Genomic DNA, 115,343 nt, shown 5'->3' on the forward strand with positions numbered 1-115,343 from the left:
CTGGCGCGGAAGGCGCCGGGCCGGCGCCGGCCGGCCCAGATGTTGTAGAAGTGCGCCCCCTTGCCGTTGGGGAGCGCGTTCCACAGCGTCAGGCGGGCGAGCAGCTTGAGGACCGGGGCCCTGGACGAGCCCTGGACGTCGCGGGTCGAGGCGGTGCCGTAGGAGACCAGGGTGCCTTTGGCGGCGAGCAGGCGCCAGGAGGTGACGATGCCCTCGCCGCCGACGTGGTCGAACACCGCGTCGTAGCCCCGCGGAGCGTGGGCGCGCAGCCGGTCCTCCGGGTCGGGAGCCCGGTAGTCGACGGGCAGGGCGCCCAGGGCCCGGACGGCGTCGTGGTGCTTGGCCGAGGCGGTACCGACGACCCGGGCGCCGGCGACGCGGGCGAGCTGGACCAGGGTGGAGCCGACGCCGCCGTTCGCGCCGTGCACCAGGACCACCTGGCCGGGACGGACCTTCGCCAGGCGGTGGAGCATCTGCCAGGCGGTGATGCCGTTGACCACGAAGGTCTCCGCCTCGGCGGAGTCGACCGACCCGGGCACCTCGGTCAGGTCGCCGGCGTCGACGGTGACGTGGCTGGCCCAGGCCCCGGTCTTGGTCAGAGCGGCGAAGCGCCGCCCCAGCAGCTCGCGGGGAACGTCCTGCCCCACGTCCACGACCCGTCCGACGAGGTCGTAGCCGGGCACGAAGGGGAAGGGCGGCTGGTCGTAGTACTTGCCGCGGCGCATCTGCTGCTCGGCGAAGGAGACCCCGGCGGCCTCCATCGCCAGCACCACCTGCCCGGGACCGGCCGGGCGGGCGGTCCTGGTACGCACCTGGATGCCCTCCGGGTCCACGATCCCGGGCAGCACCGCTTCGGTGACGGTCGAGGTGAAGGCGGGGGTGGGGGTGGGGGAGTTGCTCATGGGAATGCTCCTTGTAGCGGGGGAGGCGGTACGTGGTCGGGTCGGGCGCGGAGCGGAGGTCACAGGGCGGTGTCCGGGATCCACGAGCCGTGGATCATGGCGGGCACCCGCCGGGGAAGGTGGACCGTGGCGATCGGGGCCGCGGTGAGGTCGGAGGCGTCGAGGACGAGCATCTTCGACGCGTCGGCGTTGAGGTCGCTCACGATGGTCAGGAGACATCCCTCGTCCTCGCCGGTGGTGCCGTCCGCCTGCACGAAGACCGCCTCGCTGGGGAGTTGGCCGGTGCCGAAGGGCAGCAGTTGGCGGGCGCCGGTGACGCGGTCGTACTTCACCAGGGTGTGGTTGCCGATGCCGAGGTCGTCGGGGAACGACAGGGCGTACTGGAAGCGGTGCTCGCTGCCGGTGAAGTTGTCGTTGATCGTGGGGAACTCCACGGTCAGGTCGTCGGTCTGCTGCTCGCGGACGGTCCCGGCGGTCAGGTCGACGGTCCAACGGCGGCTGTGGGACCCGGAGTTCGGTTCGGCGCCCCGGTCCTGGGCGCCGACCCACCAGTTCCAGGACCGCTGCCAGCCCTCGCGGCCCACCGTGGGGCCCTCGACGACGATGTGTCCGCGGGCGTCCTCGTAGGCGTTGGCGAAGTGCATGCCGTAGCCCTGAGCGATCTCGAACCAGCGGATCTGCCGGGCGCCGCCCGCGCCGCGCGGCATGACGCCGATCCGGGTGGCCTGTGCGTCGTTCCACCCGTACGGGATTCCGGAGTGCTCGGCGGGATCGAAGGTGACCGAGCCCTCCAGGAAGACCACGTAGTGCTCGGTGATCGCGAAGTCGTGCTTCAGCGCGGCGCTCGCGCCAGGCACCTCCTGGCTCTCCAGCACCTGGCCGTCGGCGGAGGCGACGTGGTGGATCAGGTACGGGGGGAAGGGCGAGGAGGCGAAGAAGTGCAGCTCGCCGGTGGCCGGGTCCTCCTTGGGATGGGCGGTCATGGCGGAGGTGAGCTTGCCGCCGAAGTCGTAGGCGCCGACCGTCTCCAGGTCGGCCGTCAGCTCGAAGGGCAGGGCCGCTTCCGACAGGGCCAGCAGGCGCCCACCGTGCTCGATGACGTGCGTGCCGGCCGTGCTGACCGTCAGATCCGGCCCCCGGTCGGTCATGTAGGGGGCGCCCTCCAGCGCGGGGGTGTGGACCCACCGGTTGCGGTACCACTCGGCACGTCCCTCGTTGAGGCGGATGCCGTGGACCATGCCGCTGCCCTTGAACCAGTGGGTGGGGGTGATGCCGGGCTTGGGGTTGTGGCTGTTGCGGATCAGTCGGCCGGTCAGGTCCGGGGGCAGGGTGCCTTCCACGGTCAGCCCGGTCGCGGTGATCTCGTCCACGACGGGGGAGTAGTGACCGGTCAGGTAGGGCTTGCTCGTCATCGTGGACCTCAAGTTCGTGAGAAGCGCCAGCGGTTGTATGTGAGTGGTCAGACACTCACTCTTCGGTGCCAAGAGAGGCGGCCGCTGGTCCGCAGACCTGGGCGGCCGCCTTCCGGGGCCGGATCAGTAATGCACGATTCCGGCCGTCAGGGTGCGGGTCCAGGGTGCCGAGACGGCCCCGGCGTCGATGGACACCAGCAGGTGGCAGAGCATGCCGGTGGCGAAGAACTGCTGGACCTGTTCCTCGCTGCCCCCCGACGCGCTGCGGACGTACTCGACGGTGCGGGCGTACCCTGCCCGGACCGCCTCACGGACGGCCGGCTCGGACACGGCGGCAGCTTGGGCGTGGAGCTGGACCAGCATCAGATCGTTGTCGCTGATCAGGCGTGCATAGGCGTCGCCCATGGATTCGAGGACCGCTTCGGGCGCGCTGCTCTCGGCCTTCGCCGCGCCGCTTTCCAGGGCGGCTCGCACGCGGACGAAGCAGTGCTCGACGACCGCGGTGAACAGGGCTTCCTTGTTGGGGAAGAGGCGGTAGACGTACGCCTGCGAGATGCCGGCGGCCTTGGCCACCTCCGACGTGGTGGTCCCGAAGTACCCCCGGGCCGCGAAGGCCCCGATGGCGGTGCGCAGGACTGTCTCCCGGCGCTCGTCGGCCGTGGACAGTTGGCGGCGTCGTTCCGTCTTCATGTGAGTACTCAATCACTCACACACATGGGTGTCAAGCGAGCCCCTCACGCGGGTGGCGCCCGTTCGAAAGCGAGGCTGGCCGGCCGCCGCCCTGACGGCGAACACTCTCCCGGTCGGCAGGCCGCACGGTGGCGGACACTTCCTGCCTCTGGCCGCGGCTTTCCGGACCGCTTGCGCGCAGGCGTTGGGGTCGCCGGGTTCTCGTCGTGCCTCCCGCACTCGCAGGTGCTGGTCGCCGGCCCCGCGCCCAAGGCCACCGCTTCCAGGGAGGGGAGATGCCGACTGCTCGAAGGGCGCCCACCTTCCTTCGCGCGGCCGTGAAGGGCGGGTGTCCCCGGCTTCCGCCGCGCGCTCTCGCGGCGCGGTCGGCGGTCCCGACGGTCAAGCTTCCCGAGAGTGCCGAGGTCGACTTCGGTCTCGACGGTGGCGGGGTGGGCGGAAGTAGTTGACGATCAAAGAGGGGGAGTGGTTGACTACTCACAAGTCGAAGGGCGAGTTAAGGCCCTGAACGCCTCGCCTTTCCGCGTCCCTTTTTGCGGGAAACCCGTGCCTCATTCGCCGACGTTCGGCGCGAGTGGCTAGTGAGTGAATAACCACACCTAAGCTCGCGATCGTCTCTTCCCTCCACTCACTTCGAAGGAACTGCCATGCTCACCACCGCCACCGCGATCCTCGCCGCGCTGCCCCTTGCCTTCGGAAACGCAGGGCCCGTACCGATCGGCATCGACGAGACGGCCCCCGTCATCACCCGGGACGACATCGTCATCCACGCCCCGCTGGAGCGCGTCTGGCGCGTCCAGACCGACGTCGAGAACTGGCCGGCCTGGCAGCCGAACGTCAGCTCCTCGGTCAAGCAGACCCCCGGAAGGCTGCGCCCGGGCTCCTCGTGGGTGTGGTCCACCGAAGGGCTGGAGGACATCACCTCGACGGTGAAGCAGGTACAGCCCAAGCGCCGCATCGTCTGGGGCGGACCGGCCCAGGGCATCACCGCGGTCCACGTGTGGACCTTCACCCGGGCCAAGGACGGAGTGCACGTACACACCGAAGAGTCCTGGACCGGTGAGCCCGTCGACGCCGACACCGAGTACCTCCAGGAAGCCCTGGACGCCTCGCTGGACCACTGGCTGCACAACCTCAAGCAGCGGTCCGAGCAGCTCCACCCCGAGCCCGGAACGCCGAGCGGACAGCGCTCCTGAACGTCAGCCGCGGGAACACGCCCCGCTTCCGGTCCGGACCGCTTCGCGAAAGGCATCATGTCCACCCCCGTCTCCGCACCGCGCCCGCATCGCCCAAGGCTCCTCCTCTCCCTCCTGGCCGGCGCGCAGTTCCTCGTCGTGCTCAACACGTCCATCGTGAACGTCGCCCTGCCCGCCATCGGACAGGACCTGGACCTCACGCCGACCGGTCTGGCCTGGACCGTCAACGCCTACCTCATCGCCTTCGGCGCACTGCTGCCCCTCGGCGGCCGCCTCACCGACCTCCTCGGACACCGCACGGCCTTCTTGTCCGGTCTCCTCGTCTTCGCCGCCGGATCCCTGGCCGCGAGCATCCCCTCGGGCGCCGGACCGTTCATCACCGCCCGCGCCGTCCAGGGAATCGGCGCGGCCCTGCTCTCTCCCTCCGGCCTGGCCATCCTGCTGGCCCACCGGCCACCGGGCCCCGGCCGCGGTAAGGCCCTGGGCATCTGGGGAGCGGCCTCGGCAGCGGGCGGAGCCGCAGGAGTCCTGCTCGGCGGGGTGCTCACCAGCAGCCTGGGATGGTGGGCCGTCTTCGCCGTCAGCGCGCTGGCCGCCCTGCCCTGCCTCGTGGCCACCCCCGTCCTCCTGGGCCCGAGCAAGCGCGAGGGCACCGCCCGGCTCGACGTGCCCGGCGCACTCACCGTCACCGCCGGCCTCACCCTCCTCGTCCACGGGCTCGGCGCCGAGGACGCGACCCCGCTGCCCGATTTCGTTCTCCCGGCGGCCGGGCTGACGCTGCTCGCGGCACTCATGCCGATCGAGCGACGCGCGAGGAACCCCCTGCTGCCCCCGGCACTGCTGCGCAACCGCTCCCTCGTCACCGGCAACATCCTGATGCTGCTGCTCGGAGCGGTATGGGTCGCCACGTTCTTCTTCCTCCCCCTCTACCAGCAGAAGGTGCTCGGCTATTCGCCCCTCGAAGCGGGTCTGACCCAACTCCCGCTCGCCGCCGCCCTCATGGCCGCGTCCTGGGGCGCGGGACGCCTGTCCAGGACCCTCCTGCCCGGCCTGCTGGTGCTCGCCGCCGGTCTGCTCTGGCTCGCCCGGCTCCCCGTCGACGGCGCGTTCCTGCCCGACCTGCTCGGCCCCTCCGTACTCATCGGCAGCGGCCTGGGCCTGGCCTTCGTACCCCTGACCGCCCTGGGCGTCGCCGAAGCCGAGCCGCGGCACGCCGGCATCGCGGGCGGACTGATCAACACCTCCAGGCAGGTCGGAGGCGCACTGGGACTCGCAGTCCTCACCCCCCTCGCAGCCCCGGCCGCCCCCGCACTCACCGCCCAGGCGCACGGATACCGCCGCGCCCTTGCAGCAGCGGCCCTCATCGCACTGCTGGCCGCCGCCGCGAGCGCCGTCCACCTGCTCCGCGGCCGCACCGGTGCGGCAACACCCCTGCCCGGCAGGTCTTGAAGCACCGGCCCGAGGCGCGTCCCTCGCTGAATCCCTCACCCCTCCCGGAGAACGTCATGGACATCGACCGCACCGCCCCCGTCGTCGTAGAACTGCACCAGACCGTGCACGCCCCGCTGGAAACGATCTGGCGGACGCACACCGATGTGGACTCCTGGCCGCAGTGGAACACCGGCATCGACACCGCCGCCCTGCACGGACCCCTCGCCGTCGGCGCGGTGTTCGACTGGACGACAGCCGGCCTCGACATCAGCTCCACCGTCGCCGAACTCATCCCCGGGCGCCGTATCGTCTGGGGCGGCCCCGCCCACGGCATCACCGGCATCCACGTCCGGGAGTTCGAGAAGACCGGCGACGGTGTGCGGGTGAGCACCCGCGAGTCCTGGGCGGGCGCCCCCGTCGAAGCGAACCCCCACGCCCTGCACCTCGCGCTCGAGGAATCGCTCCTGGCCTGGCTGCGGGTATTGAAGACCACCGCGGAGAACCGGAGCTGACCCCGGACGACCCCGCTGCCGACCCCGGCCGACCGCGTGAGCACCACCGGACGCCGATCCGGCGCCCTCCACCGACGCGCACAGCCGTCATGGCTGAGCGCCGGTCACCGCGGCTGTCGCGGCGCTCGCTGATCGTCGGCGGCGTCGCCGCGACGGCGGGTGCCCTGGTCCCCCTGGTCCGCACCTTCACCTCGGCCGAAGCACTCCCCGACGGCCCTCCGCTGCCCGAGCCGCCGGAACTCGACCTGCGCACGGTCCCCGGCAAGCGGCGAACTGATCGCACGCAGTTCCAGTCGGTCTTGGGCCGGCCATGCGAGAAGCCCGACAGCGTCGCCGCCGACAAGCACTCGTCCCACCGCTGAATTCCCTGGCCTGTTCTTACAGCTACGACCAACTGCTCAGGGCTGGATCCAGCGTGAGGAGCGGCGGTTCAGCGGTCCCGCGGAGGCGTCTTGCCGTAGTCCCTCGCGGTGCTGTGTCGGATGTGCCGTCACATCCGCCGGAAGACAGTAGCCATGGACATAGTAGCCATGTAATCTATTGGTCATGAGCAAGAGTTCACCGGGCCCCACGCCTGGTTTTCTGGTGTGGCGTCTCGCCAACAAGTGGCGCGTCGCGGTCGACCGCGCGGTGGCTCCGCTGGGCCTCACCCACGCGCAGTACTCGCTGGTCGCGTCGCTGCACGGCATGCAGCGCACCGGCGAGCGTCCCAGTCAGCGCCGGCTCGCCGACCACACCGGCCTGGAGGCGCTGTACGTCTCGAAGCTGGCGCGCGCCCTGGAGTCGGCCGGCCTGGTCGAGCGCACCCGCGACCCCCGCGACCCGCGCGCCGTGCAGCTTGCCCTCACCGAGCAGGGCCAGGCCGTCACACGGCGGGCCATCGCCGTGGTCCAGGAACTGCTTCAGCAGTTGCTGGAGCCGCTCGGCGGCCTCGACGCCCCGCGGACGCGCGCGTTCACCGACGAGCTGACGACCCTGCTCGACACGCCTCTCGCTCCACCCGTACCGAACGACAAGAACACCCGGAGGGCAGCACCATGACCAACACCGCACCCGTCGCCGACTCCCGCGCCCTCGGTCTGGCCCACTACGCCGCCCGCGGCGTCCTCGAGCGCGTCCTGGCCCGGCACGGCATCACGTTCCAGCAGCAGGTCGTCCTGCGCGCCGCCCTCACCGCTGACGCCCCGCAGGCACCGGGCGATCTCGTCGCCCAGGTCCAAGGCTCCCTCAAGGCCGACCCAGCCGAGATCCGCGCCACTGTCGACGAACTGCTGGCCGAGCAACTGCTCGTCGAGGACGGCGCCCACCTTCGCCCCACGGACGCGGGACGCGAGCTGATCGCCACCGCCGGTGCGGAGACCGCCCCCATCTCCGCCCGCATCTGGGGCGGCATACCCGCCGAGGACCTCGCCGCAGCCGGCCGCGTCCTCGCCCTGGTCACCGAACGCGCGAACGCGGAGCTGGAAGAGCTGACCTGACGGACTTTCAGCTCAATGCCGAAGCAAATGCCGGCCATTCATCTTTGAAGGACAACTCGGCGGTATCCGACCGAGAGATGGATCGGCGCTGCCACCGCCCTCCCGAGGAGCCTCGTCCGTGTGACAAGGCATGCCGACGACTCGGGTCGGTCCGGTCCCGCCCAGGTAGTCCGGCGGTGGCTGTGTGTCCCGGCACCGGAACGCCGCGGCGGCGCCCCGCAATCGGCTCGCCGTACGCCGGACGTCGGCGATCATGAGCGATGGCATGGCCGTGTTCCCGGTGCCGGCCCCATGTGCCTGGCAATGAGCGACCGCAGCCTCTTCATCTTCCGAGCCAACCCGGTGTTCGCCCGCCCGGAGGAGCACCTGACGACGATCCCTCACGCGACTTTCGTCCGCTCCCCGATCAAGGAGCGCCTGCCACTTCTCCTTCGTGGTCTCCTCGCCGAAGAGCGAGCAGGGACTGCAGATCATCTTCCCGTTGATCGGTCGCAGGGACCGCAACGTGATGGCGGCCGCCCTGCCCCTGACCGACTGACGGCCGGCCCGTCGGGGGCATGCGTGGCATGGCCCCGCCCCTGCGGCCGCTCGACACCGCCGCCGGGGTCAACGGACGAAAACGACCCCGCCCTTGGTTCAAGAGCTCCGGCGGACCGGGGCCGGCGACGAGGTCACGGCCGCTGTTTCGAACTGCTCGGTGTCCGCGAGGCCCTCGAACCAGCCGACGCCCTGGGGAAGCGGACGGATGCCTTGCGTCAACTCGTTCAGGATGACCATGCGTTCGTCCATCCCGCCCCACCCCCACAACAAGCCTGGCTGCCTACTCCGCACAGTCATCGGACCGGATCACGAAGTTGCGGGAGTACCGGGCGGTTTCGTTCGGATCATCGGGCGGACCCGGGGGAAGACGCCGTCGATGTGCAGTCCGGCCAGGTGAATGGCCGCGGTCTTCTCGTAGCGGGTGGCGATGTCGCGCCACTGCTTCAGGCGGTTGATGCACCGCTCGGCGGTGATGCGCTGTTCGTATGCCTCTCGTACGCCTTGTGGGCGGTGGAGACGGATGAGGCCGCGAGCCGGTTCGAGCGAGACCGTGGACGCCCGGGCCCTAACGCAGGGCGGCGGCGACCAGGCCTTCGAGGGCCTCGCGCGGTACTTCTCCGCCGTTCACCAGCCGGTCGAAGACCAGTCCGTCGATGCAGGTCAGCAGGAGGTGAGTGCGATTCTCGACGTCCGTCACGCCGTGCGCGGTGAGGAACAGCCGCACGGCCTCGCGGCCGGCGTTCTCGCGGGGTACGAGGATCTCGCGCAGCTCAGGGTCGCGCACGCTCTCGACGGCGCAGGCGTAGCGGGCGAGCGAACGGCGGCGGCCCTCGTCGGTGAGTCGGTGTCGGGTGAGCAGCGCCATTCCGTCCACCAGTTCCTCGACGGTGCGCAGAGGGGGAAGCTTCTCGGCCATCATCTGCAACTCTGCCTGGTCGAGTTGGACCAGGCGTGTGACCAGTCCGGTGAGCAGCGCGGCTCGGGTGCGGAAGTAGGCCGACGTGGTGCCGGGCGGCATGGCCGCTTTCCGGTCGACCGCACGGTGGGTCAGGCCGCGGATCCCTTCGTCGGCGAGTACGTCGATAGCCGCGTCCGCGAGGAGGGTGCGCCGATCCGAAGCCATGGTTCCTTTCTACACCTGTAGAGCCGTAGGTAGAGTTTCCTTCTACAGGTGTAGAAGGAGTGGGGGTTTCGGTATGGGCAACAGGGCAGTGGTGGTCGGAGGAGGTATCGGCGGGCTGGCCGCCGCGATCGGGCTTCGCCGCACCGGATGGGAAGTGACGGTCGTCGAGCGCACGGCCATGCTCGAGGACGCGGGGGCGGGCATCTCGCTGGCCGCCAACGGCCTGCGGGCGCTGGACGAACTCGGCGTCGGCGAGGCCGTCCGGGATGCCTCGCGAGGCCAGTACAACGGCGGCACCCGCACGCCACAGGGCCGTTGGCTGGTCAGGATGGACGGCTCGGCGCTGGAGAAGGCGGTGGGCACGCCGATCATGGGCATCCCTCGCTCCACCTTGCACCGACTGCTTCGCGACTCCCTGCCCGCCGAGGCACTGCTGATCGGCTCCGAGTCGGACTCGGTGGAGCAGATCGGCCCCGGGACGGTTCGAGTCGGCTGCGGCGACACGGTCCTGGACGCCGATCTGGTGGTGGCGGCCGACGGCATCGGCAGCAAAGTGCGCAGCCATCTCTTCCCGGCCCACCCCGGCCCGGTCTACAGCGGCTCGACGGTGCTGCGCGCCATCACCGAGCAGGCGGTCGACCTGCGCACCGACTTCGAGCTGACCTGGGGGCGCGGGGCCGAGTTCGGGCACATCGCCTTCCGCGACGGGCGGGCCGAGTGGCATGCCGTTCTCGACCTCCCTGCCGGGACGCGGTTCGCCGACCCGCTGGCCGAACTGCGCAGACGATTTCACACCTGGCACGACCCCATCCCCGCCCTGCTCGATGCGACCCGGCGCACCGCCGTGCTGCACCATGATGTCAACGAACTCCGCACACCGCTCCCTTCGTACACGGTCGGCCGGATCGCGCTGCTCGGTGACGCGGCGCACGCGATGACGCCCAACCTCGGTCAGGGTGCCTGTCAGGCGCTGGAGGATGCGGTCACCCTGGCCGCCGCGCTCGCCACCGAGCCCACCATCGAGGCCGCGCTCGCTCGCTACGACGCCGAGCGCCGACCGCGCAGCCAGGCCGTTGCGCGGGCCGCCCGGCAGGCCGGGAGGATGGGTCAGCAGCTCTCCCACCCGCTGGCCGTCGCCCTGCGGAACACGGCGATGCGGCTGACACCCTCCCGCGCCGCGACGCGCATGATCCTTCGGCACCACGCCTGGGTCCCACCACACCTGAGCTGATCCGATTCGCACCTCGCCAGGGTTCGTCTTCGAACGGGGCTTGCCCAGAGCAGGAAGGGCGCGGGGGTGACCGTTGCTTCGTAGGAAGGGGCGGTCTTCTCGTGTCCGGTGGCGATCCTGCGGAAGCCCTTGGGCCGGTTGGAGCAGCGCTCGATCGTGTTGTGCCGTCGGTAGGTCTCCCGGTCTGACCCTGGCGGTCGGCCACCGTGGCAACCGGGCCTCAGCCGGTGCCGTCGCTGGTCGGTCCTCTCGGGGACGGTGTGCGCGATGCCGCGTTTTCGCGGGTGGGCACGGAAGCCACCGGACTCACCTCCACCCACCACACGCACCGAACTTACGGAAAGATCAGTAGTGCTCCGGCCGGACTTCTGCATGTGCCTTGATCAACGGCCTGGCGGTGGGGAGTGCGGCAGGGGTGCGGCAGGAACGGGACGGTCCTGTCCGAGGCGCAGTGGCACTGCGACGGACTGGTGATGAAGGGCTGGGTGCAGTGACCCGTCGTCTGACCTGCCCGGATGAAACCGATACGGTCCGTTCCCCGAAGCAGACGAGTTCCGGGGGACGGGCCGTGTCCGTGTTCCCGGAGCGGCCGGAACGCAATAGTCCACACACAGCACGTCATTGTCCACACCCGCCGCTCTAGGCTCACAGTGAGCCGACCGCGCGGCCCCGGTGGTGCACCCGCACAGCACGACACCTCTCCAGACCCCACGGACGGAGTTCCCCATGCGCAGGACGAGCGCACGGTTCACCCTGGTCGGAGCCACGGCGGCAACGGCCGTCGCGATGGCCGTGATCGGAGCCACCACCGCCAGCGGATCCGCCGCCGCGGAACCGACGGCGGCCGCTGCCGGACCCATCGGCTTCGGTGCCGCCACCACGGGCGGGGCCGGTGGCAGCACGGTGACCGTCAGCACCGCCTCCGCCTTCATAGCGGCGGTGCAGAGCACCACCACCCAGGTGGTCCGGGTCAACGGCACCATCGCCCTGTCGTCGATGACGAAGGTCGCCTCGAACAAGACCATCGTCGGCGTCGGCACCGCCGGGAAGATCACCGGCAGCGGGCTCAACGTCGCCAACGCGAACAACGTGATCATCCAGAACCTCACGTTCACCGGGTCCAACGACGACGCCATCAACGTCCAGTACTCGACGAACGTCTGGATCGACCACAACGACATCTCCGGCGCCAACGACGGAGCCGTCGACATCAAGCGCGCCTCGACCAATATCACGGTGTCCTGGAACCGCACCCACGACCAGGACAAGAACATGCTGCTGGGCCACTCCGACAGCAACGCGTCCGAGGACACCGGCAAGCTGAAGGTGACCTACGCGTACAACTGGTTCGACGGCACCAACCAGCGCAACCCGCGGGTCCGCTTCGGCAACCCGGTGCACGTGCTGAACAACTACTTCAGCGACATCGGCTCCTACGGGGTGGCGTCCACCGAGAACGCGGGCGTCCTGGTGGAGAGCAACTACTTCGAGAACACGGAAGACCCCTACCACCTCGGTGAGGGCAGCTCCGACGCGGGCTCGCTCGTCGCGAGGAACAACCACCTCGTCAACTCCGGCGCCGGGCAGACCGGCGGCTCCGTCGCCTCGATCCCGTACAGCTACACCGCGCAGTCGGCGTCCACCGTCAAGGCGACGGTGACCGCGGGCGCGGGTGTCGGCAAGATCTGACCCGCACCACCGCGCGAGGCCGGACCGGTGACCCCCGTGTCACCGGTCTTGCCACACGCCGCCACCTCTTCTAGGTTCCCCCACGCCCCGGCGGCACCGCACCGCCGTCGCGGGACCCCGGAGGAGGGCGACCAAGGGGGCGCAGATGGCCGTAGATCCGTGCGCCGCGGCCGGCACGGCGCAGGCGCCGAACCGTCCGCTCACCGTGGGACTGCTCACCGCCAACATCCATCTCGGCGTCGGCGCCACCCTGTGGTCCGGCGTCCGCGCCGCCGCCCGGCGCAACGACGTCAACCTCGTCTGCTTCCCCGGCGGCAACCTGCGCCACGGCGACGTGACCCGCAGCGAACTGTACGAACTCGTCGGACCGGCCCGGCTCGACGGTGTCGTCTGCTGGAGCTCGACCCTGGGACTGCCCTCCGGCGGCCCCCGGGCCCGCGGCCTGCTGCGCCGGCTGGCCCACCTGCCGCTGATCAGTCTCAACCAGCGGCTCAGCGACCACGCCGATGTCCTGTCGATCGACTCGCACGCGGGCATGCGCAAACTGGTCGGGCACCTCGTCGTCCGGCACGGCCGCAAACGGCCCGCCTGCATCCGCGGCCCGCTCGCCAACCCGGTCTCGGAGGAGCGCTACCGCGCCTTCGTCGACGCGCTGCGCCACCACGGCATCCCGCACGAGCACACCCATGTGGGCGCCGCCGCCGACTTCGCCGCGTCGGCCGGCGCGTCGGCGATGCGGACACTGATCGAGGCCCGCGGCCTCATCCCGGGCGTCGACTTCGACGTGGTGGTCGCGTGCAGCGACGTCCTGGCCGGCGGAGCGCTGCGCTACCTGACCGACCGCGGGGTGCGCGTCCCGGAGGACATCGCGGTGGTCGGCTTCAACGATTCCCCCGAGGCCCGGCTCGGCGACCCGCCCCTCACCTCGGTGGCCCTGCCCTTCGCCGAACTGGGCGCGCTGGCGGTGGACACCCTCGTCTCCCGATTACGCGGAACCCGGCCACCGGACCGCACCACCATCCCCGCCACCCTGGTGCCGCGCCGTTCCTGCGGCTGCCCCTATCCCACCACGTACCCGCCCGCACCGGTTCCCCCGGCGGTGTCCGGGCGTACGGCGGCGCCCGTCGAGCACCGGCCCGAGGGCTGGGCGGCCCTGGACTCGGTGCTGCCGTCCGCGGGAGCCCCGCTCGCCGCGGCCTTCCACGCCGACCTCCTGGATTTGGGCCGCGCGCCGGGCGCTCCCGGTAGGCCGGCCGGCGAGGCGGTGGACCCCGGCGAGCGGCCCGGCGGGTTCCTCTCGCTCGTGGAGCAGCTGCTGCGCGGCCACGCCGGGACCCAGACCGAAGTCGACCGCTGGCACCAGGCGTTGGAGGACGCACGCCGTGGCGTGGTCGACGCACTGCCCCTGCCGCGGCGCGGGGACGCCGAGCTGCTGTTCGGGCGGGCCCGCCTCCTCGCGGCCGAACGGTCGCGTGCCCTGCTGGAGTACGAACGCTGGTCCCAGACCCAACGCGCGCGCAGACTGAGGCGGTTCGGTACTGCCCTGACCACGGTCGTGGACCTGGAAGGGCTCTCCGACGTGATGGAACGACACCTCACCGAGCCCGGTGTCCCGCACTGCCGGGTCGTCCTCCACGACAGGTCGGGCGCATCCGCCGGCCCGGCCGCGCGCGGCATGGCGCGCATCCTGCTCACCCCGACCGAGGAGCGGCCCGCCGGAACCTCCGGCGTCCTCGGCGGTCCCGCGTTCCCGGCCGGCCTGTTGCTGCCCGACGCCCTGCTGCCCCGCGACGGCCGCTTCACCCTAGTCCTGGAACCCCTGCACATCGGCGACGAACACCTCGGGGTGGCCGTGTTCGACGCGACCTCCACCGAAGCCGCGGACCACGACGGCGCCCTCTACCGGGAACTGGGCGACCAGCTCAGCGCCGCACTGAAGGGCATCGGCCTCTTCGACGAGGTGCGGCGGGCCCGCGACGCGGCCGAGCAGGCGAGCCGCTTCCGGACCCGGCTTCTGACGCATGTCACCGACGAGGTGCGCGCCCCGGTGGAGGCCATGCTCCACCACGGCGGCGACCCGGCAGAGGCGCTCACCGAGGTGCGCCGGGACGCCGAACGGGTGCTGCACCTCATCGAGAACCTGCTCGACCTCGCCCGCCTGGAAGCCGGTGACCTGCTGCTGTCGCGAAGGCTGCTGGACCCGCTGCCCGTCCTGGCGCGTGCCTGCACGACTGCGGCGGCCGCGCGGCCCGCGCACTCCGGCTGGCTGCTCGACCTGCCCGAGCGGCTGCCGCCGGTGTGGGTGGACGAGGCACGGCTGGAGCAGATCCTGCACAACGTCCTGACCACGGCCGCCGGCCGGGCAGGCGGCGGCTCACCCGAGGTCACCGCCGTCCTCGACCTCTCCGGCATACGCGTCACGGTGGCCGTCCCCGACGCCCGCGCACCGTCCGCGCGGCCCGGCCGGCTCCTCGACGTCGGCGTCTCCGCGGCCCGTCGGCTGGCCATGATGCACGGCGGGGCGCTGACCGTCGCCGGGACCGCACGCCGCCCGGAATACGTCCTGCACCTGCCCCTGCCGTCGCCCGACGAGCAGGCGCACCTGGCCCGGGGCGGCGACGGGCCGCTCCTGGTCCTCACACCCGGCGAGATCGGCGCGGACGTGGAGGCGCTCGCGGCCCGGCACGGGCTGGAGGTGTACCGGCCCGCCGCCGAGCACGACGTCATCCCGTCGGTGGAACGGCGCACCCCCGCGGCCGTCGTCTGGGACGCGACCCCCGACCGGCCGCAGGAGTGGCGGGCCGTGCAGCGACTGCACGACCATCCCCTGCTGCGGCACACGCCGTTCCTGCTGTTCGGAGCCGACGGCACCGATCTGCGGCACGCGCTGCGGGCGCTGCGGCCCGACGGGTTCGCCGCCCCCGTGATCGTCGCGGGCGGCTCGCGGGAGTCCCGGGAGACGCTGCGCCGGCTGGCCGAGGCCGCGCTGCCCGACCACCCCGTCCGGGTGGCGGCCGACGCGACGACCGTCCTGTCCCTGGTCGCCGAGGAGAGACCACGGCTGGTGCTGCTGGAACGGGCCCTCCCCGACATGCAGGGACTGGACGTCGTGGACCGCCTGCACGACGGCGCGGGCCGGGCGCTGTGCCCCGTCGTCGTCGCCGGACACGAAGGGCTGACCGCGGCCGACGCGCGACGCGGCCGACCGCACCCGGCTCTGCTCATGCTCGACCTGGACGTCTTCGCCCCGCACGAGGCGGCGGCGCTCGTGCGTGACCTGGCAGGCCAGGACAGCTGGCTCCCGTCGCGCACCCGGGACGTCCTCGACGAGGCCCTGGTCTTCCTCTACGAGCACTGGCGGCGGCAGATCTCCCGCTGGCAGGTGGCGCAGGCCGCCGGGGTCAGCCCCGACCACCTCGGCAAGCTCTTCCAGCAGCGCTACGGCCTGACGGTCTGGGAGTACCTGACCCGGGTGCGGATCGGGCGGGCCGCGGAGCGCCTGCGGCTGAGCGACGACAGCGTGCAGAGCGTGGCCCGGGCGGTGGGCTTCCGCGACCGCGCCTACTTCAGCCGGGTGTTCCGCCGGGTGACCGGTGTCGCCCCGCACTTCTACCGCGAGGAGACGGCCGCCGGCCCGAGACCATGAGGCGGAGGCCGGAACCAGTGGCCACCGTGGAGGGCTCCGTGCACGACCCGGCTATGCGCACGCGGTCCGCGTCGCGGGCGTGACCCGATCGTCAGCACGACCCGCGTAAGGAGCGGGACCCGGCCTCGCATGACGCCCGCCACCGGCAGGCAGCGGAGCCGGCATACGCCGCCCTCGGGAGGGGGATCGAGCGCCTGTGTCGGCGGACTGCCCGCTCCGGGGGAGGCCTCCGGTCACGCTCCCGGAGTGTTCGGCCGGGTGGTCGCGGTCACCCGGCGCGCTGGGTCGTCTCCCCTGCCTGGGCGGGCACAGCGGGCAGAAGGACGGTGCAGGAGGCGCAGCGTCGGGCCTGGGCGGGAACGGGGCTGAGGCATTCGGGACAGTCCCGCTTGGGTGCCTGGACGTCGTGGTGCGGGGCGAGACGTTCGTGCAGCTTGTTGATCGGCAGCACGACCAGGAAGTACAGGGCGGAGGCGAGGAGGAGGAAACTGATCGCCGCGTTGACGAAGGCGCCGTAGGGGAACACGGTGGACCCTACGGTGAAGGTCTTGCGGCTCATGTCGCCCGTGACGCCGGTGGCCAACCCCACCAGTGGTGTCAGGAAGGCGCTCACGAAGCCGTTCACCACCGCGGTGAATGCCGCCCCGATGACGATACCGACGGCCAGGTCGACCACGTTGCCGCGCAGGATGAAGCTGCGGAAGCCCTTCACCTTCTCACTCCTTGGGACTCTTCGACATCGACGGGAGGGACGCGGGGTTCGGGCGGTCCGTCCCCCTCCCAGATGCCCTGCCACACCGCACCGATGCCTCGGGAGTCGGACACCAGTGCTCTGCCGGGCCGGAACGGCAAGGAAGGGTCGGGCCCGTCCGCGCACGCCCGTACGTCGCGTGATCACCGGGCTGAGCCCGGAACAGGGGCGGATCTGCTGCCGGCCGCTCCGCGGCAGCACCGAGCGTTTTCCATCCTCACGCCGACGCCTGATGAAGGACGAGAACGGCCTGGACGATCGCCGTGATGCGAGCGGTGCCGCGGCGGAGCTTCCGTAGAAGGCGCCAGCCCTTCCGGCATGATCTGCTCGCCGAGGCACCCGGCCTTGCCCTCGTCAGAGGGCTTCGTCACTCCATTGGTCGAGCAGCATGTCGCCGAGGTTCATGGGTTCCGCCGCACCGCCGTGAAGGGGTTGCTCGGTCCAGATGACCTTGCCCGCAGGGGTGTAGCGGGTGCCCCAGCGCTCGGCGTACTGGGCGACGAGGAGCAGGCCGCGGCCGCCTTCGTCGGTGGTTTTGGCTCGGCGCAGGCGGGGCGAGGTGCTGCTGCCGTCGGAGACCTCGCAGATCAGGCTTCGGTCGCGCATCAGCCGCACGGTGATCGGGTCGCCGCCGTAGCGAATGGCGTTGGTGATGAGCTCGCTGAGGATCAGCTGGGTGGTGAAGCTGATGTCGTCCAGACCCCAGTCCGCCAGTTGCCGGGTGCAGGCGGCGCGGACCGGCGCCACCGCCGCGGGGTCGCGGGCCACGTCCCACTCGGCGAAGTCCGAGGGAGCGAGGCGGCGCGTGCGGGCCACGAGCAACGCGATGTCGTCGCCCGGCTGGGCGGGCAGCATGGCCTCGATCACCGCCCTGCAGGTGGCCTCCGGGGTGCGGTCGGGCCCTGTCAGGGCGGCGCGCAGCGCCTCCAGGCCGGTGTCCAGGTCGCGGTGGTGGCTCCGGTCCTGGATCAGCCCGTCGGTGTAGAGCACCAGTTCCGAGCCCTCGGGCAGGGCCAGCTCCGCGGTCTCGAAGGGCAGGGCCGCACCCAGACCCAGCGGCGGGGAGACCGGCAAGTCGGGGAAGACCACGTTCCCGTCCGGATGGACGACCGCGGGCCCCGGGTGGCCGGCGGTGGCCGCGGTCACCTGCCCGGAGACGGGATCGTAGATGGCGTACAGGCATGTGGCCCCGGTGATCTCCTGTCCGTCCTGCTCTTCGGCGGCGGCCTCGTTGGCGTCGATGTGGGCCACCAGTTCGTCCAGGTGGCCCAGCAGTTCGTCGGGCAGCATGTCCAGGGCGGAGAAGTTGTACACGGCGGTGCGCAGCCGGCCCATGGTGGCCGCGGCGTGCAGGCCGTGGCCGACGACGTCGCCGACCACCAGCGCCACACGGGCGCCGGACAGGGGGATGACGTCGAACCAGTCGCCACCCACCCCCGCCCGGGCCGGCAGGTACCGGTAGGCCGCCTCCAGCGCGTTCTGCTCGGGCATGCCTCGGGGCAGGAGGCTGCGCTGCAGCGTGACGGCCATGGTGTGCTCGCGGGTGTAACGGCGGGCGTTGTCGATGGCGACCGCCGCACGGGCGGTCAGCTCCTCGGCGAAGGATTTGTCCTCCTCCCCGAACGGTGCGGAGGCGTCCGCCCGCCAGAAGTGGGCTACTCCCAGCAATGCCTTCCGAGCCCGCACCGGCACCACGATGAGGGAGTGAACGCCCTGTTCCGGCACCCGCCGCCCATGTTCGGGGTTCCCTGCCCGCCAGCCTTCGGAGGTCCCCAGCTCCGCCTCCAGGACCGCTCGGCCGCCGGCCATCGCGGCAGCACCAGGGTGGTCGGGCAAGAATCGGATCAGCTCGCCGACGGGGGAGAGGTCGTGGTCGCCCTCCCGGCCATGGATGACGACGCGGCGCAACTCGGTGTCCGCGCCGGGTGGCTCCTCGCCCCGCAGGACAAGATCCGACAGCTCCACGGTGACGATGTCGGCGAACTTCGGCACGGACACTTCCGCCAGTTCTTGAGCGGTACGCGTCATGTCCAGCGTGGTGCCCATCCGTACCCCCGCGTCATACAGCAGCTTCAGCCGCTCCCGTGCCACCTCCGCCCGCCCCGTCACGGTCGCCAGCTCCGTGGTGTCCCGCAGCGTCACCGCGCTGCCCGCCCGGCCCCCGTGCGGGACCGTGGACCGTTTGTTCACCGCCAGCAGCCGGTCCCCGACCAGACGCACCGCGTCCGTGACCGGCTCCTCCGACGTCAGCAACCGCGCCATCTCCTCGTCCAGCCCCAGCTCCGCCACCCGGCGCCGCTCCGCGTCCGCCGGGAGGCCCAGCAGCCGCCGGGCCTCGTCGTTGGCCAGCAGCACGCGCCCTTCCGCCCCGGTGATCAGCACGCCCTCCCGCACGGCGTGCAACACGGCGTCGTGATGCTCGTACATCCGGGTCATCTCCGCCGGACCCATGCCGTGCGTCTGCCGCCGCAGCCGACTCGACACCAGCGCCGACCCCGCGGTGGACAGCGCGAGCGCGGCCGCACCGGCGGCGAGGATGATCGGCAGTTGCCATTCGACCGCGTCCCCCACGTTCTCCACCGTGATCCCGGCGGACACCAGACCCACCACGGAACCGTCGGTACCGGTCACCGGTACCACAGCCTGCACGGCCATTCCTCCGCCGGTGGGCAGCAACGGTCCGCCGGCCTCCTCGACGACCGTGCGGCCTTCCAGCGCCGGTTCGATGGTGCCGACGAATTTCTTCCCGATCTCCTTGGGATCAGGGTAAGTAAGGCGAATGCCCTCGGTGTCCATGACCACGATGAAGTCCACGCCCGCCCTCTGACGAGCCTTTTCAGCGCTGGGCTGGAGGACGGCTGTCGGGTCTTGGGCATTCAGTGCCTCGGCCGTACCCGGGGCATCCGCGAAGGACGCGGCCGCTGCCACCGACACCCGCTCGGCCTCTCTCTCGCTGTCCTGGTCGGCCTGGACCACCAGGGCCGTCACCGAGGCCGCGACCAGCAGCAACACGATCACGACCTGCAACAGGAACGCTTGCCCTGCCGTGGTGCGCAGGCCCAGCAGTGAGCGCATCCCCGGCCTCGAACCGCGACGCGAGCCCTCGGTCCCGCGTCGATCAAAGCGGTCTCGCGACCGTTGGGCCGGGCGGAATGACCGCTTTTCGTCCATGGGCCAATTTCTACATGGCTTTACGTGCCGGAGGCGAGACCGGACCAGCGGCACCGGGACCGCCACGCCGATCCACCTCTGTCGTCCACGCGGCCCTCGACGGCGAAGCCCTCGTAAGAACACCGACTGGCTGCGGTGGCGACGCCCACCCCATTCGAAGACACGCCCCCGCACGTTCGGCCGGCCGCCCCGGACGCCACCGCCCGCGCACTCAGCCACCGTCCGCGCAAGGCCGCGACCAGCGCACTCCGGGACAGGTCCACGCCGACTTCGGCGATGACCGCTCGAGCCCGCCGGCCGCTTGTCCTGACCACGGGGAGTCAGGACGGTCCTGCCGAGGTCGTTGCGGGACTCGAAGGTGCGGCTGCGCCCGGCCCGGCGCAGCGCCGAGCACACCCCACCCAGGACAATGCCGACAAGGCAGCCGAACGCGCCGCCGGCCCTCCACGCGGCCCCGATGCCCCACTCCTGATCCGCCGCCTGCTCACCCGTCCCGCTCCTGACCTCTGGCGCGACGCCGAGGGCCGCGGTCACGCCCGGGCGCTGCCTCGGGCCGCGGCAGTAGTGTCCGCGGCCGAGCGGCCGCCCGGGCGGAACGGCTGCGCCGGGCCCCGCTCGAAGCCGACGAAGGTGGACCTCGCCCGGACGACGGCGTCGGCTGACCGGCGACTGCCGGCGCCGCACGGCCGGGAACGACGAGGGACGAGCGATGACACGCCGGTCCGACCACCTGGCCGCCGGGGCCGGCCCGCTCGCGGCCGCTGCCGTGCCGGCCGCGGCCGGCACGGCCTGACAGGGTTTGCTGTCGGTTTCGCCCCCTGCCTGAAGGCGGCCGGCGGCCGTGCGGCTTCCGCCGGGTCCACCGGCGCCCGGTTCTCCTCGGTGCCCCGGCGACACCATCCCGGGACGCCGGCCCGGCCGCGCGCGGCAACTGGCCGGGGCCCGGCGCACGCGGGCTGTCCCGGCGCGCCGGGCGGGAACCCCGCCCCGCCCGCCTGCTCTCACCGTGTCCGCCACGCCGTCATGATGTCTCCCCGGCCGGCCCGCACGCTTCGCCGTCCTGTCGATCAGGGAGGGACGCCCGGGGCCGGCGGCCTACCCGTCGGCCCGGCGCTCGATCGCCACGAGGGCCGCGTCGTCGCCGAGGTGTCCGCCCTGCGTGTGGGCGAGGAGGTCGGCGCGCAGTTCGTGCAGGAGGTGGGCGGGTCCGTCCCCGGGGAGCGCGGCCAGCCGGAGGGCCAGCGGGTAGAAGGCGCCGGAGGCGTCCCGTGCCTCGATGACGCCGTCCGTGTACAGCAGCAGGGTGTCGCCGGGCAGGAAGGGGAACGTCTGTGCCGCGAACGGGGCGGCCGCGAACTCGGTGAGGCCCAGCGGTGGCGCCGGGTCACGGACCTCCACGGCCGTGACCCGGCCCCGGCGCAGCAGCAGCGGCGGCGGATGGCCGCAGTTGATCAGGTGCAGGTCCGGGGTGTCGTCGGGCACCTCCAGGACGGCGGCGGTGATGAACGCCTCGCTGTGCGCCCTCCTGCCGGACCCGGCCGCCGACGGGTCGTCCAGGTCGGAGGAGACGGTCCCCTCCAGATAGGCGACCAGTGAGGGAAGACCGGCCTGACGGTGGGCCGCGGCGCGGAAGGCACCGAGGAGGAGGGCGGCGTCCCCGATCGCCGCCAGGCCCTTGCCCCGGACGTCACCGATGATGAACCGGGTCCCGCACTCGGTGCGGGTGGCCGCGAACAGGTCGCCGCCGATCTGTGCCTCGGCCTCGGCGGCCAGGTACACGGAGGCGACGCGCAGCGGGCCGATCAGATGCGGCAGCGGCCGTAGTACGACCTGCTGGGCGGCCTCGGCCACCGAGCGCAGTTGCGTCAGCTCCGCCTGGTGGCGTTCGCGCAGGTGGGCGAAGAAGGTGACGCACGCGGAGATGACGATCAGTGCGGTGATCTGCATGCTGTGGTTGAGGTCGGTCAGGCTGGTGCGCAGGACTGCGACCACCGCCTGGGCGAGGACGGCGAGCGCGCCGACGCATGCGGTGGTCCACGGTCCCGCGAACGAGGCGGTGAGGGCAGGCGCGGCGGCCAGGAAAGGACCCAGGTGGACTTCCGGGGGCGCGAGGACATCGACCACCGTGACGACGACGATGAGCCCGAGCGGGACCGCGAGCAGCGCCTGGGAGGGCTCCCACCACCGGCGACCGCCGGTGTGTCGTCGAAGCCTCATGACATCTGGATACACCCTCATGACGCCGCTCACCTCCGCAGTCGGCCGTGAGCACGGCAGACCGCGACCGCCTCCCGCGCGCGGTGTGCGCACCCCGCCGGAGACACCGGGCCGTCCCACGGCGTCACCGGACCATCTCGTCGACCAGATCGGTCGTGTCCGGCTATTGGGCGCGGTCCGAGGTCAGTTTGGCCCAGATCACCTTTCCGCGCGACACGTACCGGGACCTTGCGACGCTGCCCCGGAGGCCGCCCGGTAGCCAAGAGCCCGGACGGTGCCGTCCGGGCTGCACCGTGCGTCGTCGGCCTGCGGGGCGGCACAGCACCCGGGCGGGCACGCGCCCCACGTGGCACCCCGACCGTCACGGGCTGCGCGGATCCGGTCCCCGCACGACAGGCCGTCGTGCCGCCACCTTCCGACGGGCTGGAGGGTCCCCGGGCCGGCGGACCGGAGACCCTGCGGCGCGGGGCCGCGCTCCGGCCGGCGTGACCCTGAGGCGCCACGGTATTCCGCCTGCTGGGCAGCGCTGGTCACTCCGGCCCGACGACTCGATCAGTCGTCGGACTGCTGTTCATGCCGGTGAGTCCCCCGAGCCAGCTCCTGCAAGATGACGTGTTCCGTCTGCCCTGTGTCTCGGGCCAGTTTGTGCAGCAGCAGGGCGCACAGAGCCGATACGCCGTCCATCAGCTTCTCCGCGGCTGCGGGATCCTCGTGGCGTCGCTCGGCAAGGTACGCCGTCAACAGTTCGTCGCCGGACACGTAGGCGGTCATGAACTCTATGCCGGTACGGATACGGTCGTAATCGTTGCTCATGGTCGAACAATCGCACACTGCTTGCTGACGGTGTTCCCGGAAGACCATCCTCGCCGGCGCGGGGAGCAGCTGGTCGAAGACCATGCCTCCGGTGTCCGCGGGGGAGCAGGCCGAGGCCGTGGGAGGCGCGGTTGCGCGTGGACGCCGGGGCAGGCCCACACCACGGTTTTGCGGGGCTGTCGGCGGACGGCGGCCGTCCACCTGGCCGCTGCCCCCGGCAGGAGGGTGGACCCGAGATCGCAGAAGCCGTGGAGCGGCGGATCGTGGCGAGGCATGAGCTGGGACGCGGCGGAGCGGTGCGCGGCACGCAGCGGGAAGAGGGCCGGTGCTGCCCCAGGGGTCAGCACCGGCCGTCGTGGCGCCGCCGTCCGCCCGCGCGTCGAATCCGGGGCCGGGTGAGGGACTTCAGGCGCCGCAGCGTGACGGTGGTCTCCACGGCGGTCACCTCCGCCCGCCGCGTGGACGACGCGCGCGTCGGGCCGGGGCTTCAGGGCGACGAGGCCGCGCCTCCGGAAGGGCCGGACCGCCCGGCACGGCTCGCGGGCCCCGCCCCGCTTCGAGACCCGGCGCGAGGCCGAGACGGCCGTGTACCTGGCTGCCACCCCCGTGCAGTGGTTCGCCGCTCGGCGGCCGTTCCCCCGGGAGCAGACCTGCTCCTGACGAGGATGGCCCAGCAGCGCCTCATGGAGGGCGAGTGGCCCTGAGGAGTTCGGCCGCTCGCCCTCCAGCCCCACTCCGGCCGGCAATGGACCGGGCGCGGCGGGAGCACAAGGACCGCGACCGGGCACCTCGTCCTCGCCGGCGGGCGACCCGCACCTGCCCTCACGGGGTCCGCCGCCTTTTCGCCGCCCTGTGCTCCGCGGGCGTTGACGGTCAGGTCGTCACGAGCTCCTCGGTGAGGAACTTCTCCACGTACTCCCGTGCGCGTCGGTCGAAGGCCGCGTACTGTGCCTCTCGCTCGGCGCCCGCGACCGCTTCGCCGACCAGGAGGTTGCCCTCGGTGTCGATGCGCTGCGGGCGCTCTTCGGCGTCGGTGAGCAGGCCGACGGTGGAGTGGGAGAAGCCGCAGTAATAAGCGATGCCCTCGCTCAGATTGGTCTCGAGGACGGTCTTCATCCCCTCCGCGACGGGATCGTCGGAGGTGGCGCCGGCCAGGCCCAGCCACAGGATGCGCTTGCCGGCCAGGCGGGGCCTGCTGCGGCCGTAGGCGAACCCGTAGTTCCATACGCGGTCGATCCAGCCCTTGAGGAGGGCGGGCACGCTCTGCCAGTACACCGGGAAGACGGCGACGACGACCTCGGCGTCGAGGACGCGCTGCATGTGGGCGTGCACTTCGTCCGAGTACCTCTTCTCCCTGTCGCCCCAGTCCGGCTGGTCCGCCACGTTCATGCGCGGGTCGAACCCCTCGGCGTGCAGGTCGAGCAGGTCGACGCGGTAGCCGGCGGTTTCGAGCCGGGCGGCGGCACGGCGGGCCGTGTGCGCGGTGAGGGAATCGGGGCGGTGGTGTGCAACGACGACGAGGGCTGTTCCGGCACGGCTGTCCTGCTGCGGCACGGCGTCTCCCGGCTGGTCTCGATCGGTTCGATGCGTCCAGTACAGCCGGGACGGCATGGATGATCCATGGGAGAAACGCTCCGGAACATAGGAGATCGTCTACGGTGTCTTCCGTGGATCCTCTGAGTTCGCTGCTGAGCGGCATCCGGGCCGAGGGGTCGGTCGTCAGTCACGCCGTACTGACGGTGCCCTGGGCCATCCGCTTCGCCGACGCCGCGCCGCTCACCATGATCAGCGTGCTGCGTGGTGGCGGCACCCTGCTGCTGCCCGACGGAACCGAACGAGCGGTCGGTGCGGGCGACACCGCCGTCGTGCGCGGCCCCGAACCGTTCCACCTCGCGGACCGTCCCGCCACTGTCGACAACCCGCATGCCGCGTACGAGATCTCCTGCTTCACCGCGAACGAGGAATGCACCGCCCAGGAACTCGGCGGCATCCACTGGGGAACCGACTCGAAGGAGGCGACCGCGCTGATCGTGGGCGCCTACCGCGCCTCGGGCCACCGCCACGAGCGACTCCTGCGGGCCCTGCCACCCGTCCTGGTGGTCGAGGAGGACGCCGAGGTCTGTGCCTGGCTGGAGGCGGCCGCCGCCGACGCCGCCCGTCACTCGGCCGGTTCGCAGGCGCTGATGGACCGGCTCCTCGACTGGGCCCTGGTGTGCACGCTGCGCACCTGGTTCGACAAGGCGGGCGCCGACGCGCCCGGCTGGTACCGGGGCCTCGCCGACCCGGTCCTCGCCCCCGCCCTGCGGTCCTTCCACGACCGGCCCGCCCAAGCGTGGACGGTGGCCTCCCTGGCCGCCCGCTCCGGCGTCTCCCGGGCGTTGTTCGCCAAGCGCTTCACCCAGCTGATGGGCCGTCCGCCCCTCGCCTACCTCACCGAATGCCGCTTGGACGAGGCCGCGGCGCTTCTGACCGACACCGACCTCGGCATCGCCCAGATCGCCAGGTCCGTCGGCTATGCCGACGCCTTCGGTTTCAGCGCCGCGTTCAAACGCCACAAGGGCCTGAGCCCCAGCATGTTCCGCGCCGCTGCGGCTTCGGCGGGTCCGGGTTCTCCCCGGCCGAGGTAGCCGACGGCGCGGCACGGCTGCTCCGCGGACCAGCCGTGCCGCTCGGGAACCCGCCGCACCGTCGCCTCCGGCACACCGAGAGGATCATGACCGTCACCGCCGACGGCAACCCGAAAGGCTCAGCAGCGGCGCAGCAGATCCGACAGCGGTACCAGGGGGTCCTGTGTCAACTCGTCGAGCAGTCGAATGAATTCCCCGGCCCAGGCCTCGATGGTCGCGTGCTCGAACAGGTCCGTGGAGTATTCGAACGACACCGTGATGACGTCGTCCCGCGGGACCAGGACGACGTACAACTCGTTGCGGGCCACCCCCGTGGTGGGCAGGTCGCGCACCGTGGCCGACACCGCGTGCAGATCCAGGGCGGGCGGTGGTGTGGTGACCACGGTGAACAGCACGTTGGGGAACAGCCCTTCCGAGGTGCCGGGCGCGACCAGGTCGGCCACCTCGGTGAGCGGCAGTTCCTGATGGTCGAGCGCCGCGAAGAGCGTGGCGCCGAGCTGCTGCACCAGGTCGGTGAAGGTGTCCGCCTGTTCGAGCCGGGCCCGCACCAGGACGGCATCGCCCAGCAGCCCGACCGAGTCGGCGCGTTCGGGGCCCAGCCGGTTGGCGCTGGACGCGGCCAGCACGAGGTCGGCGGGCCTGCCCTGGCACCGGGCGGCCCAGGTGGCGAATCCCGCGGCGAGGACGAAGTACGGTGTGGTGCCCAACCGGCCGGCGGTCCGGTTGATCCGCCCGGTCAGGGAGGCGTCGACGGTCCATGTGCGCAGGGCCCCCCGGCCCGACAGGACGGGAGGCCGGGGCCGGTCATGCGGCAGGTCCAGTGTGAGGGGGACCCCGTCGAGTTCCGTACGCCAGAACCGCTCCAGTTCCGCTCGGCGTCCGTCGCCGAGGCCGTGCTCGGCGCGGGCGAAGTCCGTGAACTGCGCCGAAGGCGGCGGAAGCGGGACACCGGTGCCGTGGCGGCGCGCGTTGTACAGCTCCTGGAGCTCACGCCAGATGATCCCCATGGACCAGCCGTCGCACACCGCGTGGTGCAGGACGGTGACCAGCGTCCAGCGGTCCGGGCGGAGCCGGGCCAGCCGGAAACGGAACAGCGGGGCGCGGTCCATCGCGAACGGGCGAGAGGCCTGCTCCCGGCACCAGCGTTCCAGGGCGGCCTCGTCCTCGGCCTGCGCGGACAGGTCGCTGACGGGCAGCTCCACGGGCACGTGAGCGAGCACCTCGACGAGATACTCGCCGTCCCGCCGCACCGCCCGGCTGCGGAGTGCGTCGTGGCGCGCCACCAGATCGGCCAGGGCGTGCCGGAGATCGTCCGGGGCGAGGGCGCCGTGGAGGTCGACGCGATGGGCGACGTTGTAGACGGCGGAGCCGGAATGCCGGTGGTGACGGCGCCAGAGTCTGCGCAGAGCGGACGTCATCGGCACGACATCCCGCACGCTTCCGGTCGCGGGGCCTGGTGCGGGGGGCCCGGGTACCGCTGCGTCGGGCTGTTCGAACCATGCCGCGATGCCCTGGACGGTGGGGGCGCGGAAGAACTCGGCCATGGGCAGGGCCCGCTTCAGCTTCGCCGCCATGTGGTTCACCAGTCGGATCGCGCTCAGGGAGTGGCCGCCCATTTCGAAGAAGGAGCGGGTCACCGGAACCCGGCTGAGGCCGAGTTCGTCGCACCACAGAGCGTGGAGTTCCTTTTCCAGCGGTGTGACGGGCTCGGCGTCCGCCGGCCGGGCCCCGTCCTCGCCGGGTTCCGGCAGGCGTTGCCGGTCCAGTTTGCCGGAGGCGGCCACCGGAAGACGGTCCAGACGCACCCAGTGGCTCGGCACCAGATGACCGGGGAGTTCCGCGGCCAGCGCGGCGCGCAGGGGGGCGAGATCGTCTTCGGCGGCGGCGGGGACCACGTAGGCGACGAGTTCCCATTCGCCGTGGCGGTCGCGGCGGGGTACGACAGCTGCGTCACGGACGCCGGGGAGCGCGGTCAGCGCGGCACGGCTCTCGGCGGGCTGGACCCGGTGCCCCCTGATCTTGACCTCGTCGTCGGTACGGCCGTCGTACCGGAGGGTGCCGTCCGTGCACCAGCGTCCCAGGTCGCCCGTGCGGTACAGCACCGACCCCGAACCGTCGGCGAGGAACGCGGCAGCCGTCTCCTTCGGCCGGCCGTGGTAGCCGTGCGCCACGGGGACACCGCCCACGTGTATCTCGCCGACGGCCCCGACGGGCACCTGACGTCCGTGGTCGTCCAGCAGCAGGATCCGTGCGCCGGGCACCGGCGTGCCGATCGGGGGACGGTCGCCGTCGCCGGGGTCGACGCGGTGCGAGGTGACGATGACGGAGGCCTCCGTGGGGCCGTACTGGTTGTACAGGACGCATTCCGGGTGCGAGCTCAGGAAACGGCGGAACCCGTCGGTGAGCCGCAGGGCCTCGCCGGCGGAGAACAGCTCCCGTAGGGACGGCATCTCGGGAACGGAGTCCATCAGGTAGGACAGGGGCGTGTACGGCATGAACATGCGCTCCACGCCGTGCTCCCGCACCACCTTCGCGACAGCCGTCACGTCGTGCCGTACCTCGTCGGCGATGAGCACGAGAGCCGCTCCCGAGGCGAGCGTCGTGAAGATCTCCTGCACGCTGACGTCGAAGGCCGGGGAGGTCCACTGCAGGGTGCGGAGCGCGGAATGCCGCTGCACGTGCTGCCGCACGAGATGGGCCGGGCCCCGGTGGGGCACCACGACGCCCTTGGGGCGACCGGTGGATCCGGAGGTGTAGATGCAGTACGCGGGGTCGTCGGGCCCCGCCCCGCCGTCCGGAACCTCTCCGGCAGGCGGGTCGCCCGGCCCGTCGGTCAGCTGGACGGGCAGGCGGGTCGCGAGTTCGGGGTGGTCGGCGAGGCTTGCTCCGCACGCCAGCAGGAGGAGCGGCGCGCTGTCGTCGAGGAGCGCGGCGAGCCGCGGGGTGGGCAGGGACGGGTCGAGCGGTACGTAGGCGGCGCCGCTCATGAGCACCCCGAGGAGGCCGGCGATCAGCTCCGGGCCGCGCGGCAGCAGGACCGCGACGCGCTCGCCCCGCCCCGCCCCGCCGGAGCGCATCCGCCGGGCGAGCTCGCCCGCCCGGGCCTCCAACTCGGCGTAGGTCTGGACGCCTTCGGTGTGTATCAGGGCGGCGGCGGCCGGGGTGCGGCGGGTTTGCTCACGGAACAGTCCGTGCAGGGTGTCGTCGGCCGCGGGCCGCGGCTCGTCCAGACGCCCCAGCCGTACGAGGGCCACCCGGTCGGCGTCCGTGACCGCGGTCAGTTCCCCCAGCGGAGCGGAGGGCGTGTCGAGTGCGCGGCGCAGCACCTGCTCGACGTAGTCCACGAACCGGCGCACGGTGCTCTCGTCGAAGAGCGCGGTGTCGTACTCGACCATGAACCGCACGCCTTCCTGATGGTGTGTCAGGTAGATGCTGAGGTCGAAGGGCGCACGGGCGCTCGGCATGTCCAGGAGGGCGGCCGAGAGCCGCGGCGGATCGAAGTCCACCCGGCTTTCGTTCTCGTACTCCACCATCACTTGGAAGAGCGGGTTGCGGCTCGCGTCGCGCCGGGGGTTGACCGCGGCGACCAGGTCGTCGAAGGGGACATCGCCGTGTTCGTACGCCGCGGCGCTGCTGTCCCGCACCCGGCGCAGCAGGGTGGGGAAGTCCGGATCACCGCTGAGGTCCAGGCGCACGGGCACCGTGTCGAGGTAGAGGCCGACCAGGTCCTCGGCGCCCGCGGGCCGGGCGGCGACCGCCGTGCCGACGACCAGGTCGCTCTGTCCGGCGAACCGGCCGAGCACGGCTGCGACGGCCCCGGTCAGCGTCATGAAGAGGGTGGCGCGACGGCTCGCCGCGAACGTCCGCAGCCGGCCGATGAGTTCGCCGTCCAGCTCATGGGTCAGGCTGGCGCCCTCGCCCGTCCTGACCGGCGGGCGCGGCCGGTCGGTGGGCAGCCGGAGGTCGGGAGCACCGCTCAGCGTGCGCCGCCAGTACGCCAGGGACTCGGTGACCCGGGCCGGATCCGGTGTGCCGGGGCCGGGGGACCCGGGCAGCGGAGGCGGCGCGGGCTCGCCGCGTGACCAGAAGCGGTAGCAGGCGGCGAGGTCGCGGACCAGTACGGCCGTGGACGCGGAGTCGAAGACGATGTGATGCGCCAGCAGAAACAGCAGGTGCCGCTCCTCCGACAGGCGCAGCAGGCGGGCGGAGACCAGCGGTCCGCCGCCCAGGTCGAAGATCTGCCGCCCCCCGGTCTCCAGGACGGTTCGCAGCGCGTCCTCCTCCGGCACCCCGGTGAGGTCGTCGACGGGGCAGTCGACGCACACCCGGTCGAGAACCTCCCGGTAGGGGACACCGTCGTGCTGCCGGAAGACGGTCCGCAGCGCCTCGTGCCGGTCGGCAACGCTCTGAAGCGCTTTGCGCAGCGCCTCCACGTCCAATGGCCCGTCCAGGCGAACGGCCTTGGGCTCGTGGTACATGCCGGTGCCCGGGTGCAGCTGCTCCAGGAACCAGATGCGGCGTTGCGCGGGTGACAGCGGCTCGCGCCGCGGCACGGGCGCGGACCTCCCGTCCGGCTCCCCCCGCACACGACGGCGGACGCGGTCGAGTACCGGCAGGGCGGCCATGACCTTCTCCTTCGGCACGCCGAAGTCCACGAAACAGGCGATCTCGTCCGCTCCGGCGGCTGTCAGGCGATCCACCATCCCGGCGGCCGTGTGCTCGTCGCCGATCAGGGCGCGCGAGGCGCAATAGCGCTCGTAGGCGCGGCCGAGCAGGAACTCGACATCCTCCTCGGGGGTGTTCCTCAGGTCCACCTCGAAGCCGAGGCTGTTCGTCACCTGGTCGAAGAGGGAGATCGAGGACCTCAGGTACGACACGAACGGCCGGTACGCCTCGGCCCGGGCCTGCTCCGCGTCCTGGCCGAGATACGTGTGCACCAGGACCACGACGCGTCCTGCCGCCGGATCGAGGCCGTGCTCCGCGCGGACGCGCCGGTAGAGTGCGATGTTCTCCGCCAGCTGCTCCACCGTCTGCGCCATCAAGTTGGTGACCACGCCGAGGTCCTCGGCGGCCGCCCGGCGGTAGCTGTCCGGATTGCCCACCACGGCCACGTACAGGGGGAGCTGCTGCTGTACGGGACGCGGGTGCAGCCGTATGTCGACGGGTTCGCCGTCGCCCGCGACCGTCTTCAGCGGCTGCCCCGACCACAGGGCCCGTACGGTCGCCAGCTGTTCGTACATCACCTCGCGGTGCCGGCCGAAGTGCTGCGGGGCGAGCGCGAAGTCCGTGGCGTGCCAGCCGCTCGCCACGCACAGGCCCGCCCGGCCTCCGGAGATGTTGTCGACGACCGACCACTCCTCCGCGACCCGCACCGGATGGTGCAGGGGAAGGACGACGGATCCCGCGTGCAGCCGGATGCGGCTGGTCCGTGCCGCGAGCGCGGCGGCGAGCACGGAGGGGTTGGGGAAGAGCGCGCCGAAGGAGCTGAAGTGGCGCTCCGGGAACCACAGGGCGTGAAAGCCGTGGCGGTCGGCGAACTCCGCCGCGTCCATGATCAGCGCGTATGCGTCGTGGGTGGCGTCCTCGGGATAGTCACCGAAGAAGTAGAGGCTGATCCCGCACTCGGCGGCGGGTGCCGGGACGGGAGCGGGAGGTTCCGGCACGGTGCGCCGGGCCGGCGTCGCAGCCGCCGGCCGGAGCGGCGCGGGCGACGGGTCCGCGGCGGGCATCCCCCCGCGTGCCGAGGTGTGCGTCGGAACGTCCGCCGGGACCGGAGCGGCACCCGGTGCCGGGGCCGTAGCGGCAGGGGCCGCGGAAGCGGCGGCGAGAACGTCGAGCTGGCGGGCGATCACCTCGCTCACCTGGTCGGCGAGCTTCTCCACGAGCCCGAGCTGCTGCCCGAGGAGGGCGTGGAGTCCCGAGGGCTCGACGGCTGCCGGGGACGGCTGTGGCGGTGCCGGCTCCGGCTCCGGCGCCACGGTGTGCTCCGCTTCCGCGTCCCGCACCCCGCTCGGGGCCTCCGGGCGGTCGCCCCTGAGCCGGCTCACGCATTCGGCCAGCCCGCGCGGGGTGTCGGCCGAGCCGAACAGTTCCCGGACCGGGACACGGACACCGTACTCCCGCTCGAGTTCGGTCGTCATGCCCATGAGCGTCAGGGAGTCCGCTCCCAGTTCGAAGAACGAGCTGTCGGGCGCCACGTCCGCTGTGCGCAGGCCCAGCTTGGCGGCCGTCAGCTTCCTCATCCCGTCCGTCAGTCCGTCGTGCGCCGCGCTCGTGCCCGCCTGCGCGGCGGCCTCCGGGACGGACGCGTCCCGGGGCGTCACCGGCACCCGGCGCATCGGATGACCCGGCAGCGGCACCCGGCCCCCGCGGACGTTGACCGCGGACCACTCCAGCGCGGCACCCCGGCGATAGAGCGATCCCAGAGAGGTCAGCAGGCCGCGGACCTGTTCGATCCGGTCGCCCTCGCCCTGCCCGCTCAGCCAGCGGCTCGCGGGTACGCAGTGCCGTCCGAGACCGGTGAGGGCGCTTCCCGCCCCGATCTCCACGAAGTCCTCGCACCCCTGCCGGACGGCCGCGGCCATGGCCAGGTCGAACCGGACCGGGCGCCGTGCCTGACGGCAGAGGTGGTCGGCGTCGACGGTCCAGCCCGCGGGGCGGACCTCGCCGTCGGACGTGGTCACCACGGTGGTGCGCAGCGGGCGGAAGGTCACCTCTTCCACGCGGTCCCGGAACGCGTCCAGCGCCGGTTCGATCGCGGCCGTGTGGAAGGCGCGGTCGACGGGCAGGGCCCGCCACCGCAGGCGCTCCTGGTCCAGCAGGCGCGCCGCCTCCTGGACGGCCCGCCGCGGACCGGCGATCACCTGGGCCCTCGGGCCGTTGACCGCGGCCACTTCGGCACCGGCGAGCCGGGCGATGCGCTGCGCGGTGTCCGTGTCGGCCCGGACGGCGAGCATGCCGCCGGGCCGGCAGGCCGTGTGCATCAGCCGTCCCCGCCACGCGGTCAGCCGCAGCCCGTCCTCCAGCGTCATGGCCCCGGCCGCGTACAGCGCCGCGTACTCGCCGATGCTGTGGCCCAGGAGCAGGGCCGGGTGGACACCGGCGGCACGCCACACGTCGGCGAGTGCCGCCTGGTGGGCGAACAGGGCCGCCTGGGCCGTCTCCGTGGGCCAGATCCCACCGTCCGCCGTGCCTCCGCCGGTCAGGAGCGGCAGATCGGCGCCGAACTCGTCGGCGAAGACCTCCGCGCACCGCTCCAGGGTGCGCCGGGCCGTGGGATGGGCGGCGTACAGGCCGTCCGCCATGCCACCGCGTGCGCTGCCCTGTCCGGGGAAGGCGAAGGCGAGCGCCCCGAGAGGAGCGTCCGGCCCGGGTCGCGGCTCCTCCAGGGCGCGGGCCAGTTCCTCGGCGGTGCGGCCGACGACCGCGGTACGTACCGCATGGTGCGGCCTGCCGAGCGCCAGGGTGGTGGCGATGTCGACGGCGGAGAGCTCCGGCCGCTCTCGCAGCCGGTCGTGGAGCCTGGCGGTGAGTTCGGTCAGGGCCTCGGTGTCACGGGCCGACACCGGCACCAGCACGGGCAGTTCCGGTCCGGGCCCGGACGCGGGGGGCACGGGCGGGGCCTCCTCCAGTATCACGTGGGCGTTGGTGCCGCCGACGCCGAGCGCGCTGACCCCGGCCCGGCGCGGCATCCCGTCCGGCACCTCCCACGGCCTCAGTTCGGTGGCCAGTGTCAACGGGCCGCCTTCCAAGCGGAGTTCGGGATTGGGGCGGGCCAGGTGCGGGGTCGGCACCACGGTCCGGTGACGCAGCATGAGGACCGTCTTGATCAGTCCGGCCATGCCGGCGCAGCTGTCGAGGTGCCCGATGTTCGGCTTCACCGAACCGACGGCGCAGAAACCCGTGCGTCCGGTTTCCTCGCCGAGCGCGCGGCCGAGGGCCTCCAGTTCCACGGGATCGCCGAGCCGGGTACCGGTGCCGTGCGCCTCCACGTACGAGATCGTCTCCGCGGGCACGTGAGCCCGACGCAGAGCCTGACGTACGACGTCGACCTGCCCGGCGACACCCGGTGCGCCGAAGCCGACCTTGCCCGCGCCGTCGTTGTTGACCGCGGAGCCCAGGATCACCGCGTGCACGGTGTCACCGTCGGCCAGCGCCCGGTCGAGCCGCTTGAGCAGGACGGCGGCCACGCCGTTGCCGCCGACGGTGCCGTCGGCCTCCGCGTCGAAGGCCCGGCAGCGTCCGGTGGGCGACAGGATCGACCCGGCGTGGCTGCGGTAGCCGGTCCCCTGGGGCAGGTGCACGGCGGCGGCTCCCGCCAGCGCCATGTCCGCGTCGCCGCTCAGGAGCGCCTGGACCGCGAGGTGCACGGCGACCAGTGAGGTGGAACAGGCGGTCTGCACGCCGATGGCCGGTCCCGTGAGGCCGAGACGGTAGGCGACCCGGGTGGCGAGGAAGTCCGGCTGCCGTCCGATGGCCGTCAGCATGCCGGTGGCGGGATCCGTCGCGTCGTCCGGCCCGGACCACTCGTGCCGCGTACCGGTCGTGGGCGGTTGCTGATGGTCGTACAGGTTCATGCCGGAACCCGCGAACACGCCGATCCTGGTGCCTGGTTCGGTGGACGCGTACCCGCCCTCCTCCAAGGCCTGGTGGCAGCATTCCAGGAACAGCCGGTGCGCGGGGTGCGTGAACCCGGCCTCCCTGGGGCTCATGCCGAAGAAGTCCGCGTCGAAGTCCTCGACTCCGTCGAGGGTTCCGGCGACGGGCACGAGTTCGGGAGCGCGCCGCTGCTCGGGCGTGAGGCCCGCCGCGGCGAGCTCCTCCTCGCCGAGGACCCGCACGCTCTCCACGCCGTCGCGCAGGTTCGCCCAGAACGACGCGGCCGAGTCCGCGCCGGGGAAGCGCAGCGACAGTCCGATGACGGCGACGCGCAGGTCGGCGGCGCCCTCCTCCGTCACGTCCGCCACGGTCGCGGAGCCCGTACTCCCGGCGTCGGTGTCCGGCCGGGCGATGCCGTCGCGCACGCGTTGCTCCCGCGTCCCCTCCGCGGCGAGCGCGCCGATGCCGGACAGGTGCGCGGCGAGCGTGGTGACCGTCGGGTGTTCGAAGAACGCGGTCTGGGCGAGGGGTGTCCCGAGCCGCTCCTCCAGCCGGACCTTCAGGCGCGCGAGGAGGACGGAGGTCAGGCCGAGCTCGTAGAACGGCAGGTCGGCGTCGACCGGGCGTCCCAGCACGGCGCCGAGTTCCTCCCGCACCACCCGGGCCACCGCACCGGGACCCGTCCGGGACCGTGACCGCGGAGCCACGGCCGTGTCGAACCCGCCGTCCACCAGGCGGTCCCGGAGTTCGGTGCGGCGTACCTTTCCCGCGGGCGTCCTCGGGAACTCGTCGCGCGGGACGGAGAGCAGACGAGCGACGGTGAGCCCGAGCCGTGCGAACAGGGCAGCCCTCACCTCGCGCGCGATCCGCGCGTCCTCACCGGCGTCGCCGTGGCTGACGAGGAACACGGCCAGTTCCTCGGTTCCCAGGTCCGGGTGCGGGACGCCGCAGGCGGCCACCTCGCCCGGCCGGACGCCGCCGACGGTGGCGGCGGCCTCCTCCACCTCGTGACAGTAGACGTTGTGCCCGTTGAGGATGATCATGTCCTTGCGGCGGCCGGTGATGACGACCTGGTCGCCGTCGAGGAAGGCCAGATCTCCGGTGTCCAGCCAGTCCCGCCCGGCGGGGAAGGCGGCCGTGTCCGCCTCCGGGTTGTTCACGTACCCGGGAGTGAGCCGCGCGGGCGAATGGACCTGGAGGCGGCCGATCCTGCCCCCGGGGACGGGGTGGCCGCTCTCGTCGACGACGCGCAGGGTGACACCGTGCGCCGGTGAGCCGGAGGCGACGAACGTGACGCACTCCTCCTCCGGCGTCCGCTCGTCGCACCGGACGAGGTCTCCGCCCAGACTGCTCTTGAGCAAGCGGTGCACGGTGCCCGGCCGGTCGAGACGGCCGTAGGTGACGGCTGTGACCGTCTCGGCCATCCCCCATGCCGGGACGATGTGCTCTGCACGGATCCCGTGCGGTGCCGTGGCGTCGAGGAAACGGCGCAGCACCGGCAGCACGATCCGCTCACCCCCGCAGAGCAGGGTCTTCAGGGCGGTGAGGTCCCGGCTCCCGGCCGGTCGTTCGGCGAGCGCGTCCGCGACGAGCCGGTAGGCGAAGGTCGGCGCCCAGCTGTGCTGCGCCCGGTACTGGTCGAGCAGGTCGAGCCAGTGCAGAGGGTCGGCCAGGACCCTTTCGGTCACGGTGTGGACATTGGTGCAGCGGGTGAAGACCGCGAGCAGGTGGTACAGCAGGAAGGCGCCGCTGTGGTCCACCGGCAGCCAGTTCACCATCGTGTCGTCCGGTCGCACGTCCAGGATCCGCCGGCTGCTCGCTGCGAAGTCCGCCAGACCCGCGTGCGTCAACCGCGCGGCCTTGGGCACGCCGGTGCTGCCGGAGGACAGCATCAGCAGAGCCGTGTCGGTTCCCTCGGGTTCGGCGCAGTCGTCCGCCGGGGGCGCGTTCAGGCAGTCCCGCGCGATCACGACCCGCGCCTCGGGCGCGGTTTCCGCGAGCGCCGCCGCGCCGGCCGCGTCGCTGAGCACCAAGGGGTGATCGAGCAACCGGTGGGCTCCCATCAGGCGTTCGAGGGCGGGAGAGCCGGGCCCGGGATGCTCCGCGACGGCCACGGGGCAGGCGCCGCCGAGCACGCAGGCCCAGAAAGCGGGGAAGAACTCGGCCAGCGGCAGTCCGCACAGCACGACGACGTCCCCTGCCCGCAGGCCGTGTTCCCGCAGGCCGGTGAGCAATCGCCGGGACCGGTCGAGCAGTTCGGGATACGACTGAGCGGTCGTCGTGCCGTCCGCGGCGACGGTGACGACGGCTCCGCCGGAGGAGGACCGAGCGGCGCGGAACAGTGCTTCCACGGCATCGCGCGCGTCGTTCCCGGTCCGCTCCGGTTCAGGGCCCCGGCAGAACGCTTGTCCCCGTAAACTTTCCACGTGGCTCTTCTCCCTCTTCACCAGGTGTGGTGGTCGACCATGACCGGTTCGTGCCGCGCCGACCGAAGGTGAGCAGCAGCAGGACGAGCGCCCCGCATGCGGCCGCACCGTGGAAGGCGCCCACGACGACAGGGGCGGGCAGTGCCTCCAGCGCGGCCGCGGCGGCCACTGCGCCCAGCGCGAATCCCGACTGCTCCGCCGTGGCGGACAGGCCGAAGAGCCTGCTGCGCTGCCGGTCGGGGGCCGCCTGGAGGCGAGAGGTGTAGACGATCTCGGTCCAGCCGTCCGCGAACCCCGCCGCCAGGACCGCAACAGTCAGCACGACGGCAGGCAGTCCCAGGAATGCCGCGGTGAACGAGAGCGACATCGCACAGGTGCCGAGGGCGAACGCCCGCACACCCCACGCCGCTTCGCCCCGCCCCCGCCTGAGCACCAGGTGCGCGAGGACCGTCCCCACCGCCCACACCGCCCAGAACCGGGCCATGAACATGGCGGGCTGGTCCGGAGCGGTGACGTGTGCGACCACGGGCAGGGCGACGTTGTGCGAGGAGGATGCCATGGCATCACCGCCCCTGAGCAGAATCATGCCGAGCATGAGAGCGGGCAGACCTGCCGTGGTGCGCGCGCGGCGCGCGCCGCGCGCCGGCGCGGGCCGGTCGTCGCCGTCGCGCCACCGTCCGTCGGTCGTAGGCGGTTCCTCGTCCGTACGGGGCCGCACCGTCAGCAGGGCAGTGGCGGACACGGCGAAACTCGCGGCGTTGCAGCCGAACGCGAGGGCGTATCCACCGGACGCAATGAGGGGAGCCGCCGAGGCGAAGCCCAGCACCATGGCCAAGGAGCGCGCCGTGACCAGCAGGCCGTTCGCCCGGGCACGGGCCTCCTGGCCGACCATGACCGGAACGGCACTGCGCAGGGCCACGGTGAACAGGGTGTTCCCCGCTCCCAGGGTCACGACCACCACGGCCAACAGCCAGAACGGGGTGTGGGTGGTGCCGAGTGCCAGAGCGGTCATCGCGGCCGCCTGGGCGACATCCGTGCGGACCATGGTCCTGCGGCGGGTCGATCCGGCCAGCAGTGCCCCGGCGGCGAGCCCCGCCGCGAACCCGGAGAACAGCCTCAGCGCCATCACCGCGCCGACACCGAAGGCGGTACCGGTGACCTCGTAGGACAAGAGGCTGAGCGCGATCAGATTCAGGTAGTTGCCGAAGGTGGAGAACGCGTGAGCGCATACGAGCACACGGAACCGTCCGGTCATGTCTCCCGCCCTCCCCATCGCGCATCCCTCGGAGCGTCGTCCTCGCACACGGCGTGGGCACGCGGTGGTGGGACAGCCGGCTCAAGACCGCCCCGCGCATGCCGCACCCTCACCACACTCTCCACCGTCAGGTCGCCGAGCAGGAGAAATGCCGAAGTCCAGCTGTACGACTAGGGCATGTCGGGAGAGTCGTGGCCGTCGGCGGCCGATCAGCTTGTGGCCGCCGCCAAGATTTTCGAAAATGTCCTCATGCCCGAAGCCCCTGACATCGCGACCGCCTGGCGCTGGCTTTTGGAACGCGGGTCGGGCACGCGGGGCGCCACGCATGAACCGCTGCCTGCCGTCGTCGAGGCCGCCCACGCCGAGCCACGCCTGCGCGGCCTCTACCCTTTCCCGACACACGGCACGCTGCACTTCCTGCGCGGCGCCCCGCCCTGGAGCGGATCAGATCACGACGACATTCCGTTCATCGTCTACGGCGGGCCGCCGTACCAGGTCTACGCAGCCGGCTACGCCGCCCTCCTGGGCGAGGCCGCGACGCCTGCGGAAGCCACCGCGCTCGTCGTGAGCAATCTGCCCCCGAGGTAGTCACGCTGTCATGGCCACTCATTGAGGACCGCCACCGGCACCGTCGCCTCGCAGCGGACGGCGAGCTTGTCGCATCTCGTGGCCACGGCCCGATGGCGCTCGAGGCGATCGATCCCGCACTCGACGGCAGGACCACCGGGCGGCTCCTTTTACAGGTCCTCCTTTTCGACGCCCCGGCGGCGTGCCGATGAGCCCGGCGGACGGTGGAGTCGGCGTTCACATCCCACGTGATGAGTCCCTTCGCGTCGGCTTGGGCCTGGAGCCGGGTGACGATCCGCGCCCACTGGCCGTTCGTCCGGTCACCGCGCCCCGCAAAGCGAGACCATCCACGACCGAGATCCACTTTCACGGCAACCCTCAGGGCTTGACGACCACCTTTCCCGCGGCTGCCCCGGCCGCCATCCGCATCAGCCCGGCCGGCACCACGTCTTCCAGGCCGATGACCGCGTCGAGGGACGTGGCGGTGATCTGCGGGTGCTCGGTGAGCAAGGCGAGTGCCTCGGGCAGATCCTGGTCGCAAATGTGCACCTTTGACGTCGACATCCGGATCTCGTCGAGGACAAGCCTGGTCAGGTTCAGGGGAGAGGGGTCGCGGTGCAGGCCGACCAGCCGGATGTGACCACCGCGGCTCACCGCTTTCATGGCGGTCTCGAGGCCTTGGGGGACGCCGGAGGTCTCGATGATGATGTCTGCGCCGTCGCCGCCGGTGGCGCGCCGGATCGCGGTGACGGCGTCCTGCCGGGACGCGTCGATGAGCAGGGAACAGCCGCTCCGCTCGGCGACCTTCAGACGGGCCGCCGAGACATCGACGCCGATCGTCTCGATGCCCCGTGCCGTGCAGGCTGCCACAACCAGCGAGCCGATCCCGCCCAGTCCGATCACCGCGACCTTCGTGCCCGGTTCGGCTCCGGTGCCTCGGACCGCGTGCAGGGCGACGGCGAGCGGCTGAGCCATGATCGCGGCGTCCGCCGGGCAGTCTCCGATGGACCGGCTGATGCGCGCGGGAACATTCACCCGCTCGGCGAGGCCGCCGTCCACGTGCAGCCCCACCGTGTAGTACGCGGCACAGAGGTTCGTCCGCCCGGCACGGCACCACCGGCATGTCCCGCAGGAAACGCCCGACCCCGGCACGACCACGTCACCGGTGGTGAACCCGGTCACCTCCGCCCCTACCGCCACCACTCTCCCGACCATCTCGTGACCGAGCACCAGAGGGCCGGCATGGCCGCTGGCGGGATGTGCCGTGGTGAGGGGAATCAAGTGCGGCCCGGAGGTGAATTCGTCGACATCGGTCCCGCAGATGCTGGCCTGCAGAACCCGCAGTTGGATTTCACCTGCCGCGGGCGGCGGCGGATCGGGCCATTCCTGGACTCGGACGTCGCGTTGCCCATGGTAGACAGCAGCTAGCATCGGTCTGCTCTTTCTGGCTCGGGGCCGCGGTGGAGCCGATGGGGCCGGCCGGCAGGGGAGACAGGTGGTGACGGTCACTCAAGCCCGAGGGCCTGGAGCATGGGACGCAGCTTCACGAGCGTCTCCTCGTACTCGTCCTCCGGGTGGGAATCGGCCACGATTCCGCAGCCCGCGTAGAGGGAGGCGGTACTGTCCCGCACCAGTGCGCAGCGGATGGCGACGGCGAACTCGCCCTGCCCGGAGCTGTCGGTCCAGCCGACGGTGCCTGCGTACCATCCGCGTTCGAAGCCCTCGTGGTGCACGAGCCAGTCCAGTGCCTTCTCGCGCGGATGTCCGCCGAGGGCAGGCGTGGGGTGGAGGCGTTCGACGAACTGCAGAATTCCGAGGCCGGGCCGGACGTCGCGCCCTTCCACCACCGTCGCCAGGTGCTGGACGTTGGCCAGTTTGAGCACGGTCGGCCCGGTGCCCGTTTCGACGTGCGCGCAGGTGGGACGCAGTGCGTCGACGAGCATGCGTACCACCACGTCGTGTTCGTGCCGGAGCTTGGCGCTGTCCGTCAGCCGCTTCTCGAGTTCGGTGTCGAGCCGGGCCGTCGAGCCGCGGGGCACGGTGCCGGCCAACCCGAGGGCATGCACCTTCGTACCGCTCAGACGCACCAGGTACTCGGGGGTGGCACCGATGAAGGTGTGGGCGCCGTGTCCGACGGCGAACACCGTGGCATCGGGATAGGTGCGGCGCAGCCGCTCCAGCGCCACGGGAAGGTCGAAGGGCATGTCGGCGGTCACCCGGACCTCGCGGGCGAGGACCACCTTCTCGAAGGCGCCGTTGCCGATGCGGTCGACGGCCTGCCCGACCAGGTCCTTCCACTGATCGGCCGGGGGCAGTTCCCGGAAGGCCAGCGGTTTGCGGGACGGTGACTGCGGTGCGCCCTCGCGGAAGGCGGCTCCCCCGGGCAGGCACTGCTCGGCCAAGTGGATCAGGAACTTGGCGGTCTGCTCGGGGTCGTCCTCCGGGTGGACGACCGCGTTGAGGCGCAGTTCCGCCATCGGGGACAGCGCGGTGGAACCGCGCATCTGCAGGGCCGGCACCCACATCAGTGCTTCGGGCAAGGGAGCGGTCCGCGACTTCCCCGCGGTGGCGGCGGTGTCCGCGGCGGTGGTGAAGGAGAAGCCGCCGACCAGGAGAGGGCCCTGGCCGGTGGGAAGGCCGTCGCCGGGATGGCCACCGGTCACCGCGTCATGGACCAGTTCCTCCCATGACCTTCGGGTGGCCGGGATTCGGCTGTCGCCGCGCGCCGTCAGATCATGCGCGGTGCCGAGCGCGACCATCGAACCGCGATCCCATGCCGACTGCCACAGCAGCGACCGGTCGGTGTGGGCGCGGCCGTGGTTCCACAGGGCGATGGGATCGCCGTGCCGTAACCGCGCGGCCCAGCTGGCGAGAACCGGGCGCTGCTGCCGCTGCGCGACTCGCGCGGCACGCCGGCATACGTCGAGGAGGTCGTCCTGGGAGGCGTGCCCCAGCACGGGCAAGACAGTGGCGTCGGACAGCGCGGACATGCTCAGTACACCCCTTCCACGACCGAGGGGGCGCCTTGGGAGGCCAGTGGCCGGACGTCCGCCACGCCGTCCTGCGGATAGGCCTCCGTCGGCTCGATGCGCAGTGCGGAGTCGCGCTCCAGCGTCCACGGCAGGAGGAGATCCCGGGAGAGCAGGCTGATCCTTGCCTGTCCGCGCTCGCCGTAGGCCACTTCCCGAGCGGTGTCCTCCGGGTCCACCAGCCGTACGCTGCTGAAAGGGTGGTACGGAATGAAGACGCAGTGCTCTGTGCTGTCGTCCGGCGTCCTGGGCCGCTGGGGAGCTATGCCCATCATGGTGTTGCCGTAAAGGCCGACCACCGCCGCGTCGGGGAAGACCTCGGTCTCCAGGAGGTGGAGGGTTTCCGCACCGATGCTCGTGCCGGCCCAGATGATGCCGCGGACGCGGCTGCGGACCAGATCGAGTATCTCGTCCCGGGCGGCGATGGCCTCCAGGACCGGCGGGGTGGCGAAGAGGACGGAGACGGGCTGGGTGCGCAGGACGTCGAGGGCCTGGTCGAGGATGTGCTGGACGTAGCGGGCCACGTCGTCGGACTGCTGCTGCTTCGCCCGCTGCTTGACCCAGCGCGGGTCGAAGTCGATGTAGTGGCAGAAGGTCCGGCGCAACTGGGCGAGCAGACCTATCGAGCGGCCCACGATGTGCGGCCCGGTGGGCCCGATGTGCAGCCAGTGGCCGGCGCCTTCGCCGGGCACGCCGTGTTCTTCGAGGACCGTGCTCACCCAGTGGACGCCGGCGCGCCGGGAACGCGACTCCACGATGCGCTTGGGCCGGCCGGTGGTGCCTCCGCTGTCGAAGACCTGGAAGTCCCACGCGGACCGGTCGATACCCGCGGGCACCAGGGCGTCGACCGGGATGTCGCGCCACTCCTCGCTGACGTCGGGGAAGCGGTCGAGGTCGGCCCAGGTCCGGATGTCGCGCAGCGGGTCGAAAGGGAGCTCCGCGGCTCGTTTGATCCAGAAGGGCGATCCGGTGGAGGGGGAGAAGTGCCACTCCATCGCGGCCTGGACGAAGTCGTCCGGGGGGAGATCGGCGGTGAACGGCTCGAGTGTTTCCTTGGGCATCCTCTGCCTCCGAGGGTCAGACCTGGGTGAGGTAGGGCGAACGCGGCTGTGCGAGGGTGCGGCCGACGGCTTCCACGACCGGCTTGAGTTGCTCCATGAGGGCGGCGAACTGAGTGCCGTCCAGTGCCTGGGCCCCGTCGCACAGGGCGGCCTGCGCGTCTGTGTGCACGTCGATCAGCAGGCCGTCCGCGCCGCAGGCGGCGGCGGCCAGGGACATGGGCCCGACGAGGTGGGGGCGGCCGGTGCTGTGGCTGGGGTCGACGACCACCGGCAGGTGGGTGAGTCGTTTGGCCTCGGCGACCGCGCTCAGGTCCAGCGTGAAGCGGGTGCTGCGTTCATAGGAGCGGATGCCTCGCTCGCACAGCACCACGTCGCCGTTGCCCATGTGCATGAGGTATTCGGCGGCGAGCAGCCACTCCTCGATGGTGGCCGCCATGCCACGCTTCAGCAGAACCGGACGCTGGGACTTGCCGGCCTCGCGCAGCAGGGCGAAGTTCTGCATGTTGCGGGTGCCGATCTGCAGCATGTCGCTCTCTTCGGCGACGCGCTCCACGTCCTCGGGTGTGACGACTTCGGTGATCACGGGCAGTCCGGTGCGGCTGCGCTGCTCGGCCAGCAGGGCGAGGCCCGCAACCCCCAGTCCTTGGAAGCTGTAGGGGGAGGTGCGGGGTTTGAACGCGCCGCCCCGGAGCATCGCGGCGCCGCTGCTCACCACGGTGTCCACCACGGTTGTCATCTGCTGTTGGTTCTCCACCGCGCAGGGGCCGGCGATCACCACGAATCCCTTGCCGCCGATGATCGGGCCGTCCGGCCCGGCCACCGCCACCCGGGTGTCGTGCGGTGAGAAGTGACGGCTGGTCAGCCGCTGCGGGCCGGGGGCCAGCACCACGCGGTCCACCCCGCCCGCGGCTTGTACGGCCGTAGCCAGTTCGCGCGTTCCGGACTCCTCGGCGACGAGCACCGTTGCGCCGTCCGACGCCCCGAAAACGGGGTACAAGCCGTTCTCTCTGAGTAACGTGCCCACCCTTTCGGCCTGGTCCTGCGTTGCCTCTCGGCTCATCACCACGATCATGGATACCTTCCATGGGGCTGTCTGCGCGGGCTGTCCGGCGCTGTCCGCACGGTGGGGCGAAGAGTGCGGCAGGACCCCGCGTCGCGCCTCGACAAAGCTCTTGCGAACGGGCCGATCCTCTATGGCCGGGCCAGGCATGTCAATGGGGGTTGTCAACTCACGTTAATGATGCTCAAATCGCTGTGCCCCGCCGGTCGGGGCACGGCCGAGCCCGCATCACACGTGGAGGCGCCAGATGAAGATGATCGACATCAGCCAGGGTTGGTACGAAGGAATGCCCTCGTACAACGCGCCCTGGTACCCGCAGTTCGGTGTACGACGGGCCATGAGTCCTGGGACCGACCCCGCGAAGACCGGACGCACGTTCTCCGACTTGCACCTCTTCCCGCACAACGGCTCCCACGTGGAGTCCGGCTTCCACTTCTACGAAGACCGCGAGAAGATCGACGAGGTCCCGCTGGAGACGTTCGTCGGCCGTGTCTGCATCGCGGATCTCTCGCACAAGCGCGATCTCGAACCGGTCACCGGAGAGGACCTGGACAAGGCGCTGCACGAGGTGTGGCGGCCGGGGGACCGCCTGCTGATCCGCACCGACCACCCCAACCGCTACCTGGGGCGCGAGGACTACTGGGACAACCCTCCCTACCTCACGGTCTCCGCCGCCGACTGGGCGGTGGACAACGACGCGGCGCTCGTCGGCATGGACTGCATCACCGAGCGCCCCGACGACCGCAGCGGTCAGGTGCACCGGCGACTGCTCGCGGCCGGCATCCCGATCCTGGAGAACATCCAGAACCTCGACCAGATCAGCACGCCCGTTGCCCAGCTGATGGCGCTGCCGGTCAAGATCGCCGGTGTCGAGGCGGCTCCGGTACGCGCGGTCGTCTTCGAGGGCTGGCCCGTCTGACGGAGGCCCGTGCCGTCCGCCCGGCCCCAGGCATCCGCACCACGCCAGGAGCGGTGAGCCGTCCTGTCCGCGCCCGGGCCGACGGTGCGCTGAGCCCTGGCCGGTACCGGCCCATACCGGAGGAAAACATCTGCCGTGTTGTCCATACCCTTAGTTCGCCAAGGCGTCGAGAGCACTTCACGTGACACCCATGTGCTGCGCTCCGTCACCGGAGAGGCTCTGGCGACCGTCCACGAGGCCCCTCCTCTGCTGACTCGGCTGACCGCCAAGGCCATGCGCACGGCCCCCGAACCCGGCTTCGAGGAACTGGCCACGGTGCTCGCGGAGGCAGGCCGGATCTTCGCCACGGAGACGATCGCGGGGCAGACCCCCGACGACTACTGCCGCCTGCAGGCCCTGGCCTCCGGAGTCCCCGTCGGGGTCCCGCGCCGCACCGTGGCCCGGCTGGAACACGAATGCGGACTGCTGCCCGACGTGGTCGGCGAGCACCGGCCCGTCGGCGCCGCGTCCAACCGCCCGGCCCGCTGGGTCCGGCGGGGCTCCGTCCTCGGCGTGGTCGCACCGAGCAACCACCCGAGCACCCACCTCGGCTGGCTGAAGGCCGTCGCCCTGGGCTACGGCGTCGCCGTGCGTCCCGGCGCGCGCGACCCGATCACACCCCTGCGACTGGTCAGGGCACTGCTCCGGGCCGGCCTCCCCGCCCGCCTGCTGAGCCTGCTGCCCGGCCCGCACCCTACGGCCGACACGCTCATCACCGCCGCCGACCTCGCATTGGTGTACGGGGGAGAGGACACGGTGGCCCGGCTGCGCGGCGACGGCCGCGTCCTGGTCCACGGGCCCGGCCGCAGCAAGATCCTGGTGGACGGCCCCGTGGACGACGGCCTCCTCGACTACCTCGTGGGGGAGATCGCCGAGGACGGCGGGGTGCGCTGCACCAACACCAGCGTCGTTCTCACCTCGGGTGACCATCGCGCGCTCGCCGCCGCCCTGGCCGAGCGACTGGCGGCGCTGCCCGTACTGCCGGTGACCGATCCGGACGCCGCTCTGCCGGCCCGGCCGCTCAAGGAGGCCCTGGCCCTGCGGCAGGCACTCACCGCGGCCGCCGGGGGCGCACCGGACCTGATGGAGACGTACGGCGACGGCGACCCGACACCGCTCGTCGACGGCGACGCGGCCGTGCTGCGACCCGCCGTGGTGCGCGTGGACCGCTCCGACCACCCCGGGCTCCGCAGCGAACTCCCGTTCCCTTGCGTCTGGGTCGCGCCCTGGCACGCGGCCGAGGGCATCGCCCCGCTGCGCGACTCCCTGGTCGTGACGCTGATCGGCACGGATCCGGCCCTGACGGACGAGGCGCTGCGGACGCCCTCGATCCGCACGGTCGTCCACGGGCGCGCCCCCGGGTGGTGGCGTGACCCGTACCTGCCCCACGAGGGCTACATCGGCCAGTTCCTCAGAGATGTGAGCGGTTACGTCACATCGGACGGGCGGAGCGAATGACACTCCGAGACAAACGTGTGGTGGTCACCGGGGCGTCCGGGGACCTCGGCAGGGCCATGGCCCGCAGGTTCCTCGAACTCGGGGCCGATCTCGCCCTCCAGTACCGCAGCGACTCCGCCGCCCTGGAACCGGTTCTCGAAGCGGCACGGCAGGCGGGCCGCGAAGTGTTCGCGGTCGCCGCGGACCTCACGGAACCGGACGGTCCCGACCGGCTGGCGGCCGAGGTCCTGCGGCATTGGCCCTCGGTGGACGGACTGGTCAACAACGCCGGCGGGGCCAGGCCGGAGCCGTTCGAAGCGATCACCGCCACAGCCTGGGACCAGGCGCTGCGGCTCAACCTGACCGCGCCGTTCCGGCTGATCCAGCTGCTGCTGCCGGCGCTGCGCAAGGAGGGCGGCTCGGTCGTGAACGTGTCCAGCGTCGCCGCCCTGACCGGCGGCGCGTTCGGGCCGCAGTACGCCGCGAGCAAGGCCGGACTGATCGGGCTGACCCGCAGCGCCGCCCGCGACCTCGGGGTCCACGGAGTCCGGGTGAACGCCGTCGCGCCGGGACCGGTGGATTCGGCGATGACCTCGTCGCTGGACGGTCCGGTGCTCGACGGCATCATCCGCACCACCGCCCTGCGCCGGCTGGTGGACCCCCTGGAGATCGCGGACGCCACCGCCTTCCTGCTGGGCGCCGGGACGGCGGTGACCGGACAGACCCTCGTCGTGGACGCCGGACGCCACTTCGTGTGATGACTCCTCAGCACCTCTCGGCATCGCCAACGATATGGAGACTGTGACATGTACGTACTCGGCATCAACCTGAGCCACGACCGTGCCGCCTGCCTGCTCCAGGACGGAAGGGTCGTGGCAGCGGTCGAGGAGGAGCGGCTGGACCGGCTCAAGCACTCCGAGGGCTTCATCATCCACGGCCACTTCGAGAAGCTGTCGAAGGTCCTGCCGATGAAGGCGATCACCTACTGCCTCGACGCGGCCGGCATCGGGATCGACGACGTCGACCTGGTCGTGGGCAACCGGCCACTGGGCGACGGCGCCCGCGAGCGCATCCTGCGGGAGCTGCCGATCCGCGACAAGAGCAAGATCCACAGCTTGCCGCTGCCTTCGCACCACCTCACCCACGCCTACGCCGGCTACCTCGCCTCCCCGTTCGACGAAGCGGCGGTCCTGGTCGTCGACGGCGTCGGCAGCAAGGTGCCGGGCACCGGGCGCATCGAGAAGCACACCATCTTCGACGGCGACGGCACCTCGCTGCGGCGGGTGCACGCCGAGACCTTCCCGGAGGACTGGAGCGAGGTGGGGCTCGGGCTCTTCTACAGCTTCTTCTCCGCGAAGCTCGGATTCGTCACCCGCTGGGGCCACCCCACCTTCGGCGACTTCGAGTGCGGCGGCTACACCGAGGCCGGCAAGACCATGGGCCTGGCTCCCTACGGCCGGCCCCGCCCCGAATGGCAGCGGCTGCTCACCGTCAAGGAGGGCAACGTGGTGGTGCGCACCGAGGACATGGAGAAGGCGTGGGACTCCTGGTACGCCTCCGACGGTGACGGATACGACGCCAAGCAGAAGGGCTCCTGGCAGCACCAGTTCGCCAAGGACGTCGCCTACAAGATCCAGACCGAGACCGAGGAGGCGATGCTGGAGCTCGCCCGGTACGCCCACGAGGTGACCGGCCGCAGCAAGCTCTGCCTCACCGGCGGTGTCGCCCTCAACTCCGTCGCCAACCAGCGGATCGTCGCCGAAGGCCCCTTCGACGAGGTCTACATCCTGCCTCCGGCCGGCGACGCGGGCACCGCCATCGGTGCCGCCTACTACGGCTACTACTCGATCGCGGGCGGCACGGAACGCCACCCCCTGCGCTCGGGCTCGACCGGCCGCGGCTACACGGAGCAGGAGATCGAGCAGGCCGTGCGGGCGGTCGGCGAGAAGGTCGAGTCGCGCCGGGCCACGGTCGCGGAGGTCGCCGCACTCCTGGCCGAGCACCGCATCGTCGGCTGGTTCCAGGGCGGTTCGGAGATCGGCCCGCGGGCCCTCGGCCACCGCAGCATGCTCGCCGACCCGCGCCACCCGGAGGTGCGTGACTACCTGAACGAGGTGGTCAAGCACCGCGAGGTCTTCCGGCCGTTCGCGCCCTCGGTCCTGAGCGAGGAAGCGGACAAGTGGTTCGACATGCGCGGTGACAGCCCCTTCATGCTGCTCGTGCCCGAGGTCCTGGAGAGCCGCCGTACACAGGTTCCGGCCATCACGCACGTGGACGGCACGGCACGGGTGCAGACCGTCGAACCGGACGTCAACTCGCGCTACCACGAGCTGATCTCGCACTTCGCCGAGCTCACCGGGGTGCCTCTGGTACTGAACACCTCCTACAACGACGCCGGCGAACCCATCGTGGAGACGCCCGCGGACGCCGTCAGGACGTTCCTGAACACGGAGCTCGACCACCTCTACATCGGCGACCTGCTGCTGACCAAGCCGGGACGGGAGCTCCCGGACCGGCACCCGAGCCGGCGGCCCCTGGCATGACGGTACGACAGACCCGGTCCGCCACGCCCAAGCAGCTGCTCGACCAGGCGCTCGCCGAACTGATCAACACGGTCGACCGGCGCGACGCGGTGGGATCGGCCATCATCGCGGCGGTCGAGGGAGCCACGCTGATGGCGGGGGCGGCCGAGGAGGCCGGACTGGAGAACGGCGGGGGCAAGGCCGTGGAACTGGCGCAGGAGGCCCTCGGCGCCATGCGGGCCTCCGTGATCGCCACCACCGTGTCGGTGCGGGCGCTGGCGGACCGGCGGCGGGAGCGAGCGCTCGCCGAGTCCGCCGAGCGTGACCGCACGAGGCAATTGACCGGCTGACAGCCCCGCTGACACGACGCGAAGGAGGGTCCCCTCCCATGGCCTCAGAGGCCCTCGCACCTCACGTGTGCCACGGCACTCCGCTCCCGCAGGCCGCCCTCGCCGCGGACGGCCGTCCGGTCCTCCTCCTGGTGGGTGACGAGGCCGGCAGCCATGGCAGCTGGGCCCGGTGCGGCATCGAACGCCACTACCGTCTGCTGTCCGTGCCCACCGGGGACGGCGGGCAGGCCGCCGTCCCGTCCGGCGTGAGAGGGGTCGTCGCCTTCCACGGGACCGCCGCGGACCGGGCGCTCTCCCTCGCGGAGAGCGCCGGTCTCCCCACGGCCGCCCTGCGCACGGCCGCGCGTCGTCGGGCCGTGGGGACCCGCCGGCCCGCGCCGTCCGGCGAACCCGCCCCGGACGCAGCACTGACGGCCGTGGTCGTCAGCGTGGTGGCGGACGGCCTGGCCCGCCCCCTCTTCGTGGCCCGTCCGGAGCGGGAGGCCGCGGACAGCGGCTACGTCGTCGAAGCCGCCGACCCGCTGCTGCGCCGCGGGAGTGTCACCGAGGCGGTCCGAGCCGTGCACCAGGAGCTCGGCATCCACGGCGGCCTCACCGCCACCGAGATCCACGTCACCGGACGCGGCGGCGACCGGCGAATCACATGCCGGCACGTCGACGGCCTCTTCGGCGCGGACCCCCTGCTGCGGGCCGGGTCGCTGGCGACCGGGATCGACTGCGCACTGGTCTGGGCCGACCTGGCGGCCGGGGCCCGACCCGATCTCGTCCCGCGCAGGCGCAGCGCGGCCGCCGTGCGTTTCATCCGCGTGGGCCCTGAACTCGCCCTCGGTACGGAAGACTTGGACATCGACGAGTTGCCGGGCGGTATCTGGGAGGTCCATCTCGAAACGGCGGGGAACACCGCCGACGAATCGGGCTCCGCGACCCGGACGGTCTTCGCCGTCGCGGTCGGCGAGGACGCGGCGGCCTGCCGGCGCGCCCTCGACCTCCTGGCCGGCACTCTGCGGGTGCGGCACCGTCCCCGGCCGGCACACACCGACGAACGAACCCAACGGAGGACCCATGCCTGAATCCCGTGTACTGCTGATGATCGCGGCTTCGCTGAATCCGGACTTGCTGCGCACCCCGCACGAGATGGGCCTGGAGGTGGTGCTCGCCGCTGCGGTGGCCCCGGCGGACGACAGCCTGTACGACGTCCACCTGGCCGTGGACGAACTGGACGAGGAGGCGGTGCTCGCCGCGGTCCGCGACCACCTCGCGCACGGCGGCCGCATCGACGCCGTGGCCACCTTCCATGAAGGAGCCCTGCACGTGGCGGCCCGGATCGCCGCCGAACTCGGCCTGCCGGGCAACTCTCCGGAGGCGGTGCGAGCCATGCGCGACAAATTCCTGACCGGGCAGCGGCTCGCGGAGGCCGGAGTACCCACTCCCGGAACCCACGTGGCCACCGACTTCGCCGAAGCGCAGGCGGCCGCCGCCGAACTGGGCTTCCCCCTGGTCCTCAAACCGCAGGCCAGCGCGTCCAGCCAGGGCGTGACCAAGGTGGAGAACGAGACGGAGCTGAAGGCGGCGTTCGACAACATCACCGGCCTCTACGAACCCGACGCCTTCCGCGACGGCGCCTACTCCGTCCCCAACGTGGCCCACATCTACGCCTACCCGCAGGCGCGGGGCGTGCTGATCCAGGAGTACGTGTCGGGCGAAGAGTTCGCCGTGGACATGGTGTACGGCGGCGGCGAGTACCGGCTGCTGGCGATTCACGACAAGCCGTATCCCTTCGCGGAACCGCACTTCATCGAGGGCGCGTACGCCACGCCTTCGGCCCTGCCGGAAAGCGAGCAGACCCTGCTGGTCGACACCGCCGTGGCCGCGCTGAAGGCGCTGGGCGCGACGGTCGGCGGAGCCCACGTGGAGCTGCGGCTCACCGGCGAGGGCCCGAAGGTCATCGAGGTGAACGGGCGCCTCGGCGGCACCACCGCCTTCGTCCAGGAGTCGATCCGGGAATCGACCGGCGTGTGGGGCCCCGCGGAGTACCTGCGAGCGGTGCTCGGAGAGCCCTTCGACTTCACCGCCAAGGAACAGCCGACCCCCGCCGGCTTCACTCCGCTGCTGGCAGACCGCAGCGGAGAGATCGCCGGCTTCGCGGGCGTCGAGGAGGTCATGGACGTCCCGGGCGTGATCGGCGTCCGCTGGATGGCCAAGCCGGGTGACCACGTGGTCATCAAGTATCCGGAGAATCCCGTCTCCTGCTTCGCGTTGATCCTCGCCCGGGGCGAGACCCGTGAACAGGTCCTCTCGGCGCTGGAGGGCGCCGAGAAGGTACTCCGACCCGTCTACACCGACTGACCGGGGACCGCAGCGATGACGAGTCAGACAGATGGACCGCGTACGCATACGCACGTCCTCGACGAAGACCCGGCGGGCGCAGCGACCCGGGGCCCGCACACGCCGGGCCCGGGGCTGCCGGCCCCGCTGCGGCAACGGCACCTGACCATGATCGGTCTCGGCGGAGCGATCGGGTCCGGACTCTTCGTGGGCTCCGGAGCCGGCATCGCCGTGGCCGGACCCGGCATCCTCATCAGCTTCGTGCTGGCCGGTCTGCTGTCCGTGCTCGTCATGCGGATGATGGGCGAGCTGTCGGTGGCCCTGCCGTCGGCGGGCTCGTTCTCGGCGCACGCCGAACGAGCCTGGGGCAGCTGGGCGGGGTTCACCGTGGGGTGGCTCTACTGGTGCCTGATCGTCGTGGTCCTGGCCATCGAGGCCACGGGCGCGGCTGTGATCGCGCACGGGTGGGTGCCGGCCGTGGACACCTGGGCGTGGGTCCTTCTCTTCATGGCCGTGCTCACGGCGGCCAACGTGGTGGCGGTCGGTGCCTTCGGCGAGTTCGAGTTCTGGTTCGCGGCACTGAAGGTCGCCGCGATCGTCGGGTTCCTTGCCCTGGGTGTCCTGGCGATCGCGGGATGGCTGCCCGGCGAGAAGGCGATCGGACTGGCCCATCTGACCGATCACGGCGGGTTCCTCCCGCACGGCTGGCACGGGGTGCTGTCGGGACTGCTCGTCGTGGTCTTCTCGTTCGGCGGCATGGAGGTCGTCACCTTCGCGGCCGCGGAGTCCGCGGATCCTGTCCGCGGGCTCAGCAGGGCCATGCGCAGCGTCGTATGGCGACTGCTGCTGTTCTACATCGGCTCTGTGACGGTCATCGTCACGGTGCTTCCGTGGAACGACAGCAAGATCGGGCAGAGTCCGTTCGTGGCGGTGCTGAACCGCGTGGGCGTGCCCGGCGCCGCCGAACTGATGAACGTGGTGCTGCTCGCCGCACTGCTCTCCGCTCTCAACGCCAACCTCTACGCCGCGTCACGCATGATCTACTCCCTGGCCGAGCGGCGGGAGGCACCGGGCGTGCTGCGCCGGCTCTCGCGCAAGGGCGTGCCACGCCTGGCCGTGCTGGCCTCCGTGGCCTTCGGGTTCGTCTCCGTACTGCTGAACTTCGCATGGCCCGACAGCGTGTTCCTGTGGATGCTCAATGCGGTGGGTGTCATCGCGCTGGTGGTCTGGATCGCCGTGGCGGCGACACAACTGCGCCTGCGCGCCGAACTGGAGCGCACAGCGCCCGAACGGCTCACGATACGGGTCTGGGGTTATCCCGGCCTGACGGTGCTGGCGCTGCTTGCGATGGGTACGGTCCTCGTGCTGCTCGCCGCGGACAAGGACACACGTCCCCAGGTGGTGGGCACCGCGGTTCTCACCGCCGCGGTCCTCGCCGTCGGGGTGCTGCGGCAGCGGCGCCGCTCGGCGTCCCGGGCGGCCTGAGCGCGCGATCGCTGCCGGAGGGGGTGCGGGCACGCCGAGCGGTGTGCCCGCGCCCTCGTCGCTTCACGAGCGGGGCTCGACGGCCGCGTCCGTCCCGAGGAGTTCCGAGAGCGTCTCCTCCAGCCAGGCGCGCTCCGCCCGCTGCGCCGCCCTGGCCATGATCATCATTCCTCTGCGGTAGCGGTCCTCCTCGTCCTTGATCCGTACCGGTGTGCCGGACCGGCTGAAGAAGCTGCCCGGCCGGGTGAGGAAGTCCAGCCGCCGGCGCAGGACGGCTGCCTGCCGGACGGGGTCCGGTATCTGGCTGAGGAAGGCCAGCAGCGTGAAGAAGGATCCGCCGTCGGTGATCTCGGTCTCCTTCGGCTCGCTCAGCCGACGCAGCAGCTCGGCCCGGCCGGCGGGCGTGATCCGCAGTACCTGCCGCGGCGGTGCGCTGTCGCCCGGTTCGGCCTGGCGTTCCAGGTGTCCTGCCTGGCGCAACCGGTTGATGGCCGGGTAGAGCGCCCCGTCGCTCACTGGCCGGTTGTGGCCCATGAGATCCGAGATACGGCGGCGCAACTCGTAGGCGTGCATGGGGCGTTCCGCCAGGAAGCCGAGGATGGAGAGGGTCAGCACGGTTTTCCTTCGCTGTTCGGACGACGAGTGCCGTGTCGTGGGGGGCGTCGGGCGAAAGTCTCAACTGCCTCTACTAGAGTGACACGAAAAGAGTTAGCCTGTCCGTGCCGCCGGGCCGGGAACGCTGAGGCCGGTCCGCGGCTGGAGAAGCGCATCGGGCGAGAGGGGGGTGTGTGTCCGGCTGGACGACGATGCGAGCGATGGTGGTGGAACACCCCGGCGGGCCCGACGTGCTGCAGCCGCGTGAACTCCCCCGTCCGGAACCGCGAGACGGCTGGACACTCGTCCGCGTGATGGCGTTCGGACTGAACCGCTCGGAGCTGTTCACCCGCCGCGGACTCTCACCCACCGTGCGGTTCCCCCGCGTTCTGGGCATCGAGTGCGTCGGAATCGTGGAATCCTCGTCCGACCCGGGACTGCCGGCGGGTACCACGGTCGCGGCCGCCATGGGCGGCATGGGGCGGCAGTTCGACGGCAGCTACGCGCAGTACACCCTGCTGCCCACGGCACAGCTCATGCCCGTGACCTCGCGCCTGCCGTGGCAGGTCCTGGCAGCCGTCCCGGAGTCCTTCCTCACCGCCTACGGTTCCTTGGAGGCCCTGGAGCTGCGGCAAGGACACCGGCTCCTGATCCGCGCGGCCACCTCCTCCGTCGGCACGGCGGCGCTCGCCCTCGCCGCGGGGAGGGGGGTGGAGGTCGCGGCCACGACGCGAGATCCCGGCAAGGTGCCGCAACTGCTCCGGCACGGCGCCGGCCATGTCGTGGTCGACCGGGGCGACGGCCTCGGCAAGGACGTCCGCGCCATCTGGCCCGATGGCGCCGACCGCGTGCTGGACCTGGTCGGAGGCGTGACGGTTCTCGATTCACTGCGTCTGCTGGCGCCCGGCGGCCGGGTGTGCAACTCGGGCATCCTCTCCGACAGCTGGATCATCCCCGAGTTCGAGCCGCTGGAGGACATTCCCTCCGGAGCGGCACTGACCACTTTCTCCAGCAGTTCCGTCAACAGCGGCAGCTGGGCGCGGCACGCCCTTCAGGAACACCTCGATCAGATCGACAAGGGCGATCGCCAGGTCTTGATCGACCGCGTCTTCCCGTTCGACGAGGTCGCCGACGCCCACCGCCACATGGAAGCCAACCGAGCCGTCGGAAAGGTCGTGGCCGTTGTCCAGCACTCCTGACAACCGGCAGATACCCGTGAAGGGGGAATCGCTCAGCCCGGCCACCACACGTCGAGCACTGCTGGGCCTGGGTGTGCCGGTCTACTTCGAGCTGCTGTCCGGGGTGGTCGCCGGCATCATCGACACCGTCTGGGTGGCCCGTCTCGGGGAAGCGGCGGTCGGCGCCGTGGCCGTCGCAAGCACGTTGGAGAACGTGCTGCTGGGGGTCATCCTCATGGCCAACGTCGGCACGACGGTACTGATCGCCGACGCTCTGGGGGGCCGCCGGCGAGCGGAACTGCCGGTCGCGATCCGGGCCGCCGGAACCATCTGGCTGATCGTCACGCCCATCGTCGCCCTGGGCGGATTCCTGCTCCGCGACCAAGTCGCCCAGCTGCTGGTGGGCAGGGCCGACGGCGAGGTGCACCGACTGGCGGCCGACTTCTTCGCCATCGCGTTCCCCGGCATGGCGGTCTTCTTCGCCCAGAACGTCGTGGACGGGATCTTCAAGGGCACGGGGGACACCAGGACACCGATGCGGATGGCGATCCTCGCCAACGCCTGCATCCTGGTCCTGGACCCGCTGCTGATCTACGGCGTCGGTGTGCTGCCGGAGATGGGTGTCCAAGGCGCGGCCCTCGGGATGATGCTGGGCCGGGCGGTCGCCCTCGGCGTGAGCCTCGTCCTGCTGCGACGCAAGCGCCTCGGTGACACCGGGGGCGAGAGCACGACCCTGCGCTGGTCCGCTGCGATGCGCCGCATCCTGAGCGTCGGGCTCCCGGCGTCCGGGGACTTCGTGCTGCGCATGGGGATCAGTGCCACGCTGGTCGGCATCGTCGCCAGATTCGGCGAGGACCCGCTCGCGGCCTACGGCATCGGCATCAAGCTGATCCTCTTCGTCACCATGGCCTTCTACGCCTTCCGCCAGGCCGGTAGCATCCTCACCGCCCGCACCCACGGAGCCGGGCAGAACGCGGACCGGGTCATCGGACAGCAGAGCCTGGTGCTGGCCACGATGACAGGTGCGGGCGCTGGACTCGTCCTCGCGCTCTGCGGCCCAATGATCATGGGCTTCTTCAGCGATGCGCCGGAAGTCGTCGACTCAGGTGTAGTGCTTCTCTGGTATCTGCTGCCGTACCTGGTCCTGCTGGCCGGAGTGGTCGGACTGGGCGGCGTGTTCATGGGCGGCCGGCAGACGCAGTCGTTGTTCTGGGTCACCGCGCTCGGCGCGTGCGTGCAGCTGCCGCTGGCCTATGCCTTGAGCTCCCTGCCTGCTCTCGGCGTCCAAGGAGTATGGCTGTCCATGATCATCGGCACGGCCGCCCAGTACGCCATGACGGTGCTGCTCTTCCGCCGCCTGGTGGCCGCGGCCGGACCCGCCGGGGAGGGCGAGCGTGGCCACACCGAGCCGCAGACCGCTACAGTTGACAACTGACAAGGACGCGAGAAGAGGAAGGGAGGATGATCATGACTGAGGCAAGCGATCACGAAGACGGTGCAGGCCCGAAGCCGAGAAGCCTCGCGGAGAAGCTCGAACACTTGCTGACCGTCACGGCACCCTCAGGGCAGCGTCCTCCCTCCAACGAGGAAGTCGCCACGGCGATCAACATCGCTGCGGGCGAGAAGACGATCAGCGCGACCTACGTCTGGCAATTGCGCACGGGCAGGAAGACGAACCCCACGATGCGCCACTTGGAGGCGCTCGCGCAGTACTGCGGGGTCAGCGCTGCCTACTTCCTCGACGATGACGAATCGCGGAGGATCGACGACCAGTTGAGCCTGCTGGAAGCCCTGAAGCAGTCGGACGCTCGTGACATCGCCCTCCGTTCGACGGGCCTGTCCGAGTCCAGCCGACAGGCGCTGCACAGCATGATCGACCAGTTGCGAAAGCTGGAAGGCCTGTCGGACGACGAGCCCGGCCACAGGCCTTAGGCGCAACCTCGTCCCGAGGGGACGAACGACAGCTTGGAGCTCGGAACCGCGGGAAGTCATCCGGAGCCAAGGCTCGTCGCGGACCCGACGCGTTTGTCCAGCGTCTGAAAGGCCCTCGACACCTGGATCAGGGTGGCTATCTCCTGACGGAGACTGACGTCGGGCGCACATTGACGAACCGACCGTCCTTGCTGGGACGCATCGGCCGGCTGCACCGCACCCAGATCCGCCCGCAGCGCCGACCGCAGTACTGCCGCCTCACACACGGCTTCGTGCGGCAGCCCTTGCGCTTGGTCCAAGCGGTGCAGGGCGATCGGATCCGCCAACTGCCGAAGCATCAGTTCGGCATCCCTGATCTCGATGACGCGACGGTACAAGTGGTAATCGAGCGGCCGCGGCGGGATCCACGCGAGACGCCGAGAAGGCGGATTCTCCAGAGCGATGCCAGGCGCTGCCCTGTACACCGCCTGCCACAGGGGAGCCAGCCTCAGATAACTGCGGTAGTTCTTGAACCAGCGGCCGATCGCCCCCAGCTTCGGGCCCCACAGGGGGATCGTCCAGCCGGCGATCTGCATCAGCGTCCCACTGTCCGCAATGAGCCAGAAGAGGAACTTCCAGGGTCCCGAGACCCCTGTGGCGTGCAGGGCGACGATCTGCCAGTAGCGGATACCGCAGTAGACCAGGATGAGCGCTGAACCGCTGGCGACGAGCCACATGCCGAGGCGCAGCCAGAATTCGGATATGGTCCGCGCATACCGGAAGGCGAAGACGACCGTCTGGAACCGTCCTGCGGCACAGATGGCCAAATAGTAGGTGAAGTAGAGGGCGTAATCTGTGTCCTGCAGATTGAGGTAAACCGCCTCCTGGGCGCTGGCCTCCTTGTGCGGCTGAACGGCGATGAAGAGCAACACCAGTACGACTGTTGCCAGTCCGAACCCGACCGTGAGCCACCGCGTGGCACGCTTCGCCTCCAAGGGCGGCAGCGTCAGGTTGATCACAGTGACCTGCTGCGCGGCGGTGAGAATGACCACCGAGACCTGGACGACGATAGTGGTGGCATTCGGGAACCCGAGTAACGCGGTGATGTATCCCCGAAAGACATCCAGGTCGACGAAGTAGGCGATCGAGTTGAACAGGAAGTAGGCGCACAGGGCTGCCGCTGCCAGGTTCCTGGGATTCGACAGAAGCGCCGGGAGGCGATAGAGCAGCGCTGCCAGGGTCACGACAGCGCAGGTCCATGAGAAAAGCTCGTACAGCATTTACCGAACCGCGTCGAACCGAGGCGGCTGGTCGGTCGCGATGGCTGCCCTGAGCCGTGAGACCACCTCGTCGTCCGAGCAGTGCAGGGGCGGGGCGGCGTCATGGGGCTGCCGGCCCCGGGCAAGGAGCAAAGAGGCCATCATTTCCGCCTCCTGCTCGTTGCTGTCGGAGTATCTGGTACGTAGTAGCACTCGCCGTACGACTTCTGGCGCGATATCAGGGAAAAGTTGCCGGAGAACAGTGTTGTCCGCGTTGTCCACCGCTTGGTGCCCGCAGAGCATGTGGGCGAGTTCGTGAGCGATGATGTGCTCTTGATGGGCGCGTGTGGTGCGAGCCTCGTAGATGATGAAGTCGGCCATGTTCGTGGATATCCACATGCCGTTCACCGAATGGCCCGGTATGGTCATGGGGACGAGGTGTATCGACTTGCCGCGCAGTCCGCTGAGCTTGGCCCGGAGGGAAAGGACACCTCTCTCTTCTTCGCCGTGCACAGCGGAAAGTTTTACTTCGCATTCTCGCCGAAGCCGCTTGAAATGGCGTGCCTTTTTTGACGTGTGCGTCATCACTTGCCGGTCACCGACCTTTACTCGCGTTTGCGTTCTGCTCTCGAAGCGATAACCCTCGGGCTAACATCGAGTACAGAAATTTGCGCAAATGATCAGCGAGTGATGCATGACGAGCAAGTGAAGCCCCCCTCTTACGTGCCCGACCGGTCACACTGTGCCATCGGGCGACTTTACCCCCTCCGGGAAAGGCGATCCAGACTGGTTGCGGATTTGGATGTTTCTTTGGACGCCTCGCCCGCCGTACCGAGCGTTCAGGCCTGATACTTGCTTGACTCGACTCGCGGTTCATCGACATCCGGGGCCGTTTGAACGCGGAAGCGATTAAACGATCACCCTTATCGGGCATCGGGGGCTTTCCCGGCGTGCGTTTCAGGTCTATGGGACGCTCCATGGCTGGTGGAACCGCACCGGCGGAGGACCTCGACGTCCCGCACGAGGTCGTGGAGCACGCTTCCCGGCCGGCCTACGCCCGGAGGTGTGAGCCGGGTTCCCGCCGGCGCCAGTGGGCTGCTTCCGGCATGCCGCCGGCCTCTTCGGGGCCGGGCCGGGCCGGACCGCGACAGCGGCACCGGGGGTGAGAGGAACCCCGGCCGTCACACGGCCGGGGTTCCTGGAGGCGGTGAGTGCCGGTCAGCAGGCGGGATCGCCGGTGTCAGGAACCGCTCGCCCACGCGTCCGCGGACCGCACCACATCACGGTCACCGCGAATCGAAGGGGTCAGCGCTGCAGGGTGAGGACACCCGGCCGCCACGGCAGTTGGTCGTAGGGGCCGCCCGCGGTGGGGGACTTGCCCTGGTAGAGGAACTGCAGGTTGCAGGGGTCGATGGTCATGGTCTGGTCGGGGTTGTTGCGGACCAGGTCGCCGTGGCTGATGTCGTTGGTCCAGGTGGCGCCGCTGTTGGCCTTGCCCGCGAAGGGGTTGCTCTCGCTGGCGGCCTGCGGGGTCCACGAGCCGCTCAGGCTGGAGGCCGTGAAGGAGCGGAAGTAGCGCCCGTTCGCGCCCATCGCCTCGACGATCATGAGGTACTGGTTCTGGCCCTTGACCTTGTAGACCTGGACACCCTCGAAGAGGTTGGCCTTCGTGTCGCTCATGATCGTCGTGTACGACGAGCCGAAGTTGCCCGGGAAGTTCCCGATCGGCATGCTCGCCCGGTAGATCTTGCCGTTGTCACCGGCGAAGAACAGGTACATGTTCTGGCCGTCGGCGATCAGGGTCTGATCGATCGGGCCGGTGTCGGAACCGGAGATGCTCCCGGTGAACAGCGGCTGCGGGGAGGACCAGCCGTTGGGGTTGGTGGGGTCGCTCGACGTGCGGTAGATGAAGGGCCACGCCCCCCACTGGTACGCCAGTACCCAGATGTTCTTGGGCGCGAAGTAGAAGAGCGTGGGCGCCACCGCGGCCTGGCTCATCCCGGTCTGGCCGGCCGACGCCATGTCCGACCAGTTCGTGAAGGGACTGAACATCATCGAGCCGTACGACGATCCCGACACGTTCGACGCGTAGACCAGGTGCTTGCCGTTGTGCGTCACGGTGGTGAAGTCCTTCACCGCGGCCCACCCGTTCGCCGGCTGCGCCAGGACACCCGTCGACGTCCACCGGTACGTCGAGGGGAGCGAGCACGTGCCGTCCGTGGGCGGGTTCGGCGTCAGGCCGGTCCACTTCTGGTTGCTGCCGCCGTTGCACGTCCCCAGCTGCACCGCCGTGCCGTTGGCCGTACCGGCGCCCGCGGCCTCCAGGCACAGCCCGGACTCCACGCCGACGACCGTGCCGTCGGAGTTCACCCGCCACTGCTGGTTCGCACCGCCGGAACAGGTCCATATCTGCACCCGGGTACCGGCCGTGGTGGCGTGCCCCGGGACGTCCAGGCACTTGTTGCCGTACACGGTCAGCTGGTTGGCGTCCGTCGACGTCCACTGCTGGTTGGTCCCGTTCCAGCAGTCGTAGATCTGCAGGAACGTGCCGTCGGTCTGGCTGGCGCCCGGCACATCGAGACACCGGCCGGAGCCGACACCGCGCAAGGCGCCGGTACTGGCCGCCTGAGCCGGGGTGGCGACGAGCATCGCCGCCAGCGCGGCCAGGACCGCGACCGCGGCGGCGAGCACCGCGGACGGATGCCTGCGGCTGAAACTTCCTTTGTGCATCGGGGCTTCCCCAACCTTGAGTAGGCGGTTCCGGCCGGCCTCGTCAGAGGTTGGCCGGATCATCGGTGTAATGCGGTGTTCGGCGAGCTGCGAGCACTACGGCAGACCGCTTGTGACTTTCCGGTCCTTCCGGCCTCCTGGAAGACCGGAGGCGCGCGACCTCTTCGGGCCGCACGGGCGGCCGGGGCGGAGGCTCGGACGGCGTCGGGCGCGCGGGCCGCGCTCCCGGGCGTCATCAGGGTTGTCGCGGCCGGCGGACCCGAGACCGAAGCTCGGCGACGTCCGAAGCGTCGGAACGGGTTCATGCTTCTCCTCCTACGGCCGGATGCGGTGGGCGGTCGGCCGATGTCGGCTCGGTTCAGGGCGTGGACAGCTCGAACCGCGTGACGCGGACCGAACCGCCGAGTGCGCGGGTGGCATGGTTGAAGAGGGCGAACCGGTATCCCATGAAGAACCGCCAGTCGTTGCCCATGGAGAAGGCGGGTCCGAGCCGGGTGAACGTGATGCCGTCGGTGCTGTAGGAGAAGACCCCCGGACGTGCCGCGCCGGGGCGGATGTCCGCGCTCGCCCGCAGCCAGACGCGGCCGCCCGGGACGGCCGCGCTCGCGAGCTCCTGGCCGGTGCCGGTGGTGTTCCAGCTGCTGTCCATGGTCAGCCCGCCGACCGCCGTGACCCGTGTGGTGCCGCCCTCGCGCTTGACACCGATCCACGCGGAGGAGTCACGCAGCAGCGCGAGTCCGGCCCGGTCGCCGTCCCGCATCGCGGAGTGGTCGAGCTGGACCGTGGCGGTGGAGGTCGGGCCCTGGATCCGGTGCGTGAGAGTGTTGCGAGCCCAGTACAGGTCGTCGGTGACCGTCGCGGTGCGCAGGGTCAGGCCGTCGTCGACCGACCACTTGGTGTTGTCCGGATTGTGGTTCCACTCCCACCTCGGCTTGAGGCTCGTGCCGTCGAAGGTGTCGACACCGGTCATCGGGGTGACCTGGCGGGGCGGCGCCGGCACGGCCGGGCTGGGGTAGGAGGTTCCCCACGCGCCGTTCACCAGTTGCACGACGGGCCACCCGTCCCAGGTCCAGGTGACCGGTGCCAGCGCGGGCACCCGGCCGCCGGGGTAGGCGTCGACGAACGCCAGGTAGTACCAGGCGCCGGTCTGCGTCCGGACCAGACCGCCCTGATGCGGGACGCCTCCGCCGGGGATCGGTCCGCGCAGGTCGAGGAGGACCTGCCGCATCGTGTACGGACCGAAGGGGCCACTGGACGACTTCAGGACGTACTGGCCGTTCGCGGGACGGGTCAGGAAGATGTAGTACTGCCCGTTGATCTTGTAGAAGCGGGCGCCCTCGAGAGTGCCCACACTCGACGGTGTCCTGAACACCTCCTGCGTACGGACCTGGCTGCGGCCGTCGGACGAGAGCTGGGCCACGCTGATGGTGGTGTTCCCGTACGCCACGTACAGGGAGTCGTCGGTGTCGACGAGCAGCCCGGCGTCGTAGTAGGGGGTGCTGATCGTCGTCAGCCTGTTCCACGGGCCCTCGACGGCGGTGGCGGTGTAGACGTACGTCCGGGCGAAGTCGATCTGCCCGAGCCAGTAGAAGGTCCTGTTGCTCGGCCGGTAGGCCAGTGACGACGCCCAGATCCCCCGCACATAGCCACGGGCGCCGTTCAGGTCGTACTTGGCGCCGAAGTCGAGCACGGGCACCGAGTGGCCGGCGATCTCCCAGTTCACCAGGTCGTACGACCTCAGGACGGGTGCGCCCGGCGAGTAGTGCATCGTCGAGGCCGAGGCGTAGTAGGTGTCGCCGACGCGGATGACGTCGATGTCCGCGAAGTCCTGCCAGATCACCGGGTTCGTGTAGTCCGCGGCGGTCGCGAGGGCAGGCCCGGGGGGAAGGAAGGCGCCGGCGGTCAGACCGGTGGCGGCCGCGAGCACACGACGACGGGTGAGGTGTTGATGAGGCCATGACATTTCCATGTGAGGACTCTCCTCGGCTTCGTCGGGTGCGGGAGCGGCTTCATTCTGTTCGGTATATCGAATGCGGATCGACCTATCGAGCACCCTGGATGATAGGGGGCCCACTTGCCCCGTCAACCCTTCTCGCAAAGTTCGCTTGCCCCGTCGAAACGTTCTGGAAGCTCCGGGGTCGAGTTATCCCAGGTCGGCGCCGGGTGGCGCAGGTGTGCCGTCTTCGCGACTTGCCTGATCATGCGGAGAAGTCAGCCCGTCCGGTGGTGTTGACATGCCCGGGCACCTCTCTAGGATCCATGAGGCCCGCCCCAATTTTCCGAACGAGGATCGAAATTTCGAACCTCTCTCCTCTTCCTTTGCGTACCGAAGGAGCCCCGGGTGCCCAGACGATCAGGCGGACGACTGCTCCGCCTCCTCACGGCCGCCGCACTGACAGTGACCGCGTCCGTGACGGCCTCAGCCCAGTCCGCCGCCTCGGCCGCGCCGGGCAGTCCGGCGCTCACCCCACCACTGGGGTGGAACAGCTGGAACAGCTTCGGGTGCGGGATCACCGAGACCCAGGTCCGCCAGGCCGCCGACGCGATGGTGTCCTCCGGCATGCGGGACGCCGGCTACCGGTACGTCGTGGTCGACGACTGCTGGTTCGACCCGCAGCGTGACGCCCAGGGCACCCTCCGGGCCAACCCGACGAAGTTCCCGAGCGGGATGAAGGCACTCGGGGACTACATCCACAGCAAGGGCCTGAAGTTCGGCATCTACCAGGCGCCCGGCGAGCGCACCTGCGCGCAGGCCACGGGCGCCTACCCGGGGTCCACGGGCAGCAGGGGGCACGAGGTCCAGGACGCCGCGACATTCGCCTCGTGGGGCGTCGACTACCTCAAGTACGACTGGTGCTCCCCGAGCGGTACCCGCGACGAGCAGGTCGCGCGGTTCACGCTCATGCGCGACGCCCTGCGCGCCACCGGCCGGCCGATCGTCTACAGCATCAACCCCAACAGCCTGCACGCCATCACCGGCGCCGCGTACAACTGGGGCGAGGTCGCCGACCTGTGGCGGACGACCGAGGACCTGCTCGACATCTGGCAGAACGGCAACACCAACAGCTATCCGATGGGCGTCGGCAACGTCCTGGACGTCACCGCGCCGCTGGCGGCGCAGTCGGGTCCCGGACACTGGAACGACCCCGACATGCTGGTCGTCGGCCGTCCTGGCCTGTCGCTGACCGAGTCCCGCTCCCACTTCGCCCTGTGGGCCCTGCTGGGTGCCCCGCTCATGGCCGGCAACGACATCCGCACCATGTCCGCCGACGTGAGCGCGATCCTGCGCAACCCGCGGCTGCTGGCGGTGAACCAGGATGCGCTGGGTGCGGGCGGGCGCAGGGTGCGCGACGACGGCAGCACCGAGGTGTTCGCCAAGCCGCTGTCGGACGGTTCGGTCGCGGTGGGCCTGTTCAACCGTGGCGGCGGCACCGCGACGGTCACCACGTCGGTCGCGCAAGTCGGTCTCTCCGGTGGGCCGTTCACCCTCACCGATCTGTGGACCGGCGGTACGTCGAGCACGTCCGGGCAGATTTCGGCGAGCGTCCCCGCGCACGGCGTGGCCGTGTTCCGGGTGACCGGCGGCACCCCTCTGGCCGCCTCCACCTCGCGCCTGCGGGGCAGCGCGTCCGGCCGTTGCGCGGACGTGGACAAGGCCTCCGCCGCCCCAGGCCACACGGTGCTGATCTGGGACTGCCACACGGCCGCCAACCAGCTGTGGACCACCTGGGCCGGCGGTGAGATCCGCGTCTTCGGCGACACGTGCCTGGACGCCTACGACCAGGGCACCACGAACGGCACCCGTGTCATCACCTGGCCCTGCAACGGTCAGAGCAACCAGAAGTGGACCCTCGGCGCCGACGGGTCGATCCGCAACGTCCACGCGGGGCTGTGCCTCGACGTCAACGGGGCAGCGACCACCAACGGGACTCCGCTGGTCCTGTGGACCTGCAACGGCCAAGCCAGCCAGAAGTGGACCCGCGTGTGAGCAACCACGCCCTGAGAAGGGGAGGTTCATGAGGATGCGACAGGAACCCTCTTGTGGTCCGCCGGGGTCGTGGCGCTGGTCGTCCTGAGCGGGGGAGGCACGGCACTGGGCCGCGGCCAGGGCGAGAACGCCCCGGTCACGGCCTCCCGCACGGCTGCCGCGCCCGTCAGCACCGCCGCCCCGGGTTCCGGTTGCGGCAAGACCCCACCCTGACGAGCGGGACGCACACGATCCCCGGCGGTGGCAAGAGCCGGAACTTCATCCTGCGGATCCCCGACGCGTCCGCACAGGGCACTTCGCCCGTGTGGTGCCGCACGCCTGGCCGCAGGTCGTCGGGGGACCGGCGGGTATGCGGGCGGTGCCGCCGGTGAACTCCGTTCACCCCCGAGCAGATCGAATTGCCGCTCCCGCGGTGCGAACCCGCCGCCGTCGCCGCACAGGCACTGCTCGTGGTCGCCGGCCGGACGGACACGGCCGGTGAGCTGGAACGGGTGCCGGGAATCTCGATCGCCGGGGCTGTCGAAGGGCGGACGGCGGGTTGACTGCCGTTGCCGGTCACCGGGGGTGCCGTCGACGGGTCGGGTCGTGGAAATGGCGTTGCCGGGTGATCGGATGGCACCCGGGCCCCGGCCGCGCGCTCCGGGACGTCGTTGCTCCCGCTTTCGCGGGTCGGACCGGCCGGCGGACGACGACGCGTGCGGGGGGTGGGCGGAGACCGGTGGTGCCGAGGCCCGGGGCCGGGCGGGCGCTGAGCCGGCCATGGGCTTCGGCGTTGACGTGGACGGAGGTCAGTGCGGGGGAGGGGTAGCCGCCGTAGCCGTAGCCGTAGCCGTAGCCGTCGAAGCCGACGACGGCGGCGGCGTCCGGGGCGCGGCGGCCGAGGTCGCGCAGCGTCATGAGGACGCGCAGGGCGACGTCGTCGTTGAATCCGGCGAGGGCGGTCACCTCGGGCGCGCAGGTGAGGAACGCCTCGACGGCTTCGGCGCAGGCGGTGCGGCCGAGCGGGGTGACCGAGGTCCCGGAAGCGGAACGGTCGCGTCATCAGTCGGCTGAGCGCCGCGTTCCGGGGTACAACGGCTGGTGGCCCGTGCGACCGCACGGGGCCGGAGCATGCCCGGGTGAAGGGCTGTTCCCGCTTCGAGCACGGCGCGGTGTGCGGCCGTTCACGTGGAGCGACCGCGCGCAGAGCACCACGGAGGGAGACTGATGATCTTCATCACCGCCAAGTTCCGCGTCCGCCCCGAGTACGCCGACCAGTGGCCGCAGATCGCCGCCGACTTCACCGCGGCCACGCGCGGTGAGCCGGGCTGCCTGTGGTTCGACTGGTCCCGCAGTATCGAGGACCCCACGGAGTACGTGCTGGTCGAGGCCTTCCGCGACGACGAGGCGGGGGCGGCCCACGTGCAGTCGGAGCACTTCAGGACTGCGCAGCGCACCCTCCCGTCCCACCTGGCCGAGACGCCCCGGATCGTGAACGCGACAGTTCCGCAGGACGACTGGTCCCTGCTCGGCGAGATGAGCGTCTCCGGGCAGGAGTGACGCGCCCGGTGCCACACACCGTCACGACGATCGGGTCACGTCCGGCTCAGGGACAGGGCATCCTCAGGCAGAGGGCCTGTTCCCTCGCTGGGGGCGTGTTCTCGTGGAGCGAGAGGTTCGGACCGCACCGGGCGAACCCATCCGCCGGTAGGCGTGGATCGCCGGTGCGTTGATGTCGCTGACCTCCAGCCAGAGGTGCCCGGCGCCGTGCTCCCGCGCGAACTCCACGGCCTGTCCCATCAGCGCGCGGCCCACGCCTCGCCTCCGGTGGCCCGGGGCCACCTCGACGTCCTCGATCGTGAGCCGGCGGTTCCACGGCGAGCGGGAGACCGTGACGAAGCCGGTCAGCCCGCCGTCGGGGCCTGTGGCGACGAACGTGTGCCTTCTGAAAGCCTTACCGTCCACGCCGTCCTCATCGCTGCCGCCGGCGGACTCGTCATCGGGAAACCTTGGTCAGGGGCGGGTCCACGGTGACCTCCCGCGGCACGAACCCGTCCTCGCGGACCTCCACCCGGAAGACGGTGCCGGTGGTTGAGAAACCGTCGAGCGCCTCGACGGCCTCGGCGTCCTCGGGACGGGCGGCGCGCAACCCGTAAGCCGCTTCGTCGGCAGTGGCATGCCACGGCGCTACGACCGCCCTGACCAGGAGGAGCGGGTTCCAGTCGCAGCCGCAGCGGACCCCGGACCGGCCCGCGCCCGGCAGGTGAGTCGCGCTCTGTCACGCATCGGACCGCATCCGCACGTCTTGGTGCTCTCCTGCGCAGGGACACCCCGCTGAGCGGGCGACCGGCGAGCTGTCCGCCGTCCGCGTCCACGCAGGAACGAGGCAGGGAGATCAGGGGCGCGCACCCCGTCCGGGGCGCTCTTGGGACACGTCGGGTGTGAGGGCGCACCCTTCTATCCCCAACCTGCGTTGTTTCTAGAATGGCCGGGTGGAAGACATTGACGCGATCGCGGTGTTGCAGGATCCGGTGCGGCGGCGCCTGTACGAGTACGTGGCGGCACAGGGGCGTGAGGTCGGTCGCAACGAGGCCGCCGAGGCGGTCGGGGTGGCGCGCACGCTCGCTGCGCACCACCTGGACAGGCTGACTGAGGCCGGGCTGCTGGAGAGCGGCAGCCGTCGCCTGACGGGCCGCTCGGGTCCGGGTGCGGGCCGTCCCGCCAAGGTGTACACGCGGGCGCGGGCCGAGCGGTCGGTGTCGCTGCCCGCTCGCGACTACCGCACCGCCGCCGAGCTGCTGGCCGAGGCCGCCGAGCAGGCCGGGCTGGACGCCGGGCTCTACGCGGCCGCCCGCCGCCGGGGCGAGGCCCTGCGCGGCTCGGAGGCGCCGTGCGTCGGCCTGGGAGAGGCCATGGAGATGCTGGCCGCCCGGGGCTACGAACCGCACCTGGAAGGTGCCGGGAGCGTGCAGGACGGCGAAGGCGCCGACGAGACGACCGGGACGACGGTACGCGTCGTCCGTATGCGCAACTGCCCCTTCCACGCCGTTGCCGAGCGCTTCCCGCCGCTCGTCTGCGGCATGAACCTCGCCCTGCTGGAGGGATTGCTCGGCACGGACGGGCCCCTCCGTGCCCGCATGGACGCCCGGCCGGGGGAGTGCTGCGTGGTGGTCGAGAACTCTAAAAACAATGGCGATTGACATAGAAAAGCGGGCCGTGCTGGGATGAGGCCATGACCGCATCCGCGCATGCCGCCCACCTTGCCCAGCTCAACGTCGCCACGCTCCGCCACCCCCTCGACGACCCGCGCGTCGCACCGTTCGTCGAGATGCTCGACCCGGTCAATGCCGCAGCCGACGGCGCACCCGGCTTCGTGTGGCGGCTCGTGGGGGAAGGGGCGGCCGACGCCACCAACCTGCGCCCGGCGGGCGAGGACGTCATCGTCAACCTGACCGTGTGGGAGACCCAGGAGGCCCTGTGGGACTTCACCTACCGCAGCGGTCACCTGGAGGTGATGCGTCGGCGCCGTGAATGGTTCGAACGGCACGTCGAGGCGCACCTGGTGCTCTGGTGGGTCCCGGCCGGTCACCTCCCCACCGTCGGCGAGGCCCTGGAGCGGCTGGCGGACCTGCGGGCGCACGGGCCGTCCCCGCGCGCGTTCACCTTCGCCTCCTCCTACACGTCCGCCGAGGCCGCCCAGCACCTTCAGGCCGTGCCGCAGGCCGTCCGGAACGAGCGGCCGACGCCGGCCGGGGACGCGGCTGCGGTGTAGGGGTTTCCGGATGTAGGCGTTGCCCTGGGTGTGAGGTCGGCGCCGACCGGTGCGGTCCGACTCCGCCGTTCTGATCCCATGTACTCCCGTACGGCGAGGCAGACCTCGACGTGGGTGCCCGGCTGAACCCCGCTTCAGCCGCCGTTCCAGGGGCCCTCGGTCTGCGGTGATCGGGGACGGTCCGGCGAGCGTGTCGGCGGGTGAGCCCGGCCGGCGGCCGCGTGCCGGGTCATGGGTGCCCGTCGGGAGCCTGGAGGGAGTCGAGCCAGTGCAGGAGGCGGGTTCCTTCGCGCGTCATGATGTCCGGGTCGCGCAGGGCGTTGGCCAGGAGTGACATGCCCTGGTAGGCGGAGATGAGGGTGAGGGCCAGGTCGTCCGGGTCGGACAGGCCCAGCCCCCGGAACTGGCGTCCGGCCCAGTCCAGCAGTCGCCGGATGACTGCTCCGGCCTCGGTGTCGAGGGTCCCGTCGGCGCGCTTGTCGAGTTCGACGGCCAGGGTGCCGGTGGGGCAGCCGTAGCGGGCGGCGACATCACGCTGGTCGACCCACGCTTCGATCAGCGCCTTGAGGCGGTCGCGCGGGTCGGCCAACCGCTCCAGCCGGCCGGTGAGTTCGTCCAGGTGCGCGCTGTGCTCGGACAGTGCGGCCCGGACCAGCTCGTCCTTGGTCTTGAAGTAGTAGTACACGTTCCCCACGGGGACATCGGCCGCGCGCGCGATGTCGCCGAGGGTGGTGCGTTCGACCCCCTGCTCATGCAGGACCCGGGCCGCCGCAGCCGTCAGCCGTTGACGCTTCTGCGACGCCCGCACCCGCCGATTCACTGAGTTGGTCACCCAACTGACTATAGACAGCCGTCAGTGGGGGTGTGCTACGTTCCGTATTAGTTAGCCAACTAACTCACAATCGGAGTCGTGATGATCGCGGTGACAGGCGCTACCGGCAACATCGGGAGGACGCTGGTGGAACTGCTGGCCGAGGCGGGTGAAGAGGTCGTGGCCGTGTCGCGGCACCCCCAGCCCGCCGGACCGGCGGCCGGTGTCCGGTGGGCCCGGGCCGACATCGGGACCACCACGGGCCTGCGGTCCGCCCTCGAAGGAACCCGAGCCTTGTTCCTCCTGCTGGGCGGCGAACTCAACAGCCGGGGCGAGAAGCCGAGCACCCTGCTCGACATGGCAACGGACGCCGGGGTCGAGCGGATCGTCCTGGTCTCGTCGCAGGTCAGCGCCACCCGCCCCGAAGCGCTCTCGCATGCCCGCCTGCGGGAGTTCGAGGCGGCCGTGCGCGCGTCCGGACGCGACTTCACCATCCTGCGTCCCGGTGGTTTCGCATCCAACACCCTCGCCTGGGCCGAGACGGTCCGCACCAGGCGCACGGTCTTCGCCCCGTTCGGGGACGTGGCACTGCCCGTCATCGACCCGGCGGACATCGCCGCGGTCGCCGCAGCAGCACTGCGCGAGGACGGTCACGCGGGCCGCGTATACGAGCTGACCGGTCCCGAACCGATCAGCCCGCGCCGGCAGGCCGCAGTCCTCTCGGAGGCCCTGGGAGAGGAAGTGACCTTCGTGGAACTGTCCCGCGAGAACGCCCATGCCCGCATGGCACGGTTCATGCCGGAGCAGGTCGTCACCGGCACTCTCGACGTACTCGGCGACCCGCTCCCGGCAGAGCGGAGGATCAGCCCTGACGTGGAGGCCGTCCTCCACCGTCCGGCCGGCCCCTTCGGCGCGTGGGTGGCACGCAACCTGCCGGCGTTCCGGTAGGCCCTGCCCCGGGCGTGCACAAGGCCGTGCGCCCGGTCAGCCTCGCGGTGCCGACCGGAAGCAGCAAGTGATCCCGTTCGGGAATCGGCCGATTGACGAGCAGGATCGGTGAGCGGCGGCGCGCGGCCGGATCGACATTGAGGCTTTTTCGACCTGCTGACAGGCTGGTCGGGTCGAGGCATCATGGCTGTGCTGAACGACGAAGCTCCTGGTGGATGGCGTCATGCCCAAGATCCCGGACGGGGGAGGGGCGGCATCGTCCGGACCGCGGCCAGGGTCAGGCCCGGACGACGGGCTTGGCCAGTGCGGCGAGCACCGGCCCTTCTCCACCGTGCGCGATTGCCGCCCCGCAAGCGGCCGGGCATCGCGCTGGGCCGTACGGGAGTCAGCCCTTTCAGCAGCGTCTCCAAGGGCATCCCTCGGGCCCGGTGGCACCACCCCCAGGTCACATGCCCTCGACGGGGAACAGCCGTGCCGAGCCCGGAAGCCAGTGGCCCTCTTGCACGACCGCGAAGGACATGACGAGGGCGGTGGTTCCGTGCGGGATGCCGGATCCACCCAGCTCAGTCCGGTGACTCCCACAGGATGAGCCAGGTGGCGACGGTCGTGCCGTCCACCGAGGCGCTGCGGGCCCCGCGCTCGCGGGCGGTGTGCGGGTTGAGGCCGACAGGCTCACTCAAAGGCGGACGCACTCTTCTTCGGGCCGACTGCTGCCCATGGACCGAGGGCAAACCCACCACCGTCCCGTCGGACTTCCACAATGCCCGCACCACCGAAGTGCGCGGGGACGAGCAGCTCCCGTTCATCAGCCGCCCGCCCGAGAATCCGACGGCGACTGGCCACCGCCTGTTCCGGGGCCAGGCAGGCGTTGCTGTTACAGCAGGGGTCGAGGATCTGCACCGGGCTGTGCAGCAGATCTCCGACGAAGACCGCCCGGTCGCTCCCCGATGCGAGGCGCAGCACGGACGAGCCGGGAGTGTGGCCGGGTGCGGACTCCAGAGCGAGGTGCTCGTCGATGCGGTGGAGGCCGTCCCACAGCACAGCCTGCCCGGCCTGGTGGATGGGCGCGATGCTGTCTTCGTAGATCAGGCGATCGACTTCACGCGCACCATTCCCGTACGCGTTGTCCGGACCGTAGTAGAAGTCGTCGGCGGCCGGAATGAGGTACTGAGCGTTGGGAAATGTCGGTATCCACTGCCCGTCCGCGTCGACGGTGTTCCAGCCGACGTGATCGACATGGAGGTGAGTGTTGACCACGACATCTACGTCCTGCGGGTGAATGCCGGCCCTCGCCAGGAGGCCGAGGAAATCACTCCGAGAGTGGTGGAACGGCCCCATGCCTGGTCGTTCGCGCCCGTTGCCCGCTCCGGTGTCGATCAGGACGGTCCGCCCACCGCTGCGCAACACCCAGCTCTGCAGAGCAAGCACCGCCAGGTCGCGGTCCGGCTCCCAGTGGTCCGGTGCCAGCCAGGCCTCGTTGTCCCTCCACACATCGGCATCAGCTCCCGGGAACATGCCGGAGGTGGGCAGGAACGGCTCGTGCCACTCGACGACCCTGATGACCTCGACATCCCCCAGCACCATGCTCTGCACACGCTCGTTCTCGTCCGTCATGCGCTTGACCTTAGGAAAGGTCACGAGCCTTTCGATGCGCATCCAGCTCAATGAAATGTGAATGTCTCACATCATGCAGGAATGCTCTGGCGGCTGGCTTGATGTCGCCCTTGGGTTGTGGGTCGGAGGTGCCAGTCCTGGTCGTTGGCGGCGGGGTCGGCGGTGTGCGCGGCGCGGCCGCCGATGGTGGAGGGCATGGCGAAGGCGCAGGTGGCCGAGCCGTCTTCGTGGTAGTTGGCCATGTTGGCCATGTTGGCCCGGAGGACCGTCTCGGCGAGGCGGTCGGTGTCGGGGGTGCGGAGGGTGAGGGGCAGGCGGAGGAGGGCGGTGGCGGTCAGGGTGCTCCAGTAGTGGGGGAAGACGTCTCCCCACAGGGGGTTGGCTCCGAACCAGTAGCCGTCCCGGTGGCGGATGGCGATGCCGTGCAGGCGGGCGTGGGGCTGCCGATGGACAGGTGGGTGGCGCCGCCGAGTTCGAAGCTGCGCTCGGTGATGCGGGCGGCGCGTTCCAGGTCCTCTTCCCGCCCGTGGACGTGGTACCGGTCGTGGTTCCCGCTCGTGAAGGCGGCGTCGAATGCCTGGGTGCACCGGCTGTCACGGTCGCACGGGAGGTAGCGCAGGCCTGGTGTCCGCTCGCCGAGGCCGACGAGGAGGTTTCTGCCGAGTCGGGCGGCCGGGCTGCGGTGGGGTGGGCTGTGACGCCGAGGAGGTGGACGGTACGGGTGCCGACCCTCATGACGGCGAGGGCATACAGCCTGGTCAAGGCCACAGGGCGGACATGAAGGAAAGTCGACAGACCACTCCTGCCGGCGGACCCGCACCCGGGCCGGCCACTGGCCCGGCGCTCCCTCGAGCGCTTCACGGGCTTCCTTCTGCTGGGTGTGCGATCTTCATCCGTTTGGTTCATGGTGGAGCTGGTCCTTCTGCTCCACGCCCGCCCGTGGCACCGCTGTCAGGAGGCGTCATGGTGGTCTTGGCACTGCTCGTCCCCTGGGTGCTCCTGGGCATGATGTTCGCGCTGGACGCCTTTGAAGGGTTCCTGTTCCCTCCCGCGGCCTCGGTTCCCAGTACGCCGGCCGAGGATCACGGCGTCTCGCCTGATTCCGGGGAGTGACATCGGGGCACGACCGTCCTCGGCCGGCGCAGTCGCCGTCGGAGCCGGGTCACGGCCGTGCCCCTGCCCGTGCGGTACAGGCACCTGACCAGGCCGGGGTGGCCGGGCGGTCATGCTTCGGCAAGGAGGGGGTCGTAGGGGGTGCTGCGCCGGCGTCCGGACATGAAGGACAGGAAGTCGTTGATGAACGCGGAGCGGCTGTACGTCCCGCCGGCGCCAGGGGTGTCACGGTGGAATGCGGTGCGGAACAGGGCCCGGTATTCGTCGGCGTCGATGCGCTGGTTGCCGTCCTTGTCGGTGACGTCGAAGAGGACTTCGGCGACCCTGATCAGCGCGGGACCGGCCAGGGAAGGGACGGCGGCGGCGTACTCGTCGGCGCTGACGCGGCCGTCTCCGTCGGCGTCGAGGGCGGCCTGGAGCTCGCGCCACCAGTCGGCGTAGGCGGTGTAGAGCCGGGTCTCCTCGGGCTCGTCCAGGTCGAGACGGCCGGACAGCTCGCGGGCCATGGCGGCGAGGTCGGGCCAGGTCAGATACCCGTCCCCGGTCTGGTCGAGGACCGCGGTGAAGAACTCCTGCGCGCTGCGCTGCGCACTGCCTTCTGCGGCAGGTTCCGCTTGCGGTTCCTCGGGCAGCGGGGTGATGAGCCGGATGAGGGCGCCGGCCCGTTTCATCTGCTCGCGCAGGGCGGTGATCGTCCGTGCGCGGGGGTCGTCACTGTCGGGAGAGAGCGACAGCAGCTCGGCGATGCCGTCGGCTTTGATCCAGCCCTCGGGAAGGAACCGGGCCAGGCCGACAGCCAGGTAGGCGCCCTGCATCAGGGTCTGCACTCCCGCGATCTCGGGCAGGCCGGCCCTTCGGCGAAATGCTTCCGGCAGGGAGGCCACGGTGATCGCTCCGATGACGGGGCCGGCGACGGCCCGGCCGGTCGCCCACAGGGCGGGAAAGCCGTTCAGCACGGGCGGAGCGGGAAGGTGGTCGAAGAGCTTGTAGAGGATGATCCGCATCGCCTCGGTGTTCTCCAGCTCCTCGGCGATCATCCGGTCGTAGTAGGGCCAGAACTCCTCAAGCGTGTGCGGCAGATGGCCGGCCTCGTCGCCCATGGCGGCCAGGAACGCCTGGAACTCGGCGTACAGCCGCTCCATGGCCTTCGGCTCGAAGGGCTGTCCGCTGAGCCGGCACATGGTGACGGCGCTTTCGAACAGGGTCGCCACCACCCAGGCGCGCACACCCGGGTCCATCGCGTCATAGGGCCGACTGTCTGCGCCGGTGCCGCGCAGGCGTGCGTGCAGCCGGTTGAGCCGTGCCGCCTCCCGCTGTCGGGCGTGCTCGTCGGCGCCGAACATGCGCTGCATGCTGATGAAGGTGTTGCGCAGCCGCCGCCAAGGGTGGGCGACGAAGGTGGAGTTGTCGACAAGGGCGGCGCCGATCTGCGGGTGCGCGGCCTCCAGCACGGTCGCCCGGACTATGGCCAGCGCCCACCGCGGGTCGTTGAAGAAGCTGTGGAACTGCGAGCCGGGCCCGAACAGGGGGCCGTCTTCGGTGGTGGTCACGGTCGGGTTTCTCCGTTCTGGTTCGGCAGGACGGCGCCGAAGCGGCGTTCGCGCTGCCGGTAGGCGTGCAGGCACTGGAGGAAGTCCGGTGCGCGGAAGTCGGGCCACAGCACCGGCGGGAAGACCCATTCGGCGTAGGCGACCTGCCAGAGCATGAAGTTGGAGATGCGCTGTTCACCGGAGGTGCGGATGACCAGGTCCACATCCGGGGTGTCGGGAAACGGCAGGTGCGCGGCGAAGGTCTCCTCGGTCACGGCCTCGGCCCGCACACCGCTGCGGATCAGGGACCGTGCCGCCTCGACGATGTCCCTGCGGCCACCGTGATCGAAGGCGACGGTCAGCGTCATCTGCCGGTTCTGACTGGTCAGCGTCATCAAGTCGGCGATGTCTCTCGCCAGTCCGGGAGGGATGCGGGGATCGGTCATGCCGAGGAAGCGGCAGCGGATGCCCCGCGCGTGCAGCAACGGGGCGTGTTTGCGCACCACCCGACGCACCAGGTGCATGAGGAATTTGATCTCGGTGTCCGGGCGGCGCCAGTTCTCGGTGGAGAACGCGAACAGGCTCAGCCAGCCCACACCGGCCGCACGCGCCGCTTCGATGACGTCGATCACCGTCGTCTCCGCGGCACGGTGACCGGCCGTTCGGGGGAGCGACCGCTGTGCTGCCCACCTGCCGTTCCCGTCCATCACACACGCGACGTGCCGCGGCACCTCCCCCGGCCCCGGCAGCGCCGCGCCTTGGGCAGCGGCATCAGGGGAGGTGGGCCCTTCGCCCATGGACCGCTCTGCTCTCACGCCCGCCCCCTCAGCGTCCAAGGCGGACGCCGTCCCGCAGCGGCAAGGACACCGTCCAGCGCCGCCACCGTCTTACGATCATCAACGGCCATCAACGGCAGACTGACAGCGTTCAGCTCCGCGCAGCCCGCACATGCTGCGGATTCACCCTTGGTACGGATGTCCGGAGAAGGGGGAAGGGGCGGTGGCCGCGTTCGCGTTCGGCGACGGTCGGTGATGACCGGCGTGACTCCACCTGCTCAAGCCCGTTTCCCTGATGTACGCGCGGCTACGGTTCCCCGCTCCGTTGCGCCTTGCGGTCACCCCTCGGGAGCGGTGACTCCGTCCGGGGCTGGCGGAGACCGTTGCCGATGAAGCGGGATCTGCCTCCGGCGCTGCGGTGTGCGGCGAGGCAGGAATGCCGCGGCAGCAGACCGCCGCAGGAACGCATGTCGAGGGGACACCGTGGCCAAAGGCTGTGAACCGATCGCCGCCGCACTCCACATCCTGCTCACCACCCTCGAGCGTGCTCCGGTGCTGGTGCCGGGCAGGCTGTGGTCCGAGTACGCCGCCCTGCCCGCCCCGGTGGGCCGGGTTCCGCACAGCCGGGTGCGGGAGCTGCTGTCCGGGTGCACCGTGGCCGTCCCGGACGCCTTCGACGCCCGGGCCCGGGCCACCGCTGCGACCTCCTCACCCGCTGCGAACAGGCGACCCCTGCGGCCCAAGCGATCTTTCAGGCGGCCATGGACGCGTGCCGCCCCGGCGTCGGCCTGCACCTGCCGCAGGTCCTTCTCGGGCGGGCATGAGCACGCAGGCCTTCAACGGCGTCCGCCTCCTGCCCCTCTCCGACGAGATCGGGCAGGGCCGACTGCCGGGCCACCACCGTTTCGCCGGTGACTTCCGGGACCGTCTGTGGTCCCGGGACGAAGGGGCGGGTGACCTGGGTCGTCCACGGGGCCACGGCGCACCCGGAGGGACCTGCCGCCCGGGATGCCGTGGACAGGTCCCGGCAGACCACGACCAGCAGGACGGGCAGGTCGTACGGCGCGTGCAGGTACGCGACGCAGTAAGCGCAGCTCTTCCCGCAGTGAGCCGAAGGGGAGCGGACCGGGTGGGGCGACGTGGAGGCGGGCCGGACGACACCGCGCGGCAGGAAGAGCGGAAGAAAAAAATCTCCGCACGCGGCAACCCTTCACGGGTCGGCGGCCACTGACAGGGCGTAACCCCGTTCCTCCCCCGTAAGGAAGCCCCGTGGCTGCTCGTTCCCACCGCCGGTCCCTCCGCTCCCGTCGTGCCGCCGTCGTCTGCGCGGCCGTCGTGGCCGCGGGCGTCGGCGCTGGTGTTCTCGTGATGAACGCCAACGCCGGGACCGTCGACCTGTACCACCAGACGCTCGCCGCGAAGGACGGCTGGGCGTCCTCCGGTACGGGAACCACCGGTGGCACGAAGGCCGACGCCGCCCACACCTTCACCGTCTCCACCCGTGCGCAGCTCGTGAAGGCACTGGGCTCGGTCTCCGACACCACGCCCCGCATCATCAAGATCAACGGCATGATCGACGCCAACACCGACGACAGCGGCAAGAAGCTGACCTGCGCCGACTACGCCAGCGGTACCGGCTACTCGCTGTCGGCCTACCTCAAGGCCTACGACCCGGCCACCTACGGCCGCTCCAAGCTGCCCTCCGGCACCCAGGAGACGGCGCGCGCCGCCGCCCAGGCCAAGCAGGGCAAGAACATCGTCTTCAAGGTCCCCGCCAACACGACGATCGTGGGCGTCCCCGGCACCAACGCGGGCCTCACCGGGGCCATGCTCCAGATCCAGAACGTGGACAACGTCATCGTCCGCAACCTGACCTTCGCCGCCACCGAGGACTGCTTCCCGCAGTGGGACCCGACCGACGGCGACGACGGCAACTGGAACTCCAACTACGACTCGGTGTCCCTGCGCGGCGCGACCCACGTGTGGGCGGACCACAACACGTTCACCGACGCGCCGCACTTCGACAGCGCCAACCCGAAGTACTTCGGCCGCGAGTACCAGATCCACGACGGCGCCCTCGACATCACCAAGGGCTCCGACCTGGTGACCGTCTCGCGCAACCAGTTCACCAACCACGACAAGACGATGCTGATCGGCAGCAGCGACACCGACAGCGTCGGCAAGCTGCGCGTCTCCCTCCACCACAACGTGTGGAAGGGCATCATGCAGCGTGCCCCGCTGGCCCGCATCGGCCAGATCCACATCTACAACAACTACTACGACGTCACGCCCCTCAACGGGTACACGCCGCAGTACAGCATCAACTCCCGTGCCAAGGCCCAGGTCGTCGCGGAGAACAACTACTGGAAGCTGCCGTCCGGCGCGAAGGCCGCCAAGCTCCTCAGCGGTGACGGCACCGGCTCGGTCAAGGGCTCCGGCAACCTCGTCAACGGCACGGTGACCGACCTCGTCGCCGCCTACAACGCCGCCTCGTCCAAGGACCTGAAGACCACGGTCAACTGGACCCCGACCCTCACGGCGGGCCTGGAGACCTCGGCGAGCGACCTGCCGACGTCGCTGGCGACGACGACGGGGGCGGGCGTGCTCAAGTAGCACCCGAGACGCGCGAGGGCCGGGTGACCACGAGCCCCCGGCCCTCGCGCACCCACACCGCGCGGCCCGCCGTGCCACGGACGCCGAGCCGCGACTGCGCCCACATGACCGCGGGACCGGCCGGCGACCGGCTGACCGACTCGGCGCCTGCCCCCGCGGCCCGCCGTACCGGGCGGCACCCCCGCGTGTCAGCCGGACAGGCGCCCGAAGAACAAGCTGCCCGGGCTTTCCAGGTCCGAGGAGTAGAAGAACTCCCTGACCGCGCGGATGAACTCCTGCCGGCTGATGAACCCGTCGCCGTCGAGGTCCAGTTCGTGGAAGGTGTCCATGGCGCTGGGGTCGGTGATGTCCCAGACGTCCAGGTACTGCTTGAACTCGGCCTCGCTGATGGTGTTGTCGCCGTCGGTGTCCATGACGTCGAAGAGGGCGTGAGCCACACCCTCGACCATGTTGAAGCGGCTGGTGTCCACGCTCGCCGCGCGGCTGGCGAAGCGGTACTGCTCCTTGGAGAGGCGGTCGACGCCGTCCGCGTGGCGCAGCAGCTCGGCCCACTGCATCTGGTACACGATCAGCAGCGCCTGCGCCCGCCGGTCGCTCTTGTCGATCTTGTAGGCGCTCAGGTAGCGGTCGACGAGGCGCCGGTAGTCGTTCCAGTCGACGTAGCCGTCGCCGTCGGTGTCGGTGGCGGCGAACAGCCGGTCCAGCTTCATGGTGATCGGGTCGGTGATCCCGGTAGCCATGATCGGCCTCCCTCACAGGTGACGTCTCAGGTGCGCAGCAGCGCATCCACCCCGAAGTTAGGTTCCGGAACACCGGTGAGGGCCCGTGCAGGGGACAAGTTCCCACAATGACGTGAACCCTCTCCACAGCCGGTATGGCCCCGAGCGGATCGGGTACCGACCCGGATTCCCACGGTGACTTCGTCCGCTGCCGGCGCCCGGGCAGCGCCCGCCGCCGGTGCCACGGTGACGGCCCGGGAAGGGTCAGCACCCTCCGGCGACATCACGTCGCACCTCTCCCGCAGGACATCTTCGGGATACGAGTCCCAGGGCCGGGGCCGGTTGGACCCGTCGTGCCCGGGGGAGGGGCGCGGGGCGTCAGGACAGCAGCATGCGGGTCCACACCACGGCCAGGAACGTGCAGGCCAGCGTGAACAGGCCCTGCACGACGGCGGTGACCGGCATTCTGAGGCGGGCGTGCACGACGGACTCGACCGCCGCCGCGGCCGGAACGCACCGGACGACGAGCCACACCAGGAAGGGGACGTCGCGGGAGTGCGCGGTGGGGGAGCAGCGCGGAGAAGACGCCATGCCCAAGCCCACCGCCAGGAACAGGGCCGTGCCGGCGACGACGATGATCGCGTCCGCGGCCAGGAGCAGCAGGGCGAGCGCGATGACGACCAGGCGGGAGGGGCGGTCGCGGGTCCGGGCAGGTGCCGGGAAGTCCTGATCATGCGCGGGCGGCGAGACCATGACCCGACTGCACCACGGAACCACGGGTCCGGCGTCGCACGGGAACGCAATGAAGCCCGAACGTGACCGAGGACGCCGACGGTTGATGCCGCGCCTGCCGCCGGCAGGAGGGCCCTCGACCGAACCGCTTTCCGTCAGGATTCTCAGTCCTCGCGGCCCTGAACGGCCGGGGTGGGGGCTCGCCGGTGATCGAGAACAGGACAGCTCTCGGGAGGACGCGTGTCGGGCCGGGACCCTGCCATCGATCAGGAACCGGCGCGGTGCCGCGCAGACACCGCTTCGGAGTGGTCGCCCGTAGGGGGTGAGTGGTCGACATGCCGAACCCCGGTCCCCCACAAAGGTGCGCCCCGCAGCCCGCATGTGACTGTCCGCATTGGATCTAGTGCGTTGAGTGATGGTCTCTTTATGGTCAAAGCGACGCCAACACCGTGTCCCTGGAGGATCCGTGGCCCGCTTCCGCACTCGCCTGGCCCTGCTCTGCTCGGCCGCAGCTCTCGCCGCCGGCGCCCTTGTTCCCGCGCAGCTCGCCGGGGCGCAACCCGCCGCCGCGGCCCAGGAACACCAGTGGGTCGCCCTGGGCGACTCCTACACCGCCGGAGTCATCCGGGCCGCGGGCAACACCTTCGAAGTCCCGCGCGACGGCTGCGAGCGCACCGACCGGTCCTACCCCCAGGTCATCGACCGTGACCTCGGCGGTCTCTTCGAGCTGACCGACGTCAGCTGCGGCGCCGCCACCATCGAGAACGTCACCGACACGCCCCAGCACCCGATCGGCCGTCACCTGCCGCCCATCTCCGAGGACCCGGACTACCCCTTCCCCGCGGTGCCCCCTCAGTCCGAGGCGGTGGGCCCCGACACCGACGTCATCACCGTCGGCGTGGGCGGAAACACCCTCGGCTTCGCCGACCTCCTCACCAAGTGCACGCAGCTGGGCGGCGAAAGCAGCGGCAAGGGCACCCCGTGCAAGGACGCCCTGGCCGCCGGCATCCCGGGCCGGCTGAAGGAGGTGCGCCAGGAATACGACCGGATGCTCGAGGTGCTCCACGAGCGCGCCCCGCACGCGAAGATCCTGGCCGTCGGCTACCCCACGGTCATCCCCCAGGACACCTCCAGCTGCAACTTCGGCGACCTGACGCAGTTCGGCACGATCACCCAGGGCGACCTGGACTGGCTGCGCGACGACGTCCTGGAACCCCTCAACAAGGCCATCAACAACTCCACCGGCACCCAGGAAGCCGCCGGCTTCGTCGACCTCTACACCCCCTCCCGCAACCACAGCGTCTGCGACGACTCCAAGTGGGTCGAAGGCTTCGTCACCCTCCCCGACCAGCTGTCCTTCGTACACCCCAACGCCCTCGGCCACCGCAACGCCGCCGACTACGTCGAAGAAGCGATGCTCGACGCCATCAGCTGAGCCGACCCCCATCCGGCATCCCCGCCGGCACCCCCACGACGAACCGGCCTCCGGCACCGGCCGGAGGCCGGTTCCGCACCTGCGCGACCGGGCTCGGGAGCCGCTGTGCACGCCGAGCTCCGGACCATGAGGTGCCATGGGGAAGCGCCGCGGGCCGCCGGGTAGGAGACATGGACGCGGCGCCGTAGCGGTGGCCCCCGACCTGCCGCAGGGGCGAAGGCACGGCAGGGCCGGGTGGCGAGCCGTCGGTCCGGGTCACGTCCGGGTGGGTGTCCGCAGGGCGAGGAGGGCGACGTCGTCGTCGTTGGCGGTGGGGCGGACCCGGCGCAGCAGCTCGTCGGTGAAGGAGGCGAGGGGACGGTGGGCGAGGGAGGCGGCGTGCCGGCGCAGCCGGTGCAGGCCTTCGTCGAGGGTGTGGCCGGGTTCTTCGATCAGGCCGTCGGTGTACAGCACGAGGGTGGATCCGGGGGGCAGCAGGACGGTGGCCTCGGGGCGGGGCTTGCTGGCCCCGGTGCCCAGCAGGATGCCGTGACCGTCGGTGAGGTAGTCGGCCAGGCCGTCGTGGCTGATCAGCAGGGGAGGGGGGTGGCCCGCGTTGGTCCAGCGCAGTTTCCAGTGGCCGTCGTGTGCCTCTTCGACGCGGGCGAGGATCAGGGTGGCCATGGCGACGTCGGTGATGTGCATGATCGCTTCGTCGAGGCGGTCGACGATCCTGCCGGGGGGTTCTTGCATGGCCCAGGCGTAGGCGCGGAGCATGTTGCGCACCTGGGCCATGCCGGCCGCGGCCTCCAGGTCGTGGCCGACGACGTCTCCCACCGCCAGCGCGGTGGCGCCGTCGGACAGGTGGAAGGCGTCGTACCAGTCGCCCCCGACCTGTGAGGCGTCGGGCGCGGGCAGGTAGCGGACCGTCATCTGCAGTCCGGGCACGCGCGGCATCTGGGGCAGCAGGTGGTTCTGCATGGTCTCGGCGACCTTGCGCTGGCGCTGGTAGAGGCGCGCGTTGTCCAGGGCGAGGCCGGCCCGGCGGGCGATGTCCTCGAGCAGGGGAAGATCGACGGTGGTGAAGTCCCCGGGTCTGCTGGCGCGGCCCAGGGTCAGGGCCCCCAGGACCGCGCGTGTGCTGCGGATGGGTGCGATGGCCGCGGAGTGGATGCCGGTGGCCTCGAACAGACGGCGTTGTTCGACCGCGATGCCGGAATCCGGCGCCCCCTGGTAGGTCCGCGGGCCGGCCAAGGCGGAAGCGACCCCGCGCAGAGCCCTCGACAGCGGCATCTGGCTGTTCTGCGGGATCGGCGGCATCGGCCCCTGCAGCTCTTCGTGGCGCACCAGGGTGTCCCCGTCCGCGTGGACGACGAGACTACGCCACACCTCGTCACGCTCGGTGATCAGGTCGATGACGACCCAGTCCGCCAGCCGCGGCAGCACCAGGGCCACCAGCCGGCCCAGTGCCTCCTCCACGTCCAGGGTGGAGGTCAGCCGGGTGGTGGTCTCGGCCAGCAGCGCGAGCCGTTCGAGGTCCGACAGCCGCTGGGTCGCCGGCTCCGGCCGCGGGTCGGTTGCCTGCGGGTGCCGGGCGTGGAAGACGACGAGCGTGCCGGATCCCTGGTCGTCCACCTCGTACGGGGTGATCAGCCAGGAGACGGGCAGCACGGAGCCGTCCCCGCGGGCGAAGTAGTCGCCCTCGCCCTGAGCGGCGCGTCCGTCGTGGAAAGCCTGCCGCATGCCGCACCGGGCCGTGGGCAAGCGGTGGCCGTGGGCGTCCCGGTGCAGCAGTTCGTGCGCGTCGCGGCCGAGGAGATCCTCGGCGGACCAGGCCAGCATCTGCCGGGCGTGGGCGTTGACCGCGATCATGCGGCCCTGCTCGTCCACGACATACGCTCCGGTCCCCATGGCGTCCAATGCCCTGGTGAGCGTGGCCGTGAGTGCCGTCGGGAACTGTTTCCCGCCGGTCCGCGCATGCTCCGCCCCTGCCATGCCTTCGTCTCCTTCGCTGACCGGCGGCAGATCCGCACGTCGGTGCTTTCCTTCCCCGGATGCCCCGGCGCCGGTGAATCCAGCCTCCGCGTCGGACGAGCCCGCATGTCGTCGACACGGGCGACCGGCGTACGGGCCGGCTGTGGGGCGGGTGCGGCCGGTACAACGGGTTCCCCCGTGGCACCGGCGTCACCGGCTTCTCCCACGGAACCGTCCCCGTCCTGCGCCTCGCAAGCGGTGCCGTCACCGTCGTCGGCGACAGCACCGTGGGGCGCTCCGCCGACCGCCGCACCGTCCCGGTGCTCGCCGTCGGCCTCGTCCTTGACGCCGTCTTCCGGTCGGCTCCGCCCTCCTCGCCGACCTGGCCGTCCCGGCCGCGGTCTGCCGGACGGGCACCGGGCCGGTCGGCGTCACCATGACCCGGTGCCCGGTGCCCGGTGCCCGGTGCCCGGTGCCCGGTGCCCGGCGCCGCGCAGGGCGAGCACGCCGTAATCCCAGGTCGGGCCGCGTACGTGTCGTGGTCGTAGCCGCGGACGCCCGGCACCGGTCCGGGCCATGCCGTGCCGGGCCAGCCGCGTTCGCCCCGCACGGTCCCGGGGAACGGTCGCGCAGGTCGGAAAGGAGGACCGGGTCGCCAGGACGCACGCGGCCGGCAACGTCTCCGACCGGCCGCTGACGCTGCCGCGCGGCATGGTCTTCCGGGCGGCCCGGGTCCGGATGGCGGGCAAGGTCACCGGTGACCCGGCCGGGTGCCGGTACCGCTACCGGCAGGGTGATGCGGAGGACCGGCGGGATCCGGCCCGCGTCGCCGGGATCCGTCTCGGGCCGCCCCTGAGGGTCCGGGGCGGACGCCTGAGAAGCCCCGTGGCCCGCACCGAACGCCGGGTTCGGTGCGGGCCACGGTCACGTCCGGAACAGCCGGCCGTATCCCAGGTGCGGCGGTCACGTCCTGCCGGCAGGTTCCGGAGGGCCGCTGCCATGTCGGTGACCGGACGGGATGATCTCTGGTCGATCATCAGGCCACGCGGCGTGTCCGTACTCGCCGGTGAGGCCGCCGGAAAGTCCGTGGGTGCCGCCGTCTGCCGCGGTGGGATGCTCGCGGGCCGCCCCGCCGGCACCCGCGCGAGGGGAAACGCCCGCCACGGCCGGCTGGAGCCGTCCTGCTCGGCGGGCGCCTCGACCGGCCGTGGCGCTTCCGCACCTCCGGGAGCCGGCGGACCCGCCCGTACGACCGGGCGCTCCGGTCGACCGGAGCGCCCGGAGGAAGCGCCGGCCCGCGCGGCAGCCGGAGGCGTGGTGCCGCTCCCCGGCGCCGGTCAGCGGGCGGCGAGGAACTCGAGCGTGTCGATCACGCGGTTGGAGAAGCCCCACTCGTTGTCGTACCACGCGACCACCTTGACGTGGCGGCCGTCGACGCGGGTGAGGGCCGAGTCGAAGATCGACGAGGCGGGATTGCCCACGATGTCGGACGACACGAGCGGGTCCTCCGAGTACTCGAGGACGCCGGCGAGCGGCCCCTGCGCCGCGGCGCGGTACGCCGCCAGCACGTCGTCGCGCGTCACGTCGCGGGCGACGGTCGTGTTGAGCTCGACGATCGAGCCCACCGGCACCGGTACGCGGATCGAGTCGCCCGACAGCTTGCCGTCGAGGCTCGGCAGCACCAGGCCGATCGCCTTGGCGGCGCCGGTCGTGGTCGGCACGATGTTGACGCCGGCGGCCCGGGCGCGACGGGCGTCGCGGTGCGGACCGTCCTGCAGGTTCTGTTCCTGCGTGTAGGCGTGCACCGTCGTCATGAACCCGTGCTCGATACCGGCGAGTTCGTCGAGCACCTTGGCCAGCGGCGCGAGCGCGTTGGTGGTGCAGGAGGCGTTCGAGACGATCGTGTGCACGGCCGGGTCGTAGGCGTCGGTGTTGACCCCGAACGCGAGCGTGACGTCGGCGCCGTCCGACGGCGCGCTGACGAGCACCTTCTTCGCTCCCGCGTCGAGGTGGGCCCGGGCGGCCTTGGCCGACGTGAAGCGGCCGGTGGCTTCCAGGACGATGTCGACGCCGAGTTCGGCCCACGGCAGCTGCGCCGGCTCGCGCTCGGCCAGCACGGTGATCCGACGGCCGTCGACGACGAGGGCGTCCCCGTCGACGGTGACCGGGCGCCCGAGGCGGCCGGCCGTGCTGTCGTAGGCGAGCAGCCGGGCGAGCGCGGCGGGCTCCGTCAGGTCGTTGACGGCGACGATCTCGAGGGCGCTGTCGCGCTCCAGCAGCGCGCGCAGCACATTGCGTCCGATGCGGCCGAATCCGTTGATGGCGATGCGAGTCATGAGTGGTGTCCCTCCCTTTCGCCACCAGGCTCGCCCGCGGTCCGCGCCGCTGACAGTGGCGGGATCGCCAGGGTTCAAAAGGATCTCGCCATCCGGTGCCGGGCGGGTCATTCGCCCCGGGTGAAGGTGCGCCGGTACTCGCTCGGCGTGGTGCCGAGGATGCGCTGGAAGTGCAGCCGCAGGTTCGCGCCGGTGCCGAGCCCGACGTCGGCGGCGATCTGTTCGACGCTGCGCTGCGAGCGCTCGAGCAGCTCGCGGGCCAGGTCGATGCGGGCGCGCATCACCCACTGCATCGGCGTGTAGCCGGTCTCCTCGACGAAGCGCCGGGAGAACGTGCGCGGCGAGACGCCCGCCTGCCGCGCCAGTACGTCGAGGGTGAGGGGCTCGCCGAGCCGGTGCAGCGCCCACTCGCGGGTGACGGCGAACCGCTCGCCGAGCGGCTCGGGGACGCTGCGCGGCACGTACTGGGCCTGGCCGCCGCTGCGGTAGGGGGCCGCGACCAGACGCCGGGCCGCGTGGTTGGACGCGGCCACTCCGAGGTCGCCGCGCAGGATGTGCAGGCACAGGTCGATGCCGGAGGCGGCGCCGGCCGAGGTGAGCACGCTGCCCTCGTCGACGAACAGCACGTTCTCGTCGACCCGGACGAGCGGATGCCTGGCCACGAGTGCCCGCGTGTAGTGCCAGTGCGTCGTGGCGCGCCTGCCGTCGAGCAGGCCCGTGGCGGCGAGCGCGAAGGCGCCCGTGGAGATGGCGGCGAGCCGCGCGCCCCGGTCGTGGGCGGCGACCAGCGCCTCGACGACGGCCTGCGGCGGGTCGTCGCGGTCCGGGAACCGGTAGCCGGGGACGAAGACGATGTCGGCCCACGCGAGCGCGTCGAGGCCGTGGGCGACGTAGTACGCGAGGCCGTCGCCGCCGGTCACGAGACCCGGTGTCGCCCCGCACACCCGCACCTCGTACGGCATGCTCGCGCGGGTCGTGAAGACCTGCGCGGGGATTCCGACATCGAGCGGCTTCGCGCCTTCGAGCACGAGGACGGCGACGCGATGCAGGCGGGAGGCGGGCACAGGAAGAGGTTACGTGGGACGCGACGCCGCCACGCCCACCGCGCGGACCGGGCAGGCGGCACACCGGCCGGGCCGTCTCCCGCGGCGCGGTCCACCGCCCGTCCTCCCGTCCCTCGCCCGCCGCCGGCCGGTCCGGGACCGAACCCGAGTTCAGGAGGAACCTCTGCCCTCCGTGCTCCGGGGGCGCGAGTCGCGATGAGTTCCGCGGCGTCCGGCGGTCGTACTGTCGAACCCGTCACCGAGGAGGACGCCCGATGCGCAGCGTGACCTATTCGATGAACGTCTCGCTCGACGGCTACATCGCCGGGCCGGACGGCGGCTTCGACTGGACGGGGCCGGACGAGGACGTCTTCCGCTTCTGGATCGACGAGATCCGGGAGGTCGGCGTCCACCTGCTGGGACGACGGCTGTACGAGACGATGCTGTACTGGGAGACCGTCGACGAGGATCCGTCGCCCGACGACTCGACGCGCGAGTGGACCGCGCTCTGGAAGCCGCTCCCGAAGGTGGTGTTCTCCACCACGCTGTCGGCGGTGCGGGGCAATGCCCGCCTGGCCTCCGGCGGCCCGGCGGAGGAGATCGAGCGGCTGCGCGCCGAGCCGGGGGAGGGCGACATCGCGATCGGCGGCGCGACCCTCGCCGCCGAGGCGGCCGCATCGGGCCTGATCGACGAGTACCGGACCGTCGTCTACCCGGTACTGGTCGGCGGTGGCATTCCGTTCTTCCCCCGGCACGAGCGCCGGGTGGATCTCGAACTCGTCGAGACCCGCACCTTCAGTTCGGGAGTCGTCTACCTCCGCCACCGCGTGGTGCGCTGAGGGCTGTCGGCGGTCGTGATCGACCGCCGATGGATGTCCGTTCGCTTGCGTGGGGTGGGTCTCGCCCTCGGTACCGACGCCGTGACGAGCTGTCCGGAGGAGGCATGGGGGCCGGTCCGAGGCGTGTGACGCCGGCCCGGTGGTGGGCGCGGGCAGGGCGGAGCCGGCTGGTCGTCCCGCGGGAGGCGCAGCGGGGGACAAGACGGGGGAGGGCGCCTCACCGCCCGAGGCCCGTGCTGCTGCGAGCCCGGCGCGGGCCGGGAAAGAAGCCGAGGGCGGCCCACAGCCGTTCGCCGGAGGACCGTGTGCGGGCGCGGTGATCGTCACGCGCACACCCGGTGCGCCCTTCCCGAACTCGTGGCGGCGTCCGTGAGGAGCCGCAGCAGGACCGGGGCGATGACCACGTCCTCCGGGGCCGGGGCCGGCCCGGAGGTACCTCGCCGGCGGCCCGCCGGAACGCCGCGGACGCGGGTCCGGAACGAGAGGCGGCGCACGGTCGCCGCCTCCGGCAGGGGAACGTGTCAACACCCGTTGTGACCGGGCGTGTTCGGGGCGTACCCTCTGCAATCCACAAGACGGAGACAGCAGTGGGCAACGGGGGCCTTGCGTATGACGCCGTTTCGCGATGATTCCGACGAGCTGTTCCCCGACCCGGTGAACGCCCGGGCGGAGATCTTCGTCAGCGACTACCCGACCGCCGTCACGCCGGCCGACCCGGCCCGCCTGGACACCCGGCCGCCGCTGTTCGTCTTCCGGGTCGACGCGGACGGCCCCGCGGGCGAGGAGGGCACCAGACGTGTCCTGCGGGCACTGCGCAGACCGCTGGACGACCGCGGCCCGCTCGTCCCGTACGCGCTCGTGCCCGCCACCGAGGAACCGGTGCTGCTCACCGAGCAGGCGGGGCTGTTGTTGGAGAACGGCACGCCGCGGCACATGACCCCCGACCGGTATCCGCACTTCGCCGTCGTCCGGTCGCTCGTCACCCACATCCGCGACCACCCGCAGCAGTCGGTCGGCGGATACGCCGAGGAACTGCGCCGGCACGCCTGCGACCGGCAGCAGGAGGAGCGGCGGGGCCTGCTCGGGCACCTGCCGAGGGCGGCCTCGACCGACGTGTCACCCGACGGCGGCGACCTGAAGGGCTGGCTGCTGAAGGTCTTCTGGCTGTCGTTCACCTGCCATCTGCCGCGCTGGATCTGGTCCCGCCGGATCTCCCGGAAGGTGATGCGGCGCTGGCTCGGCGGGATGCGGGAGGCCGGGGGCCGCCGCGACCTGTACCAGGTGATGGCCCACGTCGCCGCCACCCAGGCGCCGCGGCTGCGCGTGGCCTCGGACGAGCGGCGCCGGGAGCAGGCCCTGCAGACGCTGGAGAAGCTCCTGCTGCGGGCCCTGCTGGAGGACCTGGCGACGCCGAGGACCGGCCGGTACCTGCCCAAGCGGCGGCGGCGCACCGCCCGGCCCGTCCTCCTCGTGGAGGTGCCGCCGCCCGGCGCCGACGGCGCCGGCCGCGCCGAGCGGTTCCTGCGCGTCCTGCACGAGCTGCGCGACACCGCCCCGCGGCCGGGGCCGCTCGTCATCGCCGTCGGCAAGCCGTCCGACGCGCTCGTGGCCGAGCTCGGCGCGCGCGAGTCCAGCCTCTCCCACGCCGCCACCGCGCTCGGCTCGCACGACGGCACCCCGGTCGCCTTCACCTTCGACGGGGCGTCCCTCACCGGGCCGGGTCTGCCCATCGCCCGGGTGGAGCCGTACCGCCGCTTCCGCAGCAGCTGGCGCACCACGACCTCGCTCCTCGCGGGCGCGGCCGCACTCGCCCTGACGGCGGGCGGCATCGCCGCCGACCGGATCCGCGACGGCGGCGACCACAGCTGTGTCGGCGGTACCGCGTCCGTCGCCGACGACGCCCGCGCCCGCCCCGTCCCGCTGAGGGGCAAGGGCTGGTACGCGGGCGCGCTGAAGGCCATCACCGACCAGAACCGGCGCGCCGAGGCCTACGCCGCGCAGGGCCGGGACGTGCGCACCGTCGTCGCCTTCGTCTCCAGCCCGCCGCGCAGCGAGGACGACATGCGGTTCGACGGGACGATCCCGGAGCTGCGCGGCATCGCGATGTGGCAGCAGCAGCTGAACAAGGACGCGGGCTCCGACGAGAACACGGTGCCGCTGCGCGTGGAGGTGCGGACCACCGGGGAGGCGTACCGCGACGCCGTGGCCGAGGCCCGGAAGCTGGTCGCCGAGGTGCGCGACGAGCAGGACACCGAGGACCACGAGAAGATCGTCGGCGTCCTGGCGTACGCGCAGAGCCGTGACGAGACGCGCACCGCCCTCCAGGTGCTCGGCAGGGCGGGCATCCCCACCGTCGGCACCACGGCCACCGCCAACGAGATGCTGGCCGGGGAGGCGACCAGGAGCTACTGGCCCTTCACCCCGGACAACGGGCGCGAGGCCCGCATCGAGGCGAACTTCGCCCATGGCGCCAACATTGTGGCCCGGCACGGCGACACGGACAGCTGCACCCCCGCCCGGCGGGCCGTCGTCATCCGGAACCCCGCCGACCTCTACAGCCGCAGCCTCGCCGGACGCTTCGTGTCGGCGTTCCCCGGCACCACGCGCGTCTTCGACTTCAACCAGGAGGGCGACTTCGGCCCGCAGCCGCCGGACGGCGCACCCGCCCTGACCGACGCGGGCGTGCTCGCCGGGCAGCTCTGCAAGGCCCTCGCCGAAGAGCCGCGGTCCATCGTGTACTGGTCGGCGCGGGCGAAGGACTTCACCGCCTTCATCAGCGCGATGGACAACCGCGGCACCTGCGTCGACCACCCGGTCACCGTCCTCGGCGGCAACGAACTCACGAACGTGGCGCAGACCGGCGCCTACGCCAACCAGCTCTGGCTGCGCCTGTACTACTCGGCGCACCGGCTGCCGGACGGGCACGAATCCTTGAGTGCCGAGACCCGGCAGTTCCTGTCACGGTACGACGCGTTCGTGAAGACCTACGGGGCCGGCGCCGACCCGTGGCGGCAGGACGGGCATTCGGCCGTGTCGTACGACGCCTTCCACGTGCTGTCGGACGCGGTGAACCAGGCCCGGTCGCGCGACGAACGGATCGAACGCCGCTCGGTGCTGATCACGCTCGCCGGCGGCATCGCCCCCTTCAACGGCGCCACCGGGTACATCGCCTACGCGCCGGACGTCAACGATCCCCCCGTCGACAAGACGCTGGTGATCCTGCGCCAGTTGGGCACCGAGCCGCAGGCGGTACTGGTGTGCGGGGCCTTCGACCTGGGCGAGTCGAGCCGGGAGCAAGGACTGCCGTGCGTCCCCTGACCGGCGCACCGGCGCACCGGCGCACCGGCGAGGCGGCGCACCGGCGAGGCGGCGAGGCGGGGCACCGGCGAGGCGGCGAGGCGGGGCAGGGAGGAAGCCGGAGGTGAGGGAGCCGGCGGGCGGGCAGCCCCACCGCCCGCCCGCCGACAGCGGCACCCTCCCGTTCCTTGTGCAACACGGACACCTGTGGTCACGCAGTGCGACATCGGACGGCTGACGCCAATCCCGCCACACGAAATTCTCTCCTTTGGGTTATTTGTCCCGGTATGGGGCTATCCGGCCAGGGGGCGCCCGAAGTCCGGAAGGAGGTGAGCGTGATCTCCCACGGAGAACCGTAAGAGGCCGGCATCGGAGCCGGCCCGTTCGCACCGGCGAGCCGTTCGTACCGATCAAGGGCGCGGCCGGCATCGATGCGGACGCCGGCGGCCGCCTGTGCGAGAACGAGGCGAGCCGCACCCGCACCACCCCGAAGGAGAACACCATGCCCGAGGTCGCCCAGCCCGTCACCGACGACAGCATCAAGGTCCGCCAGCTCAGCCACTACCAGTTCAGCTGGGTCGCCGGCGAACCCGGCAACCCCGGCACCTTCACCCTGCAACTCGTCCTGGACGAAGGCGCCTGGGAGGAAGTCCTCACCGTCGACGCCGCGGACGCCGACGCCCTGCAGGATCTCCTGGTCAACACCGAGACCGTCCACTACGACGTCGCCCGCCGCACTTTGATGTTCGGCGTCACGCCCACCGGCCACTGACCTCCGCGGCGCTTGCGGTCACGGGCCGACTCCGCGCACCCCCCGCGGCGGCCGGAGCGCGGACGTGCCGTGGGGCGCTCGCAGGGGCGTCGCGTCGACGCCGGTGGTGTGCCTCGGCCCCGGGTGATCCGCCGGAAGCGGCGAAGACCCGCGGGCAGCCTGCGTGGTCGAGGCCGCGGGCTGCGACCCCGCCGCGCGGCGGGCCCGTGCTCATGCCGGCAGCCGGCCCGTGCCGAAGGCCGCACGCACGAGGCGGACTTCCGTGAGGGATGGGAGAGGGCGGTCCGTCCGGGCTGCCCTCCGGCTGTTCCCGCACAACTCTCGAACGAGGTGCCGGTGGCAGTCACGCCGGGCCGTTCCCTCACCGGCGTACCCGTGTCGACCAGGCGCGCGGCCGGACGGTCGCCGTCGAAGTCGCGGGCGCCGAGTGCTTCGATGTCGCCGCCGCGATCCTGGCCGGCGCCGTCCGGGCCGCCACCCGCCCTGCGCAACCGGCCATCCTGCTGAGGCCTGCCCGGCGTGCGTTTTCCGGCCCCTTTCACGTGATCACGGGTCCGGCCGGGAGCCGGGCACCCGGATCGCTTCCCGCACCGTTCCCGCACCGTGGTGAACCGGGCGCGGTCGCTGGTATTGCCCCGCGAGCACGAGCACGAGCACGAGCACGAGCGCGAGCGGTGGCCGAGCCCGTCGCGGGCCGGATCAATCCTGCCGGCCGGACTGCCGCGTAACCGTCCGCATGCCCGTCGCTCCCTCTTCGGGCTCCGGCGGCGTGGTGGCGGCCCGCCGTGGCCGTGGAGGACCCCTGCCCGGTACGGGCAAGGCCTCCGGAGGGGCCCGGGAAGGTTTTGCCGGGCCCGATCCCAAGGCCCCGGACGGTCCCTGCCGTTCGGAACACGCCGCCGGACGTCGCGCCGGACAGGAGCCGGCGAGCTGTGCACCGACACGGGCGACGAGCCCGGGTCATCACCATTGCCGACGGCTACACACCTCGCTATGTTAATCGAAAATCACATCTGTGCGACGGAGTTCATCACGTACCGGTCGCGCAACCGGCAAGTCTGCGCAGGTATCTGGAACCATCTGGCCCATCAGGGAAGCAGGTAAGTCAATGGAGAACCTCAGCAGGCGAAAGGCTCTGTCACTCGGTGTGGCACTCGGCCTCGTGGGTGTGGCGAACCCCGTCCGGGCGTGGGCGTCGACGGGCTCGGCGACCGGAACCGCCGCGGGAACCGGCCCGGAGTGGATCTGGGACGACGCGGCGGACCCTCTGATGGCTTCGATGCTCGACAACGGGCACGTTCCGGCGATCAACACCGCATGGGCGTCGTGGGTGAACAACAACGACCCGCTGCCCAGCGGCCTGCCCGCCGAATTCACCGCGTACCTGCGGAAGGTCAACCGGCTGCCCTCCTGGGCCGACCCCGCCAAACTGACCCGCGCCGCCGACTTCAACCGGCGCAGGGACACGTACCTGTTCATGCTGTACGGACTCGGCAGCGGCATCATGAGCACCGTGATCCCGCGCGAGGCCAAGAGCGTCTACTGGTCCGCGGGCGGCGCCGACATGCAGGACCGCGCGGCCAAGACGTTCACCTTCGGCTACGACCTGTCCGAGCTGGGAGCCTTCACGCCGACGGGCCAGTTCGTCGTCACCGCCAACAAGACGCGCGTGGTGCACGCCGCGGTGCGTCACCTGCTGCCGCAGTCGCCGCACTGGCGGGCGGTCGCCGACGAGACCATCCCGATCAGCGCCGCCGACATCCTGGTCACCTTCCACAGCCTCGGCACCTACGTGCACCGGAAGCTGCTCGACTGGAAGATCCCGTACCCGGCCGCGGACCAGGAGGCGTTCCTGCACTCCTGGCAGGTCGCCGTCCACCTGCTCGGTGTGCCGTACGAGCACATCCCCCGGACCTGGGCGGAGGCCGAAGCGCAGTCGGCGCGGGTGCTCACCCCGATCCTCACCCCGTCGACCGAGGGCATCGCCCTGGCCGAGGAACTGCTCGGCCTGACCGCGCAGATCGACCTCGGCGTCACGCGCGGGTTCCTGAACGAGTTCGTGCGCTACGTCCTCAGCGACCAGGTCGGCGACTGGCTGGGACTGAAACGCGACTACGCGGCGGCGACCCTGGTCCGCACCGGGTGGCCGGCGTTCATCCTGTTCCGCGAGGGGCTGTCGCCGGTCATGCCCGGCACCTTCTACATGTTCGACCAGTTCGTGCGCGCCCTGGCCATGCTGTTCCTCAACAAGGGCTCCTCCGGAACCACCACCCCCATCACGATCCCCACCGGAAACAGGGCGGGCTGAACCGTCGTTCCGATCGCACCCGCCCGCCCCGCGGCAGACGGGCCGGGGGCGGGCGCCGGGGTGACGCTCCTCCGAGGCGCCGCACGACGCGGCGCCTCGCCGCTGCCGGACGCCGACGGCCGTTCAGAGGCCCAGAGCGCCCACCACCAGGGCGGTCACGGCCGCACGGTGGTCGGGGCTGTCCTGCCACCGCAGTCTGCGCCCGGCCTCGACCACCACGCCGAACCCCGCGTGCACCAGCACCCGGGCCTGGCGCGGGTCCAGCTCCGGACGGGCCAGCCGCAACTGCTGCTCCCAGACGGCGATGTGTTCCCGCTGCGCGAGGACCACGGGCCGCCGCAGGTCGGCCGGCAGACCGGCGAGCTCGGCCTCGGCGACGCTGTTCAGCTCGGTGTACTCGAAGCTGTAGGCCACGTACGTCGCCGCCAGCGCGACGACGGCGTCGTGCGGGTCGGTCACCTCGTGCAGACTCCGCTCCACCCCCTGGGCCAGCAGGCCCGCGGCCTGGAGGCACGCCGCCGCCAGGATGTCGATCTTGCCGGGGTAGTGCCGGTAGAGCGCGGACGGCGTCAGTCCCACCGCCTCCGCGATCTGCCCGTTCGTGACGCTGGCGAATCCGTCCCGGGCGAACAGGGGGACGGAGGCGGCAAGGATCTCCGCGCGTCGCGTGCGCGGCACCGGCCGGGCGGGCAGCTCGACGGGTCGCGCGGGGGGCCGGCCCGCCGCCGGATCGGTCGCGGCCACGCGCAGGGCGGACGCCAGCAGCAGGTCCTCGGCGCGGCGTTGGGCGATGGAGACGTGATGCATCGTGACGGACCCGATCACACCGAGGGCCGCCATGGCCCGCAGGCGCCCGTCGGACAGGGGGTGCTCGCGCTGTACCGCCTCGTCGACCCGCTGGACGAGACGGGCGAACTTCACCCCGAGACGCCGGCGGTCCTCGCCGTTGAGATACCGGGCCTCCCACCGGTACACGCCGCCCGACGCGCGATGGGCGACGGTGACCCGGGTGAGGGCGGTGAGCACGTCCGCCAGGGCCGCCCCGGACGGCACCGCGTCGAGCGCGGCGACCAGCCGGTCCACCATGACGTGGGCGCACTCGGCGAACAGCGCGTACTTGTTGGGGAAGTGCCGGTACAGAGCGGCCGCGGTGATGCCCACGCCGGCGGCGACCTCCTCCATGGACGCCTTGTGGTAGCCGCGCTCGCTGAAGACCCGCCCGGCCGCGTCGACGATGAGCTGCTTGCGGTTGCGGGGCCGCGTGGCCGCGGTCGGATCGGCGGTCGCGGCCGAACGGGCGGACGGGGAGGCGGGGGCCATGCGGATTAGTCAATCACAGGCCGTCAGGAGGCCGGGCTCCCTCGGCGCGGACCGCACGGGAGGTGACTGCGGGATCACTTCCCGGGTGATGCCGCGCCCCGCTGCGTGAGCGGCTCGTACCGCTGCCGCTGCCGCTGCCGCTGCCGCTGCCGGTGCGGCGGGCGGCCGCCGGGGCTCCGCCGGGGCTCCGGCGGGGGCACACCGTCCGGCACCGCCGTCCCCGGTGCCGGAACGGCCGGTCAGGTGAAGGTGAGGACGGGCTTGACCACGCTGCCGTCCCCCATGGCGGCCACGGCCGCGCCGATGTCCTCGAACGGGAACGTGGTGACCAGCTTGTCGAGCGGCAGGAGGCCGCGCCTGTGCAGCCCGATCAGCTCGGGGACGAAGCGGCCGGGGTCCGAGTCGCCCTCGATCACCCCGTGGACGCGGACGCCCTTGGCGAGCAGGCCCATCACGTCGAACGTCACCTCGCCGCCGATGCCGAGGAGGGCGAGTTCCCCGCGCGGACGCAGCGCGCCGACGGCCCGGCGGGCCATCTCCGGACGGCCGGTGGTCTCGACGACGTGGTGCGCACCACCGTCGGTGAGATCGCGCAGCGCCGCCACCAGACCGTCCCCGGGGGCGAGGGCCGCCCTGGCGCCGAGTCCGGTGGCCAGGGCGCGGCGGGAGGCGACCGGGTCGACGGCCACCACCGGGTCGCAGCCCACGGCCACCGCGGCCATCAGCGCGCTCAGCCCGACCCCGCCCGCGCCCAGGACGACCAGCGAGGAACCCGGTTCGGGGCGCAGGCGGTTGAGCACGGTGCCCGCCCCCGTCTGGCCGCTGCAGCCCAACGGCGCGGCGACCGCGGCCGGCAGGTCGGCCGGCACCCTGACCACGCCGCGTTCGTGGACGACGGCGTGCGTGGCGAAGCTGGACTGGCCGAAGAAGCCGGCGTGGAGCGGTCCGCCGTCGACGGAGAGCGGAGTGGTGCCGTCGGCGCGGCCACCGGAGAAGTTCAGGGCCCGCGCGGCGTGGCAGTAGGCCGGGTGGCCCGCCGCGCACTGCTCGCAGCCGCCGCAACTGGCGAAGGTGAGGCAGACCCGGTCTCTCGGGGCGACGCCGGTCACCTCCGCGCCCACCTCCTCGACCAGTCCGGCGCCCTCGTGACCGAAGACCATCGGGGTGAGCCGCCGGGGCCAGGTGTCCCGCATCCCCAGGTCGGTGTGGCAGATGCCGACCGCGGTCATCCTCACCAGCACCTCGCGCGGCCGCGGGTCCCCGAGGTCCGCGTCCCGCACGGTGAACGGGGCGCCCGGCGCCTCGGTGACCGCGGCGCGGACGCGCCTCACGCGCCCTCTTCGGCGCGCGGGCCGCCGTGCGGGGTCCCGGGGACGCGGTCGAGGAAGAAGTAGAAGAAGGGGCCTTCGGCGGGGACCCCCTTGCCGTTCATGATCCCCATCAGCGTGGTGTCGTCCACCTGCTTGAAGTGGTCGAGGACCGGCCGGCCGTCGTAGACCATGGTGGCCGTCGTCTCGCCGCGGAACTCGACGGTCCACAAGCTCGCCTCGCCCTGGCCGAGCTCGCGGTCGGAGTACAGCACGCCCGTCGCGTCACGGCAGATCAGCGGCTTGGCGTCGTGCACGGCGGCGAACGTCTTGCCGTACCAGCCGGCCTTCTCCAACGTGCCGTTGAGGGGGTGGCCGGTGCGGAACTCCCCGCCCCGCCACTCGCCGAGGATGTCCTCGGGGCGGACGGTGGCCAACGCCGCCCAGATCTCGTCGAGTTCCCGGGGATCGACCGGGCCGTCCTCCTCCCGGAGCTCCTTGAACCGGGCGCGGGCCTCGAGCGCGTCCATGCGGGGTGTCCTCTCGTCGGAGCCGTCACCTGGGAGGTGCGGGGGAGCGGGGCGTCAGGAGGGTGCCGGGGTGCGCGGAGCGGAACCCCGGGGGGAGGAGCGCCGCGGGAACGGCAGCGGGGGGTCGCCGGTGACCGCGCCGGGGTGGCCGACGGTGCCGAGGCTCAGCAGCACGTGGCGTTCGGCGACCTCCTCCGCGGTGAGCGGGCCGTCCTCGCGGAACCAGTTGGCGACCCCCTGGCACATGACGAGGACCGAACGCACCGCGTCGGCCGGGATCGGCGTGGTGAACACGCCCCGGGCGCGGCCCGCTTCGACGGTGTCCAGCAGCATGTGTTCGAGATAGTCGCGCAGGGCGACGTAGCGCGCCCGGTTCCGGGGCTCCAGGCTGCGTATCTCGGTGTCCAGGAAGGCCAGTTGCCGACGGTGGGCCATGTAGAGCACGATCGACTCGACCATGCCGCAGAACCGCGCCAGCGGATCGTCCCCGGCCTCCGCGGCCGCGGCCCGGCAGCGGTCCAGGACGTCCTTGATGGACGTCTCCAGCAGTGTGGCCAGCAGAGCCTGCTTGTTCTCGTAGTGGTAGTACAGCGCGGGCACGGTGACGCCGACCCGGCCGGCGATGTCCCGGACCGAAGTGCCGTGGTAGCCGTGCTCGTTGAAGGCCTCCATGGCGTGCGTCAGGATCGGGTGCAGGTCGAGGGGCCCGTAGGAGCGCCAGTGCTCCGCCGGTGGTGTGGGGTCCTGGCTCGGCGCGGTGTTCAACGGCTCTCCTCGGGGCGGGCGGCGATCGGCGACATCGTACGGCCGTGAGTCCGACACGCCTCCCTCCGACTGCTTAGCGATCGATCGGTCGAGTCCGACATTCGGTGACCGGCCCGAGGCCACTTTCCCGGTATCGGTCCGCAAAAACAAGTACCGCAAGGGGAGTTGACCGCTCGGCGTCGCGCTCCTACGTTTTAGCGAACGCTCAGTAAGTCTCCGGCCGATGGCGCCCGGGCCCGCCTCGCGCCGAGAAGGGAACCCATGAGCCAGTACTCCGCCGGCCGTTCCGGCCGTGACGTGGCGGGCCCGCTGGACGGCGTGCGCGTGGTCGAACTGGCGGGGATCGGCCCCGGTCCGTTCGCCGCCATGCTCCTCGCCGACCTGGGCGCCGACGTGGTGCGGGTGGACCGCCCCGGCTCCTCCCCGCTCGGCGGCGATCCCGCCCGTGACGTGACCAACCGCAACAAGCGCTCCGTCCTGGTCGACCTCAAGTCACCCGAAGGGCCGGGGACGGTGCGGGCGTTGGCGGCGCGCGCCGAGATCCTCGTGGAGGGGTACCGGCCCGGCGTCGCCGAGCGGCTCGGGGTCGGCCCCGAGGAGTGCCTGGCCCTCAACCCCGCGCTGGTGTACGGCCGGATGACCGGCTGGGGCCAGCGAGGACCCCTCGCGCCCCTGGCCGGACACGACATCGGCTACATCGCCACCGCCGGCGCCCTGTCCATGATCGGCGCGCCGGACGGACGACCCGTCTTCCCCGTCAACCTGCTCGGCGACTACGCGGGCGGCTCCCTCTACCTGGCCACCGGTGTCCTCGCCGCGCTGCTCACCGCCCGCGCCACTGGCCGCGGCCAAGTGGTGGACGCCGCGATCGTGGACGGCACCGCACACCTCACCGCCATGTTCTGGGGCATGCTCGCCGAGGGCACCTGGCAGGACGCCCGCGGCCGCAACCTGCTCGACGGCGGCTGCCCCCACTACGGCGTCTACGAGACCGCCGACGGCGGCTGGATGGCGGTCGGCGCCCTGGAGCCGCAGTTCTACGCGGTGTTCGTCTCCCTCCTCGGCCTGGACGGCGAGGACCTGCCGGACCGCGCCGACCCGCGCAACTGGCCCGAGCTGCGGGCCGTGTTCACCGCCCGGTTCAAGACCGCCGCCCGGGACGAGTGGACGGCCGTCTTCGAGGGCACCGACGCCTGCGTCGCGCCCGTGCTCTCGCTGCACGAGGCGGCCGGCCACCGGCACCTGGCCGGACGCGGCACCTACACCGAGGCGTACGGCGTCACCCAGCCCGCCCCCGCCCCCCGCTTCTCCGACACCCCCGGCACCCTCCGGCTCCCGCCGGCCGTCCCCGGCGCGCACACCCCCGATGTGGCCCGCGACTGGGGCGTGCCCGAACTGCTGAAGGACCACCGCTGATGGAACTGTCCTCACCCCTGTCGTACGCCGGTGATCCGCGCGCCGCCGCCGACCGGGCCGCGGCCCTGGAGGCCGCGGGCCTCGACGCGGTCTGGGTGGCCGAGGCCTACGGCTTCGACTCCCCGACGACCATGGGATACCTCGCCGCGAAGACCGAACGGATGCGGATCGGCTCGGCCGTCCTCAACGTCTACTCGCGCACCCCCGCACTGATCGCCCAGACCGCGGCCGGCCTGGACGCCCTCACCGGCGGCCGCGCCCTCCTCGGCGTCGGCGCCTCCGGACCCCAGGTCGTCGAGGGCTGGCACGGCCGCCGCTACGACCGCCCGCTGGGCCGCACCCGCGAGGTGATCGAGCTGTCCCGCCGGATCTGGCGGCGCGAGGTCGTCGAGCACCACGGCATCACCGACCTGCCCCTGCCGCCCGAGAAGGGAGGCACCCTCGGCAAACCGCTGAAGCTGCTGAACCACCCGGTCCGCGACACCGTCCCGGTCTACGTCGCGGCGCTGGGCCCCGCCAACGTCCGGATGACCGCCGAGATCGCCGACGGCTGGCTGCCGTTCCTCTACGTCCCCGAGCACGCCGACGAGGTATGGGGCCGCTCCCTGGCCGAGGGCGGCGCCGCGCGCGACCCCGCGCTCGGCCCGCTGTCGGTCGTGGCGGGCGGCCTGCTGGCCATCGGCGACGACGCCGAGACCGTCCGCGACCTGATGCGCCCCACCGTCGCCCTCTACGTCGGCGGCATGGGCGCGCCCGGCCGCAACTTCTACCACGACCTGGTCTGCTCCTACGGTTACGAGTCCGCCGCGGCCGCCGTCCAGGAGCACTACCTCGCGGGCCGCAGGAAGGACGCGGAGGCCGCCGTGCCGGCCGAACTGCTGGAACGGCTCTGCCTCGCAGGCCCCGAGGGCTACGTCCGCGACCGCGTCGAGGTCTTCCGCGCGGCGGGCGTGACCATGCTCAACGTCACCCCCGTCGGTCCCGATCCCGCCCGGCTGATCGAGCACGTCAGGAGCTGGCTGTGACCTTGGCACGCGATCTGTACGGCCCCGACCACGAGGCGTTCCGCGAGACGGTGCGGACCTTCCTCGCCAAGGAGGTGGCCCCGCACCACGCACGCTGGGAGAAGGACGGCGTCGTCGACCGCGAGGTCTGGCGCTCGGCGGGGCGCCGCGGCCTGCTGGGCATGGCCGTCGACGAGCAGTACGGCGGCGGCGGGACCGACGACTTCCGCTACAGCGCCGTCCTCATCGAGGAGTTCGCCCGCGCCGGCGCCTCCGGGCTCGCCCTGAGCCTGCACAACGACATCGTCGGCCCGTACCTGACCCGGCTCGCCGACGAGGAGCAGAAGCGCCGCTGGCTGCCCGGTTTCACCTCCGGCGACCTCGTCACCGCCATCGCCATGACGGAACCCGGCGCCGGCTCCGACCTGCAGGGCATCCGCACCACCGCCACCGACCGGGGCGACCACTACCTGCTCAACGGCACGAAGACCTTCATCTCCAACGGCATCCTCGCCGACCTCGTCGTCGTGGTCGCCCGCACCACCCCCGAGGGCGGCAGCGGCGGGCAGAGCCTGCTCGTCGTCGAGCGCGGCATGGCGGGCTTCGCACGCGGCCGCAACCTCGACAAGATCGGCCAGAAGGCCCAGGACACCGCCGAGCTGTTCTTCGATGACGTACGCGTCCCCAAGGAGAACCTGCTGGGCGAGGAGAACCGGGCCTTCGCCCACCTCATGGACAACCTCGCCCAGGAGCGGCTGGCCATCGCGGTCGGCGCCGCCGCCGCGGCCGAGGAGATCCTGGACGTCACCCTGCGGTACGTGAAGGAGCGCGAGGCGTTCGGCGGACCGCTGGCCGCGCTCCAGCACGTCCGCTTCGAGATCGCCGAGATGGCCACCGAGGCCGCGGTCACCCGGACCTTCCTGGACCGCTGCGTCGCCGAGCACAGCCGGGGCCGGCTCGACGCCGTGCACGCCTCGATGGCCAAGTGGTGGGCCACCGAACTGCAGAAGCGGATCGTCGACCGCTGTCTGCAACTCCACGGCGGCTACGGCTACATGAGCGAGTTCCCGGTGGCCCGGGCGTTCCTCGACAGCCGCATCCAGACCATCTACGGCGGCACCACCGAGATCATGAAGGAGATCATCGGCCGCTCGCTGCTCCGCTGAGCGCCGGTCGGCTCCCCCCGACGACACGTGTGCCGCGTTCGCGGCCTCTTCCGACCCGACAGGGAAGGCACCCAAGGTGAGCACCGAAGCGTACGTGTACGACGCGATCCGCACCCCGCGCGGTCGCGGCAGGGCGACCGGCGCCCTGCACGGCACCAAGCCCGTCGACCTGGTCGTCGGCCTGGTCCACGAGACCCTCCGCCGCTTCCCGGACCTCGACCCGGCGGCGATCGACGACATCGTGCTCGGTGTGGTCAGCCCGCTGGGCGACCAGGGCGCGGACGTCGCCCGCACCGCCGCCCTCCTCGCGGGTCTGCCCGAGACGGTGGCGGGAGTGCAGGAGAACCGCTTCTGCGCGTCGGGGCTGGAAGCCGTCAACCTGGCGGCCGCGAAGGTCCGTTCGGGCTGGGAGGACCTGGTCCTGGCGGGCGGCGTGGAGTCCATGTCGCGCGTCCCGATGGGCAGCGACGGCGGCGCCTGGGCGCTGGACCCGCGCACCGGTCACGCCACCGGATTCGTTCCGCAGGGCATCGGCGCCGACCTGATCGCCACCATCGAGGGCTTCTCCCGCCGCGACGTCGACGAGTACGCCGCCCTCTCCCAGGAACGCGCCGCCACCGCCTGGAAGGAGGGCCGCTTCGACCGCTCCGTCGTTCCCGTCCGGGACCGCAGCGGACTGGTCGTCCTCGACCACGACGAGCACCCGCGGCCCGGCACCACCGCCGACTCCCTCGCCGGGCTGAAGCCGTCGTTCGCGGACATCGGCGACCTGGGCGGCTTCGACGCCGTGGCGCTGCAGAAGTACCACTGGGTGGAGCGGATCGACCACGTCCACCACGCGGGCAACTCCTCCGGCATCGTCGACGGCGCCGCCCTGGTCGCCCTCGGCAGCGAGGAGGCCGGCGAGCGTCACGGCCTGACCCCGCGGGCCCGGATCGTCTCCGCCGCCGTGTCCGGGGCCGACCCCACCATCATGCTGACCGGACCCGCGCCCGCCTCCCGCAAGGCGCTCGCCAAGGCCGGACTGACCGTCGGCGACATCGACCTGGTCGAGATCAACGAGGCGTTCGCCGCCGTCGTCCTGCGCTACGTCAAGGACATGGGGCTGAGCCTGGACAGGGTCAACGTCAACGGCGGCGCCATCGCCATGGGCCACCCCCTCGGCGCGACCGGCGCGATGATCCTCGGCACCCTCGTGGACGAACTGGAGCGCCGCGACCTGCGGTACGGGCTGGCCACCCTGTGCGCGGGCGGCGGCATGGGCATCGCCACGGTCGTCGAACGCGTCTGACCCCTCCCGACGGACCACCAGGAGCACACCCTCATGAGCACCGAGTCCACCGCCATCCGCTGGGAAGAGTCCGACGACCACGTCGTCACCCTCGTCCTCGACGACCCGGACCAGTCCGCCAACACCATGAACGCCGCGTTCGTCGACTCGCTCGACGCCGTCGCGGCACGGCTGGCGGAACGCCGCGACGCCGTCCGGGGCGTCATCGTCACCTCCGCCAAGAAGAGCTTCTTCGCCGGCGGTGACCTGCGCGACCTGATCTCCGTCACTCCCGGGACCGCCGGCGCCTCCTTCGAGGCCGGGATGCGCGTCAAGCGCTCGCTGCGCGTCCTGGAGACGCTGGGCAAGCCGGTCGTCGCCGCGATCAACGGCGCGGCGCTGGGCGGCGGTTACGAGATCGCCCTGGCCTGCCACCACCGCGTGGTGCTGGACAGCCCGGCCGCCCGCGTCGGGCTTCCCGAGGTCACCCTGGGCCTGCTGCCCGGCGGCGGCGGAGTGACCCGCACGGTCCGCATGTTCGGTGTGGCGGACGCCCTGCGGAAGGTCCTCCTGGAGGGCACCCGGTACGCGCCGGCGCGCGCCCTGGAGGCCGGCCTGGTCGACGAGATCGCCGCCGACCCGGACGACCTCCTCGCCCGGGCACGGGCGTTCGTCGACGCCCACCCGCACTCCGCGCAGCCCTGGGACGCCCCCGGGTACCGCATCCCCGGCGGCACCCCCGCGGACCCGGAGCTGGCCGCGCGGCTCCCCGCGTTCACCGCGCTGCTGACACGGAGGACGGGCGGTGCTCCGCACCCGGCCCCGCGCGCCGTCCTCGCCGCGGCCGTGGAGAGCTCCCAGGTCGACGTGGACACGGCCTTCACGGTGGAGGCCCGGTACCTCACCGAACTGGTCACCGGGCAGATCACCAAGAACATGATCCAGGCGTTCTTCTTCGACCTGCGGGCGGTCGACTCCGGCGCCGCCCGCCCCGGGGGCGTCGAGCCGCGCGAGGTGACCCGGGTGGCCGTGCTGGGCGCGGGCATGATGGGCGCCGGCATCGCCCACTCCTGTGCCAGGGCCGGCATCGACGTCGTGCTGAAGGACGTCACCGCGCGGGCGGCGGAGCGGGGCAAGGCGTACTCCGAGAAGCTCTGCGCCAGGGCCGTCTCGCGCGGCGACTCGACGCGGGAGAGGGCGGACGCCCTGCTGGCCCGCATCACCCCGACCGCCGACGTCCGGGACCTGGCCGGCTGCGACGCGGTGATCGAGGCCGTCTTCGAGGACACGGCCCTCAAGCACCGGGTGTTCCAGGAGGTGCAGGAGGTCGTCGCCCCGGACGCCCTGCTGTGCTCCAACACCTCCACCCTGCCCATCACCGTCCTCGCCAAGGGGGTGGAGCGGCCGCGGGACTTCGTCGGCCTGCACTTCTTCTCGCCGGTCGACAGGATGCCGCTGGTGGAGATCGTCAGGGGCGAGGAGACGGGCGACGAGGCGCTGGCGCGGGCCTTCGACCTGGTGCGGCGGATCCGCAAGACGCCGATCGTGGTCAACGACTCGCGCGGCTTCTTCACCTCCCGCGTCATCGGCCGCTTCCTCGACGAGGGCGTCGCCATGGTCGGCGAGGGCATCGAACCGGCCTCCGTCGAGCAGGCCGCCGCCCAGGCCGGCTACCCGGCCAAGGTGCTCTCCCTGATGGACGAGCTCACCCTCACCCTCCCGCGCAGGATCCGCGAGGAGCGCCGCCGCGCGGTCGAGGCGGCGGGCGGCGCCTGGCGGCCGCACCCCGCGGACGCGGTGCTGGACCGCATGATCGACGAGTTCGGCCGGACCGGACGGTCCGGCGGCGCCGGTTTCTACGACTACGTCGACGGACGGCGCGCCGGGCTCTGGCCGGGACTGCGCGAGCACTTCACGGACCCCGCGAAGCAGCCCGCCGACCTGGCCGAGACGGGGGAGCGGATGCTCTTCGCCGAGGCGCTGGAGGCGGTGCGCTGCCTGGAGGAGGGGGTGCTGGTCTCGGTGGCGGACGCCAACGTCGGCTCGCTGCTCGGCATCGGCTTCCCGCCGTGGACGGGCGGCGTGCTCCAGTACGTCAACGGCTACGACGGCGGCGCCGCGCACGGCACCGGGCTGCCCGCCTTCGTGGCCCGCGCGCGTGAGCTGGCCGGGAAGCACGGCGAGCGCTTCGCCCCGCCCGCGCTGCTGCTGCGCAAGGCCGAGCGGGGCGAGACCTTCACCGACTCCTGATCCGCTCGGGACGCCCCGCCTCCCGTCCCACCTCCACCGGGCACGCCCGCGGGGGCTTTCCCCGCCCCGGTCTCCCCAGACCCACCCTTCGGACCCGCAAGGAGGCCCCGATGACCTCGGCACCCCGCACCACCGGCGATCTGCCCGACGACCCGGCCGACCGGACCCTGCCGCACCTGCTGGCCCGGAACGCACGCGAGTACCCCGGACTTCCCGGCCTCTCCTGGAGGCCGGCGGACCCGGACGGCGACTGGAGGACGCTCGGCTGGGCGGAGATCCACGAGCACACCCGGAGCCTCGCCGCCGGCTACCGGGCCCTCGGCGTCGGCCGCGGCGACCACGTGCTGCTGATGATGGCCAACCGGCCCGAACACTGGCTGTCGGACCTGGCGCTGGTCCGCCTCGGCGCGATCCCGGTCAGTGTCTACGGCACCGCGTCCCCCGAGCAGATCACCCACGTCGCCCGCAACTGCCGGGCCCGGCTCGCCGTGGTGGAGGGGGCGGCGCAGGTGGCGGTGTGGGAGCCGTTGCTGGCCGACGCCGACACCCCGCTGGACCGTCTGGCGGTGGTCGAGGCGGACGCGGCGGACGGCCACGTCCCGTACGCCTCACTGCTCCGCGAACCGGTGCCGGAGCGGTTCGCCGAGGAGCTGGACACCGCCCGCCCCGAGGACCCGCTGACCGTCGTCTACACCTCCGGCACCACCGGCGAGCCCAAGGGCGTCGTTCTCACCCACCGTGAGGTGATGGCCAACGCCCTGGCGCTGGACGCCGTGGTGGAGCTGCCCCCGCACGTCGAGCACGTCTGCTACCTGCCCTTCGCCCACATCGCCGAGCGGATGCTGGGCATCTACCTGCCCTGCCACCGGGCCTCGCACGTCTACCTCTGCGTCGATCCGACGCGCGTCGGCGAGGTGGTGCGCAAGGTGCGCCCCGCGCAGTTCTTCGGCGTGCCGAGGATCTGGGAGAAACTGTCCGCCGCCGTGCGGGCCGTCCTGTCGCTGATGCCGGCCGAGCAGCGGAGGGTCATCGACCGGGCGTTCGAGGTCGGCCGCGAGCACGTCGGGTACCGCGAGCGCGGCGAGACACCGCCCGCCGAGCTGGAGGAGCGCTACCTCCGCGCCCGCGAGGACGTGCTGCTGCCCCTGCTGGCCGCGGCCGGTCTGGACCGGGTGACCTGGTCGGCCAGCGCGTCGGCGCCGATGCCGGTCGACGTGGTGAGGTTCTGGGCGGGCTTCGGCATCGTCGTCATGGACGCCTGGGGGCTGACCGAGACCACCGGCGTGGCCACCAGCAACAGCCCGAAGACCGGCTTCCGGATCGGCTCGGTGGGGCGCCCGGTGGAGTCCGTGGAGATCCGCGTCGCCGAGGACGGCGAGATCCTGGTGCGGGGCTCGTCCGTCTTCTCCGGCTACCTCCAGCCGGACGGCTCGGTGCGGTCCGCCGTGGACGCCGACGGCTGGCTGGCCACCGGTGACATCGGCCGGATCGACGAGGACGGCTTCCTCTGGCTCACCGACCGGAAGAAGGAGATGATCATCACCTCCACCGGCAAGAACGTCTCGCCGGCCCTGGTGGAGAGCGCGCTCAAGGAGCACCCGCTGATCGGCCAGGCGATGGTGCACGGCGACGACCGCTCCTACCTGGTCGCCCTGCTGGTGCTCGACGCGGAGGCCGCCCCCGCCTGGGCCGCGGCCCACGGCGTCGAGGCGGAAGGGGGACTGGCCGGGCTGGCGCGGCACCCCGCCGTCCGGGCGGAGGTGGACCGCGCGGTGGCCGCCGCCAACGCCCGGCTCAACCGCACCGAGCAGGTCAAGCGGTACGGGCTGCTGGCCGAGGAGTGGGGCCCGGCGACCGGTGAGCTGACGCCGTCGCTGAAGATGCGGCGCCGGGTCATCCGGGACAAGTACGCCGACGAGCTGTCCGGGCTCTACCGGGACTGATCGGGTCGCGTTCCCTCCGCACCCCGCGTCCGCACGGCACGGCGCGTCCGCACGGCACGGCGCTTTCGCACGGCACGGCGCTTCCGCACACGAAAGTCGGCCGCCCACCCCGTCCGCGGGGCGGGCGGCCGCCTCTCGTGCGCGGGCCGTCTCAGAGACCGTAGGTCTTGCCGATGACGTCCCGCTGGATCTCGCTGGTCCCGCCGTAGACCGTGGAGACGACCGCGGCCCGCAGGTGGCGCTCCATGTCGAACTCCGTGGTGTAGCCGTAGCCGCCCATCATCTGCATGCCCTCCAGGGCGGCCCGCTTGGCGACCTCGGTGGCCTTCAGCTTCGCCATGGACGCCTCGCGCGGGAACGGCCTGTCCGGCCGCGCGTCGCAGTCCAGGGCCACCTCGCGCACCAGCAGCCGGGTGCACTCGATCTCGGTGGCGAGATCGGCGACCCGGTGCCGCAACGCCTGGAAGGAGCCGACGGGCCGCCCGAACTGCTCGCGTTCGCGGACGTAGGAGACGGCGTCGTCGAAGGCGCGGCGCGCCAGGCCCAGCATGTTCGCGGCCAGGAAGAGCCGCTCGTGGTTCAGGCCGGCCATCAACTGCCGCCAGCCGCCGTCCACCTGGCCGACGACGGCGTCCGCGGGCAGCCGCACGCCGGTGAGGAAGACGTCGTTGACCTCCCGGCCGCGCATGGTCTCGATGCCCCGCACCTCCACGCCCGGGGTGCCGGCGGGCAGATGGAACATGGTCAGACCGCCGTGCTTGTCCCGGCCGGTGCGGGCCACCAGCAGAATGCTCCTCGCGCAGTGCGCGTTGGAGACCCACGTCTTCTGACCGTCGATCACCCACGTGCCGTCCCCCTCCCGCCGGGCCCGGCAGCGCAGCGCGCCGACGTCCGACCCGGCCCCCGGCTCCGACATGGCGACGGCCAGGACGTCGCCGCGCACGGCGCCGGACAGCACCTCCCGCCGCTGCCGCTCGGTGCCGAACCGCTCGTACACCTTCGCGGTGATGACGGTGGTGACGAAACCCCCGCACGGGACCATGCCGTACGAGGTCTCCTCCAGGAAGAGGCAGGCGTCGGCCAGCCCGCCGCCGGAGCCTCCGTACTCCTCGGGCAGGCACACCCCGAGCCAGCCCAGGCCGGCGAGCCTCCCGTACACCCCGGGGTGGTGGGCCTCGCGGCCGCCTGCGGCCAGCGCGGCACGCTGTTCCCGGGTACCGCACTCGCGCTTGGCGAAGTCGCGCACGGCCGCGGCGAAAGCGGCCTGCTCCTCGGTGAGTCGACTGCCCATCAGGTCCTCCGGGTGCCGGTCGGCGGTTCGGTCAGGGGCGGGCACGCAGTGAGTTACAAAGATATGATAGGTGTTTCAAAGGCTCTCGGGGAGTCGTTCGCCCGGTATCGTGAGGAGCACCATGAGAACCGACACGAACGACGCGTGGCTCGCCCGGGCCCTCGCCCGGCCGGAGCCGGAGGACCCCACGGCGCGGCGGATCCTCGACGCGGCACTGGAGCAGTTCACCCTGCTCGGTCTGCGCCGCTCCTCCGTGGACGACGTCGCCAAACGGGCCGGCGTCTCCCGGGTCACCGTCTACCGGCGCTTCCAGACCAAGGACAAGCTGGTCGAGGACACCCTGCTGCGCGAACTCGGCCGGTTCTTCGAGCGGTTGGACGCGGCGGTGGCCGCGCTGCCGACCATGGGGGAGCGGGTCGTCGAGGGCTTCGTCGTCGCCCTGCGCCACACCCGCGCCCATCCGCTCTTCGGCGGCCTGCTGCGCCTCGAACCCGAGCTGGTGCTGCCCTACCTGACCGTGCAGGGCGGCTCCTCGCTCTCCGCCACCGTCGAGTACCTGACGGTCCATCTGCGGCGCGCGCAACAGGCCGAGGGCCGTCCCGACGAGGACCCGCGTCCGGTCGCCGAGCTGATGGTGCGGGTCGCCGTGTCCTTCCTGCTCAACCCGGCCAGCTGCATCGAGATGGAGGACGAGGACCAGGCCCGGGCCTTCGCCCGCCGCTACCTGGCCCCGCTGCTGGACGCCTGACCGGCCGGACCGCCCGCCCGGACGGACCCGGCCGCCGGGCGGCGCCCGGCGGTTCAGCGGCGCCGGTGCAGTGCCCGGGCCAGCCGCACCGCGCGCTCCCGCGTGGCGGCCGGAACCCCGAAGGAGGTCAGCGCGACCGGCGGGGCGAACCGCTGCACCGTCGTCGACTGCACGGCGGTGAAGGCACGCAGGCCCTCCTCGCCGTGGATCCGTCCGAAACCGGAGTCCCGCGAACCGCCGAACGGCAGCGCCGGCACCGCCGCGAAGCCCAGCACCGAGTTCACCGACACCGCCCCCGCGCGCAGCCGCGCCGCGATCGCCGCACCGGCGCGCCCGTCGCGGCAGAACACCGCGGCCCCCAGGGCGTAGCGCGAGGCGTTGGCCCGCTCCACCGCCTCGTCCACGTCGGCCACCGGGTTGATCGCCACGACCGGCCCGAAGGTCTCCTCCGTCATCGCCGCCGCGTCCTCCGGAACGCCGGTCAGCACGACCGGCGCGACGTACGGGGCGCGCACCGACCCGGGCCCGCCCAGCAGGGCCCGGGCACCCGCCGAGACCGCACCGGTCACGTGCCGCTCGACGACCGCGATCTGACTCGGCAGGGTCATCGGGCCGTAGGAGGCGTCCGCCCCGGCACCCGGGCGCAGCGCTCCGGCCCGCTCGACCACCCGCTCGCACAGCGCCGCGTGGATCTCCCGCACCGCGTAGACGCGCTCCACCCCCGCACAGGTCTGCCCGGCGTTGCTCAGCGCGCCCCACGCGATCGCGTCGGCGGCCGCGTCCAGGTCCGCGTCCGCGGTGACGATCACCGCGTCCTTCCCGCCGCACTCGGCGAGGAACGGCGTCAGCGTCTCGGCGCACACCGCCATCACCTTGCGGGCCGTCCCCGGCGAACCGGTGAACGCCAGTTTGTCGACCCCCGCCCGGGCCAGGGCGTCCCCGGTGGACGCCCCGCCGGTGACGGTGGCGAGCAGCCCGGCGTGCCCGGGGACGGCGGCGTCGAAGAGCTCGGCCGGCAGGACCCCGGTGCCCGGCGTCAGCTCGGACGGCTTGAAGACCACGGCGTTCCCCGCGGCCAGGGCGTACCCGAGGGAGCCCATCGGCGTGTACAGGGGGTAGTTCCAGGGGCCGATCACGCCGACCACGCCCAGCGGCCGGTGCACCAGCGAGGCCCGCTGGTGGACGGCGAACAGCCCGGTGCCCACCTTCCGCCGGCGCAGCACCCGTTCGGCGTTGCGGGCGGCCCAGCCCAGGTGCTCCAGTGTGAGGACGACCTCCAGCGCGGCGTCACCGGCCGGCTTGCCGGTCTCCTGCGCGATGGTGCGGGCCACGGTGTCCAGGTCGGCGGCGAGGGCCTTCTTCCAGCGCAGCAGGTGGTCACGGCGCCGGGAGGCGGGCAGCGCCGCCCAGCCGGCCTGGGCGGCCCGGGCCCGGGCCACGGCGCGGGAGACCTCCTCCGGCCCGTCCACCGGGTACTGCGCGATCGGCTCGCCGGTAGCGGGGGAGTACGTGGTGAAGGTGGCGGCGCGTGCTGCGGCGGCCGGCGTGGTGTCGGTCATCGGGTCTCCTGACGGGGAGCATCGGGGGCGGACGCCCGCGCCGGAACGCAGGCCCCTTCCGGCGGCGTCTCGTCGTGAAGCGGGTGCGGCGGACGGGAGTGCGCCCAGTGCGGACCCAGGTCGTCCAGGGTCCACCCGAAGGGGTGGGCGCGCGCCTCGGGGGTGCGCGGCAACCACTCCGGCCGTCCGGGCAGCAGGCGGATCGGCGCGGCCCGGACGCGCAGCGCGCGGTGGACCGCGGCCCGCAGCCGGCGCGGCTCCGGGCGGAAGCCGAGCGCCTTCAGCAGCGGTTCGTCCAGGACGGCGAGCGCGACCCGGGACGCCGGCCGCCGTACCGGGGCCGGGTACCAGGAGGCCATGACCCGCAGGGCGGCCGCGGCGCCCCTGCGGTGGGCGGGGTCGTAGGCGAACATCTCCCGCTCGTAGTCGTCGTGGAGCCGCTCGAACGCGGCGTACGTGCCGGGTACGCCGGAGATGCCCATCATCTCTCCCGTCCGCCGGCCCGCCAGCGCCAGGCTCTCGGTCTCCTGCTCGGACAGGCGCCGCCGGCCGAACCGGTCGATCCACCGCTTCGGCCCCACCACCGTGGTGGCCAGGAGGCGGGGGATGCGCGGGACGCCGAAGTCGCGCAGGAACGCGATCGGCGTCCCGTGGAGATAGTCGCGGGGGAACTCGTAGGGGACGATCCACCGGTAGATCCGCTCGAAGTCCTGCTGCGGATCCACCTGCCGGATGCGTCGGAGCCGGCTGTAGCGGCCCATGGGATCCCTCCTGTCGGAAGCGCGGCCACCGGCTCGCGATGCGCGCGGTCGTGTCGGAGAAGCGGACGGTCCCCGCGCCGGCCGGCACCTGACCGGCCGCCGCGGCGGTCACCTCGGGCCGGGCCGGGTGCGAGTGCCGACATGCACGCGCCGGTGAGCGGGGCGACGTGGCGGCGCGGGCCGCGGGCGACGGGGAGCGTGGTGGCGCCGGACGTACGGGATTCCTGGGGAGCACCCCCTGTGAGTCGATGATACTGAAATTATTGAGTTGTTTCACGGGGCGTCAATACTCCGGACGTCACGGGGACGAGGAGGCGCCCGTGATCACGCCCCGGCCTCCGCCGACGCCGGTCGCGCGTCCGCGGCTCGCGCGGTGGACGCGACCGCCGGGCGCCTCGGGGGAGGGGATTTCCGTTGTGCCGCCCGGTCGACGGCCCCCGTGCGAGGATGTCGCGCGTGACCGGATTGTCTTCCTCGCCCGTTGCCGAGGGCACGCCCCGCGACCACGGCCTGGGTCCCCGTGGTGCCGCCGTGCTCGTGTTCGGCTCCTCGGCCGCGGTCCTGGTGGTCGAGATCGTCTCCCTGCGGCTGCTGGCCCCCTACCTCGGCCTCACCCTCGAGACCAGCACCCTGGTGATCGGCATCGCCCTGACGGCGATCGCCCTCGGCTCCTGGCTGGGCGGGCGCGTCGCCGACCTGGTCGACCCGCGCCGGCTCCCGGGCCCCTCGCTCGGAGTGTCGGGGGCGGTCGTGGCGCTCACCCCCGCCACGCTGCGCACCGTGGCGGAGTGGGCGCCGGCGATGCTCCTGCTGGTCGCGTCCGCGACCATCCTCGTGCCGGGCGCGCTGCTCTCCGCGGTGACGCCGGTGGTGACCAAGATGCGTCTCACCAGCCTCGCCGAGACCGGAACGGTCGTCGGCCGGCTGTCGGGCGTCAGCACCGTCGGTGCCATCTTCGGCACGGTCCTGACCGGTTTCGTCCTCGTGTCACGGTTGTCGGTCACCGGCATCCTGGTCGGCCTCGGAGCACTGCTGGTGGCGGGCTCGGCGCTCGTCGAACGGCGGACGCGCAGGTGGATCGGCACCGCCGTCCTGACGCTCGTGGTGACGGCCGGCGGCCTCGCCGCCCTGGTCGCGCCGGGCGGCTGCGACGTGGAGACCCGGTACCACTGCGCACGAGTCGTCGTCGACCCGGACCGGGAGAGCGGTCGCACCCTCGTCCTGGACGGCCTGCGGCACTCCTACGTCGACACGGACGACCCGACGTTCCTGGAATTCACCTACGTGCGTGCCGTCGCGTCGGTGGTCGACACCGCCTTCCCCGAAGGGGAGCCGCTCGCCGCCCACCACCTGGGCGGCGGCGGACTCTCCCTGCCCCGTTACCTCGCGGCCACGCGCCCCGGAACGCGCAGCCTCGTGTCGGAGATCGACAGCGGGGTCGTCCGCATCGACCGTGACCACCTCGGTCTGAGGCCGGGAGCCGGCATCGACGTACGCGTGGAGGACGGCCGGCTGGGCCTGCGACGAGTGGACACGGGCAGCCATGACCTCGTGATCGGCGACGCCTTCGGGGGCGTCAGCGTCCCGTGGCACCTCACCACGGTGGAAGCGATGACCGATGTGCGACGGACGCTCGACGAGGACGGCCTCTACGTCGCCAACCTCATCGACCACGGTGAGCTGGCCTTCGCGCGTGCCGAAGCAGCCACCCTCCGCGAGACGTTCGAGCACGTCGCCCTCCTCGGCGACCCCGCCGACATCGGCCTCGACCCGTCCGCCCCCTCCGAGGGCGGCAACCTGGTGATGGTCGCCTCCGACCGGCCGGTCGACCCGGGCGCGCTCCAACGAGCGCTGGACGCCCGCGGAACCGGCTGGAAGATCGTCACCGGCGCCGGCCTCGCGTCCTGGATCGGCGACGCCCCGCTGCTCACCGACGCCTACGCGCCCGTCGACCAGCTCCTCCAGCCCTCCCGTTCCCGGAACGGCCGGTGACGGAGCCCATCTCGACGCCCCGCCCTGGTCCAGGCATGCGCGGGGGCGCGCACGGCGACGACCGCCACGGCGTTCCCGGGGGGCGACGGGCCGCGACGGCCCCGCGCCCGAGAGGACCGCCGAACGCTCGGTCGGAGATGACGGGTGACGGCCGGAGGGAAGGGGCCGGCCGGGCCGGCAACGTGAGCGGGAGCGGGCGCGGCGGATGCGGGGGTGCGGGACCGGGACGCACGTACCGCCGAGGTGGAGAACGGCTGTTGCCCGGCCGGGAACACTCACCGCTCCGCCGGGTCGGCCGGAAGAGGAGATCGAACAGCCGGCGAGGACTTCGCCGCCGCCCTCGGGCTGTTCCGCACACCGCTGTCCCGCACACCGCTGTCTCGCGGCAGCGCTCCCTCGGCCGCGGCGGAAGCGGCTTCGCCCACGTCGTCCGCGCGGCGACGGCCACGGACGGCCGACGCGCCGTCACCGTCCGCGCGCACAGCCGAACCACCGGACCGCCGGCCTGCGGAGGACCGTGCACCGGGCGATGGCCCGCGGAGCACTGCGCACCAGGCGTACGCCCTGCGCGACCCCGTCGGCCACGCGCTGGGTGACAACGTTTCAGGCCGGGAGCGGGCGGCGCCGTCGAGGATGGCAGACTGACCCGGTGCCCCCTCCCTCCCGGGCCGTGCCCGCCCGCGCGCTGGTGCGCACGCGTTGCGCGGCGGCCGCCGCCGCACTGGTGATCGTCGGTGCGGGACTGGGCCTCCGGGCCGTGGCCACGGGAGGCCTGGCCAAGTACGGCGGGGACGCCCTGTACACCCTGATGACGGTGGCACTCGTCGTCCTGGCCGCGCCGCGCACGGCACCGCCGAAGGCTGCACGGACCGCGCTGGCGCTCAGCTGGGGGATCGAGTTCCTGCAGCTCACCGGCGTGCCGGCGGAGCTCTCCCGGCACAGTACGGCCGCCCGCCTGATCCTCGGTTCCACCTTCGACGCACCCGATCTGCTTTGGTACGCCGTCGGCGCGCTCGCCGGCCGGCCCCTCGCCCGCGCACTCGCGGCGGCGGGACCGACGGCGGGGCGCGGCCCCGGCCCCCGGCGAACGCGGGCGGAGGCGACGGCCGGTGACAGCCGCGCGGGGCACGCCCGCGGCAAGCGGTAGCACCCCCGCGTCGGGCGGCAGCCTCCTTGCCGTTGCCGTTGCCGTTGCCGTTGCCGTTGCCGTTGCCGTTGCCGTTGCCGTTGCCAGCGACGGTGACGGTGACGGTGACGCGCGGAGGCGTCCCCGGCCCGGTCCACGCGGCTTCCTGCCCGTGAACGGCCCGCAGAACCTGCTCGGTTCCGCACCTTGACCCGTCCGACCTGCGCGGTTTAGCGTTCCCGCACTTGATGGTCGTTGAAACGATTCAAAACGCGCGAACCGAACTTCCCTGGGGTGCACTCATGTACGAATCCGTCTCGCAGCGTGGCGGGATGTCCAGACGCACGGTCCTCGCCACGGCCGTGACCGCCGGAGCCGCGGCCGCCCTCGGCGCGGCCCCATCCGTCGCCGCCGCCCTTCCCCGCACCGGCGGCGCGGACCACACCGCCGACTGGTTCGCCGCCCCCGGCAGGGCGGTGCGGCCCAAGTTCCGCTGGTGGTGGCCGGACGGCCTGGTGGACCCGGACGAGATCGCCCGCGAGATCGACCAGATCGCCGACGCGGGCTTCGGCGGAGCCGAGATCGCCGCCGTGCACCACAGCATCAAGGACAAGTCGCTGCTCGACACCGCCCGGTACGGCTGGGGCGGCAAGGCCTGGCGCGACGGCGTCGAGGCGGCGCTGCGCCGGGCGGCCAGGCGCGGCCTCACCGTGGACATCACCCTCGGTCCGAGCTGGCCCGCGGCCGTCCCCGGTGTCACCCCCGACGACGAAGCCGCCACCCAGGAACTCGTCCACGGCCGGGTCTCGCTGGCCGGCGGCGCCACCTACCGCGGGCCGGTGCCCCCGCCCGTGCACAAGGCCGCCCCCGGTGTCACCCGCGAGCGCCTCCTCGCCGTCCAGGCGGCCCGGGTGGACCCCGCCAACTCCACCCGCAAGGAGACCGGGCTCGCCCCGGACAGCGTCCGCGACCTGACCGGTGCCGTCACCGACGGCACCCTGACGTGGACGGCGCCCGCCGAGGGCGACTGGGTGCTGATCTCGTACTGGCAGCGCGGCTCGGGACAGCAGCCGGAATCCGGACCCCACACCGCCCCCGCCGCCTACGTGGTCGACCACCTCGGCGAGGCCGGCACCGCCGCCGTCACCGGCTTCTGGGACCGTCACATCCTGACCGACTCCCTGCGGCGCCTGCTCGAAGCCGCGGGCGGCGCCTTCTTCGAGGACTCCGTGGAACTGGAGACCGACGGACTGGTCTGGACGCGGCGGCTGCCGGAGGAGTTCGAGAAGCGCACGGGCCGCTCCCTGCTGCCCCACCTGCCCGCCGTCGTCCTCGACGACAGCAACCAGGTGTTCGCCTTCGACGCCCAGCTGACCCGGCAGATCCGGCACGACTTCTGGGCCACCGTGTCCGACCTGTTCAACCGCCACCACGTGCGCGCCCTCAGGGACTGGGCGCACGGCCTCGGCATGACCCTGCGCGCCCAGCCCTACGGCCTGCAGACCGACTCCATCGCCTCCGCCGCGCTGCTCGACATCGCCGAGGGCGAGTCCCTCGGCTTCAAGAACCTCGACGACTACCGCTGCCTGGCCGGCGGCCGGGACATGGCGGGGCACACCGTGCTCTCCTGCGAGTCGGGCGCCTACAACGGCTCCGCCTACAGCACCACCTGGGACCGCGTGCTGCGCACCATGGGCGGCGCCTACGCGGCCGGCGTCAACCAGACCGTCCTGCACGGCTTCTCCTACGCGAAGGCCCCGGAGTCGCAGTGGCCGGGCTTCGCCGCCTTCAGCCCCTACAACGGCACCGCCGGCTACAGCGAGTCCTGGGGTCCCCGGCAGCCCACCTGGCGGCACGCCGAGGACATCTCCGGCTACCTCGGCCGTGTGCACCAGGTCCTCCAGGCCGGTACCGTCCGCGCGGACGTCGCCGTCTTCCGGCAGACCGGCTACTCCGCCACCGGCATCGGCGCGTCCTGGTTCACCTCGACCGGCGTCCCGCTCGGCTGGACCCACCAGTTCATCAGCGGCCCGCTGCTCGACCTGCCGAGCGCCAGGGTGGCCGGCGGCCGGCTGGCCCCCGACGGGCCGGCCTACAAGGCCCTGTTCGTCGAGGGCGACTTCTTCCACGGCTCCACCCCGACC

84 protein-coding genes and 2 pseudogenes (2 of these 86 running past the window's edge) are annotated in these 115,343 nt (G+C 71.8%); 44 read left to right on the forward strand and 42 right to left on the reverse strand.

Features of this window, described 5'->3' with window-relative positions; genetic code table 11:
- The 3 genes from ACIF8T_RS25895 to ACIF8T_RS25905 form a co-directional block, all read right to left on the reverse strand.
- Positions 1–902 carry the 5' portion of a medium chain dehydrogenase/reductase family protein gene (locus tag ACIF8T_RS25895; protein ID WP_400038479.1) on the reverse strand. Its footprint begins 154 nt before the window's first position, so the window shows 902 of its 1,056 coding nt (coding positions 1–902); it begins with the start codon at positions 900–902; the stop codon falls past the left edge of the window.
- Between the two features lie 59 nt (positions 903–961).
- The gene (locus tag ACIF8T_RS25900; protein WP_400038480.1) at positions 962–2,314 is read right to left on the reverse strand and encodes a carotenoid oxygenase family protein; all 1,353 of its coding nucleotides are present in this window, start codon (positions 2,312–2,314) and stop codon (positions 962–964) included.
- A gap of 123 nt (positions 2,315–2,437) precedes the next feature.
- The gene (locus ACIF8T_RS25905) at positions 2,438–3,004 is read right to left on the reverse strand and encodes a TetR/AcrR family transcriptional regulator (protein WP_400038481.1); all 567 of its coding nucleotides are present in this window, start codon (positions 3,002–3,004) and stop codon (positions 2,438–2,440) included.
- Positions 3,005–3,651: 647 nt separating this feature from the next.
- Between ACIF8T_RS25905 and ACIF8T_RS25910 the strand changes: the two genes are divergently transcribed.
- From ACIF8T_RS25910 to ACIF8T_RS25935, 6 genes are all read left to right on the forward strand, one after another.
- Positions 3,652–4,200, forward strand: a complete 549-nt coding sequence (locus tag ACIF8T_RS25910; RefSeq protein ID WP_400038482.1) for an SRPBCC family protein — start codon at positions 3,652–3,654, stop codon at positions 4,198–4,200.
- A gap of 57 nt (positions 4,201–4,257) precedes the next feature.
- Positions 4,258–5,649: an MFS transporter gene (locus ACIF8T_RS25915; RefSeq protein WP_400038483.1), complete on the forward strand. Its 1,392-nt coding sequence runs from the start codon at positions 4,258–4,260 to the stop codon at positions 5,647–5,649.
- A gap of 56 nt (positions 5,650–5,705) precedes the next feature.
- Positions 5,706–6,143: an SRPBCC family protein gene (locus ACIF8T_RS25920; RefSeq protein WP_400038484.1), complete on the forward strand. Its 438-nt coding sequence runs from the start codon at positions 5,706–5,708 to the stop codon at positions 6,141–6,143.
- 89 nt (positions 6,144–6,232) lie between these two features.
- Positions 6,233–6,505: a hypothetical protein gene (locus ACIF8T_RS25925; RefSeq protein ID WP_400038485.1), complete on the forward strand. Its 273-nt coding sequence runs from the start codon at positions 6,233–6,235 to the stop codon at positions 6,503–6,505.
- Positions 6,506–6,689: 184 nt separating this feature from the next.
- The gene (locus ACIF8T_RS25930; protein ID WP_400038486.1) at positions 6,690–7,184 is read left to right on the forward strand and encodes a MarR family winged helix-turn-helix transcriptional regulator; all 495 of its coding nucleotides are present in this window, start codon (positions 6,690–6,692) and stop codon (positions 7,182–7,184) included.
- A complete protein-coding gene (locus ACIF8T_RS25935) occupies positions 7,181–7,621 on the forward strand; it encodes a MarR family transcriptional regulator (protein ID WP_400038487.1) in 441 nt (146 codons plus the stop codon). The genes ACIF8T_RS25930 and ACIF8T_RS25935 overlap by 4 nt, the downstream gene beginning before the upstream one ends.
- Before the next feature lie 636 nt (positions 7,622–8,257).
- Here the strand turns inward: ACIF8T_RS25935 and ACIF8T_RS25940 are convergent.
- Positions 8,258–8,410 carry a hypothetical protein gene (locus ACIF8T_RS25940; RefSeq protein ID WP_400038488.1) on the reverse strand — a complete coding sequence of 51 codons (153 nt, stop codon included), beginning with the start codon at positions 8,408–8,410 and terminating at the stop codon, positions 8,258–8,260.
- Positions 8,411–8,726: 316 nt separating this feature from the next.
- Complete coding sequence (locus ACIF8T_RS25945; protein WP_400038489.1) at positions 8,727–9,284, reverse strand: TetR/AcrR family transcriptional regulator; 558 nt, start codon at positions 9,282–9,284, stop codon at positions 8,727–8,729.
- A gap of 73 nt (positions 9,285–9,357) precedes the next feature.
- Between ACIF8T_RS25945 and ACIF8T_RS25950 the strand changes: the two genes are divergently transcribed.
- The 3 genes from ACIF8T_RS25950 (at position 9,358) to ACIF8T_RS25960 (ending at position 15,850) form a co-directional block, all read left to right on the forward strand.
- On the forward strand, positions 9,358–10,515 hold the full coding sequence (locus ACIF8T_RS25950; protein WP_400038490.1) for an FAD-dependent monooxygenase: 1,158 nt from the start codon (positions 9,358–9,360) through the stop codon (positions 10,513–10,515).
- Between the two features lie 726 nt (positions 10,516–11,241).
- On the forward strand, positions 11,242–12,204 hold the full coding sequence (locus ACIF8T_RS25955) for a polysaccharide lyase family 1 protein (RefSeq protein ID WP_400038491.1): 963 nt from the start codon (positions 11,242–11,244) through the stop codon (positions 12,202–12,204).
- Positions 12,205–12,349: 145 nt separating this feature from the next.
- Positions 12,350–15,850 (forward strand): substrate-binding domain-containing protein, encoded by a 3,501-nt coding sequence (locus tag ACIF8T_RS25960; protein ID WP_400038492.1) that lies wholly within the window; start codon positions 12,350–12,352, stop codon positions 15,848–15,850.
- A 268-nt stretch (positions 15,851–16,118) separates the two neighbouring features.
- Here the strand turns inward: ACIF8T_RS25960 and mscL are convergent, their stop codons facing one another.
- The 6 genes and pseudogenes from mscL to ACIF8T_RS25990 all read right to left on the reverse strand — a co-directional run bounded on the left by mscL (position 16,119) and on the right by ACIF8T_RS25990 (position 24,413).
- A complete protein-coding gene (gene mscL, locus ACIF8T_RS25965) occupies positions 16,119–16,562 on the reverse strand; it encodes a large conductance mechanosensitive channel protein MscL (RefSeq protein ID WP_400038493.1) in 444 nt (147 codons plus the stop codon).
- A 256-nt stretch (positions 16,563–16,818) separates the two neighbouring features.
- Positions 16,819–16,914: pseudogene (locus ACIF8T_RS25970) on the reverse strand (IS5/IS1182 family transposase); the annotation flags it as partial.
- A gap of 41 nt (positions 16,915–16,955) precedes the next feature.
- Positions 16,956–19,676 (reverse strand): SpoIIE family protein phosphatase, encoded by a 2,721-nt coding sequence (locus ACIF8T_RS25975; RefSeq protein WP_400038494.1) that lies wholly within the window; start codon positions 19,674–19,676, stop codon positions 16,956–16,958.
- 1,191 nt (positions 19,677–20,867) lie between these two features.
- Entirely contained in the window at positions 20,868–21,989 is a 1,122-nt protein-coding gene (locus ACIF8T_RS25980; protein ID WP_400038495.1) for a PP2C family protein-serine/threonine phosphatase, read from the reverse strand.
- A 552-nt stretch (positions 21,990–22,541) separates the two neighbouring features.
- Positions 22,542–22,886 carry a hypothetical protein gene (locus ACIF8T_RS25985; protein WP_400038496.1) on the reverse strand — a complete coding sequence of 115 codons (345 nt, stop codon included), beginning with the start codon at positions 22,884–22,886 and terminating at the stop codon, positions 22,542–22,544.
- A gap of 789 nt (positions 22,887–23,675) precedes the next feature.
- Positions 23,676–24,413: an NAD(P)H oxidoreductase gene (locus ACIF8T_RS25990; protein ID WP_400038497.1), complete on the reverse strand. Its 738-nt coding sequence runs from the start codon at positions 24,411–24,413 to the stop codon at positions 23,676–23,678.
- A 47-nt stretch (positions 24,414–24,460) separates the two neighbouring features.
- On the opposite strand from ACIF8T_RS25990, the gene ACIF8T_RS25995 reads away from it, so the two are divergent.
- Positions 24,461–25,429 carry an AraC family transcriptional regulator gene (locus tag ACIF8T_RS25995; RefSeq protein ID WP_400038498.1) on the forward strand — a complete coding sequence of 323 codons (969 nt, stop codon included), beginning with the start codon at positions 24,461–24,463 and terminating at the stop codon, positions 25,427–25,429.
- 119 nt (positions 25,430–25,548) lie between these two features.
- Here ACIF8T_RS25995 and ACIF8T_RS26000 read toward each other — a convergent pair whose 3' ends face one another.
- Both ACIF8T_RS26000 and ACIF8T_RS26005 read right to left on the reverse strand, forming a co-directional pair.
- Complete coding sequence (locus tag ACIF8T_RS26000) at positions 25,549–36,453, reverse strand: amino acid adenylation domain-containing protein (protein WP_400038499.1); 10,905 nt, start codon at positions 36,451–36,453, stop codon at positions 25,549–25,551.
- A complete protein-coding gene (locus ACIF8T_RS26005) occupies positions 36,413–37,708 on the reverse strand; it encodes an MFS transporter (protein WP_400038500.1) in 1,296 nt (431 codons plus the stop codon). The genes ACIF8T_RS26000 and ACIF8T_RS26005 overlap by 41 nt, the downstream gene beginning before the upstream one ends.
- Positions 37,709–37,885: 177 nt before the next feature.
- Here ACIF8T_RS26005 and ACIF8T_RS26010 point away from each other — a divergent pair, with 177 nt between their 5' ends.
- On the forward strand, positions 37,886–38,296 hold the full coding sequence (locus ACIF8T_RS26010; protein ID WP_400038501.1) for a DUF6193 family natural product biosynthesis protein: 411 nt from the start codon (positions 37,886–37,888) through the stop codon (positions 38,294–38,296).
- Between the two features lie 357 nt (positions 38,297–38,653).
- On the opposite strand, the gene ACIF8T_RS26015 is transcribed toward ACIF8T_RS26010, so the two are convergent.
- The 4 genes from ACIF8T_RS26015 to aroF all read right to left on the reverse strand — a co-directional run bounded on the left by ACIF8T_RS26015 (position 38,654) and on the right by aroF (position 43,437).
- Positions 38,654–39,706, reverse strand: a complete 1,053-nt coding sequence (locus tag ACIF8T_RS26015) for a zinc-binding dehydrogenase (RefSeq protein WP_400038502.1) — start codon at positions 39,704–39,706, stop codon at positions 38,654–38,656.
- Between the two features lie 74 nt (positions 39,707–39,780).
- Complete coding sequence (locus tag ACIF8T_RS26020; protein WP_400038503.1) at positions 39,781–41,265, reverse strand: isochorismate synthase MenF; 1,485 nt, start codon at positions 41,263–41,265, stop codon at positions 39,781–39,783.
- Positions 41,266–41,267: 2 nt separating this feature from the next.
- Positions 41,268–42,365, reverse strand: a complete 1,098-nt coding sequence (locus ACIF8T_RS26025; RefSeq protein ID WP_400038504.1) for a phenazine biosynthesis protein — start codon at positions 42,363–42,365, stop codon at positions 41,268–41,270.
- A gap of 16 nt (positions 42,366–42,381) precedes the next feature.
- On the reverse strand, positions 42,382–43,437 hold the full coding sequence (gene aroF, locus ACIF8T_RS26030) for a 3-deoxy-7-phosphoheptulonate synthase (protein WP_400038505.1): 1,056 nt from the start codon (positions 43,435–43,437) through the stop codon (positions 42,382–42,384).
- Positions 43,438–43,672: 235 nt separating this feature from the next.
- Here aroF and ACIF8T_RS26035 point away from each other — a divergent pair, with 235 nt between their 5' ends.
- From ACIF8T_RS26035 to ACIF8T_RS26070, 8 genes are all read left to right on the forward strand, one after another.
- A complete protein-coding gene (locus ACIF8T_RS26035; protein ID WP_400038506.1) occupies positions 43,673–44,344 on the forward strand; it encodes a cyclase family protein in 672 nt (223 codons plus the stop codon).
- Between the two features lie 192 nt (positions 44,345–44,536).
- Positions 44,537–45,841 (forward strand): aldehyde dehydrogenase family protein, encoded by a 1,305-nt coding sequence (locus ACIF8T_RS26040; RefSeq protein WP_400038507.1) that lies wholly within the window; start codon positions 44,537–44,539, stop codon positions 45,839–45,841.
- Positions 45,838–46,578 (forward strand): SDR family NAD(P)-dependent oxidoreductase, encoded by a 741-nt coding sequence (locus ACIF8T_RS26045; protein WP_400038508.1) that lies wholly within the window; start codon positions 45,838–45,840, stop codon positions 46,576–46,578. Before ACIF8T_RS26040 ends, ACIF8T_RS26045 begins: the two co-directional genes overlap by 4 nt.
- 48 nt (positions 46,579–46,626) lie before the next feature.
- Entirely contained in the window at positions 46,627–48,363 is a 1,737-nt protein-coding gene (locus ACIF8T_RS26050) for a carbamoyltransferase (protein ID WP_400038509.1), read from the forward strand.
- On the forward strand, positions 48,360–48,692 hold the full coding sequence (locus ACIF8T_RS26055; protein WP_400038510.1) for a hypothetical protein: 333 nt from the start codon (positions 48,360–48,362) through the stop codon (positions 48,690–48,692). The genes ACIF8T_RS26050 and ACIF8T_RS26055 overlap by 4 nt, the downstream gene beginning before the upstream one ends.
- 38 nt (positions 48,693–48,730) lie before the next feature.
- Positions 48,731–49,762 (forward strand): hypothetical protein, encoded by a 1,032-nt coding sequence (locus ACIF8T_RS26060; RefSeq protein WP_400038511.1) that lies wholly within the window; start codon positions 48,731–48,733, stop codon positions 49,760–49,762.
- Positions 49,755–51,038, forward strand: a complete 1,284-nt coding sequence (locus tag ACIF8T_RS26065) for an ATP-grasp domain-containing protein (RefSeq protein ID WP_400038512.1) — start codon at positions 49,755–49,757, stop codon at positions 51,036–51,038. Before ACIF8T_RS26060 ends, ACIF8T_RS26065 begins: the two co-directional genes overlap by 8 nt.
- Positions 51,039–51,053: 15 nt before the next feature.
- Positions 51,054–52,502: an amino acid permease gene (locus ACIF8T_RS26070; RefSeq protein ID WP_400038513.1), complete on the forward strand. Its 1,449-nt coding sequence runs from the start codon at positions 51,054–51,056 to the stop codon at positions 52,500–52,502.
- A gap of 63 nt (positions 52,503–52,565) precedes the next feature.
- Here ACIF8T_RS26070 and ACIF8T_RS26075 read toward each other — a convergent pair whose 3' ends face one another.
- A complete protein-coding gene (locus ACIF8T_RS26075; protein ID WP_400038514.1) occupies positions 52,566–53,117 on the reverse strand; it encodes a PadR family transcriptional regulator in 552 nt (183 codons plus the stop codon).
- A 200-nt stretch (positions 53,118–53,317) separates the two neighbouring features.
- Here ACIF8T_RS26075 and ACIF8T_RS26080 point away from each other — a divergent pair, with 200 nt between their 5' ends.
- From ACIF8T_RS26080 to ACIF8T_RS26090, 3 genes are read left to right on the forward strand one after another with little or no spacing between them, the layout of a single operon-like run.
- The gene (locus ACIF8T_RS26080; RefSeq protein WP_400038515.1) at positions 53,318–54,295 is read left to right on the forward strand and encodes a zinc-binding dehydrogenase; all 978 of its coding nucleotides are present in this window, start codon (positions 53,318–53,320) and stop codon (positions 54,293–54,295) included.
- Positions 54,279–55,709: an MATE family efflux transporter gene (locus ACIF8T_RS26085; protein WP_400038516.1), complete on the forward strand. Its 1,431-nt coding sequence runs from the start codon at positions 54,279–54,281 to the stop codon at positions 55,707–55,709. Before ACIF8T_RS26080 ends, ACIF8T_RS26085 begins: the two co-directional genes overlap by 17 nt.
- 26 nt (positions 55,710–55,735) lie before the next feature.
- Entirely contained in the window at positions 55,736–56,206 is a 471-nt protein-coding gene (locus ACIF8T_RS26090) for a helix-turn-helix domain-containing protein (RefSeq protein WP_400038517.1), read from the forward strand.
- 56 nt (positions 56,207–56,262) lie between these two features.
- Here the strand turns inward: ACIF8T_RS26090 and ACIF8T_RS26095 are convergent, their stop codons facing one another.
- The 4 genes from ACIF8T_RS26095 to ACIF8T_RS26110 all read right to left on the reverse strand — a co-directional run bounded on the left by ACIF8T_RS26095 (position 56,263) and on the right by ACIF8T_RS26110 (position 62,143).
- Positions 56,263–57,465, reverse strand: a complete 1,203-nt coding sequence (locus ACIF8T_RS26095) for an MAB_1171c family putative transporter (RefSeq protein ID WP_400038518.1) — start codon at positions 57,463–57,465, stop codon at positions 56,263–56,265.
- A complete protein-coding gene (locus tag ACIF8T_RS26100) occupies positions 57,466–57,957 on the reverse strand; it encodes an ImmA/IrrE family metallo-endopeptidase (RefSeq protein ID WP_400038519.1) in 492 nt (163 codons plus the stop codon).
- 792 nt (positions 57,958–58,749) lie between these two features.
- A complete protein-coding gene (locus tag ACIF8T_RS26105; protein WP_400038520.1) occupies positions 58,750–60,174 on the reverse strand; it encodes a non-reducing end alpha-L-arabinofuranosidase family hydrolase in 1,425 nt (474 codons plus the stop codon).
- A 358-nt stretch (positions 60,175–60,532) separates the two neighbouring features.
- Entirely contained in the window at positions 60,533–62,143 is a 1,611-nt protein-coding gene (locus ACIF8T_RS26110) for a glycoside hydrolase 43 family protein (RefSeq protein WP_400038521.1), read from the reverse strand.
- A 372-nt stretch (positions 62,144–62,515) separates the two neighbouring features.
- On the opposite strand from ACIF8T_RS26110, the gene ACIF8T_RS26115 reads away from it, so the two are divergent.
- Positions 62,516–64,162: a glycoside hydrolase family 27 protein gene (locus ACIF8T_RS26115; protein ID WP_400038522.1), complete on the forward strand. Its 1,647-nt coding sequence runs from the start codon at positions 62,516–62,518 to the stop codon at positions 64,160–64,162.
- A 555-nt stretch (positions 64,163–64,717) separates the two neighbouring features.
- Here the strand turns inward: ACIF8T_RS26115 and ACIF8T_RS26120 are convergent.
- Positions 64,718–65,128 (reverse strand): annotated as a pseudogene (locus ACIF8T_RS26120) (substrate-binding domain-containing protein); the annotation flags it as partial.
- 240 nt (positions 65,129–65,368) lie between these two features.
- Between ACIF8T_RS26120 and ACIF8T_RS26125 the strand changes: the two are divergent.
- Entirely contained in the window at positions 65,369–65,701 is a 333-nt protein-coding gene (locus ACIF8T_RS26125; protein WP_400038523.1) for a putative quinol monooxygenase, read from the forward strand.
- A 63-nt stretch (positions 65,702–65,764) separates the two neighbouring features.
- Here the strand turns inward: ACIF8T_RS26125 and ACIF8T_RS26130 are convergent, their stop codons facing one another.
- Positions 65,765–66,106: a GNAT family N-acetyltransferase gene (locus ACIF8T_RS26130; RefSeq protein ID WP_400038524.1), complete on the reverse strand. Its 342-nt coding sequence runs from the start codon at positions 66,104–66,106 to the stop codon at positions 65,765–65,767.
- Between the two features lie 31 nt (positions 66,107–66,137).
- Positions 66,138–66,290 (reverse strand): hypothetical protein, encoded by a 153-nt coding sequence (locus ACIF8T_RS26135; protein WP_400038525.1) that lies wholly within the window; start codon positions 66,288–66,290, stop codon positions 66,138–66,140.
- Between the two features lie 343 nt (positions 66,291–66,633).
- Here ACIF8T_RS26135 and ACIF8T_RS26140 point away from each other — a divergent pair, with 343 nt between their 5' ends.
- Positions 66,634–67,341, forward strand: coding sequence for a helix-turn-helix transcriptional regulator (locus tag ACIF8T_RS26140; protein WP_400038526.1), 708 nt, complete (start codon positions 66,634–66,636; stop codon positions 67,339–67,341).
- 32 nt (positions 67,342–67,373) lie between these two features.
- The gene (locus ACIF8T_RS26145; protein WP_400038527.1) at positions 67,374–67,913 is read left to right on the forward strand and encodes a DUF3291 domain-containing protein; all 540 of its coding nucleotides are present in this window, start codon (positions 67,374–67,376) and stop codon (positions 67,911–67,913) included.
- A gap of 229 nt (positions 67,914–68,142) precedes the next feature.
- On the opposite strand, the gene ACIF8T_RS26150 is transcribed toward ACIF8T_RS26145, so the two are convergent.
- The gene (locus ACIF8T_RS26150) at positions 68,143–68,733 is read right to left on the reverse strand and encodes a TetR/AcrR family transcriptional regulator (protein WP_400038583.1); all 591 of its coding nucleotides are present in this window, start codon (positions 68,731–68,733) and stop codon (positions 68,143–68,145) included.
- A gap of 93 nt (positions 68,734–68,826) precedes the next feature.
- Between ACIF8T_RS26150 and ACIF8T_RS26155 the strand changes: the two genes are divergently transcribed.
- Positions 68,827–69,672, forward strand: a complete 846-nt coding sequence (locus ACIF8T_RS26155) for an SDR family oxidoreductase (protein ID WP_400038528.1) — start codon at positions 68,827–68,829, stop codon at positions 69,670–69,672.
- A 672-nt stretch (positions 69,673–70,344) separates the two neighbouring features.
- Here ACIF8T_RS26155 and ACIF8T_RS26160 read toward each other — a convergent pair.
- Together ACIF8T_RS26160 and ACIF8T_RS26165 are read right to left on the reverse strand one after the other, a co-directional pair.
- Positions 70,345–71,286 (reverse strand): MBL fold metallo-hydrolase, encoded by a 942-nt coding sequence (locus ACIF8T_RS26160; protein ID WP_400038529.1) that lies wholly within the window; start codon positions 71,284–71,286, stop codon positions 70,345–70,347.
- A gap of 71 nt (positions 71,287–71,357) precedes the next feature.
- On the reverse strand, positions 71,358–71,528 hold the full coding sequence (locus ACIF8T_RS26165) for a hypothetical protein (RefSeq protein WP_400038530.1): 171 nt from the start codon (positions 71,526–71,528) through the stop codon (positions 71,358–71,360).
- Between the two features lie 721 nt (positions 71,529–72,249).
- On the opposite strand from ACIF8T_RS26165, the gene ACIF8T_RS26170 reads away from it, so the two are divergent.
- Positions 72,250–72,399 (forward strand): hypothetical protein, encoded by a 150-nt coding sequence (locus ACIF8T_RS26170; protein ID WP_400038531.1) that lies wholly within the window; start codon positions 72,250–72,252, stop codon positions 72,397–72,399.
- Between the two features lie 110 nt (positions 72,400–72,509).
- Here ACIF8T_RS26170 and ACIF8T_RS26175 read toward each other — a convergent pair whose 3' ends face one another.
- Positions 72,510–73,949 (reverse strand): oxygenase MpaB family protein, encoded by a 1,440-nt coding sequence (locus ACIF8T_RS26175; RefSeq protein ID WP_400038532.1) that lies wholly within the window; start codon positions 73,947–73,949, stop codon positions 72,510–72,512.
- On the reverse strand, positions 73,946–74,725 hold the full coding sequence (gene uppS / locus ACIF8T_RS26180; protein ID WP_400038584.1) for a polyprenyl diphosphate synthase: 780 nt from the start codon (positions 74,723–74,725) through the stop codon (positions 73,946–73,948). Before uppS ends, ACIF8T_RS26175 begins: the two co-directional genes overlap by 4 nt.
- A 1,248-nt stretch (positions 74,726–75,973) precedes the next feature.
- Between uppS and ACIF8T_RS26185 the strand changes: the two genes are divergently transcribed.
- Entirely contained in the window at positions 75,974–77,317 is a 1,344-nt protein-coding gene (locus ACIF8T_RS26185) for a polysaccharide lyase family 1 protein (RefSeq protein ID WP_400038533.1), read from the forward strand.
- A 188-nt stretch (positions 77,318–77,505) separates the two neighbouring features.
- Here the strand turns inward: ACIF8T_RS26185 and ACIF8T_RS26190 are convergent, their stop codons facing one another.
- Entirely contained in the window at positions 77,506–78,057 is a 552-nt protein-coding gene (locus ACIF8T_RS26190; RefSeq protein ID WP_400038534.1) for an EF-hand domain-containing protein, read from the reverse strand.
- A gap of 357 nt (positions 78,058–78,414) precedes the next feature.
- The gene (locus tag ACIF8T_RS26195) at positions 78,415–78,789 is read right to left on the reverse strand and encodes a hypothetical protein (RefSeq protein WP_400038535.1); all 375 of its coding nucleotides are present in this window, start codon (positions 78,787–78,789) and stop codon (positions 78,415–78,417) included.
- Between the two features lie 445 nt (positions 78,790–79,234).
- Here ACIF8T_RS26195 and ACIF8T_RS26200 point away from each other — a divergent pair, with 445 nt between their 5' ends.
- The gene (locus tag ACIF8T_RS26200; protein ID WP_400038536.1) at positions 79,235–80,203 is read left to right on the forward strand and encodes an SGNH/GDSL hydrolase family protein; all 969 of its coding nucleotides are present in this window, start codon (positions 79,235–79,237) and stop codon (positions 80,201–80,203) included.
- Between the two features lie 255 nt (positions 80,204–80,458).
- Here ACIF8T_RS26200 and ACIF8T_RS26205 read toward each other — a convergent pair whose 3' ends face one another.
- The 3 genes from ACIF8T_RS26205 to ACIF8T_RS26215 form a co-directional block, all read right to left on the reverse strand.
- Complete coding sequence (locus ACIF8T_RS26205) at positions 80,459–82,177, reverse strand: SpoIIE family protein phosphatase (RefSeq protein WP_400038537.1); 1,719 nt, start codon at positions 82,175–82,177, stop codon at positions 80,459–80,461.
- A 1,316-nt stretch (positions 82,178–83,493) separates the two neighbouring features.
- Positions 83,494–84,492, reverse strand: a complete 999-nt coding sequence (gap, locus tag ACIF8T_RS26210) for a type I glyceraldehyde-3-phosphate dehydrogenase (RefSeq protein WP_400038538.1) — start codon at positions 84,490–84,492, stop codon at positions 83,494–83,496.
- A gap of 107 nt (positions 84,493–84,599) precedes the next feature.
- Positions 84,600–85,556, reverse strand: a complete 957-nt coding sequence (locus tag ACIF8T_RS26215) for a GlxA family transcriptional regulator (RefSeq protein WP_400038539.1) — start codon at positions 85,554–85,556, stop codon at positions 84,600–84,602.
- A 254-nt stretch (positions 85,557–85,810) separates the two neighbouring features.
- On the opposite strand from ACIF8T_RS26215, the gene ACIF8T_RS26220 reads away from it, so the two are divergent.
- The 4 genes from ACIF8T_RS26220 to ACIF8T_RS26235 all read left to right on the forward strand — a co-directional run bounded on the left by ACIF8T_RS26220 (position 85,811) and on the right by ACIF8T_RS26235 (position 92,751).
- On the forward strand, positions 85,811–86,374 hold the full coding sequence (locus tag ACIF8T_RS26220; protein WP_400038540.1) for a dihydrofolate reductase family protein: 564 nt from the start codon (positions 85,811–85,813) through the stop codon (positions 86,372–86,374).
- 609 nt (positions 86,375–86,983) lie between these two features.
- Complete coding sequence (locus ACIF8T_RS26225; RefSeq protein WP_400038541.1) at positions 86,984–89,692, forward strand: ABC transporter substrate-binding protein; 2,709 nt, start codon at positions 86,984–86,986, stop codon at positions 89,690–89,692.
- Positions 89,693–90,173: 481 nt separating this feature from the next.
- Positions 90,174–90,443 (forward strand): hypothetical protein, encoded by a 270-nt coding sequence (locus ACIF8T_RS26230; protein ID WP_400038542.1) that lies wholly within the window; start codon positions 90,174–90,176, stop codon positions 90,441–90,443.
- Between the two features lie 1,108 nt (positions 90,444–91,551).
- Positions 91,552–92,751: an oxygenase MpaB family protein gene (locus tag ACIF8T_RS26235; RefSeq protein ID WP_400038543.1), complete on the forward strand. Its 1,200-nt coding sequence runs from the start codon at positions 91,552–91,554 to the stop codon at positions 92,749–92,751.
- 123 nt (positions 92,752–92,874) lie between these two features.
- On the opposite strand, the gene ACIF8T_RS26240 is transcribed toward ACIF8T_RS26235, so the two are convergent.
- From ACIF8T_RS26240 to ACIF8T_RS26255, 4 genes are all read right to left on the reverse strand, one after another.
- On the reverse strand, positions 92,875–94,071 hold the full coding sequence (locus ACIF8T_RS26240; protein ID WP_400038544.1) for a TetR/AcrR family transcriptional regulator: 1,197 nt from the start codon (positions 94,069–94,071) through the stop codon (positions 92,875–92,877).
- A gap of 239 nt (positions 94,072–94,310) precedes the next feature.
- Entirely contained in the window at positions 94,311–95,402 is a 1,092-nt protein-coding gene (locus ACIF8T_RS26245; RefSeq protein ID WP_400038545.1) for an NAD(P)-dependent alcohol dehydrogenase, read from the reverse strand.
- A complete protein-coding gene (locus tag ACIF8T_RS26250) occupies positions 95,399–95,908 on the reverse strand; it encodes a DUF4334 domain-containing protein (protein WP_400038546.1) in 510 nt (169 codons plus the stop codon). Before ACIF8T_RS26250 ends, ACIF8T_RS26245 begins: the two co-directional genes overlap by 4 nt.
- Before the next feature lie 54 nt (positions 95,909–95,962).
- On the reverse strand, positions 95,963–96,673 hold the full coding sequence (locus ACIF8T_RS26255) for a TetR/AcrR family transcriptional regulator (protein ID WP_400038547.1): 711 nt from the start codon (positions 96,671–96,673) through the stop codon (positions 95,963–95,965).
- Positions 96,674–96,934: 261 nt separating this feature from the next.
- On the opposite strand from ACIF8T_RS26255, the gene ACIF8T_RS26260 reads away from it, so the two are divergent.
- The 6 genes from ACIF8T_RS26260 (at position 96,935) to ACIF8T_RS26285 (ending at position 105,722) form a co-directional block, all read left to right on the forward strand.
- The gene (locus tag ACIF8T_RS26260; RefSeq protein ID WP_400038548.1) at positions 96,935–98,089 is read left to right on the forward strand and encodes a CaiB/BaiF CoA transferase family protein; all 1,155 of its coding nucleotides are present in this window, start codon (positions 96,935–96,937) and stop codon (positions 98,087–98,089) included.
- On the forward strand, positions 98,089–99,114 hold the full coding sequence (locus tag ACIF8T_RS26265; protein WP_400038549.1) for an LLM class F420-dependent oxidoreductase: 1,026 nt from the start codon (positions 98,089–98,091) through the stop codon (positions 99,112–99,114). The genes ACIF8T_RS26260 and ACIF8T_RS26265 overlap by 1 nt, the downstream gene beginning before the upstream one ends.
- Entirely contained in the window at positions 99,111–100,259 is a 1,149-nt protein-coding gene (locus ACIF8T_RS26270; RefSeq protein WP_400038550.1) for an acyl-CoA dehydrogenase family protein, read from the forward strand. The genes ACIF8T_RS26265 and ACIF8T_RS26270 overlap by 4 nt, the downstream gene beginning before the upstream one ends.
- A gap of 76 nt (positions 100,260–100,335) precedes the next feature.
- Positions 100,336–101,550 (forward strand): acetyl-CoA C-acetyltransferase, encoded by a 1,215-nt coding sequence (locus tag ACIF8T_RS26275; RefSeq protein WP_400038551.1) that lies wholly within the window; start codon positions 100,336–100,338, stop codon positions 101,548–101,550.
- Positions 101,551–101,583: 33 nt separating this feature from the next.
- Complete coding sequence (locus ACIF8T_RS26280; protein WP_400038552.1) at positions 101,584–103,779, forward strand: 3-hydroxyacyl-CoA dehydrogenase NAD-binding domain-containing protein; 2,196 nt, start codon at positions 101,584–101,586, stop codon at positions 103,777–103,779.
- A gap of 110 nt (positions 103,780–103,889) precedes the next feature.
- Positions 103,890–105,722 (forward strand): AMP-dependent synthetase/ligase, encoded by a 1,833-nt coding sequence (locus tag ACIF8T_RS26285; RefSeq protein WP_400038553.1) that lies wholly within the window; start codon positions 103,890–103,892, stop codon positions 105,720–105,722.
- A gap of 151 nt (positions 105,723–105,873) precedes the next feature.
- Here ACIF8T_RS26285 and ACIF8T_RS26290 read toward each other — a convergent pair whose 3' ends face one another.
- Complete coding sequence (locus tag ACIF8T_RS26290; protein WP_400038554.1) at positions 105,874–107,013, reverse strand: acyl-CoA dehydrogenase family protein; 1,140 nt, start codon at positions 107,011–107,013, stop codon at positions 105,874–105,876.
- A gap of 121 nt (positions 107,014–107,134) precedes the next feature.
- On the opposite strand from ACIF8T_RS26290, the gene ACIF8T_RS26295 reads away from it, so the two are divergent.
- Entirely contained in the window at positions 107,135–107,761 is a 627-nt protein-coding gene (locus ACIF8T_RS26295; protein WP_400038555.1) for a TetR/AcrR family transcriptional regulator, read from the forward strand.
- 53 nt (positions 107,762–107,814) lie between these two features.
- Here the strand turns inward: ACIF8T_RS26295 and ACIF8T_RS26300 are convergent, their stop codons facing one another.
- Both ACIF8T_RS26300 and ACIF8T_RS26305 read right to left on the reverse strand, forming a co-directional pair.
- On the reverse strand, positions 107,815–109,320 hold the full coding sequence (locus tag ACIF8T_RS26300) for an aldehyde dehydrogenase family protein (protein WP_400038556.1): 1,506 nt from the start codon (positions 109,318–109,320) through the stop codon (positions 107,815–107,817).
- A complete protein-coding gene (locus ACIF8T_RS26305) occupies positions 109,317–110,081 on the reverse strand; it encodes an oxygenase MpaB family protein (RefSeq protein ID WP_400038557.1) in 765 nt (254 codons plus the stop codon). The genes ACIF8T_RS26300 and ACIF8T_RS26305 overlap by 4 nt, the downstream gene beginning before the upstream one ends.
- Positions 110,082–110,528: 447 nt before the next feature.
- Between ACIF8T_RS26305 and ACIF8T_RS26310 the strand changes: the two genes are divergently transcribed.
- The 3 genes from ACIF8T_RS26310 to ACIF8T_RS26320 all read left to right on the forward strand — a co-directional run.
- On the forward strand, positions 110,529–112,073 hold the full coding sequence (locus ACIF8T_RS26310) for a fused MFS/spermidine synthase (protein WP_400038558.1): 1,545 nt from the start codon (positions 110,529–110,531) through the stop codon (positions 112,071–112,073).
- Positions 112,074–112,722: 649 nt separating this feature from the next.
- Entirely contained in the window at positions 112,723–113,220 is a 498-nt protein-coding gene (locus ACIF8T_RS26315; protein ID WP_400038559.1) for a DUF2809 domain-containing protein, read from the forward strand.
- 281 nt (positions 113,221–113,501) lie between these two features.
- Positions 113,502–115,343: the 5' portion of a glycosyl hydrolase gene (locus tag ACIF8T_RS26320; protein WP_400038560.1), read on the forward strand. It continues 1,164 nt past the right edge of the window; 1,842 of the gene's 3,006 nt are visible here — the first part of the coding sequence; it begins with the start codon at positions 113,502–113,504; its stop codon lies off the right edge, out of view.

Source organism: Streptomyces sp. NPDC085946 (genome assembly GCF_044540485.1).
Taxonomy (GTDB): domain Bacteria; phylum Actinomycetota; class Actinomycetes; order Streptomycetales; family Streptomycetaceae; genus Streptomyces.

Excerpts from the sequence above, each read along its gene's own strand:
- ACIF8T_RS26280 (WP_400038552.1), top strand. The coding sequence starts at position 101,584 with ATGAGCACCGAGTCCACCGCCATCCGCTGGGAAGAGTCCGACGACCAC.
- ACIF8T_RS26125 (WP_400038523.1), top strand. The coding sequence starts at position 65,369 with ATGATCTTCATCACCGCCAAGTTCCGCGTCCGCCCCGAGTACGCCGAC.
- ACIF8T_RS26240 (WP_400038544.1), bottom strand. The coding sequence starts at position 94,071 with ATGGCCCCCGCCTCCCCGTCCGCCCGTTCGGCCGCGACCGCCGATCCG.
- ACIF8T_RS26010 (WP_400038501.1), top strand. The coding sequence starts at position 37,886 with ATGTCGGGAGAGTCGTGGCCGTCGGCGGCCGATCAGCTTGTGGCCGCC.
- ACIF8T_RS25960 (WP_400038492.1), top strand. The coding sequence starts at position 12,350 with ATGGCCGTAGATCCGTGCGCCGCGGCCGGCACGGCGCAGGCGCCGAAC.
- ACIF8T_RS26025 (WP_400038504.1), bottom strand. The coding sequence starts at position 42,365 with ATGCCCAAGGAAACACTCGAGCCGTTCACCGCCGATCTCCCCCCGGAC.
- ACIF8T_RS26090 (WP_400038517.1), top strand. The coding sequence starts at position 55,736 with ATGATCATGACTGAGGCAAGCGATCACGAAGACGGTGCAGGCCCGAAG.
- ACIF8T_RS26035 (WP_400038506.1), top strand. The coding sequence starts at position 43,673 with ATGAAGATGATCGACATCAGCCAGGGTTGGTACGAAGGAATGCCCTCG.
- ACIF8T_RS25930 (WP_400038486.1), top strand. The coding sequence starts at position 6,690 with ATGAGCAAGAGTTCACCGGGCCCCACGCCTGGTTTTCTGGTGTGGCGT.
- ACIF8T_RS26265 (WP_400038549.1), top strand. The coding sequence starts at position 98,089 with ATGGAACTGTCCTCACCCCTGTCGTACGCCGGTGATCCGCGCGCCGCC.
- ACIF8T_RS25900 (WP_400038480.1), bottom strand. The coding sequence starts at position 2,314 with ATGACGAGCAAGCCCTACCTGACCGGTCACTACTCCCCCGTCGTGGAC.
- ACIF8T_RS26045 (WP_400038508.1), top strand. The coding sequence starts at position 45,838 with ATGACACTCCGAGACAAACGTGTGGTGGTCACCGGGGCGTCCGGGGAC.
- ACIF8T_RS26105 (WP_400038520.1), bottom strand. The coding sequence starts at position 60,174 with ATGCACAAAGGAAGTTTCAGCCGCAGGCATCCGTCCGCGGTGCTCGCC.
- ACIF8T_RS26260 (WP_400038548.1), top strand. The coding sequence starts at position 96,935 with ATGAGCCAGTACTCCGCCGGCCGTTCCGGCCGTGACGTGGCGGGCCCG.
- ACIF8T_RS26065 (WP_400038512.1), top strand. The coding sequence starts at position 49,755 with ATGCCTGAATCCCGTGTACTGCTGATGATCGCGGCTTCGCTGAATCCG.
- ACIF8T_RS26290 (WP_400038554.1), bottom strand. The coding sequence starts at position 107,013 with ATGGGCAGTCGACTCACCGAGGAGCAGGCCGCTTTCGCCGCGGCCGTG.
- ACIF8T_RS25915 (WP_400038483.1), top strand. The coding sequence starts at position 4,258 with ATGTCCACCCCCGTCTCCGCACCGCGCCCGCATCGCCCAAGGCTCCTC.
- ACIF8T_RS25950 (WP_400038490.1), top strand. The coding sequence starts at position 9,358 with ATGGGCAACAGGGCAGTGGTGGTCGGAGGAGGTATCGGCGGGCTGGCC.
- ACIF8T_RS26170 (WP_400038531.1), top strand. The coding sequence starts at position 72,250 with ATGGTGGTCTTGGCACTGCTCGTCCCCTGGGTGCTCCTGGGCATGATG.
- ACIF8T_RS26195 (WP_400038535.1), bottom strand. The coding sequence starts at position 78,789 with ATGGTCTCGCCGCCCGCGCATGATCAGGACTTCCCGGCACCTGCCCGG.
- ACIF8T_RS26235 (WP_400038543.1), top strand. The coding sequence starts at position 91,552 with ATGGAGAACCTCAGCAGGCGAAAGGCTCTGTCACTCGGTGTGGCACTC.
- ACIF8T_RS26060 (WP_400038511.1), top strand. The coding sequence starts at position 48,731 with ATGGCCTCAGAGGCCCTCGCACCTCACGTGTGCCACGGCACTCCGCTC.
- ACIF8T_RS25905 (WP_400038481.1), bottom strand. The coding sequence starts at position 3,004 with ATGAAGACGGAACGACGCCGCCAACTGTCCACGGCCGACGAGCGCCGG.
- ACIF8T_RS26250 (WP_400038546.1), bottom strand. The coding sequence starts at position 95,908 with ATGGACGCGCTCGAGGCCCGCGCCCGGTTCAAGGAGCTCCGGGAGGAG.
- ACIF8T_RS26310 (WP_400038558.1), top strand. The coding sequence starts at position 110,529 with ATGTCGCGCGTGACCGGATTGTCTTCCTCGCCCGTTGCCGAGGGCACG.
- ACIF8T_RS26110 (WP_400038521.1), bottom strand. The coding sequence starts at position 62,143 with ATGGAAATGTCATGGCCTCATCAACACCTCACCCGTCGTCGTGTGCTC.
- ACIF8T_RS25920 (WP_400038484.1), top strand. The coding sequence starts at position 5,706 with ATGGACATCGACCGCACCGCCCCCGTCGTCGTAGAACTGCACCAGACC.
- aroF (WP_400038505.1), bottom strand. The coding sequence starts at position 43,437 with ATGATCGTGGTGATGAGCCGAGAGGCAACGCAGGACCAGGCCGAAAGG.
- ACIF8T_RS26230 (WP_400038542.1), top strand. The coding sequence starts at position 90,174 with ATGCCCGAGGTCGCCCAGCCCGTCACCGACGACAGCATCAAGGTCCGC.
- ACIF8T_RS25985 (WP_400038496.1), bottom strand. The coding sequence starts at position 22,886 with ATGGTCTTCGACCAGCTGCTCCCCGCGCCGGCGAGGATGGTCTTCCGG.
- ACIF8T_RS25990 (WP_400038497.1), bottom strand. The coding sequence starts at position 24,413 with ATGCCGTCCCGGCTGTACTGGACGCATCGAACCGATCGAGACCAGCCG.
- ACIF8T_RS26015 (WP_400038502.1), bottom strand. The coding sequence starts at position 39,706 with ATGCTAGCTGCTGTCTACCATGGGCAACGCGACGTCCGAGTCCAGGAA.
- ACIF8T_RS26305 (WP_400038557.1), bottom strand. The coding sequence starts at position 110,081 with ATGGGCCGCTACAGCCGGCTCCGACGCATCCGGCAGGTGGATCCGCAG.
- ACIF8T_RS26300 (WP_400038556.1), bottom strand. The coding sequence starts at position 109,320 with ATGACCGACACCACGCCGGCCGCCGCAGCACGCGCCGCCACCTTCACC.
- ACIF8T_RS25945 (WP_400038489.1), bottom strand. The coding sequence starts at position 9,284 with ATGGCTTCGGATCGGCGCACCCTCCTCGCGGACGCGGCTATCGACGTA.
- ACIF8T_RS25925 (WP_400038485.1), top strand. The coding sequence starts at position 6,233 with ATGGCTGAGCGCCGGTCACCGCGGCTGTCGCGGCGCTCGCTGATCGTC.
- ACIF8T_RS26005 (WP_400038500.1), bottom strand. The coding sequence starts at position 37,708 with ATGACCGGACGGTTCCGTGTGCTCGTATGCGCTCACGCGTTCTCCACC.
- ACIF8T_RS26225 (WP_400038541.1), top strand. The coding sequence starts at position 86,984 with ATGACGCCGTTTCGCGATGATTCCGACGAGCTGTTCCCCGACCCGGTG.
- ACIF8T_RS25980 (WP_400038495.1), bottom strand. The coding sequence starts at position 21,989 with ATGAGGCTTCGACGACACACCGGCGGTCGCCGGTGGTGGGAGCCCTCC.
- ACIF8T_RS26160 (WP_400038529.1), bottom strand. The coding sequence starts at position 71,286 with ATGACGGACGAGAACGAGCGTGTGCAGAGCATGGTGCTGGGGGATGTC.
- ACIF8T_RS25935 (WP_400038487.1), top strand. The coding sequence starts at position 7,181 with ATGACCAACACCGCACCCGTCGCCGACTCCCGCGCCCTCGGTCTGGCC.
- ACIF8T_RS26190 (WP_400038534.1), bottom strand. The coding sequence starts at position 78,057 with ATGGCTACCGGGATCACCGACCCGATCACCATGAAGCTGGACCGGCTG.
- ACIF8T_RS26095 (WP_400038518.1), bottom strand. The coding sequence starts at position 57,465 with ATGCTGTACGAGCTTTTCTCATGGACCTGCGCTGTCGTGACCCTGGCA.
- ACIF8T_RS26220 (WP_400038540.1), top strand. The coding sequence starts at position 85,811 with ATGCGCAGCGTGACCTATTCGATGAACGTCTCGCTCGACGGCTACATC.
- ACIF8T_RS25910 (WP_400038482.1), top strand. The coding sequence starts at position 3,652 with ATGCTCACCACCGCCACCGCGATCCTCGCCGCGCTGCCCCTTGCCTTC.
- ACIF8T_RS26285 (WP_400038553.1), top strand. The coding sequence starts at position 103,890 with ATGACCTCGGCACCCCGCACCACCGGCGATCTGCCCGACGACCCGGCC.
- ACIF8T_RS26055 (WP_400038510.1), top strand. The coding sequence starts at position 48,360 with ATGACGGTACGACAGACCCGGTCCGCCACGCCCAAGCAGCTGCTCGAC.
- ACIF8T_RS25955 (WP_400038491.1), top strand. The coding sequence starts at position 11,242 with ATGCGCAGGACGAGCGCACGGTTCACCCTGGTCGGAGCCACGGCGGCA.
- ACIF8T_RS26080 (WP_400038515.1), top strand. The coding sequence starts at position 53,318 with ATGGTGGTGGAACACCCCGGCGGGCCCGACGTGCTGCAGCCGCGTGAA.
- ACIF8T_RS25975 (WP_400038494.1), bottom strand. The coding sequence starts at position 19,676 with ATGCGCTCACTGCTGGGCCTGCGCACCACGGCAGGGCAAGCGTTCCTG.
- ACIF8T_RS26155 (WP_400038528.1), top strand. The coding sequence starts at position 68,827 with ATGATCGCGGTGACAGGCGCTACCGGCAACATCGGGAGGACGCTGGTG.
- ACIF8T_RS26050 (WP_400038509.1), top strand. The coding sequence starts at position 46,627 with ATGTACGTACTCGGCATCAACCTGAGCCACGACCGTGCCGCCTGCCTG.
- ACIF8T_RS26295 (WP_400038555.1), top strand. The coding sequence starts at position 107,135 with ATGAGAACCGACACGAACGACGCGTGGCTCGCCCGGGCCCTCGCCCGG.
- ACIF8T_RS26145 (WP_400038527.1), top strand. The coding sequence starts at position 67,374 with ATGACCGCATCCGCGCATGCCGCCCACCTTGCCCAGCTCAACGTCGCC.
- ACIF8T_RS26165 (WP_400038530.1), bottom strand. The coding sequence starts at position 71,528 with ATGGCCAACTACCACGAAGACGGCTCGGCCACCTGCGCCTTCGCCATG.
- ACIF8T_RS26020 (WP_400038503.1), bottom strand. The coding sequence starts at position 41,265 with ATGTCCGCGCTGTCCGACGCCACTGTCTTGCCCGTGCTGGGGCACGCC.
- uppS (WP_400038584.1), bottom strand. The coding sequence starts at position 74,725 with ATGGGCGAAGGGCCCACCTCCCCTGATGCCGCTGCCCAAGGCGCGGCG.
- ACIF8T_RS26070 (WP_400038513.1), top strand. The coding sequence starts at position 51,054 with ATGACGAGTCAGACAGATGGACCGCGTACGCATACGCACGTCCTCGAC.
- ACIF8T_RS26205 (WP_400038537.1), bottom strand. The coding sequence starts at position 82,177 with ATGGCAGGGGCGGAGCATGCGCGGACCGGCGGGAAACAGTTCCCGACG.
- gap (WP_400038538.1), bottom strand. The coding sequence starts at position 84,492 with ATGACTCGCATCGCCATCAACGGATTCGGCCGCATCGGACGCAATGTG.
- ACIF8T_RS25940 (WP_400038488.1), bottom strand. The coding sequence starts at position 8,410 with ATGGACGAACGCATGGTCATCCTGAACGAGTTGACGCAAGGCATCCGT.